100 protein-coding genes, 1 tRNA gene, 1 pseudogene, 2 riboswitches and 2 other annotated features are annotated in these 115343 nt (G+C 47.0%); of the genes and pseudogenes, 24 read left to right on the plus strand and 78 right to left on the minus strand.

Features of this window, described 5'->3' with window-relative positions; genetic code table 11:
- Positions 1–537: 537 nt before the first annotated feature.
- The 45 genes from BAZ21_RS10955 to BAZ21_RS11175 form a co-directional block, all read right to left on the minus strand.
- Positions 538–2157 (minus strand): LysM peptidoglycan-binding domain-containing protein, encoded by a 1620-nt coding sequence (locus BAZ21_RS10955; protein ID WP_068499988.1) that lies wholly within the window; start codon positions 2155–2157, stop codon positions 538–540.
- A gap of 159 nt (positions 2158–2316) precedes the next feature.
- Positions 2317–3201 carry a branched-chain-amino-acid transaminase gene (ilvE, locus tag BAZ21_RS10960; protein WP_068499990.1) on the minus strand — a complete coding sequence of 295 codons (885 nt, stop codon included), beginning with the start codon at positions 3199–3201 and terminating at the stop codon, positions 2317–2319.
- A 28-nt stretch (positions 3202–3229) separates the two neighbouring features.
- Entirely contained in the window at positions 3230–4117 is an 888-nt protein-coding gene (pheA, locus tag BAZ21_RS10965; RefSeq protein ID WP_068499992.1) for a prephenate dehydratase, read from the minus strand.
- Positions 4114–5082, minus strand: a complete 969-nt coding sequence (gene thrB, locus BAZ21_RS10970; protein ID WP_068499995.1) for a homoserine kinase — start codon at positions 5080–5082, stop codon at positions 4114–4116. Before thrB ends, pheA begins: the two co-directional genes overlap by 4 nt.
- Positions 5083–5109: 27 nt before the next feature.
- Positions 5110–6396: a homoserine dehydrogenase gene (locus BAZ21_RS10975; RefSeq protein WP_068499998.1), complete on the minus strand. Its 1287-nt coding sequence runs from the start codon at positions 6394–6396 to the stop codon at positions 5110–5112.
- A 42-nt stretch (positions 6397–6438) separates the two neighbouring features.
- Positions 6439–6876 carry an ACT domain-containing protein gene (locus BAZ21_RS10980; RefSeq protein ID WP_068499999.1) on the minus strand — a complete coding sequence of 146 codons (438 nt, stop codon included), beginning with the start codon at positions 6874–6876 and terminating at the stop codon, positions 6439–6441.
- A 155-nt stretch (positions 6877–7031) separates the two neighbouring features.
- A complete protein-coding gene (gene obgE / locus BAZ21_RS10985; RefSeq protein WP_068500004.1) occupies positions 7032–8342 on the minus strand; it encodes a GTPase ObgE in 1311 nt (436 codons plus the stop codon).
- Between the two features lie 13 nt (positions 8343–8355).
- The gene (locus BAZ21_RS10990; protein ID WP_068500007.1) at positions 8356–9093 is read right to left on the minus strand and encodes a Spo0B domain-containing protein; all 738 of its coding nucleotides are present in this window, start codon (positions 9091–9093) and stop codon (positions 8356–8358) included.
- Positions 9094–9239: 146 nt separating this feature from the next.
- Entirely contained in the window at positions 9240–9557 is a 318-nt protein-coding gene (gene rpmA, locus BAZ21_RS10995; protein ID WP_068500009.1) for a 50S ribosomal protein L27, read from the minus strand.
- 5 nt (positions 9558–9562) lie between these two features.
- Positions 9563–9901, minus strand: coding sequence for a ribosomal-processing cysteine protease Prp (locus BAZ21_RS11000; RefSeq protein WP_010348102.1), 339 nt, complete (start codon positions 9899–9901; stop codon positions 9563–9565).
- Between the two features lie 13 nt (positions 9902–9914).
- Positions 9915–10226, minus strand: coding sequence for a 50S ribosomal protein L21 (gene rplU / locus BAZ21_RS11005; protein WP_068500012.1), 312 nt, complete (start codon positions 10224–10226; stop codon positions 9915–9917).
- Between the two features lie 13 nt (positions 10227–10239).
- Positions 10240–10327 (minus strand) — a sequence feature (ribosomal protein L21 leader region).
- Positions 10328–10425: 98 nt separating this feature from the next.
- Complete coding sequence (locus BAZ21_RS11010) at positions 10426–11610, minus strand: Rne/Rng family ribonuclease (protein WP_068500014.1); 1185 nt, start codon at positions 11608–11610, stop codon at positions 10426–10428.
- Positions 11611–11659: 49 nt separating this feature from the next.
- Complete coding sequence (locus BAZ21_RS11015) at positions 11660–12538, minus strand: M50 family metallopeptidase (protein WP_068500017.1); 879 nt, start codon at positions 12536–12538, stop codon at positions 11660–11662.
- The gene (locus BAZ21_RS11020; protein WP_068500020.1) at positions 12531–13376 is read right to left on the minus strand and encodes a M23 family metallopeptidase; all 846 of its coding nucleotides are present in this window, start codon (positions 13374–13376) and stop codon (positions 12531–12533) included. Before BAZ21_RS11020 ends, BAZ21_RS11015 begins: the two co-directional genes overlap by 8 nt.
- Positions 13377–13581: 205 nt before the next feature.
- A complete protein-coding gene (minD, locus tag BAZ21_RS11025; RefSeq protein WP_068500024.1) occupies positions 13582–14379 on the minus strand; it encodes a septum site-determining protein MinD in 798 nt (265 codons plus the stop codon).
- A 3-nt stretch (positions 14380–14382) separates the two neighbouring features.
- A complete protein-coding gene (minC, locus tag BAZ21_RS11030) occupies positions 14383–15045 on the minus strand; it encodes a septum site-determining protein MinC (RefSeq protein ID WP_010348098.1) in 663 nt (220 codons plus the stop codon).
- Between the two features lie 82 nt (positions 15046–15127).
- Positions 15128–15658 carry a rod shape-determining protein MreD gene (gene mreD, locus BAZ21_RS11035; RefSeq protein WP_068500026.1) on the minus strand — a complete coding sequence of 177 codons (531 nt, stop codon included), beginning with the start codon at positions 15656–15658 and terminating at the stop codon, positions 15128–15130.
- Positions 15658–16476, minus strand: coding sequence for a rod shape-determining protein MreC (gene mreC / locus BAZ21_RS11040; RefSeq protein ID WP_068500029.1), 819 nt, complete (start codon positions 16474–16476; stop codon positions 15658–15660). Before mreC ends, mreD begins: the two co-directional genes overlap by 1 nt.
- A 55-nt stretch (positions 16477–16531) precedes the next feature.
- The gene (locus BAZ21_RS11045; RefSeq protein ID WP_007431698.1) at positions 16532–17566 is read right to left on the minus strand and encodes a rod shape-determining protein; all 1035 of its coding nucleotides are present in this window, start codon (positions 17564–17566) and stop codon (positions 16532–16534) included.
- Positions 17567–17672: 106 nt separating this feature from the next.
- The gene (gene radC, locus BAZ21_RS11050; RefSeq protein WP_010348094.1) at positions 17673–18365 is read right to left on the minus strand and encodes a RadC family protein; all 693 of its coding nucleotides are present in this window, start codon (positions 18363–18365) and stop codon (positions 17673–17675) included.
- Positions 18366–18378: 13 nt separating this feature from the next.
- Positions 18379–18987, minus strand: coding sequence for a Maf family protein (locus tag BAZ21_RS11055; protein WP_068500032.1), 609 nt, complete (start codon positions 18985–18987; stop codon positions 18379–18381).
- Between the two features lie 22 nt (positions 18988–19009).
- Entirely contained in the window at positions 19010–19252 is a 243-nt protein-coding gene (locus BAZ21_RS11060) for a DUF4321 domain-containing protein (RefSeq protein WP_007431701.1), read from the minus strand.
- Between the two features lie 121 nt (positions 19253–19373).
- Entirely contained in the window at positions 19374–20585 is a 1212-nt protein-coding gene (locus tag BAZ21_RS11065) for an SPOR domain-containing protein (protein WP_068500035.1), read from the minus strand.
- 166 nt (positions 20586–20751) lie between these two features.
- Complete coding sequence (gene murC / locus BAZ21_RS11070; protein WP_068500894.1) at positions 20752–22131, minus strand: UDP-N-acetylmuramate--L-alanine ligase; 1380 nt, start codon at positions 22129–22131, stop codon at positions 20752–20754.
- Positions 22132–22137: 6 nt separating this feature from the next.
- On the minus strand, positions 22138–23514 hold the full coding sequence (locus BAZ21_RS11075; RefSeq protein WP_068500038.1) for a bifunctional folylpolyglutamate synthase/dihydrofolate synthase: 1377 nt from the start codon (positions 23512–23514) through the stop codon (positions 22138–22140).
- Positions 23515–23550: 36 nt separating this feature from the next.
- Positions 23551–26217: a valine--tRNA ligase gene (locus BAZ21_RS11080; protein WP_068500040.1), complete on the minus strand. Its 2667-nt coding sequence runs from the start codon at positions 26215–26217 to the stop codon at positions 23551–23553.
- 52 nt (positions 26218–26269) lie between these two features.
- Positions 26270–26554 (minus strand) — a binding site (T-box leader).
- A gap of 71 nt (positions 26555–26625) precedes the next feature.
- A complete protein-coding gene (locus tag BAZ21_RS11085; protein WP_068500043.1) occupies positions 26626–27897 on the minus strand; it encodes a LysM peptidoglycan-binding domain-containing protein in 1272 nt (423 codons plus the stop codon).
- A 125-nt stretch (positions 27898–28022) separates the two neighbouring features.
- Positions 28023–28952 carry an RluA family pseudouridine synthase gene (locus tag BAZ21_RS11090; protein ID WP_068500048.1) on the minus strand — a complete coding sequence of 310 codons (930 nt, stop codon included), beginning with the start codon at positions 28950–28952 and terminating at the stop codon, positions 28023–28025.
- Positions 28949–30253, minus strand: coding sequence for a glutamate-1-semialdehyde 2,1-aminomutase (gene hemL, locus BAZ21_RS11095; protein ID WP_068500052.1), 1305 nt, complete (start codon positions 30251–30253; stop codon positions 28949–28951). The genes BAZ21_RS11090 and hemL overlap by 4 nt, the downstream gene beginning before the upstream one ends.
- Before the next feature lie 31 nt (positions 30254–30284).
- Positions 30285–31283, minus strand: coding sequence for a porphobilinogen synthase (hemB, locus tag BAZ21_RS11100; RefSeq protein WP_068500055.1), 999 nt, complete (start codon positions 31281–31283; stop codon positions 30285–30287).
- A gap of 47 nt (positions 31284–31330) precedes the next feature.
- The gene (gene cobA, locus BAZ21_RS11105; RefSeq protein WP_068500058.1) at positions 31331–32887 is read right to left on the minus strand and encodes a uroporphyrinogen-III C-methyltransferase; all 1557 of its coding nucleotides are present in this window, start codon (positions 32885–32887) and stop codon (positions 31331–31333) included.
- A gap of 4 nt (positions 32888–32891) precedes the next feature.
- The gene (hemC, locus tag BAZ21_RS11110) at positions 32892–33818 is read right to left on the minus strand and encodes a hydroxymethylbilane synthase (protein ID WP_068500061.1); all 927 of its coding nucleotides are present in this window, start codon (positions 33816–33818) and stop codon (positions 32892–32894) included.
- Position 33819: 1 nt separating this feature from the next.
- Positions 33820–34467, minus strand: a complete 648-nt coding sequence (locus BAZ21_RS11115; protein WP_068500899.1) for a precorrin-2 dehydrogenase/sirohydrochlorin ferrochelatase family protein — start codon at positions 34465–34467, stop codon at positions 33820–33822.
- A gap of 8 nt (positions 34468–34475) precedes the next feature.
- Positions 34476–35303 carry a cytochrome c biogenesis protein CcsA gene (gene ccsA / locus BAZ21_RS11120; protein WP_068500064.1) on the minus strand — a complete coding sequence of 276 codons (828 nt, stop codon included), beginning with the start codon at positions 35301–35303 and terminating at the stop codon, positions 34476–34478.
- Between the two features lie 16 nt (positions 35304–35319).
- Positions 35320–36714 (minus strand): glutamyl-tRNA reductase, encoded by a 1395-nt coding sequence (gene hemA, locus BAZ21_RS11125; protein WP_068500067.1) that lies wholly within the window; start codon positions 36712–36714, stop codon positions 35320–35322.
- Between the two features lie 248 nt (positions 36715–36962).
- The gene (gene speD / locus BAZ21_RS11130; protein ID WP_068500902.1) at positions 36963–37361 is read right to left on the minus strand and encodes an adenosylmethionine decarboxylase; all 399 of its coding nucleotides are present in this window, start codon (positions 37359–37361) and stop codon (positions 36963–36965) included.
- Between the two features lie 269 nt (positions 37362–37630).
- Positions 37631–38218: a non-ribosomal peptide synthetase module gene (locus BAZ21_RS11135; RefSeq protein ID WP_068500069.1), complete on the minus strand. Its 588-nt coding sequence runs from the start codon at positions 38216–38218 to the stop codon at positions 37631–37633.
- A 237-nt stretch (positions 38219–38455) separates the two neighbouring features.
- Positions 38456–39067: a ribosome biogenesis GTP-binding protein YihA/YsxC gene (gene yihA, locus BAZ21_RS11140; RefSeq protein ID WP_068500072.1), complete on the minus strand. Its 612-nt coding sequence runs from the start codon at positions 39065–39067 to the stop codon at positions 38456–38458.
- A gap of 18 nt (positions 39068–39085) precedes the next feature.
- A complete protein-coding gene (gene lon / locus BAZ21_RS11145) occupies positions 39086–41422 on the minus strand; it encodes an endopeptidase La (protein ID WP_068500075.1) in 2337 nt (778 codons plus the stop codon).
- A 109-nt stretch (positions 41423–41531) separates the two neighbouring features.
- A complete protein-coding gene (lonB, locus tag BAZ21_RS11150) occupies positions 41532–43259 on the minus strand; it encodes an ATP-dependent protease LonB (RefSeq protein WP_068500078.1) in 1728 nt (575 codons plus the stop codon).
- Positions 43260–43476: 217 nt separating this feature from the next.
- A complete protein-coding gene (gene ispG / locus BAZ21_RS11155) occupies positions 43477–44595 on the minus strand; it encodes a flavodoxin-dependent (E)-4-hydroxy-3-methylbut-2-enyl-diphosphate synthase (protein ID WP_068500080.1) in 1119 nt (372 codons plus the stop codon).
- Between the two features lie 109 nt (positions 44596–44704).
- Positions 44705–45961, minus strand: coding sequence for an ATP-dependent protease ATP-binding subunit ClpX (gene clpX / locus BAZ21_RS11160; RefSeq protein ID WP_013372695.1), 1257 nt, complete (start codon positions 45959–45961; stop codon positions 44705–44707).
- A gap of 12 nt (positions 45962–45973) precedes the next feature.
- On the minus strand, positions 45974–46564 hold the full coding sequence (gene clpP, locus BAZ21_RS11165; protein ID WP_007431724.1) for an ATP-dependent Clp endopeptidase proteolytic subunit ClpP: 591 nt from the start codon (positions 46562–46564) through the stop codon (positions 45974–45976).
- A 406-nt stretch (positions 46565–46970) separates the two neighbouring features.
- Complete coding sequence (gene tig / locus BAZ21_RS11170) at positions 46971–48284, minus strand: trigger factor (RefSeq protein WP_068500085.1); 1314 nt, start codon at positions 48282–48284, stop codon at positions 46971–46973.
- A gap of 144 nt (positions 48285–48428) precedes the next feature.
- Positions 48429–49364, minus strand: a complete 936-nt coding sequence (locus tag BAZ21_RS11175) for a hypothetical protein (RefSeq protein ID WP_084011591.1) — start codon at positions 49362–49364, stop codon at positions 48429–48431.
- A 234-nt stretch (positions 49365–49598) separates the two neighbouring features.
- On the opposite strand from BAZ21_RS11175, the gene BAZ21_RS11180 reads away from it, so the two are divergent.
- Positions 49599–49672: transfer RNA gene (locus tag BAZ21_RS11180), tRNA-Arg, on the plus strand.
- Positions 49673–50388: 716 nt separating this feature from the next.
- On the opposite strand, the gene BAZ21_RS11185 is transcribed toward BAZ21_RS11180, so the two are convergent.
- Genes BAZ21_RS11185 through BAZ21_RS11200 form a run of 4 tightly spaced genes read right to left on the minus strand, consistent with a single transcriptional unit; the run spans position 50389 to position 54145 of the window.
- A complete protein-coding gene (locus BAZ21_RS11185; RefSeq protein WP_068500088.1) occupies positions 50389–51141 on the minus strand; it encodes an amino acid ABC transporter ATP-binding protein in 753 nt (250 codons plus the stop codon).
- Complete coding sequence (locus tag BAZ21_RS11190; RefSeq protein WP_068500907.1) at positions 51142–51900, minus strand: amino acid ABC transporter permease; 759 nt, start codon at positions 51898–51900, stop codon at positions 51142–51144.
- Positions 51901–51949: 49 nt separating this feature from the next.
- Positions 51950–53284, minus strand: coding sequence for a CapA family protein (locus BAZ21_RS11195; RefSeq protein ID WP_068500091.1), 1335 nt, complete (start codon positions 53282–53284; stop codon positions 51950–51952).
- 15 nt (positions 53285–53299) lie between these two features.
- Positions 53300–54145: a transporter substrate-binding domain-containing protein gene (locus tag BAZ21_RS11200; protein ID WP_068500094.1), complete on the minus strand. Its 846-nt coding sequence runs from the start codon at positions 54143–54145 to the stop codon at positions 53300–53302.
- A 368-nt stretch (positions 54146–54513) separates the two neighbouring features.
- Here BAZ21_RS11200 and BAZ21_RS27845 point away from each other — a divergent pair.
- Positions 54514–54747 (plus strand): annotated as a pseudogene (locus tag BAZ21_RS27845) (endonuclease/exonuclease/phosphatase family protein); the annotation flags it as partial.
- Positions 54748–54852: 105 nt separating this feature from the next.
- On the opposite strand, the gene BAZ21_RS11205 reads toward BAZ21_RS27845, so the two are convergent.
- From BAZ21_RS11205 to BAZ21_RS11225, 5 genes are all read right to left on the minus strand, one after another.
- Positions 54853–58086 carry a cellobiose phosphorylase gene (locus tag BAZ21_RS11205; protein WP_068500098.1) on the minus strand — a complete coding sequence of 1078 codons (3234 nt, stop codon included), beginning with the start codon at positions 58084–58086 and terminating at the stop codon, positions 54853–54855.
- A 19-nt stretch (positions 58087–58105) separates the two neighbouring features.
- Positions 58106–59452: a GH1 family beta-glucosidase gene (locus BAZ21_RS11210; protein WP_068500100.1), complete on the minus strand. Its 1347-nt coding sequence runs from the start codon at positions 59450–59452 to the stop codon at positions 58106–58108.
- A 23-nt stretch (positions 59453–59475) separates the two neighbouring features.
- Positions 59476–60294, minus strand: coding sequence for a carbohydrate ABC transporter permease (locus BAZ21_RS11215; RefSeq protein ID WP_068500103.1), 819 nt, complete (start codon positions 60292–60294; stop codon positions 59476–59478).
- On the minus strand, positions 60294–61187 hold the full coding sequence (locus BAZ21_RS11220) for a carbohydrate ABC transporter permease (protein ID WP_014277619.1): 894 nt from the start codon (positions 61185–61187) through the stop codon (positions 60294–60296). Before BAZ21_RS11220 ends, BAZ21_RS11215 begins: the two co-directional genes overlap by 1 nt.
- 73 nt (positions 61188–61260) lie before the next feature.
- On the minus strand, positions 61261–62589 hold the full coding sequence (locus BAZ21_RS11225; protein ID WP_068500106.1) for an ABC transporter substrate-binding protein: 1329 nt from the start codon (positions 62587–62589) through the stop codon (positions 61261–61263).
- Positions 62590–62885: 296 nt separating this feature from the next.
- Here BAZ21_RS11225 and BAZ21_RS11230 point away from each other — a divergent pair, with 296 nt between their 5' ends.
- A complete protein-coding gene (locus BAZ21_RS11230) occupies positions 62886–63926 on the plus strand; it encodes a LacI family DNA-binding transcriptional regulator (RefSeq protein ID WP_068500109.1) in 1041 nt (346 codons plus the stop codon).
- A gap of 119 nt (positions 63927–64045) precedes the next feature.
- On the opposite strand, the gene glpK is transcribed toward BAZ21_RS11230, so the two are convergent.
- Entirely contained in the window at positions 64046–65539 is a 1494-nt protein-coding gene (gene glpK, locus BAZ21_RS11235; RefSeq protein ID WP_068500113.1) for a glycerol kinase GlpK, read from the minus strand.
- Between the two features lie 31 nt (positions 65540–65570).
- Positions 65571–66392: an MIP/aquaporin family protein gene (locus BAZ21_RS11240; protein ID WP_068500117.1), complete on the minus strand. Its 822-nt coding sequence runs from the start codon at positions 66390–66392 to the stop codon at positions 65571–65573.
- A 341-nt stretch (positions 66393–66733) separates the two neighbouring features.
- Between BAZ21_RS11240 and BAZ21_RS11245 the strand changes: the two genes are divergently transcribed.
- Positions 66734–68212 carry a PTS transporter subunit EIIC gene (locus tag BAZ21_RS11245; protein ID WP_068500120.1) on the plus strand — a complete coding sequence of 493 codons (1479 nt, stop codon included), beginning with the start codon at positions 66734–66736 and terminating at the stop codon, positions 68210–68212.
- Positions 68213–68358: 146 nt separating this feature from the next.
- Here the strand turns inward: BAZ21_RS11245 and BAZ21_RS11250 are convergent, their stop codons facing one another.
- From BAZ21_RS11250 to BAZ21_RS11280, 7 genes are all read right to left on the minus strand, one after another.
- Positions 68359–69480 carry an acyltransferase family protein gene (locus tag BAZ21_RS11250; RefSeq protein WP_068500123.1) on the minus strand — a complete coding sequence of 374 codons (1122 nt, stop codon included), beginning with the start codon at positions 69478–69480 and terminating at the stop codon, positions 68359–68361.
- A gap of 87 nt (positions 69481–69567) precedes the next feature.
- Complete coding sequence (locus BAZ21_RS11255; protein WP_068500125.1) at positions 69568–70188, minus strand: malonate decarboxylase holo-ACP synthase; 621 nt, start codon at positions 70186–70188, stop codon at positions 69568–69570.
- Positions 70182–71855 carry a biotin-independent malonate decarboxylase subunit beta gene (mdcD, locus tag BAZ21_RS11260; RefSeq protein WP_068500128.1) on the minus strand — a complete coding sequence of 558 codons (1674 nt, stop codon included), beginning with the start codon at positions 71853–71855 and terminating at the stop codon, positions 70182–70184. Before mdcD ends, BAZ21_RS11255 begins: the two co-directional genes overlap by 7 nt.
- The gene (locus BAZ21_RS11265; RefSeq protein WP_068500130.1) at positions 71845–72144 is read right to left on the minus strand and encodes a malonate decarboxylase subunit delta; all 300 of its coding nucleotides are present in this window, start codon (positions 72142–72144) and stop codon (positions 71845–71847) included. Before BAZ21_RS11265 ends, mdcD begins: the two co-directional genes overlap by 11 nt.
- 28 nt (positions 72145–72172) lie before the next feature.
- The gene (locus tag BAZ21_RS11270; RefSeq protein WP_068500134.1) at positions 72173–72997 is read right to left on the minus strand and encodes a triphosphoribosyl-dephospho-CoA synthase; all 825 of its coding nucleotides are present in this window, start codon (positions 72995–72997) and stop codon (positions 72173–72175) included.
- A 4-nt stretch (positions 72998–73001) separates the two neighbouring features.
- Positions 73002–74648, minus strand: coding sequence for a malonate decarboxylase subunit alpha (gene mdcA / locus BAZ21_RS11275; protein WP_007431743.1), 1647 nt, complete (start codon positions 74646–74648; stop codon positions 73002–73004).
- Positions 74645–75508, minus strand: coding sequence for an ACP S-malonyltransferase (locus BAZ21_RS11280; RefSeq protein WP_084011593.1), 864 nt, complete (start codon positions 75506–75508; stop codon positions 74645–74647). The genes mdcA and BAZ21_RS11280 overlap by 4 nt, the downstream gene beginning before the upstream one ends.
- Positions 75509–75684: 176 nt before the next feature.
- On the opposite strand from BAZ21_RS11280, the gene BAZ21_RS11285 reads away from it, so the two are divergent.
- Entirely contained in the window at positions 75685–76557 is an 873-nt protein-coding gene (locus tag BAZ21_RS11285) for a LysR family transcriptional regulator (protein WP_068500140.1), read from the plus strand.
- A 139-nt stretch (positions 76558–76696) separates the two neighbouring features.
- Here the strand turns inward: BAZ21_RS11285 and BAZ21_RS11290 are convergent, their stop codons facing one another.
- From BAZ21_RS11290 to BAZ21_RS11305, 4 genes are all read right to left on the minus strand, one after another.
- Positions 76697–78115 (minus strand): alanine/glycine:cation symporter family protein, encoded by a 1419-nt coding sequence (locus BAZ21_RS11290; protein ID WP_176718143.1) that lies wholly within the window; start codon positions 78113–78115, stop codon positions 76697–76699.
- 158 nt (positions 78116–78273) lie between these two features.
- A riboswitch (glycine riboswitch) is annotated at positions 78274–78368 on the minus strand.
- 268 nt (positions 78369–78636) lie between these two features.
- Positions 78637–80094, minus strand: coding sequence for a glycoside hydrolase family 1 protein (locus tag BAZ21_RS11295; protein ID WP_068500143.1), 1458 nt, complete (start codon positions 80092–80094; stop codon positions 78637–78639).
- Between the two features lie 44 nt (positions 80095–80138).
- Positions 80139–81128, minus strand: coding sequence for a Gfo/Idh/MocA family protein (locus tag BAZ21_RS11300; protein ID WP_068500146.1), 990 nt, complete (start codon positions 81126–81128; stop codon positions 80139–80141).
- A 30-nt stretch (positions 81129–81158) separates the two neighbouring features.
- A complete protein-coding gene (locus BAZ21_RS11305; RefSeq protein ID WP_068500148.1) occupies positions 81159–82199 on the minus strand; it encodes an oxidoreductase in 1041 nt (346 codons plus the stop codon).
- Positions 82200–82390: 191 nt separating this feature from the next.
- On the opposite strand from BAZ21_RS11305, the gene BAZ21_RS11310 reads away from it, so the two are divergent.
- The 5 genes from BAZ21_RS11310 to BAZ21_RS11330 all read left to right on the plus strand — a co-directional run bounded on the left by BAZ21_RS11310 (position 82391) and on the right by BAZ21_RS11330 (position 87599).
- Complete coding sequence (locus BAZ21_RS11310) at positions 82391–83362, plus strand: LacI family DNA-binding transcriptional regulator (protein WP_068500151.1); 972 nt, start codon at positions 82391–82393, stop codon at positions 83360–83362.
- A 230-nt stretch (positions 83363–83592) separates the two neighbouring features.
- Positions 83593–84441, plus strand: a complete 849-nt coding sequence (licT, locus tag BAZ21_RS11315; RefSeq protein WP_068500154.1) for a BglG family transcription antiterminator LicT — start codon at positions 83593–83595, stop codon at positions 84439–84441.
- Positions 84442–84670: 229 nt separating this feature from the next.
- Positions 84671–86527, plus strand: coding sequence for a beta-glucoside-specific PTS transporter subunit IIABC (locus BAZ21_RS11320; protein WP_068500156.1), 1857 nt, complete (start codon positions 84671–84673; stop codon positions 86525–86527).
- Between the two features lie 20 nt (positions 86528–86547).
- The gene (locus BAZ21_RS11325) at positions 86548–86988 is read left to right on the plus strand and encodes a hypothetical protein (RefSeq protein ID WP_068500159.1); all 441 of its coding nucleotides are present in this window, start codon (positions 86548–86550) and stop codon (positions 86986–86988) included.
- 95 nt (positions 86989–87083) lie between these two features.
- Positions 87084–87599, plus strand: coding sequence for a thioredoxin family protein (locus BAZ21_RS11330; protein WP_068500161.1), 516 nt, complete (start codon positions 87084–87086; stop codon positions 87597–87599).
- 199 nt (positions 87600–87798) lie between these two features.
- Here BAZ21_RS11330 and BAZ21_RS11335 read toward each other — a convergent pair whose 3' ends face one another.
- Positions 87799–89157: a sugar phosphate nucleotidyltransferase gene (locus tag BAZ21_RS11335; RefSeq protein WP_068500163.1), complete on the minus strand. Its 1359-nt coding sequence runs from the start codon at positions 89155–89157 to the stop codon at positions 87799–87801.
- Between the two features lie 152 nt (positions 89158–89309).
- Between BAZ21_RS11335 and BAZ21_RS11340 the strand changes: the two genes are divergently transcribed.
- Positions 89310–90005, plus strand: a complete 696-nt coding sequence (locus BAZ21_RS11340) for a response regulator transcription factor (protein WP_068500166.1) — start codon at positions 89310–89312, stop codon at positions 90003–90005.
- 39 nt (positions 90006–90044) lie between these two features.
- Here the strand turns inward: BAZ21_RS11340 and BAZ21_RS11345 are convergent, their stop codons facing one another.
- The 3 genes from BAZ21_RS11345 to BAZ21_RS11355 are packed head-to-tail and all read right to left on the minus strand — an operon-like array spanning position 90045 to position 96705.
- The gene (locus BAZ21_RS11345) at positions 90045–94475 is read right to left on the minus strand and encodes a hypothetical protein (RefSeq protein ID WP_068500168.1); all 4431 of its coding nucleotides are present in this window, start codon (positions 94473–94475) and stop codon (positions 90045–90047) included.
- A gap of 50 nt (positions 94476–94525) precedes the next feature.
- A complete protein-coding gene (locus BAZ21_RS11350; protein WP_068500170.1) occupies positions 94526–96259 on the minus strand; it encodes an ATP-binding protein in 1734 nt (577 codons plus the stop codon).
- Positions 96256–96705: a hypothetical protein gene (locus tag BAZ21_RS11355; protein WP_068500172.1), complete on the minus strand. Its 450-nt coding sequence runs from the start codon at positions 96703–96705 to the stop codon at positions 96256–96258. The genes BAZ21_RS11350 and BAZ21_RS11355 overlap by 4 nt, the downstream gene beginning before the upstream one ends.
- Before the next feature lie 45 nt (positions 96706–96750).
- Here BAZ21_RS11355 and BAZ21_RS11360 point away from each other — a divergent pair, with 45 nt between their 5' ends.
- Positions 96751–97455, plus strand: coding sequence for a response regulator (locus BAZ21_RS11360; RefSeq protein WP_068500175.1), 705 nt, complete (start codon positions 96751–96753; stop codon positions 97453–97455).
- Here BAZ21_RS11360 and BAZ21_RS11365 read toward each other — a convergent pair.
- From BAZ21_RS11365 to BAZ21_RS11380, 4 genes are read right to left on the minus strand one after another with little or no spacing between them, the layout of a single operon-like run.
- On the minus strand, positions 97423–98334 hold the full coding sequence (locus BAZ21_RS11365) for a glycosyltransferase family A protein (protein ID WP_068500176.1): 912 nt from the start codon (positions 98332–98334) through the stop codon (positions 97423–97425). The two genes, BAZ21_RS11360 and BAZ21_RS11365, sit on opposite strands and share 33 nt — an antisense overlap.
- Complete coding sequence (locus tag BAZ21_RS11370; protein WP_068500178.1) at positions 98294–99520, minus strand: glycosyltransferase family 4 protein; 1227 nt, start codon at positions 99518–99520, stop codon at positions 98294–98296. The genes BAZ21_RS11365 and BAZ21_RS11370 overlap by 41 nt, the downstream gene beginning before the upstream one ends.
- The gene (locus tag BAZ21_RS11375; protein WP_068500180.1) at positions 99504–100769 is read right to left on the minus strand and encodes a transporter; all 1266 of its coding nucleotides are present in this window, start codon (positions 100767–100769) and stop codon (positions 99504–99506) included. The genes BAZ21_RS11370 and BAZ21_RS11375 overlap by 17 nt, the downstream gene beginning before the upstream one ends.
- A 4-nt stretch (positions 100770–100773) precedes the next feature.
- Positions 100774–101895, minus strand: a complete 1122-nt coding sequence (locus tag BAZ21_RS11380; RefSeq protein WP_068500182.1) for a glycosyltransferase family 2 protein — start codon at positions 101893–101895, stop codon at positions 100774–100776.
- Positions 101896–102304: 409 nt separating this feature from the next.
- Here BAZ21_RS11380 and BAZ21_RS11385 point away from each other — a divergent pair, with 409 nt between their 5' ends.
- The 7 genes from BAZ21_RS11385 to BAZ21_RS11420 all read left to right on the plus strand — a co-directional run bounded on the left by BAZ21_RS11385 (position 102305) and on the right by BAZ21_RS11420 (position 109719).
- A complete protein-coding gene (locus BAZ21_RS11385; protein WP_068500184.1) occupies positions 102305–104026 on the plus strand; it encodes an NAD-dependent malic enzyme in 1722 nt (573 codons plus the stop codon).
- A 71-nt stretch (positions 104027–104097) separates the two neighbouring features.
- Positions 104098–105051 carry an AEC family transporter gene (locus tag BAZ21_RS11390; RefSeq protein ID WP_068500186.1) on the plus strand — a complete coding sequence of 318 codons (954 nt, stop codon included), beginning with the start codon at positions 104098–104100 and terminating at the stop codon, positions 105049–105051.
- 88 nt (positions 105052–105139) lie between these two features.
- A riboswitch (TPP riboswitch) is annotated at positions 105140–105243 on the plus strand.
- Between the two features lie 132 nt (positions 105244–105375).
- The gene (gene tenA, locus BAZ21_RS11395; protein WP_068500188.1) at positions 105376–106089 is read left to right on the plus strand and encodes a thiaminase II; all 714 of its coding nucleotides are present in this window, start codon (positions 105376–105378) and stop codon (positions 106087–106089) included.
- Between the two features lie 22 nt (positions 106090–106111).
- The gene (thiM, locus tag BAZ21_RS11400) at positions 106112–106954 is read left to right on the plus strand and encodes a hydroxyethylthiazole kinase (RefSeq protein ID WP_068500190.1); all 843 of its coding nucleotides are present in this window, start codon (positions 106112–106114) and stop codon (positions 106952–106954) included.
- Positions 106951–107781, plus strand: a complete 831-nt coding sequence (gene thiD / locus BAZ21_RS11405; protein ID WP_068500192.1) for a bifunctional hydroxymethylpyrimidine kinase/phosphomethylpyrimidine kinase — start codon at positions 106951–106953, stop codon at positions 107779–107781. Before thiM ends, thiD begins: the two co-directional genes overlap by 4 nt.
- The gene (thiE, locus tag BAZ21_RS11410) at positions 107778–108458 is read left to right on the plus strand and encodes a thiamine phosphate synthase (RefSeq protein ID WP_068500194.1); all 681 of its coding nucleotides are present in this window, start codon (positions 107778–107780) and stop codon (positions 108456–108458) included. Before thiD ends, thiE begins: the two co-directional genes overlap by 4 nt.
- 802 nt (positions 108459–109260) lie before the next feature.
- Positions 109261–109719, plus strand: a complete 459-nt coding sequence (locus tag BAZ21_RS11420) for a DUF5301 domain-containing protein (RefSeq protein ID WP_068500198.1) — start codon at positions 109261–109263, stop codon at positions 109717–109719.
- 357 nt (positions 109720–110076) lie between these two features.
- Here BAZ21_RS11420 and BAZ21_RS11430 read toward each other — a convergent pair whose 3' ends face one another.
- The 3 genes from BAZ21_RS11430 to BAZ21_RS11440 form a co-directional block, all read right to left on the minus strand.
- A complete protein-coding gene (locus BAZ21_RS11430) occupies positions 110077–110274 on the minus strand; it encodes a Rha family transcriptional regulator (protein WP_068500203.1) in 198 nt (65 codons plus the stop codon).
- A 66-nt stretch (positions 110275–110340) separates the two neighbouring features.
- Positions 110341–110502 carry an aspartyl-phosphate phosphatase Spo0E family protein gene (locus BAZ21_RS11435; RefSeq protein WP_083837596.1) on the minus strand — a complete coding sequence of 54 codons (162 nt, stop codon included), beginning with the start codon at positions 110500–110502 and terminating at the stop codon, positions 110341–110343.
- A 591-nt stretch (positions 110503–111093) separates the two neighbouring features.
- A complete protein-coding gene (locus BAZ21_RS11440; protein WP_068500209.1) occupies positions 111094–112392 on the minus strand; it encodes a helix-turn-helix domain-containing protein in 1299 nt (432 codons plus the stop codon).
- Between the two features lie 157 nt (positions 112393–112549).
- On the opposite strand from BAZ21_RS11440, the gene BAZ21_RS28960 reads away from it, so the two are divergent.
- The 5 genes from BAZ21_RS28960 to BAZ21_RS11460 all read left to right on the plus strand — a co-directional run bounded on the left by BAZ21_RS28960 (position 112550) and on the right by BAZ21_RS11460 (position 114822).
- On the plus strand, positions 112550–112726 hold the full coding sequence (locus BAZ21_RS28960) for a hypothetical protein (protein ID WP_176718144.1): 177 nt from the start codon (positions 112550–112552) through the stop codon (positions 112724–112726).
- 89 nt (positions 112727–112815) lie between these two features.
- Positions 112816–113607, plus strand: coding sequence for a hypothetical protein (locus tag BAZ21_RS11445; RefSeq protein ID WP_068500213.1), 792 nt, complete (start codon positions 112816–112818; stop codon positions 113605–113607).
- 344 nt (positions 113608–113951) lie between these two features.
- Positions 113952–114176 carry an NAD(P)H-dependent oxidoreductase gene (locus tag BAZ21_RS11450; protein WP_084011597.1) on the plus strand — a complete coding sequence of 75 codons (225 nt, stop codon included), beginning with the start codon at positions 113952–113954 and terminating at the stop codon, positions 114174–114176.
- Between the two features lie 119 nt (positions 114177–114295).
- Positions 114296–114538, plus strand: a complete 243-nt coding sequence (locus tag BAZ21_RS11455; protein ID WP_068500219.1) for a (4Fe-4S)-binding protein — start codon at positions 114296–114298, stop codon at positions 114536–114538.
- A gap of 2 nt (positions 114539–114540) precedes the next feature.
- Positions 114541–114822: a GNAT family N-acetyltransferase gene (locus BAZ21_RS11460; protein ID WP_068500221.1), complete on the plus strand. Its 282-nt coding sequence runs from the start codon at positions 114541–114543 to the stop codon at positions 114820–114822.
- The last annotated feature ends 521 nt before the right edge of the window (positions 114823–115343 follow it).

The raw sequence follows: 115343 nt of genomic DNA on the forward strand, positions 1-115343 counted from the left end.
ATTAGGCACGCCGCCAGCGTTCGTCCTGAGCCAGGATCAAACTCTCCATTAAAGACCAACCGAGGTTGGTTATAGAAAGAGCGATTAGCTCATGTTGAATCTGACGAGATAAAATATCTCATTATTGATTTTGCGAACAAAATCATTACTCACTCGTTGTTCAGTTTTCAAAGATCAAACCTGCATCATAACTTGCCTTCGTCCTTACTTCGTTTCACCACCGCGTCTCAGCGGCGACTTAAATAATATATCATGTTTTTTAAATCTTTGCAACACTTTTTTTCAAGAAGTTTTTTAAGCATTCTTCTTGGATTGTGTTGCTTACCATCTCGTAAAAGAAAGCTATAAGAATATACCACATAAACATCCTAATTAGCAATACCTTTTTTTCATATCAACAACTAACTGGATTTAAATAAAGAGACCATCATTCCCTATAAGCAGAATAATAGTCTCCAATATCACCCTTTTAGGTTTTGCTATTGATAAACTGTACCTCTACTAAGCAGTTTCCCATCTCTTTTATTTAGGTTTTTATCAGTCCCTAATCCATGGGTTTTTACGCGAGCTGGTGTTATAGGATGAAGAACGAGATGCTGCTGTTGTCAGCTTACGTTTTTTTCGCTTCGTTGTAGTACTATTATTTCCCGAAATCTTAGCTTGGGATTTTTCTTCTTTGGCTGTACTGCTAGATTCGACTTTCGTTTTACCTTTACGCGCGTTACCGTCTTTTGGTCTAGTGGAAGAATCAGCTTCATTCGGAGAGGAAACAGTCAGATTGTTAGCACTGTCCTGCACTCCCTGTAATGTTACAGACTCCGTATTCCCTTCCCTGCGACCACAGTCCGGCATAAACATGTAGGGTGTCGTATATCCCTCTAGTGGGTACACAGGTGCATTCCCATGTGCGAATGGATGATAGGGAGAATTCGCTGACTGTTGTCCTTGTAACTGGCTATAGTCGGACACGTATCCACCTGCGGGCAAACCATATTGAGGGCCTCCCCATTCATGGCCCCACTGACTGCCCTGAACTGCACCCTCAGGATGCTGTGAGTAACCTTGATGGATAAATGGCGGATAGACAGGATAGGATGTATTTTCAGACGCTTCATGACTCGGATAATATCCGGGGATGCAGCAATCTGAATAGGCAGGATAAGGTGTTGGATGGGCATTTATAGGCGCTGTTTGCATAGCTCCCCAACTCCATGGATGCTCGCAGTCATGATGATAGCCCTGAATTGGAGCTACAGAAGGAGAGGCATTTTCTGCAAAAGAGGTATTTACAGAAGCATTCCCCCAAGGTAGAGGAGACCCAATACCCGGATACCACGAGTTCGGCATGGTATTTATTTGTGGGCTGTAATCAAATGTCGACTGCTGTACTGTCCATGGAGAATTTATCATCGACTTCGAGCTTGTGCAACCACAAAACTTTTCAGCTACGGGTTGCTTCTTCTCCACATTTACTGGAAGCTGTGGTTTGGGTGCAATCGGTTGAGTAACTATAGGTTGCAGTTGAGGCGGAGCCGGTTGGTTAACTATGGGCTGTATTTGAGGCGGAGCAGGATTCACCGGTACCATGGGAACTTCCGGTAGTTTTAATTCGGGAAGCTTAGGAGGATTCTCTGTTTCTTTCGGCTGCGTCATCTGTTCTTTAGGACTAGGGATGTTCTCTGGTTTAGGCTGATTCGACTCCTCCTTAGGTTGGGTAAGTTCTTGCTTGGTTGGTGACTCGGACGGAGACTCAGGTTTAGGCTGCGTCGTCTCTGGTTTAACTGCGGTATTTTTTTTATTTTCCACAGGGTCAGAGGCTTCTTCTTTGTAGTGTGGGATGTTAACTGTTTCTCCAACCAAAAGAGCGTTGGGGTTCTTAAGCTGGGAATTGGCGTCAATAATTAGCTTAAGCGGTACATTCCAGGCTTTGGACAACTTCCACAAGGTGTCTCCTTGCTTAACCTTGTGCTGATACACCGTTGACGGTTGTGTTTCCATCGTAACAGGATCTGTCGGGATTTTGATTTTCTCGCCAATGCTCAGCTGATTAGGGTCAGCCAATTGGGGATTGGCAGCAATAACTTTCTCCAGTGCCACATTATACTTCTGTGCCAGCAAGTACAGGGTGTCACCTTTTTTGACGATGTGTATTTTCACAGGTCACAAACCTCCTAGCTTTCGTTTGGGCGGGATAAACGCCCGGCTTCTGTTATTACATCCTATGCACCTCCCGGGCGAATGACCCCATACAAACAAAAAAATCCTTTCAACCGAATACTCTCGCGAGCATCCTGTCAAAAGGATTCACTGTTTATTTTAGTCCTGCCACACTTTATAGCCGTCCTGATCCACGATTTTCCGGAACTCGGCCAGCAGCTCTAAAGTCACTGGACCAGCAACACCGGAACCAATCGTACGACCATCCACTTCATAAGCTGCAATCACTTCCGCTGCAGTTCCTGTAAAAAAGACCTCATCCGCCACATATACATCATGCAATGTAAAAGGTTGCTCTTTGAGCGTATATCCAAGCTCGGCGCACAAATCAATGATAGCATTACGGGTTATCCCCTCAAGTGCTCCCAAATAGCAAGGCGGTGTATAAAGCACTCCGTTTTTGACAATGAAAATGTTGTCCGCGGAGCCTTCTGTCACATAGCCTTGGGAATTGAGCATAATAGCCTCGCCCACACCAGCATAGTTAGATTGAATCTTCACCAGGATATTGTTGAGATAGTTCAACGATTTAATCTTCGGATTCAAAGCATCTGGGATATTACGACGCTGGGAGACAGAGATCGTTTTCAGGCCGGTCAAGTAAGCTTCCTCCGGATAAATGGCGAGCTGCTCCACGATTATAATGACACTTGCCTTCGCACAACGAAGAGGATCAAGTCCCAAATTCCCCGCACCACGAGATACAATCAGGCGAATATATCCGTTACGCATTTCGTTAAGGCGAATCGTTTCAGCCATCGCTTCCAGCATTTCATCCTGAGATAACGGAATGTTCAACTGAATGGATTTCGCAGAATCATACAGACGGTCCAAGTGCTCTTTGCACTTAAAAATATTGCCGTTATAGATACGGATTCCTTCAAATATACCGTCTCCGTACAAGAAACCATGATCATATACAGAAACCTTTGCGTTTTCCTTCGTCACATGCTGCCCATCCAGATAAATCCATTGTTCTGCCATTAAAACCACACCTCCGATTATTGTTCCTTTACATAAGTTCGATCGCTGCTTCAACATACTTGTAGCTTGGATAGGAGCCAAGAATACGTACCTGGCACCCCAAAGCCTCAATCTCTGCAAAGGCTGCCGGGAGCAGAACGGAATGCAGAGACTCCAAAATTTCAATGTAAAAATAATAGTTGCCCAATTGCTTTTTGGTTGGACGTGATTCGATACGGGACAGATTCAACCTGCGCCATGCAAACGCGGATAACACCTGATGCAGTGCTCCTGGAAAATCCTGCGGCGGTGTAACCAGAATACTGGTCCGCTGTCCATCAGGGGTACGCGGGAGACTCATAGGTTGATGGCCGATCAGGACAAAACGGGTAAAGTTGTTGTTGTGATCCGTCACCTTACTGGCCAAAATATCCAATCCGTGTTTGGCAGCCGCAAGCTTGGTTCCGAGAGCGGTCCAGCCTTTACCAGGGTTATGCTTAACAATTTCGACAGCTTCCGCCGTACTTCCTGCACTCTCCAAATCAGCTTGAGGAGCGGAAGCCTGTATGAACCCCTTACACTGGGGGAGCGCTACGGGATGAGACATAATTTTGACCACTTTGCTCAAATCCAGCTCGCCCCGGTCATTGGTAAATTCACTGCGATGTCCAATAAGGTTTTGAATGGAAGGATATATCCATTCCGCTTGCATCTGAATGTCTACTTCATGTACAAGCCAGTCCATATGCAAACTAACAGAACCATCAATCGTATTCTCAATGGGAATGACACTGTAGTCTGCTTCCCCCTTGTCTACTGCCTGAAACACGTCTGCTATGTGCTTATAAAATAGTAATTCACAGGGCGTATCTCCTAGCAAATACTTAATCGCCTCATGAGAAACAGTCCCCTCAGGAAGAAGTGCAATTCGTTTCATTTCATACGTTCCCCTTTTATCATATCCATAAAAGAAAGTGTATTCCCTTCCGTATATACTTTAACGCCTTCACTCTCCGGACGCAATTTTAACACGGAGGCATTGATCCCCTGTTTACTCATCGTATCCGTTAAATACTGTACCAGCTCCGCTTTCCGATTTTCCCGACGATCGGTCAACGCCAGGAGTGTCGGTCCAGCCCCGCTGAGAGCCACGCCCAAAGCACCATGATGATGCGCATCCTGCAGGATCTCTGTCATCCCCGGTACAAGCGCTGCGCGGTAAGGCTGATGAAGCCGATCACTCATCGCTTCAGCGATCAACTCGGTTCGGCCCGATGCCAATGCTGCTACAAGCATCGAAGCATGACTTACATTGTATACAGCATCCTTCAAGGATACATGCTCGGGCAGCACCTCTCTGGCCTTGGACGTAGACAATTGAAACTCTGGAATAACTACCATAACCTCCAGATTAGCATCCGGCTCAATCCGTAAGTGTTTGGCATGCTTACCATTCCACACGGCAGTAATAATGCCGCCAAATAGAGAGGCTCCGACATTGTCTGGATGCTTTTCAATAGCGCTCGCCATGTCAAACAGCTTGGAATCCGACAGAGGCGAGCCTATCAGCGTATTGGCGGCCACTAGGGCGCCTATAATGGCAGAAGCGCTGCTGCCCAAGCCACGGGTAAGCGGAATATCCGAGTACATCGAAATATCCAGCTCAGGAACAGCTACGCCAGCTTCTCGAAAAACCATTTGTGCTACCTTGTAAATCAGATTTGTTTTATCTTGTGGAACACCATTCATTTCATCTCCGTACAGATGGAAAGTCGTCTGTTCGGCCTCTTTCAGTTCAATCCATGCATATAAGGACAACGCCATGCCCAATGTATCAAAACCGGGGCCCAGGTTGGCGGTACTCGCAGGCACACGCACCCTTGCTGTTTTCAAAACGGTCATACAGACAATTCCTCCTGCTTTTATTGACTACCCTTCTACCCGATATACACTTTTGATGCGGCGAATTACGTCCAACGTTTCAAAATGCTCCAAAACCTTTTTCATACTCGCCTTGCTGGCCAAATGCGTTACAATAATAATTTCTGCATCGGGATTAGCCTCATTCGGTTGCTGTACAACAGATGCCAGACTGACGTTGAATTCAGCAAATACCTGCGTAATCCGTGCCAATACCCCAGCTTTATCATCCACATGCAGCAGCACGAAATTTTTGAAATATACATCTTCGTCATTGCTGATTTTTTTGGGGTTGTAAGGTACGATTGCTTTAAGACCATTCACGCCGAGTTTGAGGTTTTTCACAACAGCTACCAAATCAGCCACAACCGATGTAGCCGTCGGCATTTCGCCTGCACCCGCACCATAAAACATCGTTTCACCCACTGCTTCACCATGCACATATACTGCGTTGAATACTCCGTTCACCGAAGCCAATGGATGCTGCTTGCGTACCATCGTCGGCTGAACGTTGATCGTAAATTCATCGCCCTGACGCTCTGCAATGCCAAGCAATTTCATTTCATATCCTAGCTTTTTGGCAAAAGCGATATCCTCACTGGTCACCTTCGAAATACCGCTGACACTTACATCCTTGAGTTCTACATCAGAACGGAAACCAAGCGTGCCGAGAATAGCCATTTTACGAGCGGCATCCAGTCCCTCTACATCTGAGGTTGGATCGGCTTCAGCGTATCCAAGCTCCTGCGCTTCCTTGAGGACCTTCTCATATGAGGCCCCCTCCTGGCTCATTTTAGTTAAAATGAAGTTTGTCGTACCGTTCACAATTCCCATAATACGGGTGATACGATCGGAGGAAAAACCTTCAATTAACGTACGAATGATCGGAATCCCGCCTGCTACGCTGGCTTCATAAAAAACATCACATTGCTTTTCCTGCGCCTTAGCTAATACTTCGGAGCCATGTAAAGCCATTAAGTCCTTATTGGCTGTTACGATGTGCTTGCCTCGCTCCAGCGCTTCCAGAATGTACTCCTTGGTCTGATCAACGCCTCCCATGACTTCGATAATGATATCAATGTCAGGATCACGAATGACTTCCCATGGATCCTCCGTAAGCTTAGCACCATCCACTTCAATGGAGCGATATTTGTCTACATTTTTTACAGCTATTTTTTCAATAATGATAGGTGAACCAACTTGTCTGCTCAAATCTTCCTGATTTCCTTCTACGATTCGAACAACTCCCGTTCCTACCGTACCTAAACCCAACAATCCTACTTTGACCGGTTTCATCCATTCCCCTCCTGCTAACTTTTATCTAATGGGCGGTATGCCCTAACCTTGCCCGATCAGGCGGACACGTTTGACGCCAGAGATGGTCTCCAAGCCTTCCAGCAGAACACCCAGTTCCTCACTGAGTCTGGACATTTCCACCGAGATGACTACGTTGGCTCTACCTTGCAGCGGAATGCTCTGCTGGATGGTCAGCACATTGCCCCCGTAATCTGCCACCCTGCCAAGCACCCTGGACAGCATGCCGGATTGATGTTCCAAATCAATGGAAATATTGACAATTCGCTCACGCTCCAGTTGGTTAACCAAGTGAATGCCATCTTTATATTTATAAAAGGCGCTCCGGCTTAGCCCTACTTGTTCTACGGCCTCATGCACGGTTTTAACATCTCCTGAAGCTAGCAGCAGCTTAACCTGTATTGTCTTCACAATCGCTTCAGGCAAAATATCTTCCCGTACCAAGTAATAGCGCTCTTTCACGAACGTCCTCTCCTCAAAGACTTATGTTTTTGTATAGAGGACATTATATCGGAACTCCTGAAAATCGGCAAGCTATCCATACAAAAAACGGCTACTGCCATCTATAGAAATCCCTATAGTACAGTAACCGTCCATCTCAGACTATTATTTCATTTTTAGTAGTAGCTGCTGCCTTCCACGAATTCGAACTCGAAATCAGCGATCCGTACAGATGTACCATCTGTGGCACCGCGCTTACGCAATTCGGCATCCACACCCATGTGGCGCAGCGTTCTTGCCAATTTCAAAATGGCATCGTGCGAATTCAGCTGCATGCGTTTCATCATGCGCTCAATTTTAGGGCTATGCACGACAAATGTGTCGTTCTCACGTACAATCGTAAAGCCTTCGTCTTCTGCCGCATCCAGCTTAAATACCTTACGTTCATTCACTTCTGCTACTTCCTCAACGACCGGCTCGTCCGGTATTTGATCCAGCAAATCAGCAGCCCGATAAAGCAGTTCTTTGATGCCTTGGCGTGTCAGCGAGGAAATAGGCATAATTTCCAGGTCCGGACGCACAGCAGCGATCTGCTCTTTGAATTGTGCCAGGTTTTCTTCCGCTTCCGGCATATCCATTTTATTCGCCGCCACAATTTGTGGACGCTCCGCCAAGTTTGCATTGTATTGCTTTAATTCGTCGTTAATTTTAGTCCAATCTTCAAATGGATCGCGTCCCTCAGAGCCTGCCATATCCACGACATGAATAATAATGCGTGTCCGCTCAATGTGTCGCAGAAATTCATGCCCCAGCCCAATACCTTCATGGGCTCCTTCAATCAACCCGGGCAGATCAGCCATCACAAAGTTACGATGATCACCCACATCCACGACGCCCAAATTCGGGGTAATCGTTGTAAAGTGGTAAGCGCCAATCTTTGGTTTTGCAGAGGATACGACTGACAGCAATGTAGATTTCCCTACGCTAGGGAAGCCGACCAAACCTACGTCAGCCATCACCTTTAGTTCAAGGGTAATATAACGTTCTTGTCCCTCTCCACCGTTCTCAGCCAGCTCAGGCGCTGGATTACTAGGCGTAGCAAAACGAATATTTCCGCGTCCTCCGCGCCCTCCTTTTGCTACGACAACCTGTTGTCCATGGCGTGTCATATCTGCCAATACTTCACCCGTATCATCATCGGTGATGACTGTTCCCGGTGGTATGCGTACAATCATATGCTCCGCATTAGCTCCATGTTGAGATTTGTTGCGACCCTTTACGCCACGCTGGGCTTTAAAATGCCGTTGGTATCGAAAATCCATCAAGGTACGCAATCCTTCATCTACACGGAAAATCACGTCTCCCCCGTTCCCTCCGTCGCCACCACCCGGACCTCCTTCAGGAACATATTTTTCACGGCGAAACGCAATTAAGCCGTCTCCACCGTCTCCGCCTTTAACAAAAATCTTCGCTTTATCTACAAACATGGTTACACCTTCCTTATATCTGGCACTCCATCCGAATTTGAAGCATTTCGCCTGTAGGGAGCTTCTCTGTTCGAATGCGTTCACTTCCGCGTACGGATCTGACCTGCTTTAAAAAATTCGAATCGACAGGTATTTCACTTCCTTCAAAGCGGACAATAACATCATTCTGATCCATACCGAAAAATAGTGTCAATCTGCGCACTTCTCCCCAGGACGACCGGCCACCGCCGTATTGATATGCACGCACCGTTTCTATGACAGCCGAAGCAAGCGACTCGCCGTCTTCGGGAGACATGACAGCGTCCAACTTTAAATGCTCCTCAACCTGTACCGACAACTGTAAATTCCCGGCGTTCACACGAAAAGACTGCAAATAAAATACCAGTGAAGGAATACCCAGCTTGGATATTTTACTGTCTTCGGCCACGCGCTCTTTTATTGTTTCCACATAATCAGCTGATTTATCATGCTTATTCATACGAATATAGCCATAAAGCACCTGCAGGTCATTCATCCAGTCATGTCGATGATGGTTAAGCGTTGCGATAGCTGTACGCTCCAACGAACGCAAAGCAGCTTTACGTTCATTCTCAGCCTGTCTATGTGTATACCACATACCAAAACAAGCAGCAGCAACAGACCATACAGCTAATATGATAATCGTTAAACCTTCAGGATAGAGCAGTGAAAAAACCAAAGGAATCAGAATGGAACCCAACGCCAAATAAGGCGCTCTTATCCGCTGGAACATGGCTTCTCTCCGTTCTGCCATAATTAAATGGATTATTAAAGAACCTTAATCCAGTATAGCACAGACTGACTTTCCAGTTCATTACCATCATACAAAAAAGCCTCCGACAAAAGTGCCGGAGGCTTTTCAGCGTGTCTAAGCCGCTATTAAGCTTCTACAGTAGCTGCTACTGGAGCAGCGTCAATCGGGTAGATGCTCACCTTTTTACGATCACGGCCCCAACGTTCGAACTTCACAACGCCGTCCACTTTCGCGAACAGAGTGTCGTCCTTACCGATGCCCACATTCGTGCCCGGGTGAATTTTCGTTCCGCGTTGACGAACCAGGATGCTACCGCCGGTAACTGCTTGACCGTCAGCACGTTTCACGCCAAGACGTTTCGATCTGCTGTCACGTCCGTTTTTCGTGGAACCTACACCTTTTTTCGATGCGAACAATTGAAGATCCAATGTCAATTTCAACATGATGTCTACCTCCTTCTTTGTTTATTTTCTATTTGAATATACTTACCATATGATTCAGCAATGCTTGTCAGCATGATCACCATGGACTCCAGCAGCAGTTGAACCTGTGCGTTTGTAACATGATGACTTTCAGGGGGAAAATGCGCGCTCAAAAAGCCATTTTCCATTTCAGTTTCCATTTCAACGTCCGTAAGAGCTCCGATCGAATTGACAGTTCCTACAGTTACCGCTGAAACACCAGCACATACGATATCCTCGCCAGACTTGGCGTAATTCGCATGGCCTTTAATAGAAAACCCTTGTATGCTGCCATCCTCCAGTCGTGTAATGCGTACGATAATCACTTATCGCACCCTCTTACGCTTGGATTTTTTCAATCGTCACTTTCGTGTACGGTTGACGATGACCTTGCTTCACATGGTAGTTCTTTTTAGGTTTGTATTTGTATACAATGACCTTTTGACCTTTACCGTGCTTCTCAACTTTAGCTGTTACAGAAGCTCCGGAAAGAAGCGGTGTACCTGCTGCCAAGCCATTGTCGCCAGACACTGCCAGAACACGGTCGAACGTTACAGTTTCACCATCGTTCGCTTCCAACTTCTCGATGAACAATATGTCGCCCTCTTGAACTTTGTATTGCTTACCACCTGTTTCGATAATTGCGTACATTTGCTTGCACCTCCTTATTTCTCAGACTCGCCTAATAGCAGGTGACAGATTCCCGAAGGATACTGCACTTCAGTACCTGATTGGAGCGGTTACAGCATGTGCAGCCAAACTTACGCATCACACATACTAAGCGATTATAGCACAAGCTTCATTCACGTTCAACCTCTAGTTTTGAAATGATTTTGATTTACAGATTGCTCTATACAAGCGTCTTTTCCTCACGCACCTTTTTACGGGTCATTTCCAGAAGACCTAGCCGCGTCCAGCCCACAACATATGATTTGGTCCGATCCTTCTTTAGTCTGGCCTCCAGAACAGAGGATACTTCCCGACGGTTCTCCTCTTGCTCCATGTCAATAAAATCAATGATGATAATACCACCAATATCACGTACACGCACCAGCCGGGCAATCTCTTCGGCTGCTTCGATATTAGTACGGGTCACCGTCTCTTCCAGATTGCTGCCGCCCGTAAACTTTCCGGTATTCACATCGATAACGGTCAATGCCTCCGTATGATCAATGACAATGTATCCGCCGCCCTGAAGCCATACTTTTCGTGCAAAATCACGTTCCAGTTGCTCGTTGATACCATAGGCGTTAAAGATCGTTTCTTCTGCACTACGGAATATGCTCACATGAGCCTTCGCCGGACCAATCTGTTGCAGCATGATTTCCGCATCCTTCGCTTGTTCCTCGCTGTCAATGACCAGCTCATCCTGTTCCGGGGTAAACACATCCCGAATCAAGCGTTGAACGATGCTCAAATCCCTGTGTAGTTCACATGGAGCGGAGCATTCACCAGCTTTACGCTGAATGAGCGCCCACTGCTGACGTAGTTGGTCCAGATCATTTTCAATCGCCTCTATACTCATTTCCTCCGAAACGGTACGGATAATGATCCCTTCCTCACCCGTGCGCAGTTGCTCCCCCATTGCTTTCAAACGGGTACGCTCTCCCTCACGCTCGATTTTCTTGGATACAGCCACATAGTCGGCACGGGGCATGTATACGATCCAGCGGCCCGGAAGTGAAAAATGAGTCGTCACTCTGGCTCCCTTGCTACCAACAGCCTCTTTTAATACCTGTACTACAATTTCCTGACCCACCTTTAACAGTTCAGAGATGGATGGCTTTACCCGCGGCTGCTTGTCCAAATGGGCATGAAGTACGTCATCCACATATAAAAAAGCATTTTTTCGTTGTCCAATGTCAACAAAAGCGGCTTGCATACCCGGCAGCACATTGACTACCCTCGCTTTGAAGAAAGAACCTAAAATCCCCCGTTTTCGTGGCAGCTCTGCCGCATATTCAACCAATCGTCCATCTTCCAACAGCGCCATTTGGGTCATCTGCTGCTGGCACTGTACAATCATTTGCTTCATGGTTTTTCAACCTCTCTGGATACAGCCTCTTCCTTAGCTCCTAAAACATTTATTTAAGCTTTGGTTCCTCACCATCTGGTGGACGTGCCGCAAAATAAGAGCGAATAAGGCGCTGCTCCGGCAGTACGGCTAAAATCCGTCCCTGTTCATTCATAACGTAAACCATATGATACCGATCTCTTCTAAAAAGACGCAAAACAGGCTCCAAATGTTTCACTGGCAGGGATACAATGGGTAAGGCAATACTTCCCTTAGCTGCTTCGCGGTAAAAAAGCTCGTCCCTCCCCAGCAAAAAACGTATAAAACGGTAAGGAATATTACGATAATCCACAATATTAGAATAAAGCAAAAAAATCCCTACCGCCAGCAGATTTAAATGCACAGGTCCATTTTGTCTTAACAGTGGAGAAATTCCATACATGCAAAATAGCAAGCTCGTCACGATGCTGGCCCGAAAAGTCCACACTAATGTACGATGATATGAAAGAGACAAGCTGATCAACGCCTGCAGTATTTTCCCACCATCTAGCGGCAAAATCGGCAGCAAATTGAACAGTGCAATAACTGCATTCCCTTGAATAATATAATTTACATAATCATGCTCAGCCCCGCTCACATTTCTGAACCATAAAAGGATGATGATCATGATTCCATTTTGCAGGGGTCCAGCCAGCGCTATGACGATTTCCTTCCACGCATTAAGCTTCCCCTGATCCTCAATGACCGCCACTCCTCCAAAGGGTAGCATCTGTATGGAAAGTACTCGCGCCCCCAACAACGAAGCGGCTGTCGCATGACCCAGCTCATGGATAAATACGAGTGTAAACAAGGTCATAATCTCAATAAAATGTCCAGTCAACACAGAAGTCAGCATGACCAGTACAAACAGTGGATGCAGTGATAAGGTCACACCCCGGACATTAATCAAGAGCTACCACTTCCGTCGGATCAATATACTGATCCCCCTTCTGCAATGCAAAAAACAGAGTCACCGCCTCATTGGCGCTATGGCTTGCTGGAAGTACACCAACCTCATCCCCCTCCTGAACCCAGTCGTTCACCTTTAGGGTAGAGCGGGAAAGCCTTCCGTATGTTGCAGTAATACCACCAGTGTGACGAATTGTAATTGTAGTTCCACTTTTGGGATGATTCAAAATGTCCATTACACGTCCTGCATCTATACATTTAACAGCGACTACCCCGTTGCTGGTAACATTCGGCGTAATTTCCACCCCTTTAAGGCTTAGTGCAAACGGCTGTGTTATATTACCTTCAATCGGCGGAAAAGCCTTTCGGCCCGCATTCACCTTGTGCGTCGCAGTCTCCTCGCCAAAAATCGGCAAAAAGGAAGGGGCACCGTCAAAATAAGTTCCATACCATTGTCTGGCGGCTGCAAAATCCATATCCTTATTCAAGGAATCTGCGATAAACATTTTCAAATTCACCGCATAGGGAATATCCCAACGAAACAATCCCCACACCATTCCAAATAACACAGTTGCCATTATTGATCTGCGCCAAAAAGAAGTCCAAAAAGACGGACTGCGATTCTCTCCAAAAGATTGACGCCAGCGTTGCTGCTCATTTTTCCATTCGGTTTCCGGGTCTCTGGGCCGATTTGCACTGATTACGGGCATTGACTTCATTTCTCTATTCCCGTACCTGTCCTGATATACACCAGAGGAATATGGTTCAGATTGGCCTCCCGCGATTAGCTGCTGTATCCGTTCTTCTCTGCGCTGCTTGATTCCGGAATTTTTATGCATCCTGTTCAGCCCCCTCAGCGAGGTATGTTTGATACATCTTATGAGGACGGGCTTCAACTTATGTTGTCCGGTTCGAGATTGCGCTCCGAAAAGCCAAAAAAACCGGCGTAAATCCACCGGACGCATGGGGTACATGAAGATAGCAAGACAAAGCAAAAAACACTTAAATAAGGTCACTACTTATTTAAGTGTTCAGTTGTTTGCTTCATCCACCCATACCAAAAAATTTCTTAAAGCGTGTCATCACGCTTTTCTTCTGATCCATCTGCATAAGGGGCACCGTATCGCCCAAAATCCGTCTCGCAATGTTGCGGTAGGCAATCGCTGCTTGTGAATCTGGATTCATGACAGTAGGTTCTCCTGTGTTGGCGGATTTGATTACCATTTCATCGTCCGGCACAATCCCAATGAGATCAATGCTAAGCACTTGTAAAATCCCATCAATATCTAACATATCCCCGGATTTAACCATGCTGTTACGAATGCGGTTAACCACCAGCTTGGGTGAAAGTACATGTGAGCTTTCCAGCAAACCAATTACCCGATCAGCATCGCGTACGGCAGCATTTTCAGGAGTCGTTACAACAATGGCCTGATCCGCCCCGGCTATGGCATTTTTGAAGCCTTGCTCAATACCCGCAGGGCAGTCAATCAATATATATTCAAAATCCTTTTTAAGCTCCAATATAATATCCTTAACCTGCTCAGGCGTAACAGCACTCTTGTCTTTAGTTTGAGCGGCAGGCAGCATATAAAGCTCCTCAAAGCGCTTATCCTTGACCAAAGCCTGGTTTAAACGGCAACGACCTTCGGCTACATCAACCAGATCATAAATAATCCGATTTTCCAGACCCATTACCACGTCCAGATTACGCAAACCGATATCGGTATCCACCAGACACACCTTTTTACCGAGCAGTGCAAGCGCTGTCCCTATATTGGCTGACGTCGTCGTTTTACCGACGCCGCCTTTTCCTGAAGTGACGACGATAGCCTCTCCCATGTGCTACACCCCTTTGAACACGTTAAAATCGCGGCCCAGACGCACGATATTGCTCATTTTATCTATTTGCATAGCGCCATCCTTGAGATACGCAAACTCCATGCCGGATTCACGTGTCTCCCATTCGTCTGGTGGACGGCTGATCATTTCGGAAATTCGCAGTTGTGTCGGTGCAAAATAGGAGGCCGCGATAATCGCTTCGCTGTTACCCTCCATCCCTGCGTGCGCCATGCCTCGCAGAGCGCCGAGGACATAGATATCACCGGTACATGTTATAATTCCGCCCGGGTTAACATCTCCTAAAAAGAGTAAATTCCCGTTATGATGAAGCACTTGACCTGACCGGATAATCCCTGTCACCGTATGAATAGGAGGCTTCCCCTGCACTTCCACAGGCAGCCCGGGAGATTCTATTGACCGTATGAGCAGATTCCCCTTCTGCTTCAAAATCTCCAGAATACTTTCCTTTTGTTCCTCTGTCACTTCCCGGCTTCCCAGCTTAATATCCACATGAATGATCGGGCCTGTTAAAATATTTTGATGACTGTGCTCCAGCTTAAAACGCAGCTCACCTAGCAAATCCTCAAACTCGCATTGATCGTCCAGCAGGAATACCAGGCCGTCTTTGATGCCTTTAATCGTGACATGATTCGATTTCACTGCCATTAGCCTGTCCCTCCTATTTCAATCATTTCGTCCCCGGGACGTCAAATCCCTGCTAACCCGGACAAAATGTGTGTAAAAAGACCTAGACAGTCTCTTCTTTTTTCACACGGGTACCCAAACGCTGCAATTGCTTGCGAACGGGTACATAAATAATGAGGGCAAACAGAAAATGGATAAATAAATCAGGAATCATATACTGTGCTAGCGCCCAGTCGAAAGTCTGATGGTTCAGCTGGAATAGCTGATCAATGGCAAAAAGCATAGAGTCCAGCAAAAAGCTTCCAATCAACACAACTGCCATCATAATGGGCATCGGTGCACGCCTGGCTGTAAAAACAAGTCCCAATAAGTATGCAGACAATCCCATTGCAAAAGAGTAGGGCCCGATGATAAACCCGTAATAGACTACATCATGAATAAGTCCAAATACAATTCCCAGCACTAATGCGGTATGGCGGCTGTAATACACAGATACAAACAAGATTACGACATACACGAGATTAGGAACCATCCTTGAATGCCAGCTATCGGGAAGAAGCCACGGAAGAATCGTTCCTTCAGCTATAAACAGTACAAACAGCAGCAGTATTAAAACCTGACCGCGCATCTTCATTATTCCGGTACCTCAGGAGTGTACAGAACGAACAGTTCCTTCCAATCCACAAAGCTGGCTGCCGGTTTAATAATCGCTGTCCGTGTTTGGCCAAACTCCCCGATCTGAATTTTTTCGACCGTGCCGATCAGCAGGTTTTTGCGGAATTTCCCGCCTCCACCTGACGTAATAATCTGATCCCCCTTGGCAATGGAGTCATTTTCCGAAATTTTTGTCATTTGAAACGTATTGGTGACTGGATCATAGCTTTCCACCATGCCGAATGTTTGTTCTTTCCCTAGTGCGGTAGCCGCTATCGCATAAGAGTTTGGATTTTTAGGATCCAAAGTAGTCAGCAATGTTACTGTAGAGGTGAAATTTGCTGTTCTGCTAATAACTCCTACAAAGCCTTCCAGAGACCTTACCTCCTGGCCGACTCGCGCTCCATCCTTTGATCCGATATCAATCACGAGCGTTTTGGAATCATTACTCACGCTGTTAACCTGGGCGACACGCCAATCATAATTATTTTTCGCCTTTTGTTGCTGAGTAAACTGCAATTCGTTCTGCAATCTGACGTTAGTCTCTTTATAATTGCGGGTTTGAATTTGCTCGGTAGTAAGCTGTGCCACCGCAATTTTCAAACGTTCGTTTTCTTTATAGATGCTCCGCATATTTCCGATATCTTCAAAGAAGCCCGCTATTGCTGAAGCGGGCCTGTAAAAGATACCTTGCACAAAGCCAATTGAATCTCTGGCGAACTTCTCCGGCCAGGTTAAGGAACTTCTCTGTCCAAGTGTAATCCCCATAAGGGCAATAAACAGAACGATTCCGATCAATAGAATAAATAGTCTTTTATTGCCAAACAGCTTAAACAGTTCCTACACCCCCGATTCAACGTTTGGAACGGACGGCAGAACTGCTCCGCGATTTGAACAAATGGATATTTTCAAGTGCTCTGCCCGTACCAATCGCTACACAGTCCAGAGGATTTTCCGCTACGATCACTGGCATTCCGGTTTCACTCGCCAGCAGCTTGTCCAGGTTACGCAAAAGTGCCCCACCGCCAGTCAGTACAATTCCTCTGTCCATAATGTCTGCCGCTAACTCGGGAGGACATTTTTCCAGTGTTACTTTGACCGCATCCACAATCGCATTCACTGTATCCGACAACGCTTCGCTAATTTCATCGGATGTAATCGTAATGGTCTTCGGCAAACCTGTCACCAGGTCGCGTCCGCGGATTTCCGATGTCTCTACCTGCTCTAATGGCATAGCGGAACCAACTTCCATTTTCAACTGCTCTGAAGTCCGCTCACCAATCATCAGGTTATATTGACGTTTCACATACTGGATGATGGACTCATCCATTTCATCACCAGCCACACGCACAGAACGGCTTGTTACAATGCCGCCCAAGGAAATGACTGCAACCTCGGTTGTACCTCCACCAATATCGACAACCATACTGCCTGTAGGCTCCCACACAGGAAGATCAGCGCCAATGGCAGCTGCAAACGGCTCCTCAATCGTGTACGCTTCCCGCGCGCCTGCTTGCTTTGTCGCATCTTCAACCGCACGCTGCTCCACCGCAGTAATGCCTGAAGGCACACAAACCATCACGTTTGGATGACGTGGAAACAATGAACGTTGAGCTTGCGCCTGACGGATAAAATATTTGATCATCGTTGCTGTCGTATCAAAGTCAGCAATGACGCCATCCTTCATCGGACGAATCGCACGGATATTCCCCGGTGTGCGACCAATCATTTTTTTCGCGGATTCACCCACAGCTTCAATGGTTTTTGTATCTGTACGCAAAGCGACTACAGATGGTTCACGAACCACAATTCCTTTTCCTCTTACGTATACCAGCGTATTTGCCGTCCCCAAGTCAATTCCCAAATCTTTTGTAAAGCCACCCAGCATGATGTAATCTCCTTTTCTCTTCCCTGAAATCTGTTATCCATGTATAAACGGTTTATTCAGGCCGGCTTAGCCGGTCGTGTTTTAAATGTTTGATTTAAATATTATATTATATCAGACCTTGCTCCTTCAAACTTACAAAGGTCCCGTCCCCGATCACAATATGATCGAGCACGTCGATACCCACAATGCTGCCCGCATCCATCAAGCGGCGGGTCAACTGGACATCCTCCGGGCTTGGCTTCGGATCACCACTCGGATGGTTATGAGCGCAAATAATCGAAGCGCTACTGCATTTGATTGCCGCCCGAAACACTTCACGAGGATGCACGATGGCAGAATTCAGGCTGCCCATAGATAGTGTCTCCTGGGCAATGACATGATTTTTAGTATTTAGGAACAGGCATACAAAATGCTCTTTCTGCAAATAGCGAAGCTGTTCAAACAGCAGATCTGCCACATCCCGCGGGCAACTGATCACGGGGGTCTCCAAATGGCGGGACAATGCTAATCTGCGCCCCAGTTCGATACCCGCTTTTAGCTGTATCGCTTTAGCATTTCCAATGCCCTTAATCTGGGTCAGTTCACTCAGACTCATATCCACCAGCTGACGCAAGTTCCCCGCCTGCTGCAAAATACGCTGCGCTAAATGCACCGACGACTCATTTTGTGTTCCTGTACGCAGCAATATTGCCAGCAACTCCGCGTTGCTCAAGGCCTCAGCCCCATATGTCATCATGCGCTCTCTTGGTCGTTCTTCATGGGGGAGGTCGCGAAGCATCGGTATCGGCGACTCCAACATATGTTTATCCCCTTTAAGGACGCAACACATTCACTCCAAAATCGGACAGCATGTCCGACAACAGGGAAAGCGGCAATCCTACGACGTTAAAATAACAACCCTGAATTGACTCCACCAGCGTAGCACCCATACCCTGAATGCCGTACGCTCCTGCTTTGTCAGACGGTTCGCCTGTATTCACATATGCCACAATTTGCTCATGGCTCAAAGGTTTCATTGTAACCTTCGTTTGGCGATGTCTGACAAGCGTTTTGCCGGTTACGGTATGTAAACAGGCCACCCCGGTGTACACAAGGTGTGTTCTTCCCTGCAATGCAGTCAGCATACGAACAGCGTCCGCATGATCAGCAGGTTTGCCCAATACCAAACCATCCAGCACGACAATGGTATCACTCCCAATCACCAGTCCAGCTTCTTCGGACTGAGCGGCAACGTTCACGACCGCTTCGGCTTTACGTACCGCAAGGGTCTCCACAATTTGCTGAGGCGTCCAGCTCTCAGGCGTGCTCTCATCCGCATGACTTGGCATCACCTCAAAGGGGAGTCTCAAAAACGCGAGCAATTCCTTCCTTCTTGGTGAAGTCGATGCCAGAATAATGCGGGGCGTAATTTTCCCGTCCATAAGGGAAGCTCCTTTTCATCAGTTAGAGCCTGCGATACAGCCAGAACGCGGCGATGATGCCGATCAGACTAAGCAGGCTCAATTCAAAATTTATCGTTATGTTGTAACTGATAATATCCAGATCCGCTCTCGGCGACCAGGATATCGTAGTGGGGTGGGTCAGAAAGGAAAGGACTTTGAACGATTGAAGGGCCTTGGCAATCCATGCACCCAAAAGCCAACCGAGCAACAAAAACAGTATAAGCATTCCTACATTTTTTTTCATCCTGATCTTCCCTCGCCATTTTTTGACACCTTCATTATTATACGGTGATTTGTACTGCAATACAAACAGAAATCCGGCATGGGGAACTATTTCCAGTTCCGTGCCGGAAAATATGGTTAGTCTATTGTTTTATGAATTGGATAAATTCATTCTCACGCAAAACATATTCCATCATTGAGGACTGAATCTCCCAAATGTGCTCCTTTGCAGTATTCTTGTTATATTCACCAAGTGCAGAGACTGCACTGTTCATCGCCTTTTCCAGTGATGCCGCAGAGGCAGCAGCTTCCTTCGGAAGACCGGTGGGAAGTGCAGCGATATTTTGCGTCCACTCCTGATGCAGATCATTCAGCTCCTTCATTTCAGAGACGGGTACCGCAGTTGGACCGCCATCTCCGAGCAGAGATGAGCTAAGTCCGCTCAACTTGCTTACTAATGTGCTGCTTAACTGAAAAAAGGCAGTGAGCTTTTCGCCTTCGCCTCCATAAGCTGCTTTTTCCAATCCAGGCAATTGAAGCTCACGAACATACAGTTCGACGCCTTGCGTCTTCAATTGATTGCTGAGCAGCTTGGCCTGCTCCCTGTCTGGTGATATTCCTGCATAAACCCGATTTTGGTCCTCGGCATCCCCTCCGGCAGCAATGCCTGCCTTCAACAGTTCTTCTTTGGCTTGCAAGGCCCGTTCTGGAGTGCTGAAAACCCCGTACTGCAGCAAATAATAGGTTTGTGGAGGCACTTGAGTCGCTACGACATTGACGGGGTTAGAATTCTCTTTTGCGGACGGTGTACCTGTGTTAACAGATTCATTAAAGACTGGTACAGCCTGCTCTGCTGAGGACTCTGATCCCGGGACCACTCCGCCTCCGTTAAACAGCAGCAGCATGATATATCCAAACATCCCTCCAGTCACCAGTGCACTGGCTACTGAGCCGATCAGCTTCCATCTGGAGGGGTGAGGCGGACGCCTCCGGTATTCTTGACCATAACGATAAGTTTCCTCATCTTCACCCTCTTCCCGGCCATCTGGCAGAACGTCTGCATCTGACCAGGAAGCCGCTGAACGGCCAAAAGGGTCATCCCATCCATCCTGTACTCTCAACGACGAAGCAAAACGTCGGGTTGTAATACGTTTATACTCACTCTCAGGTTCACCAGGTTTTGGTTCTTGCGTATGAAGCTGTTTCTCATTTTGATGTAATCCCGTATCTCTAATCGCTTCAAGCCGTTCGCTTGCAACTGGCCCGTTTTTGTACGGAAGCACCTGCAGCTTTTCCTCCTGGCTTGTCTCTGGCAGCTGTTGATCGAATCGGAATGTCATCTTGGCCTTGTTCACGGATGCACTCCCTCCTTGTCCCATACTTCCTCATAGTTTGTTGTATGAGTCAAGCTGAGAAAATATGCCTCCAGCAATACAAAAAAAGGTATCCCGAAACATATTCAATGTTCGGAATACCTTTGTATATTGTAATTCATCGGTATAACTTAACATATTGCACTTATTACGCTTGCTGTCCGCGAAGATGGCGCGCTAACGCGTCGCCCGCTTTCCAGATGTCTCCTGCACCCATCGTCAGCACAAGATCACCAGGCTGTAACCGATCTTTCAACTCCTCGATCACAGCTTCTTTGGTCGGCAGGTAGATTGCATTGGCATTGCTGTTTTGGACGATCAAATCTACAAGCTTGGAAGAATGCACGCCTTCAATTTGTTTTTCTCCTGCTGGTGAGTAAATGTCGGTAATAATGACTTCATTGGCTTCACTAAACGCACGGCTGAACGCATCCAGCAGGAAAAAGGTACGGCTGTAGCGTTGCGGCTGGAACACAGCAATAATACGCTTGCCTGTCGCTCTCGCTGCACTAATCGTAGCCTCAATCTCTGTTGGATGATGCGCATAGTCATCAATAACCAGAATGTCATTGCTTTCACCCAGCACTTGAAAACGACGCTTGGCTCCGTGAAATTCCAGAATCGACGCTGCAATTTGATCGAATGGAATTCCTGCTTCCAGGCATGAAATCACAGTCGCCATTGCATTGTACATGTTATGTCTACCTGGCACAGACAATTCGATCGTTCCGAGCTCTGTCCCTTTCCGGCTCATGGTAAAGCTTAATCGACGGTCGCCTAATTGGATATCTGTCGCCATATAATCTGCTTCATGCTCCACTCCGTAGGTAATGACCCGAGTTTGAAGCTGCGGTATCATCTCGCGGATGTTCTGATCATCTGCACATACAATAGCAGCACCATCTGGCCGTATTTGACTCAAAAACTGTACGTAGGCACTTTTCAGACGATTAAAGTCGCCATCGTAATTTTCCAAATGATCTGCCTCGATGTTGGTTACGATACCTTGCCACGGATGATATTGAAGAAAAGAGCCATCGCTCTCATCTGCCTCGGCAACAACAAACTCGCTTTTACCCGCTTTGGCATTCGTACCCAAATTCGTGATTTCACCGCCAATGATATACGTTGGATCGACATTACATCTCTCCATAACCAAAGCAATCATCGAAGAGGTTGTGGTTTTACCGTGCGCTCCTGCAACAGCTACTCCCTTACGTTCGTTAAGCAAGCGAGCCAGCATCTGTGAACGGTGCAGCGTTGGAATATTCAATTCTTCTGCTGCCACCCGCTCCACATTGTCGCGAGACAATGCCGTTGAATAGACGACGATATCCGCACCTGCAATATGTTCAGGGGTGTGTCCGATATATATTTTTGCGCCTTTTGCCGCCAATTTTTCTGTCAGCTCTTGTGATGCCACATCTGAGCCAGTCACGGTATAACCCATCTCCAGCATGACCCGAGCAATCGCGCTCATCCCGTAGCCGCCGATACCGATAAAATGAACATGTTCTGAAGTAATCAACAAATTTCACCAACCTTTTTCCGAATCGGTTTGATACATAAGGGTAGCCCGTACATCCGCAATGAGATACAGCGTACCGGACACCACCCCCAGATCTTCCGCTTCCGTATGTGACTGAAGCAGGCCAAGAGCCTTTTTCCAGTCACCTTCTACAATAATTTTCAAATCCGTTTTGGCATAAGACGGCCGCAGCTTCTCCACGAGATGAGCCAATTCAGCGGCATCCATTTTGCGGCGAAAAACGGGCTCGGTCAGGATAAGCGTATCCACTAGTGGCAGTATATGCTGCAAGTATGCCTCATGATGCTTGTTTGACAGCATCCCCATCATTAAAACCAGTTTTCTGTACGAATACAGCTGGGGAAGACTCTTTGCAAGCGTCTGTGCCCCTTCCGGATTATGAGCCCCGTCAAGGACAATTCTCGGGGAGGTACTGACCTGTTCGAGACGTCCAGCCCAAGCCGCTTGTTTAAAGCCCTTCAGCAGTTCGTCATCCTCCAGCACAAAGGCCAAGTACTGACGAAGGACCTCCAGTGCCATCATAGCTCCTGCCGCATTAGCACATTGATGCTCGCCTAACAACGCAATGTCGATTTTCATGTGCCGAAAAGGACCAGCGAATGAAAACGTTTGGCCCGTTTCGTCCCCGTTCAGCCGTTCATACGTAAACTGTTCACCTGCCAGATACAGGGTAGCTCCCTGTCTTTGCGCCGTTTCCCGTATAACCTGAATAGCCTCCGGTTGGGTAACGCAGCTTACAACAGGTACACCTGGCTTGATGATACCCGCCTTTTCCCTTGCAATCTGCTCAAGCGTATCTCCCAGAATGTCTGTATGGTCATAACCTACATTCGTAATAATCGAGACGATAGGACTCACGATATTAGTTACATCCATCCTTCCCCCGAGACCTGTCTCCCATACCACAACATCTGGAAAAGACACCGTAGCATAGTATAGAATAGCCAGTGCTGTCGATACCTCAAACATCGTGGGTGATCCCAATTCATTGGCTGCTATTTCTTTTACCAGCGGGTATAGGCGATTGGCAAGCAAAACCAGCGTCTCATCAGGAATGTCGGTCCCGTTGAATTGAAAACGGTTCGTAAATCGTGTGATGTACGGAGACGTAAAAGTCCCGACATCGTAACCACACTTCATTAGGACGGAGGTTAGAAAAGCACAGGTTGAGCCCTTGCCGTTGGTCCCCGCAACATGCACAAATTTCAAATGTCGTTGCGGATCACCCAACAGGCTCATTAGCTGCTCGATTCGTTCAAGTCCGGGTCTGATTCCAAACGGAATTAAACCATTAATCCATTCCACTGCCTCATCATAGCTTTGTAAAGGAGCAGCCTCGCCGCCCCTGTTCGTATCTGACATCCTTTTCACCTTCAGGTCATTTTATAGTGAGTGAAATTATCCCTTGAGTTCTTCAATACGTGCGATAACTTTGGCGCGCTTATCTGAGTAATCAGCTTGTTTTGCCTTCTCTTCCTCGATGACTTTAGCTGGTGCCTTAGCCACGAAACCTTGGTTGGAAAGCTTTTTCTCCACGCGCTCCACTTCACTGTTCAAATGCTGAAGCTCTTTTTCCAGTCTGCTAATTTCCTGGGCAATGTCTAGCAGTCCGGCCAATGGCAGGTATAGCTCTGCGCCGCTGACTACAGATGTCATGGCTTTATCTGGAACGGAGAACTCCAATCCCGCGTCGAATTCGGACGTATTGCAGAATCGGCGTACATATTCCGCATTGCGGTTAATGATATCGAGAACGGCTTGATCGCCGGGTTTTACGAGCAATTCAACCTTCTTGCTCATCGGCACGTTGACTTCAGCGCGAATATTGCGCACAGTGCGAATCACGTCGATCAGCAAATTCATTTCAGCTACCGCATCCTTATCCTCAAAAGCCGGATCATACACAGGCCAAGCGGCCAGTGTAATCGTTTCGCCTTCATGCGGAAGATGCTGCCATATTTCCTCGGAGATAAACGGCATGAACGGATGAATCATGCGTAGTGTCCGATCCAGTACATATGCCAGTACAGACTGTGTTTTCTTTTTCGCCTCTGAGTTGTCACCATATAGGGAAAGCTTCGCAAACTCAATGTACCAGTCGCACAAATCATCCCAAATAAAGTTATACAGAAGGCGGCCTGTCTCGCCAAATTCATAAGCATCTATTAGACGCGTAATGTCACGTGAAGTTTCGTTTAGACGGTGGAGAATCCAACGATCAGCAGTGCCCAAATCACCGGTAATGTCGATATCCGCCGCAGTAACACCCTCCAAATTCATCAGTGCAAAGCGGGACGCATTCCAGATTTTATTGGCAAAGTTGCGGGCTTGCTCCACTCGTTCCCAGCGGAAACGAAGGTCTTGTCCTGGCGTGCTGCTGGTGGAAATCATATAACGCATAGCGTCCGTTCCATATTGGTCGATTACGTCGAGCGGATCAACACCATTACCGAGCGATTTGGACATTTTTCTACCGTCCGCATCACGAACCAGACCGTGCATAAGCACGTCCTTGAACGGAATTTCATCTGTAAACTCCAGTGCGGTAAAAATCATCCGCGACACCCAGAAATAAATAATGTCATAGCCTGTAACCAGGACATTAGTCGGGTAGTAGCGTTTGAGATCTTCGGTCTGCTCAGGCCAGCCCAATGTCGAAAACGGCCACAAACCAGAGCTGAACCATGTATCCAGTACATCCTCATCCTGTTTTAGCTTTCTGCCAGCATATTCCGGCAAAGTTGTAGGGTCCTCTGCCGATACAATAACTTCTCCGGTTTCCTCGTCGTACCAAGCCGGAATACGGTGTCCCCACCACAACTGACGGGAAATACACCAGTCACGCACATTTTCAATCCAATGCAGATAAGTACGTTCAAAGCGATCCGGTACAAAATTTACGCCGTTCCCAGCCTTCTGTACTTCAATCGCTTTGGCTGCCAGAGGCTTCATTTCTACAAACCATTGTGTAGACAGATAAGGTTCTACAACCACCCCTGTACGCTCGCTGTGGCCTACCTGGTGCACATGCTCTTCAATACGGATGAGTACGCCCTGCTCTTTCAGATCAGCAACGATTTGCTTACGGCAATCGCTGCGATCAAGGCCCTGATATTTGCCTGCTTCGGCATTCATCGTCCCTGTTTCGTCCATGACTGTAATTTGTGGCAGCTGGTGACGTTGTCCCATTTCAAAGTCGTTCGGATCATGAGCTGGTGTAATTTTAACCGCGCCGCTACCGAAATCTTTATCTACATAATCGTCCGCAATGATCGGAATTTCCCGCCCGATAATCGGAAGCACAAGTGTTTTGCCGATCATTTGCTTGTACCGCTCATCTTCCGGATGTACAGCAACAGCTGTATCGCCCAGCATCGTTTCAGGACGGGTAGTGGCAACCGTAATAAATCCGCTGCCGTCTTTCAGTGGATATTGAAGGTGATACAGATTTCCGTTCACCTCTTTGTATTCCACCTCAATGTCCGACAATGCCGTACGTGCAGCAGGGTCCCAGTTAATGATGCGTTTACCGCGATAGATGAGGCCTTTTTTGTACAGTTTTACGAATACTTCGCGCACTGCTTGGGACAGTCCCTCATCCAGCGTAAAGCGTTCACGAGAATAGTCGAGAGAAAAACCCATTTTCTCCCATTGATTATGGATGTTATCCAAATAAAGTTCCTTCCATTCCCATACCTTCTCCAAAAACTTCTCGCGGCCCAAGTCATAGCGTGTCAGACCTTCTTCGCGCAGCTTCTGCTCTACCTTTGTTTGCGTAGCAATACCCGCATGGTCTGCCCCTGGCAGCCACAAGGCATCATAGCCCTGCATCCGTTTGGTGCGGATAATAATATCCTGCAGGGTAAAATCAAGCGCATGTCCAATATGCAGCATACCCGTCACATTCGGTGGTGGAATAACGATTGTAAAAGGCTCTGCCTCTGGATGTTGTCCGGCGCGGAAATAACCCTTCTCCATCCACGTTTTGTACCATTTTTTCTCTGCTGATTTTGGATCGTACGTTGTTGGCATTTCCAAGGTTGTCTTGTTGTCTTGTTCTGACATATCAGGATACCCCCATGATTTTCAATTGGCAAATAAAAAAAGCCCTTCATCCTCAAAGGACGAAAGGCTGTTCTTTCGCGGTACCACCTTTGTTTCACCCCTCGTGTATGTATCCACTGATCCATTACACATGGTGTGACACTTTATGCAGATAACGGTTGCGGACCGGCCTTATTCTACCGTGAACCTCGTACCTTCCGTTGGAATGAAATGAGGGACCGTTCAAACAGGCGACTCCCGGGTGACTTCGGCCAGTAGCTTCCTGCGGAACCTCACAGCGCTGCAATTCCACTCTCTGAAGGGCTTGCTGCCTACTCTTCCCGATCTCAGTCTTTCAATAGCTATACCACATCATACATTTCCCATTGACTATAGTCAACACCCGCTGCGCATTTTTCGGCTGCTGGATCAAGGGATGTACAATACCTGACCTTCTTCTACATGATGCTCCGCCAATCTGTTATACAATTGAAGCTCCCGTGAACTGAGCTGATAGCGATCAGCTATCGTTTCCAGCGTATCCTCACGCTGCACGATGCATAAGCGGACCTTGCGGAAAGGCGTTTCATCCTGCGTATGGAAAAAAAGGTTTTTCCACTTGGCATTCTCCCGCTCTTCTTCGGCTTTCTGCTCCTGATCCTGCGGCTGCTGCTCCAGCTCCAGCTGATGCTGGTATTCCGCTTCTTTCACCGAACGGCTCGATTGGAGCAATGACGAGTAGACAACCGTGTCCGGTTCGTCTGCTCCTTCGTCCTTTTTGCTGTTAAGCGCGACGCGCATCTCCGGCTTCTCGTCGGCAAAGGTGTCATGGACCGTATGGTCCACTTGTTCTGACGCTTCAGGCCTAAAATCATCCACCTGGCTCGCTTCCAATTGCGGCTCCAGATAGCCCCCCGGCTCTGCTGAGAAATGTGCTTCAGACTGCAAAGGATCATGCACCACATCGGAAGATGCAGCAGATACCTTCGGCTCACTTCCCGTCCATGCTTCCTCCTGCTGAAACCCCCATACTTCCGGTGTAGCATGTTCGTGCTTTATCTCGGAAGGGCTATCTTCAACCGCTTTGCCCGTCCAAGGCTCATAGAATCGATTAGAGTCTACAGCTGGCTCATAAGCTTGCTGTTCCGGTGACAGTTTATACTCCCCATGCTCCAGTGACGGCTGTTCCCAGGAAGCAAACTCCTGTTGAGTAGAATAAATCCCTTCCTGCCGATGCTCACCATCGGTGGAAGGAGATTGAGCCGGATGATCAGGTGCATGCACTACGGTAAATTCCTCATCCAGCCAAACCGCCGTCTCCTCGGCATGCGAGCTTTCCACCCCGTGCAACGAAAGAACGCCAGTAATATTCAGACTACGTAAGGAGAGCAGATCCACATCAAAATTTTCAATCTCGACTGAAATATCTTCCAATCTTCCTACCCGATTCATCGGAATGGTAATTTCCACAGGTATCAAATGATGAAGCTCGTTCGTGGCCTGTTCAGGTGTGCGGTACACGCCCTCCAGCAGCAAATGCCCTCGCAAAGCGGCATGGTCGCCGTGGGTTACAACCTGAATGCGTGGCAGAAGCTCAATTTCCTCCAACTCAGCAATCCCGGCAGCTTCCTCCGTCAAATGAATGCGTTCATAAATATCAAAACGCAAGCCTTGCGGCTGATCATTCTGTTGTTTATTCAAGGATGGCATCCTCCTTTGGGCAGCCTCCGCACATCCTCTGACTCCTGTCAGGCGCACGGAAACTCCATATTGCAAACCGTTTCTAGGTTCAAGTATATGCGCCAAAATAGAAGGCATGCCATCTTTTATAGCTGTTTGAGCAGCTTTTGCAAATCATCCGGCCAAGCATCCTCCACGGTAATCGTTTCCCCGCTCAGCGGATGACGGAAGGTCAAACGCTCTCCGTGCAGCGCCTGCCTGCCAAAGTCAGTCGCCCGGCCACCGTATAATACATCCCCCAGCAACGGGAAGCCAGCATGACTAAGATGAACGCGAATTTGATGCGTTCGTCCGGTGTCCAATGTCAGATACACGAGACTAATCGCACTTGGGCCACTTCCCCATACGTCACCAAGTTCCACATGGGTAACTGCCTTTTGCCCAGTTGGAGATACACGGCGACGCTGCTTGTGATGCCTGTCCTTGCCAATAGGCCAATCCAATGTCCGCAGCGATGAAGGCACTTCCCCCCGTACCAAAGCTACATAGCGGCGGTCGATAGCCTTGGCTCGCATTTGCTCGTCCAGCTTGAGCAACGCGAATTCGTTTTTGGCATATAGCACCGGGCCTGTCGTATCCACATCGAGACGATGCACATGCCGTACTGCTGCATGAATGCCATTGATTTCATAATAGGATGCGACAGCATGATCCAACGTCAGCGGACCATCCTTTACACCGCCGTCTGGATGGACCGCCATCCCTGCTGGTTTGTGTACGACCAGGCAAAAATCATCCTCATACAGTATCTTCAAATCATACCAACGTGGGATGACGCCAAGGTCCATTACAGGAAAAAGGGCCAGCCGCAGCCGGTCCCCTGTATATTCAATCCCTTTTTCGTGCCGTAGTCTGCGCCACAGCTTGTCCGGCAATCCCAAACGGTTCAGCAACCAGTGGTCTACAGCCTCAGCGTGGTCTACATTCTCAATGCGATTTTCACCAGCTGAAATTTCCCGTCCCGGTGTGACTTCCAGCCAAGGTCCCCTTCTTCTCCAGCTACCTTGCCAGCTCATAGACGTTTGAGCGCGCGATAGTTCGCTTCAATGGTGGCGTCAATATCCTCAACCGTATGCACACCTGATACGAACATGCCCTCGAATTGAGATGGAGCCACACTGACTCCCTCATTCACCATTTCGGTAAAATAACGGCGGAAGTGATCTTGATTACTCGTTTTAGCCGTATCAAAATTGACAACCTTCTCGTCCGTGAAAAATGGACACACCATGGAACCCACACGGTTGATCGAGACAGGAATACCCAACTCACGCGCGTTACGTTCGAATCCGGCCTGTAGCCGTGCTGCCCGCTCTTCCAGGCGATCGTACACTTCTGTTGTCAGCAATTTAAGCGTCGAATAGCCTGCTGCCATAGCCAATGGATTTCCGCTCAGCGTACCCGCTTGATAGATTGGCCCGGATGGCGCGATTTGCTCCAAGATGTCGCGACGTCCGCCGTAAGCACCTACAGGCAGTCCGCCACCAATAACTTTGCCCAGACACGTAAGATCCGGCGTCACACCAAAGCGCCCTTGGGCAGAATGAAGTCCCACCCGGAATCCGGTCATCACTTCATCAAAAATCAGCAGACTTCCATATTGCCCGGTTACCTCACGCAAACCCTCCAAAAATCCAGGCTGTGGCGGTACAACACCCATATTGCCTGCTACCGGCTCGACAATAATTGCAGCAATTTCTTCGCCAAATTTCTCGAAAGCCAGCTTCACTGAAGCCAAATCATTATAAGGAACAGTGATCGTATGTGAGGCCACGACTTCAGGTACACCCGGACTATCGGGCAGACCTAATGTCGCAACACCAGAGCCCGCTTTAATCAGCAAGCTGTCCGCATGACCGTGATAAGAACCTCCAAACTTAAGGATTTTGCTGCGTTTCGTAAATCCGCGTGCGAGTCGGATCGCACTCATGGTCGCCTCGGTTCCCGAGTTGACCATACGAACAAGGTCCATAGAAGGAACACGCTCACATACAAGCTTGGCCATTTCAGTTTCCGCCAACGTTGGTGCGCCGAAGCTGGTTCCTTTTACAACTGCAGCCTGTAAAGCTTTAACCACTTCGGGATGTGCATGACCCATAATAAGCGGTCCCCATGAACATACATAGTCTATATAGGATTGACCGTCGATATCATATACACGTGATCCTTCTCCACGGTCGATATATACTGGCGTTATGCCTACGGATTTAAAAGCCCGAACCGGACTGTTTACGCCACCCGGAATATATTGTTTTGCCTCATCAAAGGCGACTTTGGAGCGCGTATCCTTGCGCACCGTTCGTTGTTCGTCGATCATTCTGATCACTCCTGTCTTCTGAAAAATACGCTTATTGCTTCAACCATCTTGCCGCATCCTTGGCAGAATAGGTAATAATCATATCCGCACCCGCACGCTTCATACTTGTCAGAATTTCCAGCACCATCGCTTTTTCATCAATCCAGCCTTGAAGGGCTGCCGCCTTGACCATCGCATATTCACCGCTGACGTTGTAAGCCACCATAGGCAGATCAAATTGATCCTTAATCGTGCGCATCACATCCAGATAAGAAAGAGAAGGCTTCACCATCAGCATATCTGCACCCTCAAGCACGTCAGATTCCGCTTCTCGCAACGCTTCACGTGCATTGGCAGGGTCCATCTGATACGATTTGCGGTCACCAAACTGCGGCGCAGAATTGGCGGCTTCACGGAAAGGACCGTAAAAGGCAGACGCATATTTGACGGAATACGACATAATCGGAATATGTGAAAAGCCTTCCTGATCCAGTCCTTGCCGAATGGCCTGCACAAAACCGTCCATCATATTGGATGGGGCAATAATATCCGCGCCAGCTCTGGCCTGGGAAACCGCTGTACGTACCAGCACCTCCAGGGATTCATCATTCAATACTTCGCCGCATACCTCGCCATCATGCTCATGCATGTGTACCATACCGCAGTGCCCATGATCGGTAAATTCGCACAAACAAGTGTCGGCTACAACCAGCAGTTCGGGATAGCGGGACTTGATCAGACGAGTAGCCTCCTGCACAATCCCATCGTCCACAAAAGCAGATGTTCCCAAGCTATCTTTGGTTTCCGGTATGCCAAACAAGAGCACAGCAGGAATGCCCAGCTCGCTAATTTCTTTCAGTTCTTCCTCCAGCTGATCCAGAGAAAAACGGTATACACCTGGCATGGAGCTAATTTCATGCTTCACCCCAGTGCCAAATGTTACGTAGATCGGTTGGATAAAATCAGCCGGATTCAATACGGTCTCTCGCACCATACTGCGGATCGCAGCCGACTGGCGCAAACGACGATGTCTCGTAAAAGGTACACTCATGATTGCAAACCTCCACATTCTATACATTCATTTGGTAAAAACACAAATTATAAAGTCACAGTAGTACTTGATTGTTTCCAGTCACACAGCGATTGGACCAAACTTTCAATGGTCGCCTTCTCCGACATCAAGCTGACGGTCAAACCGGCTTGGGTAGCTGTCTCACCGGTCAATGGACCAATTACAGCAATCGCAACCCCCTCCAGCAGCGACACCGGATCATCAATCCCCATTTGCCTGAGCGCTTCCATAAAAAAGGTAACGGTTGAGGAACTGGTAAACGTAATGGCGTGAATGGCGCGCTCCTCAAGCAGCTTGAGCAACTCATCATCCTGTGTATTAGCCGCCAGCACCGTTTGGTACAAATCAACCTCAGTCACCTCAAGCCCCATGTCCCTGAGCTTTTCTGGCAGCCAAGGCCGAGCGAGATCACCTCTGGGGAGGAATACGTTCTGCCCTGCCTGCAAATCCTGCTCAAACGCTTGGAGCAAGCCCTCTGCCTGAAACGGACCTTCGATCTGTTCTGCCACGATTCCATGTGTTCGAAGTGCGGCTGCTGTAGCTGGACCAACCGCGGCAATACGCGCTTTGAACAGCGCACGTACATCCTTGCCCTGCTCCTTCAGGTGGGTGAAAAAGTACTCCACTCCATTAACACTTGTAAAAAATACCCAATCGTATTCAGGCAGTCGTGCAAATGCCTCTTTAATTTGCTGTTTCGTCGGCTCGTCCGAAGGGACTACCGTCCGGATGACAGGGAACTCATAGGGCTCGCCGCCGAGCTCCTCAATCCGGCGAACCAGACTGCTGGCCTGTGCGCGTGCACGGGTGACCAAAATCCGCTTGCCGAACAAAGGCATATCCTCAGCCCATTTTAACTGTTCACGCTGCTTCACCACTTCTCCGACCACGATGACAGCCGGAGGCTGGAAATTAGCGGCCTTCACCTTGGCCTCGATATCCGCCAGCGTACCCACCAGTGTATCCTGCTCTGCACGAGTTCCCCAACGAATCAAAGCAACGGGTGTACTAGACGGCTTGCCGTGCTTCATCAGTTGCTCACTGATATAACCGATCTTCGCCACACCCATCATAAAGATCAGTGTGCCCGTTGCGTTCGTTACTTTATCCCAATGAATACTTTTATCGAGTTTATCCGGACTTTCATGCCCTGTAATGATTGACAGCGATGAGGCCATATCCCGGTGTGTAACCGGAATGCCCGCATAGGCGGGTACGCTGATGGCTGAAGTGATGCCGGGTATGATTTCATAGGAAATACCGTGTTTGCGCAGCAGCCCGGCTTCCTCTCCAACACGGCCAAATATGGTGGGGTCTCCCCCTTTGAGCCGAACAACCGTTTTCCCTTCCAAGGCCAAGTCCACCAGCAGCTGATTAATTTCCTCTTGCTTCATGGTGTGACGATCCGGCAGCTTGCCGACATATATTTTCTGGGCTCCCGGCTTCATCAGTCCCAAGAGGCGTGGGCTTGCCAGTCTGTCATACACAATGACATCCCCCAGTTGAATACATTCCCATCCCTTGACCGTAATTAATCTCGCGTCTCCGGGCCCTGCGCCAACTAAATATACCTTCCCTGCCATATCATCATCCCCTTACCTGTGCCAAAATCTGTTCTGCTCCCTTGGCAATCAAGCTGGAAGCCACTGCTTCTCCCAGCTTTTGCGGATCATCTCCCTGGAGCGTTTCCTTCAAAATAACCTCGCCATCCGGCGAGCCTACCATGCCCGTAAGGCGGATTTCTTGTCCAGCCCAGACCGCATGAGCCCCGATCGGCACTTGGCATCCCCCATTCAGTACGCCAAGAAAGGTTCGCTCTGCAGCAACCGTGGCCGAGGTATCCTGGTCATTGTAAAGACGCAACAATGACAACAGCTCTTCATCGTCGGCGCGGCATTCAATACCGAGCGCTCCCTGTCCAACGGCCGGTAAGCAAGCTTCCTCTGGTATATAGGACGTAATTCGCTCTTTCCAGCCCATCCGGTGCAAGCCCGCCGCTGCCAAAATAATGGCGTCAAATCCTTCCGTCTCCAGCTTTTTCAGACGGGAATCAATATTGCCACGTACAGGCTCTAATTGTAGATCAGGTCGCATGGCTTTGATCTGACTGGCACGGCGCAGACTGCTCGTGCCTACTTTCGCTCCTTGAGGCAAATCCTCCAAGCTCTTGGCCCCGAGTGTAATTAGGCAATCACGTGGGTCCTCCCGGCGCGGTACAGCGCCGTTGACAAGGCCTTCCGGCAATTCGGACGGCATATCCTTCATACTATGTACTGCCATATCAATCTCACCAGCCAGCATGGCCTGCTCAATTTCTTTGACAAAAAGTCCTTTGCCGCCTACTTTGGACAAGGTTACATCCAATATTCGATCGCCCTTGGTCAGTATTTTTTTCACGACAAACTGCAAAGCCAATCCATGCTCCGCGCACAGCGCATTCAAATCCTCAATGACATGTCCGGTCTGAGTTAACGCAAGCGCGCTCTGTCTGCTGCCTACCACAATTGTTCGCATGTTATTCCTCCTGATTTTGCGCAATCCATAGGTCTATCTCTTGTTCGGTCCAAGGGACAAATTCATGATTTCGTATTTGATCCAAAATACCGCTGCTCGCCAAGCGCCTCAAAAGCTTGACCCTTTGCTGCGGAGAACTTACAGTACGTTTGATAATCTGTCGCATTTCGTACATAAAATCCAGATATGGCTCATATTCGCTTCCGAATAATACTTCTAAAGCTGATGTAATATCGGCGGTCACAACCGGGCCTGCCCCTGCAGTGGAAACACTGATCGTCAGCCTCCCCCGCCGAAGGATGCCCGGCGTTATAAAGTCAGCCTCTTCCGATCGGTCTGTCACATTTACCAGTATACCTCTTTGTCTGGCCTCATGCGCAACTGCATTATTCACTTCTCTCTGATTCGTTGTCGCATATACAAGAAAGGCCCCCTGGAGATCGCCCTCGCAATATACGCGATTTACCCAGTGGAGCTGCTTGTGATCGGCCAGAAGCTGTAAATCCGGCGTTATATTCGGGCTGATGACGGTAATGCATGCTCCGCTTCCTATCAGCCCCTTTACCTTGCGTTCCGCTATCCTACCGCCGCCTACAACACAACAGATCTTATTCTTACAGTTCAACGAAATCGGGACAAAATGTTGCAAACGCTCATTCACTCTCCCGTCCACTGATGAAATACAGACCAGGAATTCAGCAAAAAGTTAAGAATTAATAGCGTGTAGCCCACTAATGCCCACTTGGCCATCACGAGTCCTGAACGCTGATTCAATCTTTTACTCACTAACAATATAATATACACGCATAAGGATATCGCTGTCATCAGCACTTTGCTATCCAGCAAAAGACGCCAGCGCTCCTCGGCAATAATAGAAATGACTGCAACGACAATGGAAACTCCGAGTAAAGGAGTGCCAATCAACAGGGCCTTATGCGTATACCGATCCATCATTTCGAGGCTTGGCAGACGCCTGATCGTGTCATTCCATTTCTTTACTTTCAATTTACGATGCAAAAACAGGTATAAGCCCGAAAATACAGCCGCCACCGTCATCGCTACAAAGCCGAGATTAGCCAACGCAATATGAATGAGCAGCAGCCCATGCACGGTATGCCAATTTGCAAGTGGGTTGTCGGTGGGCTCCATCCATATTTTATTGAGCACAAGCACCGCGAAGCTAATAATATTGAGCAGCAAAACCGCAAATTCAGAATGCTGATAACGTGACAAAATCAAAGAAATCAGCACTAAAATAAATGAGAACAGAAATAAAAAATCGTAGCTCACAAAAATAGGAAGGTGCCCCTCGTTCCAGGTTCTTATTCCCATATATACGAGCTGGAGCAAAAGAACGACAACAAGAAGCCCTGTACCTGTCCGTTTGGCATTCGCATTGCGACGAATTCCATCCGAGAATACAAACAGAAGGCTCAGGGCAAAAACATAAATCATTGAATCATATATAAGCATGCCTGAAGCCACGTCTGTACACCTACCTTTACAGGCCAGCCGGCGCTAACGACGCTGGCGAGGCTTGGACCTGATCGGATGTTTCATGAACACCGGCCTCCGGTTTCATTAACGCGGATGCATCGCTTTTATCTACTTTCTGAGCGGCGTCCTCCAAACGATCTTCCAGAGCAAAAATGTGGCTAAACAACTCTAATGCCTCATTCCCCTGCTTTTGGACTGCCAATTCCTTCACCCGATTGATAGGATCATGCATCATCTGGTTCAGCATGCTCTTCGTCAAGCGGCTAATCACTTTGCGTTGCCGTTCATCCAGCTCCGGAAGCTTGTTGAACAAGCTTTCCAATGTATCCTGGTGTACGGATTCCGCTTTTTCCTGTAAAGCACGAATCACCGGACGCACTCCCATCGTTTTCAACCATTGATAAAATTCGCTAAGCTCGCCTTCGATCATATGCTCGATTTTGGCGGCCTCGGTACGACGCATTTCCAGGTTGCTCTCCACGATACCTTCCAAATCATCAATATCGTATAGAAAAACGTTCGGCAATTCCCCAATAGCTGGGTCCAGATCACGCGGAACCGCGATATCGATCATAAACAAAGGACGGGACTGACGTCTTTTCATACTGGCTTCAACCCGATCCCGATCCAGTATATATCCTTGCGCACCTGTCGAGCTGATCACAATATCCACATCGACCAACCGTTGAATGCCTTCCTCCATCGTAACCGGCGTTCCGTGAAACTTGGAGGCCAGGTCTTCCGCACGGGACAAAGTCCGGTTCGCCACAATAACCTCGGCTGCTCCACCACTGTACAAATGCTTAACGGTAAGCTCGCTCATTTTACCTGCACCGAGAATCAGCACTTTCTTATCGGTAAACATGCCGAAAATTCGCTTGCCCAGCTCAACTGCTGCATAGCTGACAGATACGGCGCTTTCTCCAATGGACGTCTCCGAGTGGGCACGCTTGCCCAATGTGACGGCTTGTTTAAACAACATATTAAACCACGTGGCCGTAATTTTTTGGGATTGAGCCTGAAGAAAAGCATTCTTCACTTGTCCTAAAATTTGGGTTTCCCCAATGACCATCGAATCCAGACCACAAGTCACCCGAAACAAATGCCGGATCGCCTGCTCATCCTCATATATATATAAATGCTGTGTAAATTGATCACGCGGAATACCGAACCATTGCTCCATAAAACTGCGTATAAAATAACCGCACATGTGAAGGCGGTCCACCACGACATATATCTCAGTTCGATTGCAGGTTGCGACAACTACGCCCTCCAACACACTTTTAGTAAGTTTGAGTTGCTCCAGCGCTTTTGGCAAATCTTGTTCTGCAAATGTAAAACGCTCTCTGACTTCCACAGGCGCCGTACGATAATTCAACCCAACAACGACGATGTGCATTGCAAATTCACCTGCCTAAACTGTAATAAGAATAACCACTGTTATCATAAACTATGTTAATTATATCACAGAAGTCTGATTCTCCTCGGGCTGTTTTATGAATTGTTTATGAAAATTAGATAGGTTACCTGAACATCCGCCACGCTCTGTATCATTTGATTTAGTGTAGACTACTTTTAAAACAAATAACCATGGAAAATTCCATGGTTATGATATAGGACCACGCGAATGGCTCCATAAGAAACGAATTACACCAATTCAGCGCGCTTGCTCTCCGGTGATTCCACCTGAAGCTCTCCCAGGCCGCGAATCAGCTTCTTCGCATATGTTTTTTCCGGTTTTAGGACGGATACCAGGTAATCGATAGCCAGCTGCGGATCAACAGTCTCACCGCAGGTGTAACAATCAATAGCGGCAAATCCTCTCTCAGGATACGTATGAATAGAGAGATGACTCTCCGACAACAGTACAAGCACAGTAGCTCCCTGTGGTTCAAATTGCTTGGATTGAACGGACATCACCGTTGCTCCGCAAGCTTCAGCAGCCTCAACCAATTGAGTCTCCAGAAACTGCGCATTATTCAGCAATTCAAACTCAACACCCCAAGTATCTACGGCAACGTGTCTTCCGAAAGTTGAGTACTCCAATTCCATCTTTCGGTTCCCCCTTCCTAGGAATAAAATGTTTGAAAAAAATTTCATCCGCTAGGACCTACGTCATTCACTTCCCGAGGGATAACCTCTTGCAACATTCAATGTCCCTGAGTGAATCCTGGTTCCTATATTCATTTTCAACGAGATTAAAAATAACATCTATGTACAGCAAATGCAATCATTTTTTTGGAATAAAAAAGCCCCTTCCGGTAGCGAAGAGACTGCTCTGCATAACGATTCATTCCAGCCTGCCCAAGCCCAATTTAAGCTTCCAGCGCAAACAGCCTGGAGCAGCTCATCCGAAGCTTTTGATCAATCTGTTCTAGCTCCGAGAATGTACGAGCCAGATTCCGTTGATCCAGCAACGAATTAATGAGATTATACACGGCTGATATTTCATTTTCCACGTTTTGATGCTGAAAAAGCTGTTGTAGATCCTGTACTGTGTTTTTATATTCAAATACCAGCTTGGAGCCTTCGGCATTCTTCTCCATAATTTTGCGAACAGTGCCTTCGTTATAAAAATACACCATTGTGAATCCTTGATACATCCGGTAAACAATGCCCTCACCCTTAAAGCGAACAAAAAGTTTGCGTATAAACAAGGTTAGTTGCGGATGAATTAAGCGGCAAGTCAATTCACAGACATATTCTCCCTCTTTGGCTTCAAAAAACAAATGAACTTCCTCACCCGCAGTATGCTCCAGAACGATTTCCTGTCCCCCGTTATCCAGCACTTTAATTCGGTAATGCACTTGGGGATCATCCACTGCCTGCAAAAATTCATCCATTTGAGTTTTCGACAAGGTCAAAGTGGTTTTTACATACTCTGTGGCTAACCGCTGAGCCATACCAATCTCCTCAATTCTTTCCTGAACCTATAGTTCGAGCTTTACAATTTATTATACATCAGACCAACAGCGCTTTTCTTTCAAATCAGTTCACAAAAATCGGTCATTCATGAGAATTAAACGGAAAATATCTTCATTGAGATGGCATTATCCCCCATATGCTCACTTTTCTGCTGGAAATCCGCGTGATTGCTCAGCTATATATACGAAAAAGGACGCCACAAGGGCGCCCTGCATTTACAATTCCGTCTGTTCTTCGTCGTCATTCCCTATATAGCCGGAGATAACAGACCACAGTTCTTCCTTGCCCATGCCTTCTTCAGATGAAAAGGGGATAAACAATCCTCCGGGAAGTATTCCGAGTTCCTGCTTAATGACTTTATAATGCTTTTCCCGTCGTGTTTTGGGGATTTTATCTGCCTTTGTACCTACAACACATACGGGAAGCCCGTTATGACGCAGCCAATCATACATCATGATATCATCCTTGGACGGTGGATGGCGCAAATCAACCATTTGCAGCACCAGCTTGAGCTGCTCCCGCTCCAGCAAATAAGCTTCAATCATTTGCCCCCAGGCTTTGCGGGACGTCTTGGATACTTTAGCGTAGCCGTAGCCGGGAAAATCGACAAAATAGAGATCATCATTAATCCGGTAATAATTGAGCTGTTGGGTTTTCCCTGGCGTAGAACTGGTACGCGCCAAATTTTTGCGGCTAATCATGCGGTTAATCAATGAAGACTTCCCGACATTAGAGCGCCCTGCCAGAGCAATCTCTGGCAAAGCGTCTACAGGAAACTGATTGGGACCAACCGCACTAATAATAAATTCTGCTTTTGTTACTTTCATTGTGTCCTTAATTCCTCTCTAATGTACCGTTGCCTGCTCAACCAAAGCATGCTTCAGCACCTGATCCATATGGGCAACGGGAACGAATTCAACATCCTGCCGGATACTGTCGGGAATATCCTTCAAATCCCGTTCATTATCTTTCGGAAGCAGAATTTTTTTGTAGCCTGCCCGATGAGCTGCCAGCGACTTCTCTTTCAAACCACCAATCGGCAGCACACGACCGCGCAGGGTAATTTCGCCCGTCATAGCCACATCCTTCGATACATGACGGTTGGTCAATGCCGAAATCAATGCCGTAGCAATGGTGATTCCAGCAGAAGGTCCATCCTTTGGAATCGCTCCCTCAGGAATATGGATGTGAATATCATTTTTTTCATAAAAGTCCGGTTCAATGCCCAGCTCGATCGCTTTGGAACGAGTATAGCTGAATGCCGCCTGGGCGGATTCCTTCATCACGTCTCCAAGCTTACCCGTTAGAATCAGTTTACCGCTACCAGGCACAACTGTCACTTCAATCATCAGCGTTTCACCACCGACCTCTGTCCATGCCAGGCCTGTAACCGTACCGATCTGATCCTCCAGCTCCGCTACACCGTAACGGAATTTGGCGATGCCCAAATAATCTTTCAGATTATCCGGCGTGACTTGAATTGATCCTTCCCCACCGGATACAACTGACTTCGCAGCCTTACGGCATAGGGAGGCCAGTTGCTGTTCGAGATTCCGCACGCCGGATTCACGGGTATATTCGCGAATGACACGCAGCAGCGTATCCTCCCCGATGACCAGCTGCTCCTCTTCCAGACCATGCTCTCTCTTCTGCTTGGGCAATAGGTACCGATTGGCAATCTCCAGCTTCTCCAGTTCGGTATAGCCAGGAATATAAAGTGTCTCCATGCGATCCATGAGTGGGCGCGGGATATTGTGTGCAGCATTGGCTGTCGTCACAAACATCACATTGGATAGATCAAATGGCAGCTCGACAAAATGGTCGCTGAACGTATTGTTTTGTTCGGGATCAAGCACTTCCAGCAATGCTGCTGATGGATCTCCCCGAAAATCGGAAGCCATTTTATCAATCTCATCCAGCAAAAAGACCGGATTGGACGTGCCTGCCGTCTTCATTCCCTGAATGATACGCCCCGGCATCGCACCAACATAGGTCCGGCGATGACCACGGATTTCTGCTTCATCCCGCACACCACCGAGGGAGATGCGGACAAATTCCCGCCCCATGGATTTGGCAATCGAACGAGCCAGCGAGGTCTTGCCGACCCCTGGTGGACCTACGAGACACAGAATCGGTCCCTTAATAGTCTTCACCAGCTTGCGCACAGCCAAGTACTCCAGTACCCGCTCCTTCGGTTTATCCAGTCCATAGTGGTCATGATTCAGCACCTCTTCAGCCTTGGCAATATCCAGGTCATCATCGGTAAACGTATTCCATGGCAGGCTTAACAGCCAATCGACGTAATTGCGGATGACGCCACCCTCGGCGGAGCTTGCAGGCATTTTTTCCAGACGGTCGATTTCCTTTTCGATCTTCTCTTTTACCGGAACAGGCAGCTCCAGCTCACTCAACTGGTTGCGCAGCTCTTCAACTTCTCCTGCACGACCTTCCTTCTCGCCAAGCTCCTTCTGAATCGCCTTCATTTGTTCACGCAGATAATATTCCTTCTGCGTCTTTTCCATTTGTTTTTTCACTCGCTGGCTGATTTTACGTTCCAGCTCCAGAACCTCACGCTCGTTGTTCAAAATATCCAGAAGCTTCTCCAGACGCTGAGTTACGTCAATCGTCTCCAGGATATCCTGCTTTTCCTTAATCTTGAGCGTCAGATGGCTTGTGATGACGTCTGCCAGCCGTCCAGGCTCCTCAATATCGGATACCGCAGCAAGTGTCTCGGGCGTTACCTTTTTGGACAAGTTGATATAATGCTCGAACTGGGTCAATACAGTGCGCATCAGCGCATCTGTCTCGGGCTGCACGTTTTCTGCCTCATGCAGTTCCTTGGCCAGTACCTCGTAATATTCTTCATTGTCCGTATATTGGATAATCTCGGCACGTTCCAGCCCTTCCACCAGCACCCGAATCGTTCCGTTAGGAAGCTTGAGCATCTGGCGCACCTTGGCTACCGTGCCGACTCGAAAAATATCCTCTTGTGCGGGTTCTTCAATATTTACCTCTGATTGAGAACACAGGAGAATCAAATTGTCTTCAACCATCGCTTTTTCCAAAGCCTTGACCGATTTTTCCCGGCCCACATCGAGATGCAGAACCATGCTCGGGTAGACCAGAAGTCCTCTTAAAGGCAGCAAAGGAAAACGACGACCTTTTGTCTTGATGGGTCCCATCGCTTTCGCACCTCCAGTGATTCTCAGTTCCGGATTTTACAATCCTCACGTTGTTATCTTTCATATTTTATCAAATGTTAAATAAAAAAACCAATGAAAGGGTCGCTTATTAGCAAGATCCTGTATCGGATATCGTTCCATTGTGCGTTCCATCCGCCTGCAACAACGAAGATTGGGATGGAAGAAAAGTCTCAATTGGCGCATGCACAGGTGATTCCAACGTCATTTCTTCCCCAAACACATGACGGAATACTTCGGTAACCGACTGTACGGGGATGACCTGTAAGCCCTCAATACTATTAAAAAGTGCTTGCCAGTTTTCCTGCGGAATGATCACCTTTTTGGCTCCTGCCTGAAAAGCTGCCTCAACCTTGGCTAATACGCCGCCAATCGGTTTGACACGGCCGTGGATGCTAACCTCGCCAGTCATCGCAATTTCGTGATCCACCGGAATCCCCCGCATGGCGGATGCAATAGCTGTCGCCATTGCGATTCCTGCCGACGGACCGTCTACTGGCGTGCCCCCGGGGAAATTGATATGCAAATCGTAATTCGACGGAGACAATCCGAGTGTACGCAAAACGGTCAGTACATTTTCCACAGAACCTTTAGCCATGCTCTTGCGTCGCAGTGTACGAGAGCCACCCCCAATTTCCTCCTCATCGACTACTCCCGTAATATTGTAGCTCCCTTTTCCTTCAGGAACCGGAACCGCCGTAACTTCAATTTCCAGCAGCATCCCCATATTTGGACCGTATACAGCTAATCCGTTAACAAACCCGATTTGCGGCACACCCGGTACTTTTCGATCAGGACGCGGTTGAATTTGACTGCTTCCCGCAACCCATTCCACATCAGATGCATTGAGACGTTCCCTCTTCTCGGTAAGCGCCAAACCAGCAGCAAGCTGGATCATATTGACTGCCTCCCGACCGTTCGTAGCGTAACGCTGTACGACCTCTACCGCCTCGGGACAAGGCCCAAAGCCCAGCTTGTGGACAGCATCCTCAGCAATGCGAGCAATCTCCTGCGGCTGAAGGGCACGGAAATAAATTTCCATACACCGGGAACGGATGGCAGGTGGCAGCTCATGCGGAGAACGAGTGGTCGCACCCACCATACGAAAATCCGCCGGCAATCCATTTTGAAAAATATCGTGGATGTAGGCAGGAGTATGCGTGTCTTCCGAGTTGTAATATGCACTCTCCAAAAATACCTTGCGGTCCTCCAGCACTTTCAACAGCTTATTCATCTGCGTCGGGTGCAATTCACCGATTTCATCAATAAACAGCATGCCACCATGCGCCTTCGTTACAGCGCCAGGCTTAGGCTGCGGAATACCCGCTACCCCCATAGCTCCAGCCCCTTGATAAATGGGATCATGCACCGAGCCAATTAACGGGTCTGCGATGCCACGCTCATCAAAACGGGCCGTCGTGGCGTCAATCTCCGTGAATTTCGCATCCGCCTTGAATGGAGAGGACAGATTTTTCTTCGCCTCTTCCAGCACTACGCGCGCAGCAGCCGTCTTCCCTACTCCTGGCGGGCCATAAATAATGACATGCTGTGGATTCGCACTACATAAGGCCGCCTTGAGCGCACGCAGTCCGTCCTTCTGTCCGACGATATCCTGTAACGTTGCTGGCCGAGTGCGTTCCGCCAGCGGCTTGGTCAGTGAAATGGAGCGCAGTTTGCGCAGCTTATCCAACTCCTTCCGGGACTCCCGGTCCACCGCACTACGGTTCGTTTTCTGGCTCCGCAGGAGATTCCAGAAATACAGACCGATGACAATCCCGAAAAACATTTGTACCAACAACAAAATCATAGTCAAGTCCATTGTATTTCCTCCGTTTCTCATCTCAGCAATTTGAAAAATGCTGCTCTATGAAAGACAGTATTTCCTTTTCCACGATAGCTAAACGGCAGTCTTTCAAAAGATCAGAGGGAAAATACAAAAACACCGCGAAGAACAATTCTGTAGCAGAACTGTTCTTCACGGCGATGATATAATGACCATAAAGTATGATTATACTTCTGTATAAAACTGATTGGGTCTATACTTTCTCAGCTGTATGGCGTTCTTCGCGCCCAGGGATTTTACCTGTCTCTTCATACGCTTTGACGATGACATCAATTTCTTTTTTCAATTCATCAACCATGTCAGCCTCGGGTACTTTGCGGATCATTTTACCGTAACGGAACAAAAGCCCTTCCCCGCGTGCTCCAGCAATGCCGATATCAGCTTCCTTCGCTTCACCCGGACCATTTACTGCACAGCCCAGCACCGATACTTTAATCGGCACCTTGAGTTTGGCAATATAGTCCTCTACCTCGTTGGCAATAGAGAACAGATCGATATCCAGACGTCCGCATGTTGGACAGGAAATCAATGTCGCAGCGTTGGTAATCAGTCCAAACGTTTTGAGCAGTTCCCGTGCAACCTTCACTTCTTCCACCGGATCGGCACTGAGTGAAATACGCATCGTGGAGCCGATGCCTGATGCCAGCAAGGCCCCCATACCCGCCGCACTTTTAACCGTTCCGGTAAAGAGCGTACCTGCTTCGGTGATACCCAGATGAAGCGGATACTTGATAATTTCAGCGGCCTTCGTATAAGCGGCAATCGCCATGGGTACGTCAGACGCTTTCAGAGACACGATAATATCGTGAAAATCAAGCTCCTCCAGAATACCGATATGGTACAGCGCACTTTCTACCATTGCGTCTGGCGTCGGATATCCGTATTTATCCAGCAAATGCTGCTCCAATGATCCGGCATTGACACCGATCCGAATCGGAATCCCTTTTTCCTTACACGCTTTAACGACAGCCTCCACTTTTTCGCGTCGACCAATATTACCTGGATTAATGCGGACCTTGTCAATTCCATTTTCAATCGCCAGAAGAGCCAGCTTGTGATTAAAATGAATATCCGCGACGAGCGGAATATGAATCCGTTTTTTAATTTCCTTAATGGCAGCGGCTGCTTCCTCATTGTTGACCGTAACCCGCACCAGTTGGCATCCGGCTTCCTCCAAGCGAAGAATCTCGGCTACAGTAGCTTCCACATCTGCTGTTTTGGTTGTACACATACTTTGGATGATGACTTCATTGCTGCCGCCAATCGTCAGATTCCCGACTTTAACGGGACGTGTGTCTTGTCTTAAGAACATGTACTTTTCTCTCCCATTAACACCAAACCTCCACCCCTTAAAACCTCATACGGTTTAGTGAAGTGGAGATCCGGCTTCTCATGTTTTAGAGATCGCGAAGTATCAATCCTTAGGCGCTCTCTTCTTGTTTTTTATCCTTATCTGTACCACCGAGTTCCGGTGCGATTTTGTCTTTTACTACCTGCTCGTTGATGACGCAAGTCGTCACATCATCACGGGAAGGAACTTCATACATGACGTCGAGCATAATACCTTCAATGATCGCGCGAAGACCACGGGCACCCGTGTTACGCTTGATCGCCTCACGAGCTATGGCTTCCAGAGCATCTTGCTTAAACTCCAGCTGCACATTATCCAGTTCCAGCATCTTCTGGTATTGCTTGGTTAACGCATTTTTCGGCTCAGACAAAATACGAACCAATGTTTTCTCATCAAGCGGCTCCAGCGTAGAAATGACTGGCAAACGTCCTACGAATTCCGGAATCAGTCCGAATTTCAACAGATCCTCAGGCAATACCATGGAAGTATATTCGCCTGGCTTCAGATCTTTTTGTTCGCTAGTGGCATTAAAGCCAATGACCTTTTTACCGATACGGCGTTTGATCATTTGCTCCAGACCGTCAAAGGCACCACCGCAAATAAACAGGATATTTGTGGTGTCAATTTGAATGAATTCTTGGTGCGGATGCTTGCGGCCACCTTGTGGAGGTACAGAAGCAACCGTGCCTTCCAAAATTTTAAGCAGCGCCTGCTGTACACCTTCTCCCGATACATCACGCGTAATGGACGGGTTTTCGGATTTACGGGCTACTTTATCAATTTCGTCAATGTAAATGATGCCGCGCTCGGCTTTTTCCACATCATAATCGGCTGCTTGAATCAATTTCAGCAAAATGTTTTCAACGTCTTCACCTACATAACCGGCTTCCGTGAGGGAAGTGGCATCTGCAATAGCAAAAGGTACGTTCAAAATTTTAGCCATGGTTTGCGCAAGCAACGTTTTACCCGAACCTGTAGGTCCAAGCATCAGAATGTTACTTTTTTGCAACTCCACATCATCAATTTTGTTTTGTGTATTAATACGTTTGTAATGGTTATATACCGCTACAGACAACGATTTTTTCGCTTGATCCTGACCAATGACATATTGGTCCAAAATTTCACGGATTTGCATCGGTTTCGGGATGTCTTTCAGATCTACTTCTTCTTCATGACCCAATTCCTCTTCCACAATCTCCGTGCACAGCTCAATGCATTCGTCACATATATATACACCTGGTCCGGCAACAAGCTTGCGAACCTGATCTTGAGATTTGCCGCAGAAAGAACATTTCAATTGTCCTTTTTCATCATTAAATTTAAACATAGAGCCACCCCTTTACAGATTAATCGGTTTTGACAGCACCTGGTCAATGATACCATATGCTTTTGCCTCTTCTGCTTCCATGAAGAAATCCCGGTCAGTATCACGTTCGATTTTTTCGAGGGGCTGACCCGTACGCTCTACATAGATTTGATTCAGCTTGGCACGCGTTTTGATAATCCAGTCCGCATGGATCAGCATATCAGAGGCTTGCCCCTGAATGCCGCCGAGCGGCTGATGGATCATAACCTCACTGTTGGTAAGCGCATATCTTTTGCCTGGTGCACCCGCTGTGAGCAACAAAGAACCCATACTTGCAGCCATGCCTACACAGATCGTTGATACGTCCGGCTTAATAAATTGCATTGTATCATATATACCCATGCCCGCAGTTACAGAACCGCCTGGCGAGTTAATATACAAATTGATATCCTTCTCCGGATCTTCCGCAGCAAGGAACAATAACTGTGCAATGACGAGATTGGCGACATCGTCATCAATCGGGCCACTTAGGAAAATGATGCGATCCTTAAGCAACCGCGAGTAAATATCGTAAGATCGTTCTCCTCGATTCGTTTGTTCTACAACCATAGGGACGAGACTCATCACGACCAACCTCTTTTCATAATTAAAATGAACACCTGTATTCATCCGCTTCCTTAAGTCCCATTAAAACGAAAGCGGCGAGCATGAAACGTGAACACCTTACAAAATATTTTAACATGTTCAGAGTCTCGTGTCATATTTGCATCCGCTCATCCAGAATGGGCTATTTACAATACGCTCTGCCGAGACCTTCTCATATTTAACCATGTTTCGTATGTATGTGCAAATGTACGGTAGTGACTTATGTAAAACAAAAAACACCACTTACAGCGCTTTCCATAAACGACCAAAATTTAGGTTTCCTAAGGTAAAAATAAGGCACGTAACTTTCACTACGTGCCTTATCCCTATCTAATTACTACGTTGCATCCTGTTACAGCATACCCCGTATATTTTATCGTTTGAATTACTCAGCAGCTGCAGCTGGCGCTTCAACTTCTTTGCTGTTTTCCACCAGCAAAGCAATTGTTTTGCGCAGTGAGATCTCTTCTTTCAAGTTGGCGAACGAGCCATTACTTTCCAGAATGCTGCGGATTTCTTCAACAGAACGTTTGTAAGCATCAGCCATGTTTTTCAGCTCTTCATCAATTTCCGCTTCGGAAACTTCGATGTTTTCCGCCTTAGCCACTTGCTCCAGCACGAGGTTGTTACGTACGCGCTTCTCAGCATCAGCTTTCATTTGCCCTTCCAGATCTTCCTTGCTTTGACCGGAGAAGCCGAGGAACATTTCAAGGTTCATGCCTTGGCTGCGCAGACGGTTGTCGAAATCGCGAACCATGTTTTGCACTTCACTCTTGACCATTGCTTCAGGAATGTCGATTGTTGCGTTCTCAGCAACTTTCTCCACTACAGCACCCTCACGAGCTGCTTTAGCTTCATTTTCCTTACGCTCCAGCAATTGCTTTTTCAGGTCTTCCTTGAATTCAGCCAGTGTGTCAAATTCACTTACATCTTTAGCAAATTCATCGTCCAGTTCAGGAAGAACTTTGCGTTTCAGCTCATGAACTTTCACTTTGAATACAGCTTGTTTACCAGCCAGGTCAGCAGAATGGTAGTTCTCAGGGAACGTTACTTCAACGTCCTTGGAATCGCCAGTGTGTAAACCAATCACTTGATCTTCAAAGCCAGGGATGAAGGTGTTGGAGCCCAGCTCCAGAGAATACTTCTCAGCTTGTCCGCCTTCGAACTGCACGCCATCTACGGAACCGTCGAAGTCGATAATAGCTGTATCGCCGGATTGAGCAGCATCTTCATCAACGACAACCAATTCAGCATGACGTTGTTGCAGGCGCTCCAGCTCTTGAGTCAATTCTTCGTCGCTTACTTCAAGTTTACTTACAGGCACTTCTACGCCTTTGTACTCGCCCAAAGTAACTTCAGGTTTAACTGTAACCTTCGCTTTAAATTTGAAAGATTCGCCTTTAGCAAATTGATCAATTTCAACATCCGGGCTATCAACCGGGAAAATGTCCGTTTGCTCTACAGCTTGGCCGTAAGCTTCTGGCAGCAGGATGTCGATTGCATCCTGATACAAGCTTTCAATACCGTAGCGTTTTTCAAAAATAGGACGTGGTACCTTTCCTTTACGGAATCCTGGTACACTTACTTGCTTTACCACTTTATTAAAAGCTTTGTCGAGTGCAGCGGCTACACGATCCGCGTTAACCTCAACTTCAAGAACCCCAAGGTTCTTCTCTATTTTCTCCCAAGTTGCTTTCATTTTATGCTTTCCCCTCCAACAAAATCTTCACTTAGTTTTCATTTCAATCAACGCACACAAAATAACCATTATAGTATATCTAACATTACTGTCTTTTTCAAGAGCAGCCCTTTGAATGCTTTACAGGTAAACGTTTCCGGTCATTCAAGGAGTATTCATTCCCGTAGCTACAAAGAGCCTCATTGACCGATACGCCTGCTCAAAACGGAAGCGCAGCGCATCTGTAATGCCGTAAATAGCACGTGTTTCTTCCTCATTGTTGCTTCCACCCAAACTCTCCGAAACCGTCTGGTGGAGAGCTGCCGCCCAAATATCCGACATTCCGTCCTCTTCCACCAGCATCGATCTGTAATCTTTCGTACCATACACAGCCATTACAAACTGCGACCACAGCTCCTGCGCAAAATAGAACAGCGTAGGTTCATGCACCTCGGTCTGATCGGCTACCCGCTCCAAGATACGCGTAATCTGTTCAGGAAAATCACCCGGCTGAAGCGGAACAGTTTCAATATCAATCTCCGCTTTTTCATCTCCCCGTCTGATTTCTATTGTCCCTTCCATTCCGCGTCGTCGCATTGTCTGCAAAATTCGGAATTGGAGGAGAGGATGGATTTCCCGTTCTTTTATCCAGCGAAGCAAGGCATCGTCAATTTCCGGCAGCTCCAGATAGGACAACTGCTCAAGTGCTAAAATCGTCTGTTCGGATAATGGTCCATCCATAGCTATCTGCAGCAGCTTATTGCCATACCCTGCATCCTGCTCTTGCTTAAAGCGTGCATGGCGGCGAGCCAATTCTACTTCGCCCACCTCGTCTTCTTCCACAACGTCCGTTACTCCCCCATTGTCAACATACTGTGGAAAGGCAGCTTCCAGCCATTGTAATAGAGCATCCCATTCATCGTATTGTTTCTGCTCCTGTCCCTGACACTGCATTAAAAAACGCAGCATCGCCATCGCCTCTCCGTAACGTTCGTTTTCAAGCATCACAGTAAGTTGAATTTGATAATAGTCCAGTGTCTTTGGAAACAATACAATATTATTTTCTTTTGTCGTCACCTTGGAGTCCTTTATTAAAGGCACCCCCTCTCCCCCGTAAGCTAAAGTATTTGTAGATTATATGAGAAACAGCAGCTTAAGTCCAACCACTCGTCTTCTACATATTCACCTGTATTCTAACATACCCTTTTATAAGGCAAAAAAACCACGCCTACTTTGACTTTATGCTGCACAAAGTCAGAAAAATCAAATAATATAGGAAATAAGACTTGAATCTTGTGTATCCATGTGATATATTAATATTCGCCTGAATTTTATGTCCCAGTAGCTCAGCTGGATAGAGCAACGGCCTTCTAAGCCGTCGGTCGGGGGTTCGAATCCCTCCTGGGACGTATAGATAAAAAGCTTCTTTCTTAAGAAGCTTTTTTTCGTTCCAGTGGGATGAGAACCCCCTTAGGGGGACGTCGGAGCTTTGGCATCGTTAGTATTTTCTTCGCAGTCTCGACCGTAGGGAGAGTATCCCTCCTGGGACGTATAGACAAAAATTCCTAATTAGGAATTTTTTTCCGTTCCAGCGGGATGAGACCCCCCCTAGGGGGGCGTCGGAGCATAAGCTTCGTTAGCATTTACAAACTATTTTAATTTAGAAAAGCTGTTTCCACTATGCCGGCTTAGCGCTATTGGAGACAGCTATTTTTGTGTGCAGATTCATGGCTTGCTAGCAACTGCCCTTTTAAAAAACACAGAGATTGCTCTCATCTATCTTGTTCCTCATATAGTTATTTCATTATATGTGCTTATCCCAACCGAGGATATATTCAATTACACCGCTTGAGAGCCTGTGGACCAAAGGATTTTATACTTATCTTAAAGAAACAAATCCCGATATTTTTTGTGTACAGGAAACCAAGCTTCCATTCTGTCGATCTCCGAACAGGTCGGCTTTTAGTCCATTTCCAGCTTCGACCGATGCTTCTCCAAGTTTATGGGAGAGTAGCCCAAACAATGGCGGAAAGGGGCACAATCCGCCAAAGCATCTTTATTGGAGTTTACTGGATGGGTTTAAAAAAGACGCTCCGGGAGCGATTCCGGGGCGTCTGTTCGAATATCAAGCACCGCTTACTTTTGTGCGGAAATAATTTTGCAGGAATTCCTTTGCTCTTTGCGATTTAGGATGGTTAAACACCTCATCCGGAGTACCTTCCTCAATAATTTTCCCCTTATCCAAAAAGAGCACCTTGTTTGCCACTTCATACACAAAATTCATCTCGTGTGAAACAAGAATCATGGTTTGGCCGCTTGCCGCTGTTCTTTTAATGGTTTGCAGCACCTCTCCCACCAGTTCAGGATCAAGCGCGGAGGTCGGCTCATCCACAAGTAACAGCTTGGGTTTCATGGCAAGAGCGCGGGCAATCCCGACACGCTGCTGCTGCCCCCCGGACAAATGCTTTGGATAATAATGAGCGCGGTCGGAAAGCCCCACCTGCTCCAGTTGTTCTTCTGCAAGTTTGCTTGCTTCACTGTCTTTCATTTTTTTAACAATTTTTAAGCCTTCTTTTACATTTTCCAACGCTGTTCGATGCTGAAAAAGATTGAAATGCTGAAAAACCATCGCTGTTTGCTGTCGGAGCTCCAAGCGCTGTTTGTTCGTAATTGTGCTGAAATCGACCTTAAACCCGTTCAGGTCAAGCTCGCCTTGGTCTGCTTTTTCCAAGCAGTTCAATGAACGCAAAAAGGTAGATTTTCCGGCGCCCGACGAACCAATCAGCGCCACTACATCTCCCTTTTCAATCTCAACGGATATATCATCCAGAATTAAATTGTGATGGAAGGATTTTGACAAATGGCTTACCTTGATCATTTAAATCTCCCTCTTTCCCAAGGAAAACCACCGGCCCCGGATCGTGTTTGCTGGGCCCGGATCTGGAATCGAAAACCGTTTTTCCAGATATCGGAGTACCTGTTCGATGATAATCGTCAGCACCCAATAAATAAGCGCCAGGGCCAGATAGACCTCGAAGAACCGGAACGTGCTTCCAGAAATGATCTTTCCTTGTGCTGTCATTTCTATAACCCCTGCAACAAACGCCAAAGAAGTGCCTTTCAGCAAGCCGATTAACGCATTCCCCAGCGGTGGAATTGCAACAACCAGCGCTTCAGGAAGAATCACTCGTCTTAATACCTGTAAATAGGTCATGCCCAGCGATTCGGCCGCTTCAATTTGTCCCTTGTTTACGGATTGCAGAGCTGCACGGATCGTTTCAGAATTATAAGCCGATTCATTGATAGCAAAGGTCACTAAAACAAACAGCATCGCAGGAAGATGATTAATATTATAGTTTGTCCCATATTGCTCATTAATGAATCTTAAAAGAAGCGGAATTCCGTTATAAGTCAAATAAAGCTGTACAATCATGGGAGTACCCCGTATAAACGAGATAAACACAGTAACAATTTGGCTCAAAACGGGAATTTTTTTCATACGAATAATAGCGAGTATCAAGCCTAAAACAAGGCCCACAATCATTGAAATAAAAGTGATTTGCAGACTCACAGGAAGAACCTTTAACAGACTAGGAATCGATGTGAAAACCGCATTGATATCAAAAATTTTTCCCATGAAGCTTTGCATTCCTTCCACGTTCATTTTCTGCTCGCAGTAAATTTCCTTATCTCAATTCTTTCAGCGTTAAACGCTCACCCTCGTATACGATTTCTGTTCTGTATCGCTCTTGGCTAATTGCGTTTAGTCGTTCAACGAGTGACGCAGTCCCTTCTTCTGATGCCAATACGGGCAGACCGCGTTTGGTTACGGAAGGATGGGTGAGCTGGAGATCAATCGGAATCAACTCATAGCTGAACCGCTGCTCCTCCAGGCTGAGATCAAATAAAACCAAGAAATTTTCAGAAAATTTCCGATCACTATAAAACCCCTGCCAATTTCCTTCACTGTCTTTGGTTCTATTTTTATGGAGGGTAGACGGAACTTCGTTTTCGGCATAACCATAGGAAGCAAACATTTCCGGAGAGATGATCGATTCCCCTGCTTCAAATTCCATGAACAGACTGCCCAGGTTGTAGAAAATCGGTTGACCCCGATACAACTCCACCCCTCTGGTAAAGTGTGCCCCATGTCCAAAAACGCAATGCGCGCCTGCATCAATTGCATAATGCGCGAAAGTTTCAATAAACTCTGCGGGATAATCGGAATACCAGTTTTCATTTTCCCCTTCATGGGTGTGTAGATTTACAAAAACAAAATCACTGCGTTCCTTGGCATCTCGAATAGAGCGAAGGATTTCCTGTTGATCAGTTTCGTGTGCTGTGGTTTTGACCCGCGGATGATCTCCTTTTTCAAAGGTCAGATATCCTTCAAATAAAGAGCCAAATTCAAACTGGCTGTCCGAGTTGCTTTTCAGAGTTTCGATTCTTTTGCCTTCAGCCATGCTGGAAGCAATACCAATTCGCTCACTGATCTCTTTCAAGGTTTCAAAATCCTGCTCATTAACGACATACTTGCGCGACCATCGCAGCGGATTTACTCCCGGACGGCCCTGAACCCCGTTCCCAGGGTTGGATGCTGCAAAAACCTCACTTCTTGTTACGTCAATGGTAATCATGGCAATCCGGCCATCCGGAGTATCAATAAACACCGGTTTACGGGCATCATGCAAGCTCAAGCCTACTCCCAAGGGGATCAATCCGCGGCTTTCCATCTCTTCGATTGTGTCAACTATCCCCTCAACTCCATAATCGCCCGTATGATTATTCGCAAAGCTGACATAGCGGATATTGAGGTTTTTGAATTCGTCCAATGCCTTTGGACGCACACTTGTCTGGTAGCCTCTCCCGGAAGCTGGAACGGTGTTTTTCCGGGGGGTTACAAACTCCGCATTGGTAAATACCTCATCGGCATCTTTTAGTAGGACAAGAAGATTTGGATCAATAGTTTTATATAAGTTACTGCTGGAAAATAGCGCATCTCCTGAGACTAAAAATTTCATCGAATCATCCCTATCTTATTTTTCAATTAATTCTTTCTTTGGCAAGTAATCTCCACCCAGCTGCTCTTCACTAATTTTCTTCAAGGTTCCATCTTGATAGATTTCCTTGATTCGCTTATTGACAGCATCCAGCAAGCTGCTATCTGCTGATTTGGAAAATAAGATATAGGAGCCCGGATCGCTATTTTCAGTAGAAAACGGTACAATTTTCAGATTGGTAAAGCCATGTTCCCGGATTGCTTTTTCCGCCGAAACACGAGAAATAATACGGACATCATATCGTCCTTCTTCAATACCTTCAAACTGCTTCACAAAATTTTCATCTGTATAGATAATTTCGGCCTTCGCATTCGGATGTTCCTCATTATAGTTTTCAAGAAGGGTTGCGCCAGAGTTTCCTACTTCGGTTACTGCTTTATAACCACTCAGATCCTGAATCGATTTCAACTTCTCATCGTCCTTACGAACAACAAACACATTGGCGTTTTCGATAATAGGCAGAGAAAAATTATATTTCTCACGTCTTTTCGCGTTGGAGCTGAAATTGTTCGCTCCCAGTTGGTAGCGTCCATTATCCAGCCCATTTAAAATTCCTTCAAATTCAGTAAGCTCGATATCCAGTTTATATTGAGGAAGACCTTCAAAAATTGCCCGGAGGACTTCAACATCATATCCCGTCAGTTTGCCATCCTTATCATAGCTGAATGGATTGCTGACCCCACTGGTAGCGGCAACCACAGTTGTTTGTTTCGTCTCTTTGTCTGGTTGTGATGCAGTATCCTCCGCAGCTTTACTTCCACATCCTGCAACTACAACCGCCAAAAATAATGAAAATATTCCCAGCAAAAAGCGCTTTTTCATTTTAATTTTCTCCCCTCGTATATAACGGAAAATTCGTATAGCATATATAACACATTAGTTTAGTGTGAAATAATTATGGCATGGGTTATTTACAGTGTCAAGGTTAAACGACAGTTGGATTAGTACTTTGGAAACCGGTATATACTCGTTTGGCAAATGGTGGGTGCAACTCTATGCAAAGGCGATGCATATTATCAGAATAATAACTAGCAGCAGTCCACTGTTCAGGCCGAATTGCATCATATATATAATTTTATTGCTGTTCTTCAGGTATTGTTTCAATAATGTCTCTGCCTTTATTAGGAAGAGATTTTTCACCTTCATAGATGACGTTTTCGTTAACCGTAACCGTCTTGGTTTTATTGTCCCTCGCCGCCGGATTCACCGACACTTTCAGATACTTTTATCCTGACCGGAGGGATGTGTATTCCTGGTAGTCCTACATGCCGAAGGTGAGAGAACGGAACATCGGCTGGCGGATCGACTACTTCCTCGTCTCGGACAGACTTCGCCCGCTATTAATAGATGCAAGCATAGATTGCCATATTACGGGTAGCGACCACTACCCTATTATACTCGATATGGCGGATATTTCAGCATAACCCCCCCCCTGACACAAGGACTTATGAAGACTGAAAAAGCCGTCATGCCCGTTTGTTGCAGCATGACGGCTTAAATTATAACGATAAAATAGGCTTGCAATCGAGCTATTTCCCCAAATACACCTCGATACGGGAAACCAGCCGACTTCTCACATCCTGCGCCTCTTGCTGACCCAGTACCGCCCGATCTACTGTCTTCTTTTCGCCACTGGCGTAATGCAGCACATACCGGGTCACCGTGCTGTCCGGCGCATAGGTATCCTTGCGATCCGTATTAAAATAAGTCACCTGACAACTTCCGAGAAAACAGAAGGATAACTCTCCTGTATCTGTGAACAGCCAGCCAGGCAGCTTGGGCTCCAGCTTCAAGGACAGACCCGAATGATCATAACCAAAAGGCTTCCCGCCCGTCATCATCCAAAGCCACATATGAATAAATTCCGCCGTAGATCCACTCAGCCTCGCAATATATCCTGTGCCATGCAAACTTGCATCAGGATTAGCACTGCTAGCAATAAAAGAGCTGTTTTCCAGCGTGCTTCTCCCGTAAACCTTGGCATCCATAAAAGGCGGCAACGCTTTTTTGATATCAGAAAAAAATTCACTGTAAAGCCCCATCCTCAAGCACTCAAGCAAGTATTTATATTCCATATGCATAAATATAGATTCATTTTCCAGCCAACCCGGCGTAAAGGCTGTGGAACGACCGAGCTCAAACGGCTGCTCCGCCAGACTTTCATTCACTTTATACATCCCCAGCTTTCTGTCGTAAAGGGCGCTCTGCCTGATTTGCCTGTACAGCTTCCGCCCATTTACAATGTCTCCAGCCACCTTCATCGCCCGGGTCGGTCCCTCCAGAAAATACGGCATATCCTTACGTTCAAAGGAATGTATGCTTACAAGCTTGCCACCGTACTCATCCTCCCGTACCTCGAATTCTCTAGCTTCATAATAAAAGAAGGTGGGGTATATCCCTTCACCTATGAGCAAAGCCCTTCCCATCCCCTGTTGAAGCTTACGTTCGGCCTGGAGCAAAAACATCAGCACATCCTTTAAAGCAAGTAGTGCTTCTGTCCCTTCAAATCCAAAACGAACCGTTTCGCGGTACGCTTCTCTAGCATCCGAAATCCGTGACCAGAAGCCATAATCCTTACGTTCATTCCCGGCTTCAGACTCATCAGAATCGTGATAGTACTCCTCAACTGCGAGCTCCAGCTGTTGAATTAATCTGGCCACCTCTAACGGCAGCCGCAGCACAGAATCTCCCGAAAGCTTCTTCTGTGCATGTATTAAAAATTTCACGAGCCGCTGTAATTCGCACAGTTCACTAAAGCCGGAAGCAAACAGCCCCGGAAGACCGTTCATGGAATCATTCCATCCCGGCTTGCCCGCCTCCATCTCAATTCCCAAGCCCTCCGGGTCCAGCGTGGACAGCTTGACGGCTGCCAATGACAGCAGCTTTTCGTACAAATTGGACTTGTAAATCTCTCCGCTTCCATGCCCGGTTCGAACCCAATGAACATCGCGATCCCTTGCGCCCAGTTGAGCTTCTTTCTCCTTACTTTCTATGATCGCCCCATGCTGACGAATACGCCCGTCCATCATTTGCACATATTTGCTTCGACGCGGCTGAACCCATGCCGGACTGTCGTAATACATATACTCTCTGGTCGCGAGCAGGAGTTCCTCCATCTTGTCCGGATAGATGCTCAGGTAGCTTTCGATCAGATCCGTGTTATAGGTCCAATGGTCAATCCAGAAGCCCTCACCAAAATCAGCCTCGTAGCATTGCTCGGAATGCTTGAGTGCTTCGGTCACAAATGTCTCAACCGTTTGTTTTAGTGCGATGTTATGGCGAATCACATGCTGAATCAGCTCACCCGGTGTGAACGACGATTGGAAAAAAGCACGCATAGACAGATGATCCGCCGCCTCCACCTGTTCCAGCAACGGTTCCAGCTCCCGCACTTGAAAGCTGCATCCCTTTACCACGAGCGGATTATAGCCGTCCGGCTGAATTAGGCTCATAAACATACGGATATTGAAATCTCCTACACCGGGATTAAACCACACATCATTTCTCCGGTTCTGGTTCGCATCGCGGAAATTACCATTTCCTTGAGAATAATATCCCGCCTGGAGCTTAAAAAAATTATAGTCCCGTTCCAGATCCCCATGCTTGCGCGAAAATACATGATATACAAACGGGGACTCCGTGCCGTTGTCCAGCAACAATGGATAACCACCGCGTAACAGATTGTCCAGATAGCTCTGACGGCAGTATTCGTCAAACAACGGAATGGACGTCCGCGTTACCATATCCTCCGTCAACTCTTCGGTCACCGCTTTGGCTTCCTCCATCTTCCGCTCGATATAAGGGATGGTTGCAATTTCCGAAATCCGTTCATTTATAGATTGAATATCATCTACATGCCCGATGATCGTACAGTGATTGATGGCTGTACCTGCCTTCAATAGAGCCGTATAACCGCTAAACCCACATGGCACTTTATTCGTCGTCACAGGCTGCTGTGAAATCAGGGCTTCGACGTGTGTATGAATAAAACGGTCAGGGAAGGTCAGTGCCGTATTTTCACCAAATATAACGGACGGATCGACAATTGGACTCAATAGTCTGATGTCGCCCTCCTGCTGCACAAAGCTGTACATAAAATGTCCCGCTGCAATTTGATGAACCTCACTTGTATCCGCCGTACTGCCACGCACCTTGTAGTAAGGAATGCTATTTTTCAGATTATATACATCCATCCAGCTTTTTAGTGTATGTCCAAGCTCCTTGTAGGCCGCATTGTCAATGCCAAAGGGCAGCACGGCAGGCATGCCGTCCAGCGCCTCCACTTCAAGCTCCTGAGCGGAATGATTGACAATCTCAACCTTGCGCACCAAAGCAGCATAGCTTTCATTGGGGAGCGTGAAATATTGCACACGTATCTCCAGCCCGCTGTCCGGATTCGAGCTATGGATTTCCAGCATATGGCGGGATATCAGCATTTTTTGCTGTTCACGCTCCGAAGGACACACAGCCGAAAACGGCTCCGCATAAATCCACTTATTCTGCTTCTTCACCTTTAAAAACGTGCGGAAGCTGTGTAGCGGCACGAGACTATAGCTTCGGTTGGCCGGGAAAAACTCCATGATCGCTCCATTTTTATCCTCCACACCAAAGCTTGCGATTCCTTGTCCACGGTTAACATAATACGCCCACAGTGGAATCCCCTGAACACCGGCAATACCAGGCAGAAAACTGGAAAAGGGCTTGGCCTGCGCATAATTTTCAATCACAAAACGCCCTTGATCGTCAAAATAATACCGCTGCATCGTACACCCCTTTTTCTGTCTACAACCCGTTATTCGCCATCACTTGCTTGAACCACAGCGCACTTTGTTTGGGTGTTCGTTCCTGCGTTTCGTAATTGACATGTATAATACCAAAACGTTTGCTGTAGCCCCAGGCCCATTCAAAGTTATCAAGGAATGACCAGACAAAATAACCCTTGAGCTGGCCTCCCTCTTCGATAAAGCGATGGCATGCCTTTAAATGCTCTTCAATATAGTGCTGACGCCCGGTGTCCTCAATTCTCCCGTTCATCAGCTCATCCTTCATTGCTGCTCCATTTTCCGTAATTAAAATGGGTATGCCCTTGGTAAAATCCTTCTCAATCCGCGTCAGCAGCTTATAAAAGGATTCGGGATGAATCTCCCATCCCATATCCGTTACCGGCTCCTCGATGCGAACCTGCTCCACCTGCAGCAACGATGCGTCTGTAGTCGCTCGAATGACGCTGCGAGCATAATAGTTGATGCCCACAAAATCCCCTGGCTGCTGAATCAGCTCCATATCACCGGGCTGTACAAAATCCAGTTCATTCAGATCCGCCCAGTACCATTCCACCATATCCTCAGGATATTTCCCGTTAAACAACGGATCGGCAAACCAACGATTAATATAGCCATCCCGCCGGACGGCAGCGGCTACATCCTCGGGGTGTTCGGAAGCTGCATCCACATGTTCCATGTTCAGCGTAATACCGATGCTGCCCGTCAGTCCCTTTTCCTTGTGTAAATTCATGGCTATCCCGTGACACATCAGAATATGATGGGCGGCAGTAAAGGCTTCCCTCCAGTTCTGATGGCCGGGGGCATGCTCTCCTGTGCCATAGCCCAATATGGAAGCGCAATAGGGCTCATTTATCGTATTCCACCAGCTTATACGTTGTCCAAATCGATCCATTAATATAGAGGCATAGGTTTTAAAATGCCGAACAATATCACGATGCGTCCAACCGCCCTCATCCTCGATCCACTGCGGAAGATCCCAATGATACAGCGTCAGCATCGGAATGAGCCCGGCCGACTCAATCTCATCCAGCAGGCGCTCATAGAAGAGCAACCCCTGTTCGTTAACCACCCCGGGTGCGGGAATAATGCGCGGCCAGGCCACGGAAAAACGGTAATGTAAAAAGCCAAGCTGCTTCATTAATTGCACGTCTTCTTTAAAGCGGTGAACATGGTCACAAGCCATATCTCCGCTGTCACCGTCTATCACCTTCCCTGGCACTTGACAGAACGTATCCCAAATGGAAGGCGTTCTTCCGCCCTCAGCGACACCACCTTCAATTTGATAAGAAGAGGTTGAGGTTCCCCACATAAACGTGGCTGGAAATAAAAAGGTATTCTCACTCATACTCGGTATCATCCTTCCTGAAATCAAGACTTCACAGCTCCAGCCATTGCACCGCCGACAATAAAGCGCTGGAGGAAAATATACAGAATAACCAGCGGTAGTGTAACAATCAGAATACCGCAAGCCAGTAGCGGCCAGTTGTTCATATATTGTCCGTAGAAGGAGAACAATCCCTTGGTCACTGGCTGATACGCGGGATCAGACAAATAAATGGTAGGACCTATAATGTCGTTCCACGCTCCGATTGCTGTCAAAATAATGCCCGTTGCCAGCACCGGCTTCATCAGCGGTACAAGAATCGTAAACAAATAGCGGGAATACCCGCACCCGTCCATTGCAGCCGCTTCATCGAGCTCTCGGGAGACAGACTTGATATATCCCACAAACATCAGGAAGGCAATGCCGGTACCCGTGGTTTTCAGCAAAATAAAACCAAGCTGCGTATTGTACAGTCCCAGACTATTAATGAGAGCAAATTGCGGAATCAGCGGGTTCGGGAGATACATGGATATCAGGAAAAACACATAAAAGAAGGTGCTGAACTTGACGTATCCCCGCGCCAGTGGAAAAGCTGCAAACACGGATATTACCAACGTTAAGAGCGTAGATACTCCCGTATACAAAATACTGTTCCACATGTACTGGTAGAAATTCCCTTTTTTCCAGGCATCCATGAAATTCTCCAAGCGCAGACTCTTGGCTATAGCCACAGGATCAATCAGATACTCACTCTGAGTCTTCATCGATACATTAAAGAGGTAGAAAAGCGGGAATAAATATAACGAAAGCATGAGCAGTACGATGATGTAGCTCAGTAGTTTGGTTCCTTTGGAGCTGCTCATTACATTTCTACCTCCCTTCTGCGCAAGTAATACAGGGCAATCATCGACACCGTAAATACGAACAGGAACTGGATCATAGCTACTGCAGAAGCAAGGCCGTAATCCGCCGTACCGGAGCCGAAGGCTGTTGCATACACATCAAACGCAAGCGTCGTCGTGTTGAATTTACCACCTGTCAGCACATAAATAATGTCAAAGGTTTGCAAGGCTCCGATAATGGACAGCAGCATGTTGACTGTAAAGGACGGCGCAATCATCGGAAAGGTAATATTTTTGAACGCTTTCCACCCGGAAGCGCCGTCCATATATCCTGCTTCATATAAATCATTGGGAATGGATTGCAGTCCGGCTAAGAAAATAGTCATCGAGTAACCCATGTACATCCAAATTTGTACGAAAATAATCAGTTCAAAGGCAATATCATAATCTCCGAAAAAGTTGGAGCTGGTTCCAAAAAAGTTCATCATGGCTTGCGCAGGACCGCCAAGCGGATTGGCAATCAACTGCCAGATCAGGCCGGATACCGTTACCCCAAGCACAACAGGCAGGAAAAATACAGCGCGGTAAAATACATCCCCTTTGAGCTTTTTATTAATAAGGATGGCCATGAACAGCCCTACGGCATTTTGAATCACAACCACTGCTACGGCAAAATATAAGGAACGACCAATAGAAGCGATACGATCCCCTGAATCAGAGGAGGTAAAGAAGGTCGTATAATTCTCGAATCCGACAAAATTCCATGATTGTCCCGGAACACCTGATGCATCTGTAAAGGAAAACAGTACGGTTACCATGGAGGGACCAAAGCCAAGAAGCAAATAGAGCAGCACCGGAATACTCAGCAAGAGATACGGCATTAACCGGGCCGCACCCTTTCCGAAGGGATACATGGGCCTCACACCTTTTTACATTATTATGGGAGCTTTACCGTTGCCAATCTGCGCTCATGCAAAGCCTGTTGATTTATTTAGGGGCTGCCGCATCCCAGTCTGCCTGAGATTTTTGGGCAAGCTCCAATGGTGTCTTGAGCGGACCCGCAGGTGCCAGAAATTCCGCATGTACGCTGGCATCCTTAATGTACTGTCCAACATTTTTACGATTAATAAACAGCTGATCCCAAGAGAGCTTGAAGTTTTCCAGTGAAGGCTGAATTTCATTAACAAATTCACTGCTTATCTTCACGTCAGGCTGTGTGGGCAAAAATCCGGCGGCGTTCACAAAATCCGTGTAGTTCTGCTTCTCGGAGAGCATTTCAAGCCATTTGATCGCATAATCCTTGTTGGGTGATTTTTCCAATACCATCCATGTCATATCGTACTTGCCTGCAAGGTTTTTATTTTTGGCAGGATCATTGCTGCCCGGAATTGGGAAATAACCAAATTTCATCTCTGGATTGGCTGTCTGGATCGTAGTAGCATCCCACGTGCCATCCGCAATCATAGCTACACGCCCTGTAGCAAACAAACTTGGCAAGGTCCCGTAGTCAATCCCCATAAATCCACCAATGGCATTGTTCATCAATATTTGTGTTTTTTCCAGCACCTCAAGCTGGACGGGGTCTGTCAGTTTCGTCTTCCCTGTCCACAGCCCTTTGATATATTCCAGCTGATCATCATGAATAGAGGCCTGAAGCCCTTGGACAGCAAGATTAATAGGCCATACATCCTTACCGCCAAAACCAATCGGTTCTACGCCGTTATCCTTGAGCACCTTCATCACATGTACCAACTCATCCCAAGTCGTGGGTACAGCAAGATTATATTTTTCAAAAATCTCTTTGTTGTAGAACAAACCTGTCAGTGCCACCTTACCCATATTCACACCATATACCTTGTCCTTATAGGTCATGGCATTTTTGACATCTGTAGGATTATAGTTTTTTATAAAAGCCTGATCCGACAGATCGGCTATAAGTCCTCCGTCAATCCACTGCTTCCACATTGGATCAGCTGCTCCCTTGGACCATTCCTGCGGAGCGCCTACGAAGCTGAATTTCAGAGGAATAATGTCTGCATCACCGGATGAACCAGCATTCATACGTGTTTGCATCAGTTGATCATACGTTGAGTCAGCAGGTACCGTCGTATACTCCACCTGAACATCCGGGTACTTCTCTTCAAACTTTTTATTAAATTCCTTTATATAGTTATTAATATTCTCCTGCTGCCAATGAATAATCTTTAATGTGACCTTTTTATTCCCGTCCTGTGCAGCTCCGCTACCTTTACCACAAGCGGCCAACACAACAATTAAAGCGGTTACAAGAAGTAATGAAAAACTCTTTTTTAACATTGCAGAATCCCCCCATATAATCTTAAAATAAATGCATTTATACATTACGAAAGCAGTTTCGTTACTTACATTTACCATTATGTAACGAATGATCTGTATTTGTAAATAGAGATTTGCGAAATAACAAAAAAAACATAAACCATCTCCAAAATAAACTTTCATTCCCATGATGTGCTAAACTATTCTCCTAAGAGTACAGTTGACTCTCCTCTATGAGGTAGCATAGAATACGAGTAACCATTAAATTTAGATTGCAAAGTTAATTCAACTAAACCAGTTTAGTTTCGGAGGATTTCATGAATATAAAAACAATAGCTAGTATGGCAGGCGTTTCGGTGGCAACGGTTTCGAAAATCATCAACAATTACACGGATATCAGTGAGGAAACCCGGCAGCGGGTTCTTAAAATAATGGAGGAAACAGGCTATAGACCCTCCTCCTCGGCCAAAACGCTTGCTACTAAAAAATCCAATCTGGTAGGCGTTATATTCGCTGGCAAGCTGAATGTCGATTTTAGCCATCCTTTTTTTGTAGATATCATTAATGTCTTCAAAAAACAGATTGGCTTGCTCGGTTACGATCTGTTGTTTTTTTCAAATGAAAAATTTCTGGATAGTGGAGAGGACTATTTGGCTCGTTCGAAATATTTTTCAGTGGACGGGTGCATTATTATTGCTGGAGATGAAGTGGAAAAGAGCGTTTTTGATCTCGACGCCAGTCCCATTCCCTGCATCGGTGTCGATATTGAACTAACCGGAGCCAATTCCTGCTACATTATGTCCGACAATCAGAAGATTTCCATGAAGGTTGTTGAGCATTTTTACATGAATGGCTATCGTGATCTAGGTTTTATAGGCATTGAACGCCCGTCCCTGGTTATTAAAGAAAGAGAAGAAGCCTTTATCACGTCACTAAAACGGTTTAGCCTTGAGGTCAGACCTGAATGGTTTGTGTATGGCAAGGACTACGCGGCAGAAGATGGATACCAGATCGCGAAGGCGTGGGTACAGCAAGGAGAATTGCCAAAGGCTATTTTTGCGGCTACCGACCTGCTTGCCTTTGGTGCCATCCGTGCTTTCAAGGAAAGCGGCTTGAGAGTACCCGAGGATATAGCTGTGGTGGGATGTGACGATATAGAAGCCTGTCGTTATACCGACCCTCCACTAACCACAGTAAAGCAAGACACACAAAAAATAGGCCGTCTAGCCGCAATGGTACTGTTCGACCTGATGAAGAAACAGATGGAGACAAAATGTATTAAGATAGAACCGGAGCTGGTCATCCGCAGTTCCTGCGGAGCTCGGCAAAATTGGAACCCTGCGCTGGTCAAGGGTTAACATTAATGAAAATAGGGAGTTACCTCAGACTTACATGACTGTGCCCCGCAGGATGGACACTTTTTACTCAAAGTAGCCATCTTGTGGGGCATCTGTATTTTAATCTGAGTAACTAAAAGCTATTTGTAGGCCATCGCCGCGTTTACGGCCTTTTTCCAGCCTTCATACAAGCTGGCTCGCGTTGTCTCATCCATCGTAGGGACAAAAGTACGTTCCGCCCTCACACGCTTGCGAAGCTCATCCATACTCTTCCAGTATCCAATCGCCAAACCTGCCAGACATGCGGCACCCAGTGCCGTCGTCTCATGAATAACAGGCCGCTCCACCGTAGCATCCAAAATATCGCTCTGGAATTGCATCAGGAAATTGTTCAGTACAGCGCCTCCATCCACCCGCAGCATTTTCACAGCAATGCCGGAATCGATCTCCATCGCCGTAAGCACATCCTTCGTCTGATATGCAAGTGACTCCAATGTGGCACGGATAAAATGCTCCTTTGTAGTTCCCCGTGTCAGTCCGAACATCGCTCCACGCACCTCACTATCCCAGTAGGGACTGCCCAGTCCGACAAAAGCAGGCACAAGATACACCCCTTCTGTAGAGGATACACGGGCCGCATAGGGCTCACTATCCTTCGCTTCCCGGAACATGCGCAGACCGTCGCGCAGCCACTGAATCGCAGAGCCTGCTACAAACACGCTCCCCTCCAGCGCATATTGCACTTTGCCTTCCTCCAGCCCCCATGCGATGGTTGTAATGAGACCATGCTTGGATTCCACTGGTTCATCCCCCGTATTCATCAGCATAAAGCAGCCTGTGCCGTAAGTATTTTTGATCATCCCTTTTTCGTAACAAGCCTGACCGAACAAAGCTGCCTGCTGGTCACCCGCTGCACCGGCAATCGGTATATTCTGACCAAAGAAATGATAATCCACCGTGTGCGCATAGACCTCAGAGGAAGGTCTCACCTCAGGCAGCATGATTTTGGGCACACCTAGAATGTCGAGCAGTTCTTCATCCCACTTGAGCTCATAAATGTTATACATCAGCGTCCGGGCTGCATTGGAGTAGTCCGTCACATGCGCGGTTCCACCAGAAAGCTTCCAGATCAGCCACGAATCAATCGTGCCGAATAACAAGTCGCCCCGCTCTGCCTTTTCCCTCGCACCCTCCACATGGTCCAGTATCCACTTCACTTTGGTACCGGAAAAATACGGATCGATCAGCAGCCCTGTTTTACTGTGAAACAGCTCCTCATGCCCTTGCCGCTTCAATTCCTCGCAGATGTCCGAGGTTTGGCGCGACTGCCATACGAGCACATTGTACACAGGCAATCCCGTATTTTTGTCCCATACGACTACCGATTCCCGCTGGTTAGTGATACCGATGGCGGCAACCTGGTTTGCCTTTACACCGGATTCGGAAAGACAGGATGCGATGACTCCCAAAATGGAACTCCAGATTTCATTTGCATTCTGCTCCACCCAGCCGGGGTGGGGAAAATATTGCGGAAATTCCCGTTGAGCGGAATACACCACATCTCCTTCTTTATTGAACAAAATCGCTCTTGAGCTTGTCGTTCCTTGATCCAGTGACAAAATATATTTTTCCATCGTTCATCTCTCCCCTGTAAATCAATCCATTTTATACGGTTAGTTTGTTGGTGATAGAGCTTTTATAAGTACGACTGAAACGGAAGGTAACCAGTAATACAATCACAATGATGCCTAGCATAATCCAAAAAGCCGGACTTGCATATCCTTTAAACACAGCCTGGTAGAACAGCCCTCCGAAAGAGCCACCCAGCAGTGGTCCTACAATGGGCACCCACGCATATTTCCAGCCGGATGCTCCCTTGCCGGGAATCGGTAGTAAATAATGTACAAGACGCGGGCCAAAATCCCTCGCCGGATTAATGGCATAGCCCGTCGTCCCGCCAAGGGATAAACCGATACTCACTACCAGAAAGCCCACAATCAACGGATGCAGGCCCTCTGTAAATGAATTTGCGCCAAGCGACTGTAAAGCAAGAACAAAGATGAAAGTACCTATCATTTCACTAAGCACGTTGGCGAATGGATGATCCATAGCTGGTCCTGTGGCAAATACACCAAGTTTGGTGGCTGCGTCCTCCGTCTCTTTCCAATGGGGCCAATAATGCAAAACCACAATCACAGCACCCGCCATGGCACCAAGAACCTGAGCCACAATATAGCCGGGAACGTCTTGCCATGGAAAGACACCCTGAAATGCCAACGCCAGCGTCACCGCCGGATTCAAATGCGCTCCGCTGATTTGACCTACGGCATACACTGCAATAGCAACCGCGAGTCCCCATCCCATTCCGATGACAATCCAGCCGGAAGCGTGGGCAAATGATTTTTTCAGGGATACCCCTGCGCACACTCCGCTACCCAGAACAATCAAAATCATCGTCCCTATAAACTCGGCTGCGTATGGCGACATACAACCTACCTCCTCAATAGACCACCCGATTTTTAATCGCTTTCATCGCGCGTCAAAAAAAGAAAAGCCATCACAAACCGCTCCCGTGTTTAGCATGGGATGTCTGCGTGGCTCTCCTGTCTCCATCACGATTATTAACTTAAATTTGATATTATATAAGCATGTAAGCGATGTCAACTACAAATTTACATTGTTCTATGTATCCAAATAATCGTTGACCATGTCAGATTCTTCGCTTTATGATGTAAAAAAATGGGTAGCTTGGCGGCTCTTTTTGGTTGTCGGCACATATTTCAGAGAGAACATATTGCTCCCAAATCGATGATGAAGGGAAGAAGGTTATGCTGAAATTACTGCAAAAAATCGGAAAGTCTTTAATGCTTCCAGTAGCCACACTACCCGCGGCTGGAATTTTGCAAGGGCTGGCTCTGATCAACTATGAGACGGATATTCCGCTTGGCTCTGCGGTAGGCGGCTTTTTGAATCATTATGTCACTCCTTTTTTGAACGAAGGCGCGGGCGCCATCTTCGGCAACCTGGCATTAATCTTTGCCATCGGTGTTGCGATCGGCCTGGCAGGGGATGCGGTAGCCGCACTATCCGCAGTCATCGCCTATATGGTGCTGACCCGTATTTTGGCGGCAGTACCAGGCATTTTCGCATATATCCCCGATGACGTTAAGCTGGATATGGGGGTGCTGGGTGGCATTTTTATCGGTGGATGGTCCGCTTATCTGTTCAAAAAATATCATAACATCCAGCTTCCGGATTGGCTCGGCTTCTTCTCCGGCAAACGTTTCGTTCCCATGATTACCGCCTTCACCACCATGATCTTGGGCGTTTTATTCGGCATGATCTGGAGCCCGGTACAAGATGCGATTGCGACCTTCGGCAACTGGATCGTCGGCTTCGGCGGAATAGGATCGATGGTGTTCATGATTGCCAATCGGCTGCTGATCCCGCTCGGTCTGCACCATGTACTAAACTCGATCGCGTGGTTTCAGATTGGTGACTATACGAATGCAGCTGGCGAGGTTGTCCATGGTGACCTGACCCGTTTCTTTGCAGGCGATAAATCGGCGGGTCTATTCATGTCCGGCTTCTTCCCCATTATGATGTTCGCTCTCCCGGCAGCCGCCCTCGCATTCATCCACACAGCCAAACCTGAAAAACGCAAAGCGGTCGCTTCTATTTTCATCGGATCTGCGCTTGCATCGTTTTTGACCGGAATTACCGAGCCCCTCGAATTTTCTTTTATGTTCATTGCACCGTTGCTTTATGGCATCCATGCGCTGCTTACAGGTCTGAGTGGCCTGATCATGTACCTGCTGGATGTCAAACTCGGCTTTTCTTTTTCAGCAGGCCTCATCGACTATTTGGTCAACATGAAGCTGTCCACCCACCCGCTGCGAATGATTGCAGTCGGTCTGGCTTTTGCCATCGTATATTATTTCCTGTTCCGGTTTATCATTGTCAAATTCAATCTCAAAACCCCCGGGCGTGAAGACGATGTAGAAGACAGCCTCCTTTCGGATACGAGCCAAGCCATATCCATTGAAAAGCCAGAAGCCCCATTGGACAGCCAAACGAGCTATGCAGAAAAAATACTGGCCCAGCTTGGCGGTTCGGACAACATCCAAAGCATTGATGCATGTATTACACGGCTGCGGCTGGTTGTCAAAGACGAAAAAGCGGTTAACGACCAAGCTCTCAAGCAGCTCGGAGCTTCGGGAATTATCAGGCTTGGCAGCGGTGCAATACAGGTGATTTTCGGTACTCGGTCCGAAATTCTGAAGGATGAAATACAGCGGTTGATGTAAGCAAGTTCAGGTTCACAAAAAGGGTATCTCTTCAATCATCGAGATACCCTTATGGGTTGCCGTTAATCTGCTAATAACTTAAATACAATAAATTATAGTGTCATATACACGATGTTACATGTATTGTTTATTTTTAAGCACTTATCTTAGTGATTGGTGCTGTGTGCTCCTTTTTGTCTCAGAAATACCCCCTCAGCCCACACCTTTATCTGCGCAAAGGCATAAACGATGCCGAAGGAGCAGGCCACAGTCGATAGATAAACCAAGAGTAGCCCCACGAAGAAAGGAAGCTGGCTTATCAAGTCACCAAACAAGCGCAGCACGATGACCAGAATGAATACATTCGCTGTAAAGGCTCGGTACGCGTAAGTAGATAACCATTTGTAATAGGGAAGTGAACGGGAATTCACGCTGATCAGATGCCTTGCCAGCATGTAAATCAGGAATATCACTACCAGACTGTACAAGGTCATGGACGGCTTCAGATAAATCAGATTTCCGAAGGACATATCCTCAAATCCAAAACCGAAAAATTCATGATTTGTCCAAATGAGAATAAGAAGCATTACTGGAATGAGTATGAACTGAATCCGGCGAAGCACTCCGTCGAACTGTTTCTTATATACCCAAGCGATTCCACCTAGTAAAGCATAAATAAAATAGCTAACGAAAAAGCGGTCAAGGTAACGCAGACTAATCGCATATGCTCCTCGGAATACGAAGGTATCGTACATCCATAGCCACGCTCCGAAGATCACGAAGCTCACAATAAGCAGCGGAATGACCCGCTTAGGCTTAGCCAGGTATTTGTAGCAGATGAAAATAAGGACTGGCATCAGCACTTGAAATTGCAACATCATCACCGTGTACCAAAACTGTGATGATGCATTACCGAGCACAAATGACTCGATGAGCGTCCAGAATGATGTAACGTGCTGATTAACCTGAATTTCCGGGAAGAAAATTAAGCCAGCCGCTGCCCACAGTAAATAAGGAATCACGAGCTCACCGAATTTTTCCTTGTAAAAATGGGATACCTTCGTATGCTGATTATTTTTCACCATCCCATATACAATGGCAAAAATAAAGACTGGCGCAGTATACTTTACTATATTGAAAATGACGCCTAATAAGGCTAGGTCATCATTAGTGTGTGCATACTTCAGAAACATTCCCAGAACGCTTTGCAGGATCGCTCCGCTGACGGCAAACACCTTCAAGATGTCGCTTTCATTAATATTAACTTTTTGGGCTGTAGTGTTTTCCATAATACGCACTTCCCCTTTGAGAGCTTATGTTTGCATACATCAAATGGTCGTGCATTCCTCCCTTTTGCCGTTGGTATAGTACATCCATCATTGCCAAGGATTGCGGACGAGCTTCGGACCTGAAGAAGTTCGCAGCACCACGGTGCTGGCCCGTCTCTCAAGAATTTCGCGCAGGACGTAGGCACCGTCTCTTGTCTCCAATTGAATGTCAATTCGAACACCCAGATGCTCCAACTTGTGCACAAGTCTTTCAGCTGCTGCATAATCAATAACCTCTGAACCATCTATAACAAGGTCAAGATCACTCGTTTCCTTCACAGTTGGGTATTGCGTTACTATTTCGAATCCCGCACTTCCCACTGGTCCCCAGCGCCAATCCAGCATGATTTCTGCTAACAAATCCATCACCTGCAGGACAGGCTGTTGCCGTCTTGTTGCAGATAAAGAGTTCCACATCTGGCGCTCTGCTATCGCATAAGGAGACACGAGCTGGCACACGCCCTCCGGGCCAAGCAAGGCAGATTCCCGTTGATTTCGCTCTGTTCCACGTATTCCGACAGGAATACAACCATCCACCGACGGTTCAGCCCTGCGAACGACTACAAAGGGGGCCCGCCTCAGCGAGGCGGTTACCCACTCCTTGTCTTCGTAGAAGGAGAGATATTTCAAATTGGACACTTCAATCAGATCATGTGGCCGAATTACCATTGCTCCAAAAGCGCTTGTCGCACGTTATTAGTTGCTGTACGCCCACCTGCCAGAGCTTCCTTGGTCTGCAAGCGGAAGCTAAGGTCACGAGGCGCACCTTTCGTACTCTCAATAGCCTCGGAAATGGTCCGTTCCACAATGGCTACATCACTGTTCTGTGGATCGTCCGCTTGGATTCCGCTCAGCAGCGAATATAGTGCTCCCAGAGTACTGTAGCTGCGCACATCGTAGGCCATGGCTGGAACTTTCTTGGTAGCTTCATCAAGCTCGGCAATCGTCCGCTTGGTGATTCGGGCAGCAGAAGCCTTGGACATGGCCTGAATATTGACCTTGCTGTCATCCAGTGCTATCAAACGATTCGATTGCAGCCCATGCGCGAGGAAGCCTCCGGAAATCGCGTTACCGACGATCACACCGATGACCGGATGACCCTCTAATCTAGCGGTAGCATAAGCATCTGCACTTGCAGCGAGGGCAAGGCTGATGCCGACCATTTCTTCCTTATAGCCGTAGGCTTGACTCGGTACATCAATGATGGCAATGATCGGACGTTTGGCTTCTTTTTTCTCATCCTGACGGATTGCGTCCTTGATGACTTGAGCCACCGTCCAGCCTTCAAGCATACCGACCTCACCGTTTCTGACACGCGGGAATCGGTTGGAGGTATCCGGAACAATGGCGATATATCTGCACAATTGCCCGTTCTTTTCCACGTCGGCCGCAAGTACGGAAGGAACATCGCTGACTGGGTGAGTAATGCCCGTCAAGCGGGAGAACCAGCGATAACCTCTACTGTCCGAAATGTCGGCCGCGCCCTCTTTTGCCAGCGGGACAGGCTGTTGCACAGGCTGTATCTGCTTGTAAAATTCGCGATAGCGCTCAGGTGTCCAAGGTTCTGTAGGTTCAAGATTGCTTAACAGGGTCAGATAGAAATCGATTTGCTCTGTTTTAGCAGGCTTTGCCGGTGCCTTGAGCGCAGTATCAATCGCTTCGATAACTGCATCCGTCGTATCTTCCACCACTTCGTCAATCAATCCGGTATGGAAGCGCTGGTTGACTCCGATTGTGTTCCAAATCAAGGCTTTGTCGCTTGAATCGAACTCCATCACCCCTGCTTCCTGCTCAATGACCTCCGGACCGTTCAGACCGAGGCGCGCTTTCTTCGTAGCAATCAGAGTGGTAAACAATTCTGCAGTAATGGACATTCCCCCAAATGCCCCTACGCGGCCCGGGATCAGTCCGATAACAGGAACGTATTTACGCAGAGCAACGACCTGGGTGGCAATCTCCGAAATCGACAACAACCCATAGTTCGCTTCCTGTAGCCGAACGCCCCCTGTATCGAAGATCATGATGGGATATAGTTTGTTCCCTCTCTCATTCTCTTTCAGTGCCAGTTCAAGCGCTCCGGAAATTTTGGCCCCGCTGACTTCTCCAATCCCGCCTCCTTGAAAAGCGCCTTCCATCGAAATGATCAAGACCTTCTGTCTGTGTATTTCACCAAGACCCAGAATGATTCCATCATCACTCTGAGGAACAATGCCTTGCGGCTCCAGGTGGGGGGATTGGATTTGGTCCAACGGCCCAAGCAACTCCCGGAAAGTCCCCTCGTCCAGTAACGCTCTGGCTCTCTCGCGTCCATTCAGCTCCACAAAACTATTCTGCATAGTCAAGCACCTCCAGCACTTGCGTAAATCTAAGCATTACTACACCCGGAGTAGCTCCGAAGTCATGAACTGTAATATTGGCAGTAATCGGATAACGGTTAAAAAAACGGGTCAGCACATTCTCCCATACTTGTCCAAATCCTTCACTGCCTGTTAAAATGCTGACGTTGGTGGTCTGGCCTTCCACAGGCTCTACAATAATCTCCAAATCCCCCGAACCGACAACACCGATATGTGCCGGCTTACGGATAGTCTTCGTAGTCTGGTATTGAAACTGTAATTTTTCCATCCTTCAGAAACACCTCCAATTAAAAGTATCAATCGATAAGAAATAATGTGGCAGCTAGCAGGTCGGCACTTCCTCCGGGTGAGAGTTGTCTAACATTGCAATACTCGGACAAGCGGTAGAGCAGCTTTCTGCCCGTCTGGGTTCTGAATCCGTCTGCTGCAAGGAACGCTGCGGACATTCTCTGAATCGCCGTCAGATCCGACAACTGACCGCGGTGCAGGATACAGGTATCATCCACACTTGCCATCAAGGCCACTAAAGCTTCTATGCGTGCTTCCACCTCTGTCTTCCCACAAGCCCTGGCGCGCAGCAAAGCAGGCAAAGCTTCGTCCCGGATGTGCGGAAAGCCTAGCTTCGCTTCTTCCTCTGCCCCCACTACCGCGTATTTCTTCTTAACCGATTGTCCATTCGTCTGCTGCACCGGGCGATACCGATCATGGAACGATGCGATTCTTCCTGCAATGCTCATAATCTGATGCGGGTCCCGTTCCCTTGGAAAGGCTGCCCGTGCACTGGTTAAAAGGCCAAGGGCCCAAATGGCACCCTTATGTGTATTGACACCGTTCGTTGCACGGAGCATCACCTTCTCGCCTTCCCGCCCGATTAGAGCTATCTGCTCGCGCAAAGTCTGGTCCACCGGGTGAAGGTATGACACAATGGCTATTTCCCGAAACGTATCCTCCAATACTCTTGCGGATGCAAGCATCAGATCGATGGACATATCTGTATGAGAGCCATTGTCTCTGGCATCGACAAGTCCAGGCTTGGGCGTAAGAAGAGCCTCTTCCGTCAATGCCTTTACAGCTTTGGCAGCCAGAGAAGCCGCGAAAGCTGAATGCTTCATCGTGAGCATGGCTTTAAGACCAGCTCCGGAATTTAGCCGGTGGATCATATAATCCGTCGGACCAATCTACGAGATCGTTGACCGTTTGTGCTGCCAGCAGCGAGCGCTTGGCTTGTCTGCGCATGATTCCAAGATCCTCCGGATAGGCCACAATCCCTCTGTCACGCAGCAGGCTTACATCGCTCTCATTACTTTCCATCCCTAAAGGCGTTACGCCCGCAATTGCCGCGAGTGCCTTCTTTCTCTCCTCTATGCTGTCCGTCTTGTAGAGGTATGCGATACCTTCCTCGGTGAGGACGTGGGTGACATCATCCCCGTAAATCATAACCGGCGTAATGGCGAGGCCAGATTCATCCTTCACCTTGATGGCATCCAGCGAGTCCACAAATACCGGCTTTTTGTTGGCACCGTATGTTTCAACCATCTGCACGACCAATTTCCGGCCTTTCGAGAGCTCCGTCGGACGCTCGATCATGTCAAGCCAGGCAGGAGTCGCATGTCGCCGTCCCCGAGGATCATGCCCCATATTCGGTGCTCCTCCAAAACCGGACAATCTGCCGGAAGTAACGGTAGACGAATTGCCCGCGCAGTCCATTTGCAACGTTGATCCGATAAACATATCTACAGCGAATTGGCCTGCAACCTGACACATCGCACGGTTGGAGCGCATAGACCCGTCCTTGCCGACGAAGAACACATCTGAACGAGCCGCAATGTATTTCTCCATACCGACCTCGCCTCCAAAGCTGTGAATGCTTTCGACCCAGCCGGATTCAATCGCTGGAATCAAAGTCGGATGCGGATTCAGGGCCCAGTGCTTGGCAATCTTCCCTTTCAGGCCGAGCTGCTCACCATAGGTCGGCAGCAGAAGCTCAATCGCCGCAGTATTAAAGCCGATGCCGTGATTAAGCGACTGCACCTGATGTTTTCCATAAATGCCCTTGATCGCCATCATGCCCATCAGGATTTGCAGTTCAGTAATATTCTGCGGATCACGGGTAAACAGTGCTTCCAGTGCGTACGGTTTGTTGGCTTGTACAATGACGTCGACCCAGGAGGCTGGAATATCGACTCTCGGCAGCTCGTCCACGATTTCGTTGACCTGCACGATCACGATCCCATCCTTGAAAGCGGCCGCTTCTACGATCGTCGGAGTTTCTTCCGTATTGTTTCCGGTATACAGATTGCCCTCACGATCTGATTTGTCTGCCGCTACCAGCACCACATCTGGAATAAGGTCAATGAAGAGGCGTCCGAACAATTCCAAATACGTATGGATGTCACCGAGCTTAAGCGTCCCGTCATCAATCATTTGCGCAACACGCAGGCTTTGGGAACCACTGTAGGAGAAGTCCAGCTTCCCGGCGATGCCTTTCTCGAAAATATCCAAATGTTCGGGTCTTGAAATGCTGGACATAATCATATGCAGATCATGCACCTTGCCAGGATCGACTTCCAGCAGCTTCTGGGAAAGGAAGGACGCTTGCTTCTGGTTATCTCCTTCCAGGACGACCTTCGCACCTGGCTCGATTAGCGCCTCCATCAGGTCGACGATTCGGGAGGAGTCGATGTATTTTCCGTCCAGCCACTTTTCCACCTTTCCTAACTTTTCCTGCTTTTTATCACGTTTTTGTGACCAGGATCGCAGTACTTTATTCATTCTTCTTGCTCCTTCCATTTTCTAATCAGATACTGAGTCGCTTCCAAACCGATCTCGTCCACAGCTATTTGCCGGGTATCCTTATGGGCTTGCTTGACAAGTGTGGAAAGAGTATGACCCGGCGGCATCTCGATGAAACAGTCAGCTCCCGATTCGACGCAGACAGCCGCCATATCCATCCACCGGACGGGATATGCTACGTTTAGGGCAAGGTCCTCCGCGATTTTTTCCTTGGCTGTCGTCTTTCTCCCCGTATGATTCATCAAATATGGTATTTGAGCGTCCCGCATGGAAAAAGTGTGCATTTTCAGCAATAGCTTATTGGCTACCTCTGACATCAGCGGGGAGTGTGAAGGAATCGGAACCTTCAGAAGCACTGTCTTAGCGGCCCCAAACTCCTTCGCATGCATAAAAGCTTTATTTATCCCTTCCAATGAACCGGATATGACGATTTGCTGCTCTGCATTCATATTCGAGAGGTAGACAGGCATCGCCTCGCTATGAGAAAGATCCACAGCTTGTTGAACCTCTGCCTTCGTAAGCCCAATAATCACACCCATTCCATAGCCTTCGGGGAAACCCTCTTCCATCAACCGGGCACGGAGCCATACGATCCGAAGCGCATCCTCGAACGAGAGAACCCCCGCGATGACCGCCGCAGGAAATGCACCAATGGAATGCCCTGCCACGAATTGGGGCCGGATACCCTGCTCGATCAGCTGGCAGGCTATTGCCGTCTCCTTAACGAAGAGTGCCGCCTGAATCCAGACGGTTGAGCCCATAGCCACCTCATCGTCGCGTAGTTCAGTTCCGATAACACTTGTTGCCTTTTTCACATACTCAGGTACATCCTGGAGCATTCCAGGAATCTGTGCCCCCTGACCGGGAAATGTAAAAACGATGTTCAGAATCTCACCACCTTTAGCGGATTCATCTTCTCTACATTGTCAATTGTAAGAAGTGAGCAAATACCTGTAAAATATATATATTCACATATGATCAATAACCTAATGGTTATAAAGGGGATTACTTCACTATGGATTATTTGCAGCTTAAGTATTTTCAAGTGACCTCGAAGCATGAGCATGTCACACGTGCCGCAAACGAGCTGTATATCTCACAGCCTGCCCTAAGTAAAATGATTAGAAACCTGGAGACGGAATTGGGTGTGCAGCTATTTGACCGCGAAGGAAAACATATCGTACTAAATGAATATGGAAAGAAGTTCCTGAAAAGAGTGAACCAGTCGCTATCAGCGCTAGAGCAAGGCATATCCGAAGTCAAAGAAATGAAGAACGAAAAGGTAGAGATCATCACGTTATACGTCGCCGTCGGCTCTATGCTATTGCCCAGCCTTGTCGGCAAGTTTCGCGACCTCTACCCGCAAATTAGATTCAACCTGACCCAGCACCCTGCGATGGTGAAGAAAGGACTGGCGTACGATTTTGCGATTACATCCGAAGAGTTGGCGGACAACGAGCATGCGATCCTGCTGGAGGAGGAAATTTTGCTTGGCGTACCAAAATCTCACCCTCTGAGCGCTCAGGACACCGTACTCCTGAAAGATCTAGAGCATGAGAAGTTTATCAGCCTTACACCTGGTCATTCGCTTAGGAAAACAACGGACCGCTTTTTTACTCACATCCCTTTTGAACCGAACATCGTCTTTGAAAGTGATGATCCGGCTACGGTAAGAGGGCTGATTCAAACAGGGCTTGGCATCTCCTTTATTCCTTCTATCCTGTGGAAGAACGTCGTAACCGAAGACATCAAGCTGCTTCAAATCAGGGAGCCTCGATGTATGCGAACCATCTATCTGTCCTATCCTGCCGGGGAACTGCACACCGATATAGAGAAATCGTTTTTCGAATTCATCATTAGATTTTTCCAGAATATTGCTCAGCGTTGACGATTTAGATACCACTGGCTGACTACGGCATTAATGATGAGCAATTGGAAAAAATCTCACTGTAACATTCAAAAAAAGAGTGTCCTCAAGCCTGTGATGGCTGAAGACACTCCCTTTTGAATGTTATGACTTTCCATTTTTATGAATTGACTGTCTGTCCTTTTTCTTCTACCTGGATAGCTGCGCCTACACTGGCACCTGCAAGAATCCCCTTTTGCTTATTAGAATACAAGGAATCCATATAGGTTCGGGTTTCTGCAACTACGATGCCTGACAAGCCAAGCAGTGCAATCAGGTTGGGAAAGGCCATCATTGCGTTAAAGATATCTGCCAGCAGCCAGATGGCATCCAGCTTGATGAACGCACCTCCGGCAACCAGGGCAATAAACAGATAACGGTATGGTTTGATCCACTTGACGCCAAGCAAATATTCAACACAGCGTTCCCCGTAGTAGTTCCAGCCGAGCATGGTCGTGAACGCGAACATAATCAGAATGATCGTGAGCAGCTCTGCGCCAAGCGGGAACGCGCTGGAGAAGGCTTGCTGAGTCATCAGGCCCGCATCAGTAGGCCCGCTCCACACACCGCTTACCAGCAGCGTCAGCCCGGTCATTAGACAAATAACCATGGTATCAATAAACACACCTGTCATGGAGATCAGCCCTTGCTCCGCAGGCCATTTCGTTTTGGCGGCTGCGGCTGCAATAGGTGCGCTTCCCAGCCCGGCCTCATTGGCAAAAATACCTCTGGCTACCCCGCTGCGCATCGCCAGCATAATCGTAGCTCCGGCAAAGCCGCCCGTCGCAGACGTGGTCGAAAATGCGGAATGCAGCACAAGTGCGATTGCGGCGGGAAGCTGGTCCGCAAACCGAATCAGTACGATGATACAAATCAGCACATATAAGCCTGTTTTAAAAGGAACGACCTTGGTCGATACCTTGGCAATACTTTTGAGTCCTCCAATGGTAACCAGTGCTGTAAGGGTAGCAATAATCAACGCCGTTACAATCGGCGGAACGCCAAAGCTGTTTTCGGTCGAAGACACAATAGCTTTGACCTGCGGAAACGTTCCAATGCCGAATAACGCCACCAGCATGCCCGAAAAGGCAAACAGCATGGCCAGCGGTTTAAAGCGGCGTCCCAGACCATTTTCAATATAATACATCGGGCCACCGGAAAATTGTCCATTCCGATCCTTCACCCGGTATTTTACCGCAAGCACACCTTCCGCATATTTCGTCGCCATCCCGAAAAAGGCTGCAACGACCATCCAGAACAAGGCACCTGGCCCGCCCAGCTTAATCGCCGTCGCTACGCCGACAATACTTCCTGTGCCGACTGTAGCCGCCAACGCCGTACTCAGGGCCGCAAAGCTGCTTACATCCCCGCTGCCTTCATTTGGGGCCTTGCCGATCAGCTTGATTGCCAAAGGCAGGCGAAATACCTGCAGCAATTTTAAACGTATGGTCAGCCACAATCCCGTTCCCATAACGAGAATGATAAGCGGCGCCCCCCATATCCAACTGCTAATCATTTCTAACACATGTACCAAATTCATTTCAACCCGCTCCTCCAGCATATTAAAAAACAAAAAAGAGTCAAATCCGCTGATTCGACTCCTGGAGAGGTTAAAGGCACGAAAAAATACAACCCTTTTGTGCAGGTTGCTGCCTCTACATAGCTTATAGAAAAATAGGGCATCCCCTGTCACAGGTTATTCGCGTCTCTGTCCTTTTGCCTGAGAGTTTAAGCAGATGTTCTCTGCGGTGCACCTTCGGCGCCCAATTAAGGGTCTCTCCAGAGTTCTGTCCGTTTACGGTCCCGCTTGCTGTAATCAGCCAAGCACCTGAGAGTTTTGCCCCTTCGGTCGAAACCTTCGTTTCATCTCCCGCAAACATCAACCAGACATATGAAATTGTTTTTTATTATACAGAAAACTTTCAGATTATTACAAGTGAAAAATTTGTGAAGCCCTCTGAGATGTAGTCATCTGTCTGCGCAAAAAAACGGACACAGCAGAGTGCATCCTTACGATGTTCTCTGCCGTGCCCGTCGAAGACGATATGAAGTTAAACAAAATTACAGCTCTTCACCATTCGTTGCAATTACATTTTTGTACCAGTTAAAGGAGTCTTTTTTGGAGCGTTTGAGCGTTCCGTTACCGTCATCATCCAGATCGACATAAATAAATCCGTAGCGCTTGGACATTTCAGAAGTAGACATACTTACAAGGTCGATAGGCCCCCAGCTCGTGTAACCGATCAGATCCACACCGTCGGCAATCGCTTCCTTCATTTGGGCAATATGCTGACGCAAGTAATCAATGCGATAGGTGTCATGCACAGAACCGTCTTCTTCCACCTTATCATACGCACCCAAGCCATTTTCCACGATGATCAGCGGCTTTTGATAGCGGTCATAAAACGTATTCAGCGTAACACGCAGGCCGATCGGATCGATTTGCCATCCCCAGTCGGAAGACTGCAGATACGGATTTTTCACGCCGCCAATCAGGTTTCCTGCTGCTTTCTCGCCTTCTGGACCTGCAGATACGGTCAAGGTCATGTAGTAGCTGAATGAGATAAAATCGACCGTGTTATTTTTCAAAATTTCCGCATCGCCGGGTTCTGTTTGCAGAACAATATTATTTTCTTCAAAATAACGGTTCATGTAGTTGGAATATTCTCCACGGGCATGCACATCCGTAAAGAACAGGTTCATCTGATTTTCATGCTGGGCTTTCAGTATATCCTCCGGGTTACACGTATGTGGATAGCTTTCTAAACGAGCCAGCATACAGCCGATTTGAGCGCCCGGGATGATCTCATGTCCCCGTTTGGTCGCCAGTGCGCTTGCTACAAATTGATGATGCAATGCTTGATATATCGCTTGCTGTTTGTTTTCTACACGGTCAATCACCACACCGCCGCCTGTGAACGGACTCATCGTCATTACATTGATTTCATTAAAGGTCAGCCAGTATTTTACTTTATCCTTATAGCGTGTAAATACCGTTTCGGCATAATTTACGTAATGCTGTATGACTTCGCGTCCCAGCCAGCCATTATACTTTTGCGTCAGACCTAGCGGTGTTTCATAATGTGACAATGTCACCAAGGGCTCAATACCATACTTGCGCAGCTCATCAAATACATTGTCGTAGAATTGCAATCCTGCTTCATTCGGCTCGGCATCATAGCCATTCGGGAAAATCCGCGACCAGTGGATGGACATACGAAATACCTTAAAGCCCATTTCTGCAAACAAGGCGATATCTTCTTTGTAGTGGTGGTAGAAGTCCACACCTTCACGCTTTGGAAAACGGGCGTTTACTTTGCCTGCCAGGATGTCTTCCAGACGTTCGGACGAAATCTCCATAGCATGATCGTTCTTTCGTTCTGCTTTGGGGACATAGGCAATCACATCTGCACTGGACATTCCCTTTCCATCTACGTCAAAAGCTCCTTCCAATTGGTTGGCCGCAGTTGCCCCGCCCCACAGGAAGTTTTTCGGGAATCCTTTTAGTGTCTTCGTCATCGTAAACAAGCCTCTTTCCATTTTATATTTTGTTTTCTTTTACGCTATTTCTGCTCATCCTCGAAGTAGATACCATTCTGATGGCGCAGTTCATTGCTGATTTTCTGAACCTCGATGCTCAATGACTTTAACTCGTCATAACGAGCCTGATCCTTCTCGGTAATGATCCGGTACAATTCCCGAGCCTCGTGAAACATGAAATGATGTGTTTCTGGAATACTTACTGTATCCGTTGCCTTGGTACGAACGTCCAGTACAGACACCTCCGTAATACCGGAGACACCGCTGGAGATGAGAGTCGCCTGATCGCCGTAGATTTCCACACGGTTGGTGGTCACCGCATTTTTAGCCAATTGAATGACCAGTGTAAAATCGGGATACGACAACAGGATCGGACCGCCTAAATCCACGCCATTCTCATGCTTTTTGGCACGGTACACACCTGATGTCGGTGCTCCGAGCAAATCAATGGCAAAATAGAGGGAATAAACCCCCAAATCCATCAATGCTCCCCCGGCGTAAGACAGGGAAAAGATATTGGGAACATCTCCTGACAGCAATTGATCATATCGAGAAGAAAACTGCATGGAATACAAGGAGCCTCCCTGGATGCTGCCCACACGCTTCACGTTGTCCTTCAGCCGCAAAAAGTTCGGCTCATGAATATGACGGACTGCTTCCAGCAAGTAGCAGCCATTCCGGTCAGCCAGTTCGTACGCATCCCGCAATTCTTGCTCCGTCAGGCTGATTGGTTTTTCAACAATAGCATGCTTGCCATGCTCCAGAAACAGACGGGCCTGCGATATATGCAAGGAATTAGGTGTGGCGATATAAATGGCATCAATATCGGATTCAGCCATCTCTTCCAGACTGTCATACAACGTAATATTGTCGAGCTGGCATGCTGCTGCAAACGCTTCACCCTTGTCCCGATTACGGACAAACAGGGCTGTAATCTCCCATTCTCCAGCTTCTTTTACGGCTTTAACCCACTCCTGGCTGATCCAGCCAGTTCCAATCATTCCAAGCTTCATAGGTTGTAACTTCCTTTCCTGATGGTAGGTCTATCGCCGGAAATCAACGATTGACGGGGAAGGCTGCTTAAAGCCGCTTTCCAAAATCTCTATCGTAAGCAAAATATCCTCGTCCGGAACCAGCTTAGGTGTACCGTGCACGATAGACTCATACAGCGAGTCGTACAGTCGTCCATAATCTCCTGTCGGCGTAGGGAGTAATTCTTCGACAGCTTCACTGCTGCCAGGCGGTACGTATTTAAGCTTGCCATAAGAGGCAGGATCGTCCAGACCAAAACCCTCGGCATCCGGAGTTTTACCGGCTTTCAGCCAGGCTTCCTGCTGGTCGTCTCCCCATTTGACAAAGCTGCCTTTCGTACCATGTATGGTGAACTGCGGATATGGCAGACACACAACAAGAGAGGTTTTAACAATGACTTTTTTATCTGGATAATACAAAACAGTTTCACTATAATCGTCGGCACCTTGAGCGGCACGAACAGACTTGATGTCATATCCGATCTGCTCCGGTCTGCCAAATAAGGCAATGAGTCTGTCCAGCGTATGTACGCCGAGTCCGTAGAACATTCCATTGACTGGATTGCCGCCAGGCACACTGGCATCAGGACGGAAATAATCGTAATGGGATTCAATCTCCACAATATCTCCCAATTTGTCGGAATAGAGCGCTTCCTTGAAAGCCAGATAATCGCTGTCGAATCTGCGATTTTGATAAGGCATGACAATCAGGTTCTTTTCCTTGGCCAGCTCAATCAGTTCTCGCGCTTGTTCAAAATTTTCGCAAAAAGGCTTTTCCACCAGCACATGCTTGCCGTGGGATAATGCCAATTTGGCGTATTCATAATGTGTGGCAGACGGTGTACATACGACAACAAGTGATATTTCCGGGTCATTGAGAACATCCGTGATTTGATCCGAAAACTGTATATCCGGGTAGGCTGTCTTCATCTCCTCCCGCACCTGGCGTGTATACACTCTCGATACTAGAAAGGTATCCCTGATCTGGACATAGGGCAGATGATATCGGGTTGTACTTTTGCCAAATCCCAAATAAGCAACTTGAATCGTCATTTTGCAAATCCCCCGTTTCCTAAAGGCTCCGCTTTCGATTTCGCAAGAACAACCGTATACTTTAGATGAGGACCATTCTCTTTGAAATACACTTAAAGATGCTTTAAAATAGACGTAATGCCCTCAAAGGTATACTAATCTTTGTAACGCGTTTCATGTCAAGTATTTTTTCTTATGTGAGGAGAAGCATTATGTCGAATCTTGATCAAATTGCCAAACTGGCGGGCTTTTCCAAAGCTACAGTATCCAGAGTGTTAAATCAGTCACCCCATGTCAGTCACGAAACAAGAACAAAGATCTTGAAAATCATGCAGGAATTGGATTATGTCCCCAATCGGAATGCGATTTCCCTATCCAAGGGTCAGACGCTGCAGATTGGCATTATCACTTCAACCATTAATGAAATTGTTCTCGCATTTCTGGACAGCTTTGTAGAAATTGCGGGCCAATACAGCTTTCAGACCATCATTTATACTTCCGGAGAAGATAAAAAGAAAGAGCTTCAGGCCTTTGAGGATTTGAAAAGAAAAAGAGTCGATGCGCTGGTCATCATTTCCTGTGTGAATGATACCGATTTGTTAAGCACCTACTGCAAGTACGGCCCGATCGTGTCATGGCAACGAATGGAGCATACGGCTATTCGCTCTGTCGCTATGGATCAGTATGAGGGATACATGCTGGCGCTAAAGCATCTGATCCAAAAAGGCTATACTCGTATTGCCAATGCCTTTGGCCGTCCGAGCAGCATCAATACCCAGAGCAGACAACGAGCCTATGAGCATATTATGAGTGAGCATAACCTCCCTGTATTGCAACACTGGAATCATTCCTCCATCTATAATATCCGTGACGGCGAACAGGTCGTGCGTGATTTGCTGCAGCGTCGGGATGAATTTCCAGAGGCTATTTTGTGCGCTAACGATTATGTGGCAGTTGGCATTCTCTGCGAAGCACGCAGACATTCGCTGAACGTCCCTGAGGATTTGGCAATTGTTGGGTTTGATAACACCGAGCTGGCGCATACGATGGGAATTACAACCGTTCAGAATCCCATTATGGGTCAAGCGCAAAATGCCTTTTTTATGCTATCTCCTCAATTAATCGGCCGCCAAATGGAGCTTCATTCGCTGGAATACAGCCTGATTGAACGTACAACTACATAGGTAACGTTACTTGCAAATTAGGTAAAGCGACCTTGATGTGAAATATTTTTTGTCGAAAGAGAATAAAATATGTTGAAATCGCTTTTTATTGTGCTACAATAGCACTATATCAAAGGATTGTGACCGGTGATGCGGGCAATGCCTGAGTTCAATTGAGTGCTATTGCTAACAATAGTGTTGAATTGTACTTGGGCATTTTTTATTGGTAAAGGATGGAAGGGGGAACTTCAATGATTATTGAGAAGGTGCTCAATAACAACGTCCTGTTGACTAAAAATGATAAAGGCAAAGAGGTCATCGTGATGGGAAGAGGCATTTCCTTTAAAAAGGTGGCTGGCGACCACGTCGATGATGATAAAATAGATAAGATTTTCATGTTAAATGAAAACGAGTTCACGGCCAAACTTACCGAGCTCCTGAACGATATTCCCGTATCCCATCTGGAGGTCGTGAATGAAATCGTAAAGCATGCAACGGAAGTGCTGGATACGGAATTAAGCGACAATATTTATTTGACGTTGACAGATCATATTCATTTTGCCGTACAACGGCAGGAAAAAGGACTGGCGCTCCAAAACGCGATGCTGTATGAAATTAAACGCTTCTACAAAAAAGAATTTGCAGTTGGACTGGACGCGCTGCAAAAAATCGAAAATACGCTTGGAGTCAAGCTGGGCGAAGATGAAGCGGGATTTATCGCACTGCATATGGTGAACGCACGGATCGACGGTAACGAAATGAAGTCCACACTGAAAATGACCGAGATCGTTCAGCATATATTGAACATTATCACGTATCATTATGGCATTGTGCTGGATGAGTCTTCTTTTAGCTACTCCAGATTTTTGACACACCTGCAATATTTTGCGATGCGGGTCATCCGCAAGGAGGTCATTCACAGTGGCGAGGAATTTTTGTACAACCAGGTGAAGCAGACATATACCGAGGCCTTTGCCTGTGCGCAAAAGATCAATGAGTACCTGGAAAAAACATATGATCAATATTTAAGCAAGGATGAATATGTATATTTAACCATTCATATTCATCGCGTGACGGAACGGAATAATATAACAGACTAAAAACTTCATACCTTCATCGTTCATGGATTGTGACTGGTAAGGCAGGCAAAACCTAAACTGATGGTGAAATCAACGTTCCTCTATGAGAGAGGGTGCGTTTGTTTTCACCACGAGTTTAGGTTTTTCTTGTTTACAAGGTTAAAAAGATGCACGCCGGCGCATCTTAGCAACATGAGGTAAACAGAAAGTCCTATCCATAGCAAAGAATAACCCATAAGGAGTTCTGAACATGAGTGATAAAGAGCTATCTAAAAAAATAGTGACCCTCGTTGGTGGCGAAGAGAATGTCAATTCGGTATTCCATTGCGCTACACGTTTGAGATTTAAATTAAATGACCGTACCAAAGCGGATAAAGCCGCACTGGAAGCAACGCCAGGTATCATTACTGTAGTGGAAAGCAGCGGTCAATTCCAGGTTGTTATCGGCAACAATGTAGGTCAAGTATTTGAGCATATGATGGCAGAAACAAATCTGCAGGATGCGGAAAATCCAAATGCGAAAAAGGAAGCGTCTTCCGAAAATACGAATTTTCTCGGTAAAGCGGTTGACATCATTTCCAGCATATTTTCTCCTCTCTTGGGAGCTCTTGCCGGAGCAGGTTTGCTCAAAGGGATTCTGGCATTAATTCTGTCACTCCATTGGATTAATGATAAAAGCGGTACGTATCTGATCCTAAACGCAGCTTCGGATAGCGTATTTTATTTCTTGCCCGTATTTCTAGCTATTACATCGTCCCGTAAATTTAAAACAAATGCCTTTGTATCGGTCGCAGTTGCCGGAGCACTCGTCTACCCGGCTGTTATTGCAGCGGTGGACAATCCTGCCAAACTGGCTTTTCTCGGTATTCCAATCATTCTGATTAAATACAGCTCCAGCGTCATTCCAATTATTCTGGCGGTGTGGGTACAATCTTATGTAGAACGCTGGTTTAATTCCTTTGTTCATCAATCGGTTAAAAACATCATCGTACCGATGCTTTCACTGCTGGTCGTTGTTCCATTGACGTTTTTGGCCTTTGGTCCCGTAGGTAACCTGATCAGCCAAGGCTTGGCAAGCGGTTTTACATGGATATACAATTTAAGCCCGCTAATCGCCGGTGCTGTTGCCGGGGCGTTCTGGCAAGTATTTGTTATTTTCGGTGTGCATTGGGGCTTCGTTCCTATTATGCTGTCGAATATCACAACATTGGGTCATGATACGATGCTTCCGATGCTTACAGCAGCCGTACTTTCTCAAGCTGGTGCAACATTGGGGGTATTCCTGAAATCCCGAAACACTCAAATGAAGGCTTTGGCAGGTTCCTCTACGCTGGCGGCTGTTTTTGGGATTACAGAACCAACAATTTATGGCGTAACTTTGAAATTGAAAAAGCCATTTATCTATGCTTGTATTTCCGGTGGTATTGGCGGGGCTATTATCGCTTCCGGCGGAGCGACTGCAAAGTCCTTCTCCCTGCCTAGTTTGCTGGCGTTGCCTACTTATTTTGGAACAGGTTTCTTGTGGCTTGTTATCGGCTTGCTGGTTGCCTTTGGGCTTGCAGCCTTGCTGGTTATGATCTTGGGCTTTGATGATCCAAAAGAAGAAACAGCCAAGACAGAAACTGCACCCGCGAAAAAAGAAGCTGCAATCGAGAAGGAAATTCTCGTAAGTCCTTTGCAAGGTAAAGTATTACCTTTGGATCAATCCTCTGATGTTGCTTTTGCCTCAGGGGCAATGGGGAAAGGAATTCTGATTGACCCGACAGAAGGTGTGCTGACATCTCCTGTAAACGGAACGATTACGACGGTATTCCCAACCGGACATGCCATCGGTATTACTTCCAATGACGGAGCAGAAATTCTGATCCATGTGGGTGTCAATACAGTGAAGCTGAAAGGACAATTTTTTGACAAGCGCGTAAAAGAAGGCGATGTGGTTAAGCAAGGGCAGCTGCTGCTGGAATTTGATATCGAACAAATTAAAGCTGCAGGCTATCCAACAGCTACACCAGTTATTGTAACCAATTCTGCACAATATCTGGATGTACTAACCACGATGGAATCTGAAGTAAAACGTGAAGATTACCTGTTGACTGTAGTAGTCTAACAAAAGGGGTTGTACCCTAAGTGGAATTTTCTACGAAAGAGACACTCCTTGTTATTTTAAAAACCGTAACAAGACTGAAAAACAGCGATTCTCCGGTTGGAGAATCGCTGTTTTTCGTTTTTGATTCAATGCCGCTTGCTTCGACAGATTATGGGCAAGCAAGAGCCATCCGTACTGGGCAACACCTCTATTTTACCATAGGACGTTTTTTTGATTTTAGAAGGAATGTACAAAACTTTTTCCGCTTAAAGCAGCGGAGAGGACGGAACGATTGTGGAAAAGCGGAAGCGGTCGCCTTTGTACCCGGATTTTCACCGCTAAAGGGAATAGAAAAATCCGGGTACAACAGCGATTGGAACAACGGTCCGTTCGCGGAGCGTCCACACCCAGTTCCCGAGTCGATCCTACTCAAAAAACAAGAGCTATCCCAAACAGCCATTTTTTTCGCTTTTACGACATGATCCCTTTTTTTCTTACATAGTGAGACAAGTGTTACAGTCAAAAATGGAAATATCATTTATACTAAACATTAGATTGTAAAAAAAGGAGGATTTCTGTGAAAAAAGCATATATCGCCGGATTCAGTGTCATTGTATTGCTTGTCATTGCTATTGCGATTTCTGCCGTATTCAAATTTCAGGGCCTGGAGCAAGTGATTCAACAGAAAGACAAAGAGATTCAAGCGAGCAAGAGCAATTATCCCGAAATATATGACCATTTGAATGCGGTTACTATGGATGGTTTTAAGAAACTGATCCAGCAGGACCAAAGTGTGTTCATCTATGTCGGCAGACCCAGCTGCGGTGACTGCAACCGCTTTGAGCCGAAATTTAACAAAATGATCGAGGAATACAATCTGGGCTCGAAAATTACATTTTTGAACGTTCATAAAATTCATCAGGACAAACCCCAATGGAATAAATTCAAAGCGGATTACAACGTTAAATACACCCCTACGATTGCAGAATTCAGACAAGGCAAGCTGGTTGATAAAGTAGAATGGACGCCTGAAAAAGACCTCAGTACGGATGCCGTAAAAGAGTGGCTGATTTCTAAAAAGCTTATTCAGTAAGCCTCGTGCTTCGCTACGCATTACGATATACGAACAAGCTGGTCATGCGAAAAAAAGGTATTCACGCGCCTAGCGCATGGATACCTTTTTCCGGGGAAAACATACAAATCATCCACTCATAAAAAATAGGTCCTGACCCCTCCTGTACTACCCTCTCATACCTCGTTCATCTACATCCAAGTCTTATATTGTAAGCACTTTATAGGGAATGAGTGTCCAGCGGGTCGGGAAATTCATATCGGCTAATATCCGTTTCTGATACGATATGCCCAATTTGTGACTCGATGAATTCCAGATCTCCCTCTACTGCCCCTATAAAATGCTTTGCACCGGGCTCTACGACGATAACCTCACCAGGACTGACTGTCTGTGTCACGCCATTGATACACACGCTTCCGATGCCTGACACGATGGTCCAAACTTCTTTACGGAACTGATGCTCATGATAGCTGATAAATCTTCCAGCCGAAATGACAACACGTTTGGTCACTGTCTGCAAACCACTTGCCGCCTGTTGATGGGATAATACGGTTTGCTTTCCCCAGAAGCGCTCTTCAAAGCGCGGACCGATTTCAATTTCGGCCACCATATCCTTAATGCCTGTAGAAGATTGTCGATCCGTAACCAGCACGCCATCCGGCCCGGCAACGACGATAATGCCCGGAACATTCCAGATGCTGACCGGAATCTCCAGTTCATTGATAATATGCGAGTCATGTGAAGCTTCTGAAATATAGCCAGGACCGCTCAGCTCTGAGCTCATTTCCCGCACCAACGAGTCCCAGGTTCCCAAATCCCTCCACTCTCCATGGTACGGAAGCACGGAGAGCTTGCGTGTATGTTCTACTACCGCAATATCAAAGCTGGTTTTGGGCAAGTCTGCATAATTTGTCGAAAGAGATTTATAGTCTGCTGGTAAACCCTTTTGCTCCAGTATATCCAACAAAAAACCAAGCCTGAAAGCAAACACCCCGCAATTCCATAAGGCTCCTTCACGGATCAACGCTTCCGAACGGATGAGATCCGGCTTTTCTACAAATGAGCTAACTCTATAAAATGGCTGGTCAAGCGAAGGAGATGACGAAGGCACTATATACCCGTATTTATCTGAGGGCTCGGTCGGAGCCGCTCCCATCAGTGCGATATCACTCCCCGATTGCTCTAAAATAGAAGGAAGCCTGCGCAGATGCTCAAAAAATTCGTCTCCCGCATATCCATCCACCGGCATGACCCCTACGATCTCATCGCGTGAGGCACCTGCAACGTCATGCAAGTAGGCCGTAGCCAGTGAAATGGCCGGGAAGGTATCCCGCTGAGTCGGTTCCTCTATGACCACTGCATCTTCGCCAATTTGCCCCCGAATCAGCTCGGCCTGAGTCCCACTTGTTGAAAAATAGGCCTCACCAGCCAAATTCGCTTCATCTAACTGCCGCCATATTCGTTGCAGCATGCTTTCGGGACGTTCATCATGGCGCAGAATGGAAAGAAACTGCTTGGGACGGTTCACATTGGATAAGGGCCAAAGACGCTTACCCGAACCCCCGGATAATAAGATCATTCGCAAAGACGCAACCTTCTTTCTCTAAATTAAATTTTTTTCTTCTAATTAAGGCTATTTGTTTTTCGCATTTCTGCCGAATACATAAGTATGTATTATTGTGAAAAATACATACTTATGCAACGCTATTGTCTATACAGGAGATGTGAGTTATGCCCATAAAAATATTTATCATTGAAGATCAAAAAAGTTTGGCAGATATGATTGCTCTACATCTTCAGGAGGAAGGTTATCTCACCGAGATTATCTATGATTGTAAACTTGCCATTCCTACACTTATGCGTTTTAAGCCGGATATCATTGTGACCGATCTGATGTTTTCCGGTAAGGTCGAATGTGCACTGATCGGCCAAATCCGTCAATTTACAACGGTTCCTATGCTAGTCATCTCTAATAACACCTTGCTGAATATTAGGATAAAGGCTCTGGAGGACGGAGCGGATGACTTTTTATGCCAGCCCTTCAGTCTGAGAGAGTTGAATGCCCGCATCAAAGCCCTGCTGCGCCGCAGTGGCAGCAATATGCCCACTGAATCGCAAACGATAACCCAAAAGATTAAAAAGGTAAGAGTTTGGGTGAATGATTACCGTCATAGCCTGTTAGTCGATGACCAGGAAATTGAAGTCACTCAAATCGAATTTTCCATTATTAAAGAAATGTCCTCCAACCCTGGGAAAGTCTTTACCCGCAGCGAGCTGATGGATCGGATCAAAGGCGGAGATGGCGCTTATCTGGATCGTACCATCGACGTACATATTTCCAGCCTTCGCAAAAAAATAGAACGTGACCCTAAAAATCCTCAGCATATCCGTACTGTCTGGGGCAGAGGCTACAAATACGAGATGTAGCCGTATCATGCTACCAGTTCCCCCTGAGCAGCTTGCTTCTTATGGAATCTTTCGCTTTTTCCATCGCCGATAAGGAAGAAAACAAGCTGCTCCACCGAGTATCCCGATGGAGAACAGTACCCAGCCGAAACGATAGGCGGAAGCCAGAATAACGACAACTTGCCCCTTTCCGTTGCCACTCGTAATGAATCCGGTAGTCACGCCATTCACAGATAGACGAGCACGCTGTTTTTCGCTTCCCAGCCTAAACTCCCATAGCGGGTTGGGTGACTCGGTCTCCCGGATCAGCACCTGCTGATGCGATGGGTTATATAGCGTAAAGCTGCGTTCCATGGAATTTTCACGAGTAGCCTGAATGCTTTCCGAAGCATATGGAGCTATAAAAAAGGTATCCATATCTGTTCCCTCAAACAACGTAAACTGATCCACTGTAATCATCGCTCGATAAGGGATGATGGAGTAGTTCTTCATTTGAAACAAGCCTGACTGCTTCTTGTGCGCATGTGCCAAAATCTGAAACTGCATAAAGGCGGTTCCTGCCGGAGCCTTCACAATCTGATCATAATGATTCCATTGCTCCTTATCTCTCTCCTCGACCTCGTCAATATATGAGGTTTGGAGAATTTGGGAGGCTTTATTCAAAAAAATGACCTTCATATGCCGGCTTCCAATTTGTTCTGACCGCGCATCCAACTGCACGTCATACTCTTGTAGTGGCTCTGCCTTCATTTTACGGGAAGCATAAATGTTCCAGTCACAGGAATAGCTTGGGGCATAACGGATGGATAACCCTTCGCCTGACAAAGACAGATTCGTCTGGCCGGGCCTAATATCCGCCACACAGCCTACATCGCTGCTACTTAGGGATTCCCTCGTGTCCTCCTCAGGCATCGCCGCCACTTCCTGTCCAGCCATCCGATGAATATCTTCAAAGCTGCTCAATGACGGCACCTGACTGTCCAGTATAAGTGTTAAGCGGTACTTCCCCTTGGGCAAGAACAGATTTTTAAATTCTACTCGTCCATAATCACTCAGCAGACCAGGGACTTGAATGATTTGTTTGGAAAAACCATCCTGATTGGGCAGCGTTTCAATAACCTGATGCTCGGCTGAAGAGGTAGTGGGCAAGCGCTTATACTCTTCATCTGTACGAATCGTTCTTGTCAGCACCTCTCCGGTCTCTTGATTTGTCCATTTCATCGTCAGTGCCCCATGATACCCGGAGGGTAAATCAGCCAGGATAGCTGTGGAGTAAGTGCCTGTTTTGGCGACCTCCACATCCCTGCTCAATGAACCTTTCTGAAAGCTGATTCCCCGGCCCATACTGAGTCGTGGAAGAGCACGTTCCGTCTGCACATTCCCTTCGACGTTAAAATCGTTCTCTGCCTCCAAGGTGAAGAAGAGCTTGCCTCGCTTCAACGCCTGCTCAACCGGGAAAGCCAGCTTATCCATCTGATCTATAGGTACAATGGCAAATTGATTGACCGCATTAAAGCCCTGCAGATTAGTAACCGTGATCGGAGTATCCCCTTTGGGAAAGGTATACTCTCCCAGATCGACCCATTGGAATTGATTCAAACCCTCATCCCGGGTCTTGATGTTAACCACTCCGTCCGGCAGTGCGACCTGCAATTTTCCGCCTGCCTTATTCATAAACACTCTGGCATACACGTGCGAGTCTTGCGGTTGATCCAGCTTTTTATGCATTGTAAATGAGTTGGGCTTGCTGTATTGCCCCAAATCACGTAGCTGGATATCATGAATCCACCAATAGTTTTTTTGCTGTGGACGTTGCAGGGTTAACAAATCCATTCGCATCCAATAGCTGCCGGGCGGCGACACATATTCCCCGTAAAATTTTACACCGTCAAAATTATATCCCTCTGAAGGCGCCACGACATAGCTAACCCCCAGCTCACGCATTTGCTTATCGTAAAACCTCATTTTTACATGCATTTTGTTCGTCCCGCGCCCGGAAACGGTAATTTGGAACTGATACGGATTATTTTCCTTGGCTTCCAGCAGCCCGGATCTGGCTACTTGCCATATATTACTCGGGTCCCCCTTCATAATCTCACCATGCAGAGTAGGTACATCATTCAGTTCCTCACGGGGATTAGCCTGTACACTGAACAGCTGTGGATTATCCGGCTTGAAAAAGGTTTCCGTCTTCAGCATAGAGTCAAAATCCACGACTGTTTTCCCTTCGATGCTGCTCATCTGATAAGGGGCCACATCCAGCTTCTTACTGGCAAAGGTGACTGCAATCCCTGCATCCATTTCCATATCAAACGGAAAGTTCCGTATATTTTGGGAGGATAAATACCACAGCCATTCGTTGGTCGAGGCAAAGGTTTTGGACCATTTCAAAAAGGCATTGCCGTCCTCAATCGCATCAAAAGGCTTCAAGTAATCCGCTGCCGGAAGCTGAGACAACAGCAAATCATTAAAGGAGGCCGCCTCCACATAATCCCCCTTGTTGACCGTCTGGATCGTGTTCAGCTCAGGCTTTAACGTACTGAACAGCACCCCGAAGCGACTAAAATCAAAGCCAGGCAGATGACTGTAGCTCTCCAATCGGCTAAACCCGTAAGGTGTCACAATTTTACTCGCCAGAATGTTCATATAAGGCGGTGCCTGATCCAGATTAAATATGGAAAACAGCCCGTTTTTGTAGGTACGCTTCAATCCAGTCTGACCTTCCAACTGGGAAAGGTGAAAATCCTGACGCTTCTCCTGTCCCACATATTCATCATGGTAGACCAACTGGTTAGCGCCGAAGGTAGAGAACAGAGAGCCTAACCGGGAGCTCAGCCCATTGTCCATAACATATTGCAGAAAATTCAAATAGTACGTAATCCCGGGGTCATTCCCCTCATGATGGAAGATGGTATTTTTGGGAGAAGAATATACCTGGAAATCTCCAGTCGCCTTCTCGGTTGCAGTCTTCCCTTTATTCCATTTGGGCGTTGCCACTCCGTTATAGCTTTGAATCATATTGTCGGCAATCGGAAAGTACAAGGCCTTGCTGTCAAAACGATTCGGATCTGTCAGCTTTTCAGCCATTTGGGCATAATCCGATGGCACTTGAACCGGCTTGTAATACCCCTCAATGAACTGGGTACGCAGGGGAGCAAAATATACCCCCAGACACAAAACGACGATAACCAGCGCCAGCCTTTTATACGCACGCTGCAACGGCGATGATCCAAACCATTCCATAATCTGAATCACGCCAAAGGTCAGCAACACCCCAAAATTAAGAGAGAGCAGACCAATAAATTTGTTGGGATCACGGAAAACCGAGCCAATCACAGGAGTCTTCGTAACCAAAATGACAAACCACTTGGCAATGGATGGGAACGTCGTCCCGGTAGCTGCAACCAGAAACATCACCGTAAGCAATGAAAAAATCAGAATGATCGGATTTTTATGTGAACGGGTTACCATCGCATAACCGATCAATAGCAGTAAAAATCCTCCTCCGACATAAAACAGGACAGGTAGTGAGGAAAAGGAAAACATAGGCCACCAATAGCTCAATAAATAACCGACATTAGATAAAGTGCTATTACGACTGAACAGAGATAACGTATCCACGACGTTGATATTGTGCTGAGACGCTTGAGCGTCCATCAGCATGCTGCCGACATACAGGGACAACCAATAAAAGCTGAGTAGTCCAAAAAATACGCCAAAAATAATCCCTTTACGCAAAAAATTGCCGTATAACGGCTGTAGATAGGTGCGACCAGCCTTACGGTGGGTCCAGGTCAGCTTGATCAATAGCAGCATGGTGAATAAGCCCAAATAAATCATACCGAAGAAAAAATAATGAATTGCCGCAGCGCTAACGGTGAATACCGCAGCCAACAGGAACAGGTCGATCCAGTTCCGCTGATACAGCTTATGCGGATGATAGTTCTTAATTTGTTGAATTTGAAATTTGGGATCAATCGCACTGAAAAAGAATCTCAGCATTAACGGAAACAAACTATATCCACAGAGCAAATAAATATGCTGGATGCGGAAAATAACCCACGGATTCAGCGCATAAAACAGCGAGCCTGCCGTAATAGCGAAAATACGGGTTTTCGTAAAGCTCGGTGAATAATACACACTGACCAGCCGTTTGGCAAAGGCATACATCGAGAACGCCGAAATAAATAACAGACCTGTGATAAAAGATTTCAGCAAGACCGGCCCGCTCTCGTCAAATAACAGTGAAAGTACATAGAAAGGCAAAATATACAGGATACGTGGAGCATTGAACAAAGTCGAGGTAGACCATCGTTCGTTCCATACCCCTGTTATTTCTTCCAGATACCGATGAGAGGTGGCTCCAAAGGCAATGTCGCTAAACACAATTTGCCCTGGTCCATAAATGGGAGCAAGATATGTAACAATGGCCATCAGCATCAGCATCATTGCCGCCATATCATAGCGATAGCGAAATACCCATTTTTTCATGCTCAGCCCCCTCTCTTGAATTTCTCGTTGATCTGTCGTTTATTTTTGGGCTATCTTCTCAATTGAACAATGGCCTGCAAGCCTTGATCCGTATTACGCAGCTTTAAGCGACCGCCTATCGTCTTTAGGTATGCATCCATATGATACAGGCTGAACGTATGCTCCTGCGAGCTTTGGGAATAATCCGGCTGGAAATAGCTCCAGCGCATTTTATCATCAATCCCGCCGCCCGTGTCTTCAATAAGAATAATAATTTCTCCTTCTTCAAGCCGTGAACTCACCTTGAGTATGTGAGACTTGCGCTTGGAGCGAAACCCTGTTCGGTTTCGCTCCTGATTCTCTACCGGCTCTCCACCTTGACCCATGGCCTGTACTGCATTTTCCAGCAGCCCCTGAATCGTTTTGTACAGCATCGGCGCTTGTGCTGCAATCGATGGAACAGGCTCTTGCCGCAAGATGACTTGAATGTTCTTCATGTTCAATGAACGGTTCGCCCATTTCAACGACTCGGACAATACCTCATTCATATCGGTGAAGCTAATTCCACTATTGTCATGCATCTTTTCTTCCAGCTCATCGCGCAGGGTGCGCACTCCGGTCAGCAGCTCTCCCAGTGAGGACTCCTGTCTGAGACGGCCCTGGATGAAGTTTTCATTCAACTCCCGGAAGTACTCCAGTTCCTCATGAGATGCTCCTTTTCCCTGGCTGGAAGCCGCTTCAAAGCGGTTGGCCAGATCATGATAGAAGCCCAGCAGCTTCAAATCATCACCGCCTGTCAGACGGCCAGTCTGCTCTTGCAGCTCCTGGAGCCGTTGCTCAATCGTCTGCATTAACGGTAAATAATAGGTGTCCTGCTGCTGTCGCATATCCTCATCCCGCCGCTGGTCACGCACCTGACTATTGACGATGGCATCCTTCACAATCCGTTTGCGGAACTGTATGAGCATAGCCCACAGCATAAGCAATATCAGAGCCATGACCATCAATAACTTTTTGCGAAAAGAGCTGATGCGCTCTGCAATGTCCTGACCGGCATCTTCAACCGATATGTAAAGCGCCTCTTCCCCAATGCGGCTGAACCCTATTCCATGTTTCTCTCCGCCATCTTCAACGACACCCGTATTGCCCTCCAGTAGCCTGCGGGTTGCGTTCGTAATATCCGTTCGGTTGATATCGGGTGTATTGCGGGAGGCTACAACCTTAAATTGATTATTATAAAACAAAACCTCGTGCTGATTGACCGGTTTACTTTTAATAATTCCGCTAAGCATATCAGCATCAACCGTACGCACCATGAAGCCGCCCATCTGCGCCCCTTGAATCCTGCATACCATATACTGGGCAGGCTGATGATCCTCTGTCACAAAGGGGCTTATGGCACAGCCGTTTTGCAGCCATTTAACCTGCTGCACCGCGCTTTTCATCTCACGATTGTCTCGCCCGGCAATTACATTATACTGTTCATCCAGCACATAAAAGGACCCGGTTTCCCGCTTAAACCCCTCGGGGTATTGGCGTTTTCCCTGATTCAGCATATCTCTACCCAGACCGGAAGACAGCTCCTTCAGTTCAGCCTGCCATGCAGTATAACGCTCGGTTATACTAGCGGACAGTTCCTGCACCTCATGCTGGAGCTGCTCATTTTGAATTTCTGCCAAGTGACTGCTGAATTGCCGTATGACAAACCATTGAAGCACGGCAGCCAAGAACACAGTCACGCACAGAACGATCAGGTACAGGATCAGCTTTTGCCAACCCGGTTTCAACAAAGCCCATTGCTTCATGCTCCCCTGTCCCCTCCATTTTGTTCAAGACGGCCCAAAATAGCCTGCATCAGGCATTCCAGCTCGTAGCTGACCAGCGGTAGCCGTGCACACAGCAGCCGGGGAGTCCGGCGCTGGAGTGCGGCAAACCTCGCAGCGGTTTCCGGTGCCCCGTCCGTCAGCAAAATCAACTCGCATGTTTTTGCGATATATAAGCCATCCAGCTCTTCTTCGCCATACTCCCGAAGATCAACCACATAAATATCATGGCGATTATCCATGTGCTGAAGTGCGCTGGAGACGGTCAGGGTTACAGCCGTATGTCGCACAGCATGATACTCATGAAGCAGACGCATGCCTTTTTCCCAGAGCGCATGTTCAGCCGAATCGAACCGTTCACAAAAAATACGCAACGCCCGTTCTGCATTGACATCTTTCAAAAATGCCAAAACGCTGATATTATACATGTAGTTCCTCATTTCTTACTTCATGATTGGAGTTGCGCAGTTGCTATGACACCCCAAAACATTCTATTTGTTGACGACAGCCCTATGGTTCTGTCCCTGCTAGAACGGTCATTAATGCAAGAAACATTCACCTTACATACCGCTCACACACCCAAAGAAGCATTACAGGTGCTGAAACAGCACCCCATTGATGTAGTGGTATCCGATCTGCTCATGCCTGGTCTGGACGGGATTACGTTCCTTCGTATGATTAAGAAGGACTATCCGCATATCGTACGGATCATTTTGTCAGGTCACCTGCATACGCAGTCCATTTTATCGGCAATTAATCAAGTCGGCGTGTTCCGCTTTTTGACAAAACCACTGGAACTGGATGACGATACGCTGAAAAAGATACTGTATGAGGCACTGGATCAGGCCCAGCTCAATCGAAGCAGTGTGTATGCAGATCAAAATGTGGCTCATGGCTTGTCGGTATTTATAGACAGCATTCTGAATGCCCCTTATCGGCCTTATGTGCTGCTCAATGATCAGCATATCGTAACTGCTGTACACGCTGCGCTCGCTGAGCTGTATCCTGTCGGCAGCTCACTTCGTCATCCTGACCGTGAAGGTATTCAGTTAACGGCGCATTCATTGTATATACCGTATGGGGAGTCGGAATCTTCCGATCCCGACCTGTATACGCTGGATACGCTGACTGTGGGCCATTCATCCTTACGCCTTATCCGCCTTAGCGAGATCGCCTGAGTGACGGTTGCCGCCCTTTAACACGGCGGCAACCCCAATCACCGTCAGACATGTATACATCCACAACATGCCCACCGTCAACAGCGGGTGACGAATATAGCTTTTCAAATTCCCCCATGTATACAGCACCGGACGGAAGAAGTACCAGCGCTCCAGTGCCTTTCGCAAGCCCCCCTCTTCGGATGACATCGTACGATCCATCACCGAAAAATAGTAGGCTTTTTTACGCAATACATCTTGCAGATATACCTTTTTTTCATCATGATATACCCGTGTAAATACCGCCCGGCGAATGACTCCGCCAGACTCTATATAGCGTAAGGTCGGCTGTATTTCTTCGAAAGCAATCTGCTCCGCATTAAAGCCGCCTGTCGATTCGTAAGCGCTCATTCGCCAGAAGCGTGCCGCTTCAATGGAGCGTTTTCCCAAGGTTTCACCCGCGTTGTTAATCACATTGCGCTCGAAGACTTTCACTTTGGAAAAAAAATTGTCCGCTTCCGAATACGCCTCCTCAGGAACAACCAAGGCGCCAATGTCCTGATGATCGTCAAAAAACTCGATGCTCTGCTGGATCAAATGCTCGGCTAAAATCATATCGGAATCCAAGACAAGTATGTATTCGGCACCCAAACGATTTGCCTCCTCGACTGCCTTAACTCTCGCGACTCCACGCTCCCCGTGGGGAAGCTCCAATACCGTAACGGGTACTGAGCTTCCTGCCGACAGCGTACGAATCACCTCCACAGTCCGGTCATCCGAGCCATCATCGGCAATCACGATATGCAAGTCCTTGTAATTTTGCCCCATACAGCTTCGCAAACATGGCTCTATTGTCCGCTCATTGTTGTATGTGGAGAAGAGAATGACCACTTTGTCCACTCTGTTCCGCCTCCTTTGTCCAATCTCCCATCAGCTGCTCAAACGCAGCTGCGGTATGATCAAAATGAAATCTTAACGCATACTGATACGCCCGCTCGCGAATGGCCAGGTAATCTTCGCCGCCCTTTGCTGCTCTTTCCATCTGTTCAGATAAGCCCCGGATGTCACCGTGAAAGCACAGATATCCGCTTTTCCCAAAATCCGTCGCATCCACCAAGCCAGGTGAATTGCTGACAATGCTGGGGGTTCCAACGGCTGCTGCTTCAGTAATCGTCAAGCCCCAGCCTTCACGCAGGGATGGGAATACAAGCGCGTGGGCACGGCTCATCAGCTCCAGCTTATGCTCTGCTGAAACGAATCCGAAAAAGGTAATATCAGCTTGGGATTGTCCTTGCTCATCCGGTTCTCCGTAAGTCAATCCATACCGTTTCATAATCGGCAATAATTGTTCTGCCACATACGTTTTATCGGTTTTTCCGACAATCCACAATATAGCCTGCGGGAATTTTTTCTTGAGTCGTCCAAAGGCTTCAACAACCAGATCAATCCCTTTATATTTCACAAAGCGCCCGGCATACATAAAGGTCGGACTGGACTCCTTCGTTAAAAAATGTTCACGCGGCCAATGTTCAAACTCAATGCCTTCCGGCAAGAGATGAACACGATCCGGGTGAAAGCCCAGCTTAAGCAAATCATACCGGGTAGACGGGGAAACGGTGAGTGTACGATCCTTGCGGGCCAGCTTGAGCATCAACGGCTCCAGATGAAATCCGATAAAATTTAGTGGAAATCTAGCATTTTGATACCATATTTCCCTTGTTAGCTGATGTATAAAAAAGATTCGCTTGGATGTCTCGACCCAAAAACGGGTAAAGAACTGGTGCGTATTCGCCTGATTAATGACATAATCAATATGCTTGCGATGACGCCGGTAATAACGCATGGCAAAATAAATAACGCTGTATATATTTCCTTTTCGGATATACGTAATTCCGTCTATGATTTCATGCTCAGGCAATCCCTCAAATTGGGGCGAAAAATGAATGAAATGAAAGCGGCCTTGCTGTGAGCGTTTTAGCATCTCATGGGTGAAAACTTCTGCTCCTCCGCTTTTAGGTGAACGAATGTCACGCCAGGATAGCAATAGAACTACGGTTTTGCCGTCCTGTTCATGTATTGTATTCATGAGGTGAATCTCCCCTTATCTTTATTTTGAACAAATAGAAATAGGCATCTACCACAAAGTAAAGAGACATGGCGCCATACACCACCAGCTCGGACAGTAAAAAGTCGGAAGGCTTATTGTGGGCCATATGAAAGGCTGCCAGTAAAGCCGCCGCTCCTGCGATTAAGCTGAACATAGATTTGCGTCTGCCCACCAATACATGCACATGAACAAAGAACAGCACGATGGAAAACAGCCAGTACACCCATCCTCCCAATGGAATAAAAGCTTCTGCCGACTGATAGGAAGATCCGAACAATACAGGAATCGATGATGGGAACACAAAGGTCGTACCTACATACACACAGATGGCTGCCACAGCCATTAATCCACCATAAACTGCGATCAGCTTCCCCAAGGCTTGACGGTCATGACCATGCGCACCGAGCTTTGGAATAAATGCAGCGATCAGACTGTACGAAACGTAATAGACTAATTGGCTGTACTTCAGCGCAATGGCATAACTGCTGGCCTGTTCCGGGAAATAATGCTGCACATACAACATGTCAATGGAAATGCAGAACAAAATAAACAAGTTCGTTATGAGACTATCCGTAAAATCCTGACCTAGTGATTTCCATAGCCCGGAAGGCACACGTTCTCCACTATTACTAAATAAAGATAAGCCCCGAGCCGAAACGATCCAGCCGTGAAGCAGCGACATCAACATTCCCCCACAGCTCGCCAGCAGCAGGGCTTCCAGCTTTAACCCCAATGAGGCCAAAACAAAAAACAGGCCCAGCTTTCCTAAAACCTCAATATAGTAGTTCACATTGAGCGCCAGCATGCGTTCCCTGCCCTGCAAATCTCCGCGGCACGAGCTCACAAGAATATGCAGCCCTATCAAGCCATATAGCATGAACAACGGGCCGGATTCGACGCCTAATAGCGAGCGCAGCAACGGATGAAAGACGACCAGTATGACTATGGCAAGCACGGTGAGTAACAAAGGAGCTTTTAGCAAGAGAGAACCAAGCGGTAGACTGCGTAGCGGAAGCTTGTGGTCTCCCTTGGAGACCAGCTTGGCGGTTAATAGCTGAATCGATAAGCCCAAAACGGACAACAGTGCAAAGAGGGCCAGCAGCGCGTTCGCCTGACCATAAGCTTGTCCGGTAAGATACCAGCTCGCTGCAATGTGGAAGAAGAAATTAAATCCGTTCAGCAGCACATTAAATAAAGGAAACATCAACGGGCGCAATCGGTTGTTCACTTTGTTATCTCACCCGCCGATCCAGCCGCCAAATATCAATAATGGAACGTAGAAAACGAATGGAATCCTTGAAGACATCAATGTGCGACCCGTCCCGGTCAATACATTTGACGGGTAGTTGCAGCACACGAAGCTGGAGTCGCTTGGCGATAAACATCATTTCCAAATCCAGCGCCAGTCCGAGCTGCTCCTTCAAATGTGGAAACATCCGCTTCACTGCCATAGAGCTCATGACTTTAAGCCCTGTCTGGGAATCCACCACACCTGTTGGTAAAAACGGGCGGGAAACCATACGTTTGCCAAAGCTGACGATAGATCGTAATAAAGAGCGATTTTCGGCTGTCATATCCTTGGTTCCAATCACGACATCATAGTAGCCCTGTCGAACCACGTTAATCATTCTGGCAATATCCTCAATAAAAAAGGAATCGTCCGCGTCCACAAATACGTAGTAATCCGCACCGATGGTTCGCATCCCTTCCAGATACGTTCCTGCCTTACGGGTATTGCGCCCCAATTCTCTGGTTTGAAGCAATGGACTAAGATTCTGATTAATCCGGTTGACGGACAAATCCGTTGTTGCCTTCAGCGCTCTAATCAAGGTATTCGTGCTATCGTGGCTGCCATCATCAATGAGATAAATGGAGCCTTCTACAAGATGGCTGCGAATAAAAGTTTGCAGGCGTTTAGCAAATGCCTCGACGTGTACAAAACGTTGCTCCTCGTTATATACAGACAGAATGAAGGCAATATGTTGCCCTTTGGCCGAATACTCAGGGTAGAGCAAGCTTTGTATTTCTGACAGCACTTCCTCGTTGTCATTGGCTTGCCAAAATAGCAGGCGTAAACGGCCTATTCCGGTGATCTGCACCATATGCTGATCACTGAATGGAGCCGTTACATCCGTTACCACTAGCAGCGGCATTTGCGGAAATTGACTACGAATTTGATTGGCTATCCGCACAGCTTCCTCCGGTTCCCTGTAATCGATCAGGCAACAACATGCGTCCTCATAGACTGAAGCTGCCTCGGGGTCCCTGCATTGTATAGATTGGTAAAAATGAATCACATTGGGATAATCAATAGCCCTGTAATTATCGCTAAAAATGGCTATAGGTCCCTGCACACAAACCTCTCCTTTTCCTCCGAATAGTTCTATTTTGTTGAAAAAGAATTAAAAATGTTTGCTTAGAGGCGTTAAATCGATGTGCAAATCCTTCATAATTTCTTAATAAAATACCTGACATGCCGTGATATATAAGGATATAAAGGAAATAGAAATGATTTTTATATTTTGTAAAAATAGAGTATTTAGGCCTGATTCATAAGAACCAAGAACAATGAAATCATCGTATTTTTTCAAGATTAATAATTAGTTCTTTGTAATCAATCACAGAAAAAATATGGTTATTTTGTCATATATCAATAGACGAATAAAACAGTTTGGCATGTCCATACTATGGGCAACATGTCATCTTTCGTCATGAATAAGCCTAATAAACAATCATCAATCGAAGAGAAAGAAGGATGTTTGTATGGAACCGTTTTATGTCAATCGGGATGGCTCATTATCCACCTCATTACGGGGCAAGGATGTGCTGGCGAACCCCCTTTTGAACAAAGGTGTCGCTTTTACAGAAGAAGAACGCAAAGAGCTGGGGCTGGAAGGAATCCTTCCTCCGACTGTCCTTTCACTGGAAAAACAGAGCGTACGGGCATATCAGCAGTTTTTGGCACAGCCCACCATGCTGCGTAAAAATGCTTCGCTCAACGACCTTCACAATCGAAATGTCGTACTCTACTATCGCTTGCTAACCGACCATTTGAGTGAAATGCTGCCTGTGGTCTACACACCTACGGTAGGAACTGCCATTCAAGAATATAGTCACGAGTACAACCGCCCCGGAGGCGTGTATTTGTCGATAGATGACCCGAACGGTATTGGACAAGCGTTTTATAATTCCGGTTTGAACGGTGAAGATGTAGATCTGATCGTCGTAACGGATTCCGAAAGTATTTTGGGCATCGGTGACTGGGGTGTCGGGGGGATTAACATCGCTATCGGCAAGCTTGCTGTGTACACAGCTGCGGCAGGCATTCATCCCGGGCGGGTACTGCCGATTGTACTGGATGTGGGCACGAATAATGAAAAGCTGCTGAATGATCCGCTGTACATCGGAAATCGCCATAAGCGGGTTCGCGGAGAAGCCTACAACCAGTTTATTGATACTTTTATCCACAAAACGCTAACGCAATTTCCGAAGGCGCTTTTGCATTGGGAAGATGTGGGCAGCGTGAACGCACGTCATATTATAGGCAAATACGGTCAAAGCATTCTCACCTTTAACGATGACATTCAAGGCACAGGAGCGGTAACCCTGGCTGCGATTCTTTCGGCGGTAGGCGTCACCAACATTCCGCTGCGTGAGCAAAAAGTACTTGTCTTCGGCCCAGGGGCAGCAGGAATCGGTAACGCTGACCAAATTCGGGGAGCCATGATCGCGGACGGCCTTTCGGAGGAGGATTCATTCAAGCCATTTTGGGCTTTTGATTACCGCGGGCTGTTAACGGACGATATGGAAGATGTCCTCGATTATCAGAAGCCGTATGTACGTAAAAAAGAAGAAGTCAGCTCATGGATGCGGTCTGATGACGGAAAAATACCACTGCTTGAGGTCATCCGTCAGGTGAAGCCTACTCTATTGATCGGAACTTCTGGTGTAGCGGGTGCCTTTTCAGAAGAGATTATTAAGGAAATGGCCAAGCATGTAGAACGCCCGATCATCATGCCCATGTCCAATCCTACAAACCTTGCCGAAGCGGTACCCGAGGATTTGATACGGTGGACCGATGGCCAAGCATTGATCGCTACCGGAAGTCCCTTTGAGCCCGTCACCTATAACGGTACGAAATTTGAGATTGGACAGGCGAACAATGCCTTTGTTTTCCCGGGACTTGGCCTGGGCGCGATTGTGGTCAAAGCCAAAAGGATCACCCCTGCCATGTTTTCAGCCGCAGCAGAAGCCGTTGCCAATGGCGTAGATTCGAATAAACCTGGCGGTGCGCTGCTGCCCCATATCCGAAAATTACGTGATGTCTCATTCGCGGTCGCTGTGGCGGTAGCGAAGGCCGCGATTCAGGATCAGGTAGCTCAGGCACGTATTTCAGATGTTGAGCAAGCCATTCGGGATGCGATGTGGAAACCGGAATATGTGAAGGTCAAAGCTGTGGAAAGTGCAATCCATCACCCTCACTAATGCTTCATTTAGGGACGGGGATGCCTATTCAGACAGGCAGGATACGTCAGTTCAGCAAGGAGAGTCGATCTATGAGTGTCGGACATATCCTTTATATTTTGGTGCCGATTTTTTTCGTTATTATTTTAGGATGGTTAGCGGGGCATTACAAAAGCTTCGATGCCTCTTCCTCCAAAGCCCTGAATGCGCTCGTTACCAGATTTGCGCTGCCTGCGCATTTATTCATCGGCATTACAACAACGAACAGGAGAGCGCTCATTGAGCAATGGCCATTCCTGCTAGCTCTGTTCATTGGCATTGTCGGCTTTTTTGTCGCTCTCCTTCTGCTGTCCCGCTTTGCGAGGAAGCAGCCTGTGAAGGATGCCGCCATGTTCGCTTTGAACTCGGCACAGCCGACCTTTGCTTTTATGGGTATTCCCGTGCTCGGAGCCATCTACGGCTCCTCAGCCGTGGCGATTCCGATTGCCCTTACCGGAATCGTAGTCAATGCCGTCCTTGACCCGGCGGCTACCATTATAGCTACCGTAGCCAGCCGGAATTCAGGCAAGGAACGAAATGGTCCCCTCGGAAGGCTGATCTGGGACTCCATTCTTCACGGCTTAAAGGAACCGCTGGCGCTGGTGCCGCTGGTTGGTGTGATTTTGACCTTGTTCGGCTTCCAATCACCGGATTTGTTAAGCAAATCGCTTAATCAAATTGGTGACATTACGTCCGGGGCCGCTTTATTCGCGGTCGGTGTGACCATTGGCGTACGCAACATTAGTTTTAGCGTAAGTGCCTTTGCCATCGCACTGTTAAAAACCATCGTGCAGCCTTTATTAATGCTGGTGATTGCCTACCTGTGCGGTCTGTCGTCTGCCGATACCGTTAAGGCGGTTCTGCTCGTTTCCTTCCCGGGTTCAGCAGTCGCTGCTATGATCGCTACCCGTTTTGAAAGTCTGGAATCAGAAACAGCCTCCTCCTTTGTCATCAGTGCTGTCATATCTCTCGTTACACTCCCTGTGCTGATTTCGCTATTGATGTAACCAGGTCAAGCACAAACAGCCGCAGAGCGAATGGATAACGGTTTGACATAATGTATGAACGAATGTACAGTAATAGTCAAAAGAATAGGAAGTCCACTAGGGGAGCCGCTTATGGCTGAGACAAGAACGTATCTTGGACCCTTTGAACCTGATCTAGTTCGTACTAGCGTAGGAAAGTGGAGCCTTCGTATATAAGGTCCCTCATGTTTTTTGCGCATGGACCTATGATGAAGCCGCTCCAGTTTTCGGGGCGGCTTTTTAGCGTTGTTCCGGAACTGTATTCTTACGGGACTTCCTGCTCTTCATTTTGTTGGAGGTGGGAAAATGAGCTTTACACAAGAGCTCCGTCAGCACGCGGATGGCGTCTTTCAAGCGATTTTTGAGCATCCCTTTGTGAGAGGTATTGCTGAAGGGAGTTTGACAAGGGAACAGCTGATTCACTATGTAAAACAGGACTTTGAATATTTGAGCGCCTACATACGGATATACGGCATCGCGATCTCCAAATGCACGAGCCGGGAGGACATGGCTGTATTTAATGAACAGATCTCTTTTATCCTCCGCAGCGAGGTTCATCCCCATCAAAATTTCTGTGCTGTCGCAGGTGTGACCTATGAAGAGATGCAGGGATATCCGCTCGCTCCGTCGGCTCACCATTATATTCGTCACATGCTGACGGCCGCGCATGAAGGCAGTCTGGGCGAGCTCATGGCCGTGCTGCTGCCGTGTCCATGGACGTATCTGGAGATTGGTCGCAGGCTGCTGGATGAGGTAAGGCCCAACGAGTCTCACCCTTTCTATGAATGGATTGGTTTCTATGGAAACCAGGTTGGAGATGTAACCGCCAAATATCAAGCCCGTGTGGATGCTTGGGCGGAAAGTGCAACGGCTGTCGAACGGGAACGGATGATTGAGCATTTTATGCTAAGCTGCCAGCTGGAATATATGTTCTGGGATATGGCTTATAAGCAGGAGGAATGGCCGATCCAGACCCCTTTTACATCGGACTACGAGCGTTGTCGCAAATTGAAAATCTAATATATGAGAGAGGATCATCGATATGCTGAAATGGGAAAAGGATTGTTCGGAGCTGCTGACAAAGGTACACAACAGCAACCCCCTCGTTCACAATATGACCAATGTGGTGGTCACCAACTTTACAGCCAACGGCCTATATGCGCTGGGCGCTTCGCCGGTGATGGCCTATGCACCCGAGGAAGTTGCGGATATGGCCAAAATAGCAGGTGCCGTCGTATTAAACATCGGTACGCTGAACCACGAACTGGTCGATGCTATGATCATTGCCGGACAATCGGCGAATGCACATGGCGTTCCGGTTCTGTTAGATCCGGTCGGTGCGGGAGCGACTCGCTTTAGAACCGAGTCGGCACTGCGAATCCTGAGTGAAGTCAACATCTCAATGGTGAGGGGCAATGCGGCCGAAGTCGCCCATCTTATTGGAGAAGCCCGAGAGATTAAAGGCGTCGATGCTGGTGACAGCCCGAGTAGCAGTCATGTCGATCTGGCAGTTCGGGCTGCGCGGGCGCTCAATACCATCGTTGTCATCACTGGAAAAGAGGACGTCATCACCGATGGGTCTAGTGCACGAATGATTTGTGGCGGAGACGCGCTGCTTACAAAGGTAACTGGAGCAGGCTGCCTGCTGACCTCTGTGTTGGGCGCTTTTGCGGCAGTTGAACCAGACCTGCTGCTCGCAGGTACAGCGGGCTTGGCATTTTACGGTGCAGCCGCTTCCCGAGCCGCCGCGCTTACAGCAGATCAGGGACCCGGCAGCTTCCAGATTGCCTTTCTCGATGAGCTTGCCAAGCTGCATACGGGCTCGCTGGAGGGGCATGTATCGATTCGTGAAGCTGGAACAACTACAGCAGGTGGTACGCGATGACAGACGTTCGTGTAGCCAGAGCACTGACGATTGCCGGTTCGGACAGCGGTGGCGGGGCCGGGATTCAGGCCGATCTCAAAACCTTCCAGGAGCTTGACGTATACGGCATGTCGGCGATTACGGCCGTTACCGTACAGAACACCTTGGGGGTTCACGGCGTATATCCGCTGCCACAGGAGGCGGCAGCCGAGCAGATTGAAGCGGTAGGATCAGACCTTGGCGTAGATGCTCTGAAGACTGGCATGCTGTTTGATGCAGGCATCATCCGTCTTGTGAGCGAGCAGATCCGAAGGTTCGGCTGGGAGAAGGTTGTCGTCGATCCCGTGATGATTGCCAAGGGAGGTGCAGCACTGCTGCAGCCAGAAGCGATGCAGGCTTTGCAGGACGACCTGCTCCCCTTGGCTTTGGTCGTTACACCGAATATCCCGGAAGCGGAAGCCCTGACAGGGATCAGCATCCGTACGATGGAGGATCGCCGGGAGGCTGCAAGACATATTAGCAATATGGGCCCAAAATTCGTCGTGATCAAGGGCGGCCATGCTGACGAGAGCAATAGCAGCGGACAGATTGTTGACCTGCTCTTCGACGGAACCGCCTTTACCGAGATAGGCGGCAAGCGGGTGCGGACTGTCCATACACACGGAACAGGGTGTACCTTCTCGGCAGCGATCACCGCCGAATTAGCAAAAGGGATGCCGGTATCGGAGGCTATCTTGAATGCTAAAGCTTTCATCCAGGCGGCGATTGAGGAACCTTTACATCTTGGACAGGGACATGGCCCCACCAATCATTGGGCCTTCCGCCGTCGTCAGGAGATGCTTCTATGAGTAGCAGAATATTGTCAGAGGTGGTGCGCCGCCATCTGCAGATGTACCTGGTGCTTGGAAGCGGGAATTGCCTCGCGGAACCAGGCTGGGTCGTGCAGGAGGCTCTAGCTGGCGGCGCAACCATGGTCCAGTTCCGAGAAAAGGGCCGTGGTGCGTTAACAGGCGCTCCCAGGATTGAGCTGGCACGTCGGCTACAAGACCAGTGTCACCGTGTGGGGGTTCCCTTCATCGTGAATGACGATGTCGAGCTGGCTCTTGAGCTCGACGCCGACGGCGTTCACATCGGTCAGGACGATGAATCGGCCGATTCCGTCCGCGAGCGGATCGGAAACCGGATTCTCGGCGTTTCCGCCCATACGATTGAGGAAGCCCGCCGCGCCATCCTGCAAGGTGCAGACTATCTCGGCGTAGGGCCGATCTATCCGACCATCTCCAAGGATGATGCCAACGCCGTGCAGGGTCCGGCCATATTGCACAAGCTGCGCAAAGCGGGAATGGATGTGCCGATCGTCGGGATTGGGGGCATTACGGTAGGTCGTGTAGAGGAAGTGGTACGTGCGGGTGCGGATGGTGTAGCGGTGATTTCAGCCGTGACGCAGGCAGAGCAGATTCGGACTGCGGTCGAGGAATTGAAGAAAAAGGTAGCGTTGAGCATCGAACATCCGGGGGTGTCCTAAAAACTATAAAATGGTTACTGGGAAAGCCTGCTGTCGAGACTGGCTGATCATTGTGATCAGCCTTTTTTTATTTTTCATTAGGTACAAATTAATTTGATCAGCAACAAACTCATTTTTTGCTTTATCGAATATATAAGTGATATGGAAATCACCTACGTACTGGGGAGATGCTTCAACACTTGTGCCTATTCTGGAGACTATTTTTTGATCCACCTTTTGATAGCAATAAACAAAAAAGTAAAAAGCGCGACGAAAAAAATGATACCCACTATTACTATAATCAGAGCATTAGTCATACTTAACAACTCCTTCCTTTTTCGCGCATATATTCGTGAAGGCTTCCGACGATCTGCACACTGATATTGTATAATAATTGTAAATGGAGTGAGGGGGGAAAACTATGCTGAAGAATCCAATTTTTCTTATTTTGATAATTTTCTTGGCTACCTTAACAGTGCGAATTGTATATAACAATCCACCCCATTATATTTATGATTGGTTGATGGGTACATACGCCATCCGTTTGATTGGTCGGACGATGTACGAAAAATACCAGAATAATCATAGAACCAGTATTATAACCGATATGATTGTAGAACTGATTATGCTTATGATCTCATTCGGAATTATCCTATTTTTATTTATCTCACAAGAAACATGGTGGCATAAGTCGCTTTTTCTAATCGGAGAATCCTATTTCCTCATTTACAGCGGCATAACTTTTAAAGAAATCCTAAAAAAAGAACGGAATTGATCTGTCATATTGCATATTATGTACATATGATTTTATAAGGAGGACTTTATGAAAATACAAAAAAAATACGTTCTAAGTTTCATAATACTTTTTGTAGTAATCGTTGTTGCAGGAGTCATTTTTGCATCTAAGACTACTATAACCTTTAAAGAAGCGGCTTTGGGGCAAGTGAATTTGGAAGAAATTGATACAATTGAAATCATTAAATCAGATGATAATTCTACAAACGAAAGAAAGATAACCGTGTCAGATCCTAAAGAAATTCATCAAATAATAAATGAATTTTCACAAATACAGCTAAAAAAATCCAATTCGAGTACCCCCTCGTCTGACTCGTACTGGATCACTATAAGATCAAAACAAGAAAGAAAACTTGGATTAACCATTCTAGGAGAGAAAAATATAGTAATTTATAAATACAAATCAGCCAATCCTAAAAATAGCATTGTTTCATACGAAATTATTAGCGGGTATAATGGAAAATTAATACAAAATTTATTCAAATAAATTTTTCTGATTCCCTGTGTTTGGTACTCAATAAATGAGAATTTAACTTCAATCATATCTCCCTTGATTATCCACCAAAAAGTCTTCAAGATATCCCATTTGCCAGTAACCTGTATAAACCAAATTTTTAAGAGAGAAAATTGGCTTGCTTCCGCGTGCGGAGCGAAAAGCCAATCAGCATCGCTTCTATCGTTCTTTGAGGGTGTAGTGTAAATACAATGAAGCTAATTATACGTCTGAAAAAAAACGGAGATTTCGCTAGAGGATATGAGACCCTTTTTGCAGCTCTCCTGTGGGGATAATCTTGCTGAATTTCCAGATCCATTAAAAAATTAGGCGGTAGGATGTCAGATGCCATTAAGATTCTTCAATTCCGAGTAATTCGGATACTTGTTTTCTGTATCTTTTGGCCTTGCGTGTCCCGTGAATGAGATTGGACAATCTGGAAGCCGGAATTTGATATGTAGTGCAAAACGTTTTCTGATCCATTCTTTTCTCGATCAGTTTTTGTTTGATCTCCCATCCAAAAGGGGTTACAGGATTTCGCTGATTCAACCTCATGACCTCCACGCCTGGTTTTTATAATCGTAGTATGTTGCAACATGTAATTCATTCATGAGCTTAAGAGTCTGATTTGCATGTTTGGTAATGATTTAACAGTTCATCTAACTTCTTGGATTGTTCAATCACTTTAGGATGTGTTAAAAATCCATACTTTTTCTGGACTTGGTACAGTTTCCTCCTGGCTCTCTCGACACGAAGTAAAGTCACACCTTGATTTATCAGCGTGATCCCCTCCTCTATGTCATAATTTAGAATAAAAGGACGTTTTTTTGGAATTGCCAATAATCTTCCTCACAAAAAAAGAGCATCCCTAAGAGTTTGCATAAAGTAGAGATCCCCATTAAATGCACGGAAAAAAACCTCCATTCCCACTCTCATAAAGTGGGGACAGAGGTTCCTTTTGTATACATGACTCAATCGCAGAGCATTAAAAACCATAATTGACTTAAAAGCTGCATAAGTTGAACTTCAAAGTTACTTATCGTGCCACTACGCAGTCGGATGGTGCTTCCCATCGTCACCGCCCCTGGATTTCTTGAATTAAGCCTATGATCAGGGGAAAAGTCGGGGAGGTGATGCTTTCGAAGCGAGCTTTCCGTAGGAAAGCTTTTAAAGCGATCACTTCGCTTGTACAGCACCATTAACGCATGGACTTAGAAACGAACAAACAACCCCATACAATTTAAGCCAAGCGTGCTAAGTACCTATATGACAGCCCTGAACTTGAAACTCACCATTTAAAGCAGCCATTGGTATAGTTGTAACTTGACCATTTGTTATTTGTACACTCATTACTAAAACTAATAAAAGCTATTGAGTTAACTGACTACGTAATACGCTCATACACTTAAAAATAATGCTCTTATCGATTAGTGTAGTTGATTTTCTCATGCTGTCTAACAGAGTCTGGAACCCTTCTTCGTACTTGCCCTTGGATAAATAATAGACAGCCACTTCACTCAAAAAACCAACAAGCTGATCGTCAATATTTTGCTGGTCATTGGTTTGTTTTCCACCTTGATCATGTATATTTGAAATTTCCCACTCAAATCGATTCAGAATATCATCTACGTCTATGTTATAACGGTTGGCTGCGATCATAATGTTCCATAGACCCGGAAGAATCTCATCTTTCGTCCTTGTGATGAGATCAGCATATACTGGAAGTACCTCTCTATCTCCAGCCATGAGCTTGGTCAGACACACATTAGCCTCGCCCCACTCCTGAAATAAGTTTTTCCAGCGCAGCGTCTCGCTATCAGTCTCTTTCACCCATTCCAAATCAACAGATTCATAGGCTGCTTGCAAGGCTAACGCATAGTTTCCTTGCTCATAATAAGCACCTCCAATAAGTGAATTACTGAAAGCCACATAAAAAAATAACGGTCGCAAAGGCTCCTTATGTTGTTTCCTTTTCAGAAAATGTGCCATGGAGTATTGAGCTTCGGCTAAAATCTTTAAATCCTTGGCAACTTCCATGACACGATCCCAACGACGCAATGATCGAAATGCATTAGCTAAATCCACCATTCCTTCCAGTTGGTCCACATCATCGAGCCGTTTGACAAATGATTGGAATTGAAGCGCTGCTTGTAAGTTCCGCTCCTGATCGTCCCCAACCTGAATCGTGAATATGCGATATTGACAAATGGCCAAACGTTCAGAGTGCTGGTACTTCTCTGCTTCTGCAACCCCCTCATAGAGCAACAACGCGGCAGCATGTCGACCTTGTGCGAATAATGTTTCTGCCATATCAAACAGCTTCGGGGAATAGAGAAGGTTTTCCATGATATTCCCAACTATACGCTGAATCGCTTCCAGCTTGTCCAGTTCCACACAGCGAAACAATACCGGTTCAATACGCCGCCAATCCGAGGAACGTTCGATGATGTAATGTTCTATGTATCGGTCGTAAAAATAGCCCTCTGGTAATCCCATTGCAAGTGTAATTCGATCCAACTGGTGTATAGCAACTGGACGATGCTTAAGAATCCAATTATTGAGCGTTCTTTCATGAACACCAGAATTCTCTGCAAATTGTGCCAGCGTTAAATCATTTTGCTGCAAATAATCCTCCAGCTCCGCTAAAATCGTAGATGTATGTTCCAAGGCATAACCACCCTTCACACAAAAAATCCAAATTTTATAATCTCACCTCAATTTTCCTCCAAATATTAACATGCGTCAATAGTCTTTTTTCAATATTTGCATGACATACCAGAGTGAAAGGGTATGCTGCTGCCGCTACTAATGCTGAAGGGGTAGAATGAATATTAATTATATCAATTTCCTTCCCCTTAAAACCGTTAATATTACTGAAGAAAGTGACATCAAAGTCAATTTTGATACTAGCATGATTATGGTTGAAGGATACGCAACGGTGTATTTGACAGGTGGTTGGTCAAATGCTGATGTATTCTTTGATTGGGAACACTATTTCTAATATATTCACTTGGTAAGTTTAATTTTCGGCGTGTGGCGGATAGCTGCACGCCATTGTTATAATTAGTTTTTTTCAAAGGAGCCTACTGTATGATTGAAAAACCTCTTTTTAAAGTGAATAGCAACTCACTCCATATTCCTCAAGTGAATCCGGATCAGGAAGAAGTATTGCAACAAGAAGTTTATTTCATCGAAAACAATAACGTATTGGTTAGAAGAATTTTGGAAAGCGGAGTGACTTTAAACGAATTTCCGTTTGAAAATCAGGATGTCGAAGAAGTTATTCTATCCAACGTGGAAGTACAATTTGCATTGTGTCAGTTTTATACAATGTATGATACAGATGCGAGTAACCAGCCAAAGTATATTGGAGAGCTACACTATTTCAATAATGAAGCAGTTCAACTAAGTGATAAGATCATATTTAGACTGCTTTCTATCTTCGATTCCTTGCGGGTCGCTTATAAAAAAGGAAAGGCCCATGTTCAAATTACTTTATCAAGTGCGAGTACAATGGGGAAAATCTATAATGTCTATCAAGAATTGCATAAGGAAGATCGTTTAAACCCGTTTATTAAATTCTTTTTGGGCAAAGGGCAAAAAAACTCTTTACAAAACACGCTCCATGATACATTTCAATATCGACCGGATATTTCAGAACTCCATGAGTTGGAAACCAATCAGGAGGAACGCATTTTTATTGAATTTATTCAAAATCAGCTCTTGCTGTCCCCTTATTTTGTATGTTATTGTGCGGGGTGGAGTGAAGAAGAAGTAATGGAAAGCAGAACAATGAAAAAACTAGCCAAGTATTTTCAAAATATTTTCTTTTTATCAGGGAAGAATGGCTTCCAAACCGAGATGCTTATTATATGCAATTGATGTGGGTACTCTGAATGGTTTTTTTAATTAAAAAGGGATTAAGCAAAGACGAAAGGTGTACCGCTTCTGAAACAGAAACGATGCACCTTTATTTAATTTAATATACAGTGAAGGTAACCTGGGACAAGTGCGGGCATACTTATGAAGTTTGTAAAGGTATACAAAAAAGGATCGTCAGCATTTCTGCAACGATCCCTATTGTCAGTCCGCTAGTTGAAAACATCAGCTGATCACGTTGACTTATCAACGATTCCTCTTTATAATTCTGACATCGAGAGCCAAGGCGATCCCCAAGAAAGCATTCGAAAAGCGGACGGTGTACTGATTGTCACCCTGAATACAACATGGGAATTCTAAGCGTTTTGAAAAATACCTTAGACCGGGCTTCGCGTCCGAGTAAAAGCTCAGTGCTGTTTCAAAAACCTTTTGCGATTGCAGATGCTACTCCGGGCAGTGGGGAGACAGCGCAGTCACAAGACCAGGTGAGACAGACACTGCTTGCCATGAATGCCTATACCGATGCCGGGTCCGAAGGTTCTCATCGGCAGCAATCACGAAAAACCGAATGAAACCACCGGAGAATTGGACGACGAATCAACGCTTCGCCATTTGGAAAGATTTCTGACAGCTTTCGAAGAATGAATCTTGGTCTTTAAACAAACTCATAAGTGAAAGATGTGAAGGAATTATGATTAATCAGAAAGTATACTACGGTAAAGATATCGAGGTAATGTTTAATTCGGAGGTATGCATTCATTCCGGTATTTGCGTAAAAGGCCTCCCTGGTGTTTTTGATTTAAGCAAGCGTCCTTGGGTTAATCCCGATGCTGACACTATGGAGGCAATTGCCCGACATATTGACACCTGTCCAAGCGGAGCACTGACGTATAGACGTCTGGACGGTGAATATTCAACAAAGAAAGAGGGATGAACATGCATATTGTAGATCATGATACCTCTAATAAAAGATTTCTTATTCGAGATAACGGCGATATTGCTGCGGTGATGACGTATGTAATCTCAAATCCGGAGCTTTACATTATTGATCACACTTTGGTCGAAAATGCTTACCGAGGACAAGGGCTTGGCGATAAGCTGGTCAAAGCTATGGTGGAATACGCGCGGGAAAACGGTATTAAGATTTTACCCTTATGCCCGTTTGCCAAGGGACGATTCGAACGTCTCTCCGAATACGCGGATGTTCTCCATAAATAATCACTAATAATATAATTATGACAATAATAAGAGAAGAGCCTGAGGGTACGAGATTTCTTCGTCCCTCTCAGGCTCTTCTCTTATCTGTCAATCGATCCCCGTACTGTCAGAAGAAAATAAATTCTTAGACTCTCGCTGTTTTCATTGAACTAATGTTTCTCGTTAGTTCAATATCATGGCATGTAAATATGGTCAGTATCCATATCAATCACGAAATCTGACCTTACTCCCTCCTCATACTGTGAGCACAGTCGCTCAAAGTGAAAAAGCCTACAAAAGACTTCTGTAAAATTCGCTATGTTAGTGCAATAAGTTTTGGTAACAGGATGCAGAGTATTCAACCGATTTGGATAATCGTTGAGATGTTCTCCATGACCGTGGTTTTTCAATATGTGCATAACATGCCAGAACACTTTCTGGTCACATTCAAAGAACGCCCCTTCCCACTCGGATTATTATCGTATGTTTCCAAGTTTTGAGGTGGGCGTACAGTAAAAAATAGCCTTGGCCGACTAACGGCC

The sequence above is a fragment of the Paenibacillus kribbensis genome, assembly GCF_001705305.1.
GTDB lineage: Bacteria > Bacillota > Bacilli > Paenibacillales > Paenibacillaceae > Paenibacillus > Paenibacillus kribbensis_B.

Bases quoted from the DNA above. Each gene is read 5' to 3' on its own strand.
- thiM (WP_068500190.1), top strand. From the start codon at position 106,112: ATGCTGAAATGGGAAAAGGATTGTTCGGAGCTGCTGACAAAGGTACAC.
- BAZ21_RS11080 (WP_068500040.1), bottom strand. From the start codon at position 26,217: ATGTCAGAACAAGACAACAAGACAACCTTGGAAATGCCAACAACGTAC.
- BAZ21_RS11270 (WP_068500134.1), bottom strand. From the start codon at position 72,997: ATGCTCACGATGAAGCATTCAGCTTTCGCGGCTTCTCTGGCTGCCAAA.
- BAZ21_RS11230 (WP_068500109.1), top strand. From the start codon at position 62,886: ATGAATATAAAAACAATAGCTAGTATGGCAGGCGTTTCGGTGGCAACG.
- BAZ21_RS11215 (WP_068500103.1), bottom strand. From the start codon at position 60,294: ATGAGCAGCTCCAAAGGAACCAAACTACTGAGCTACATCATCGTACTG.
- thiD (WP_068500192.1), top strand. From the start codon at position 106,951: ATGACAGACGTTCGTGTAGCCAGAGCACTGACGATTGCCGGTTCGGAC.
- BAZ21_RS11185 (WP_068500088.1), bottom strand. From the start codon at position 51,141: ATGATCAAGGTAAGCCATTTGTCAAAATCCTTCCATCACAATTTAATT.
- thiE (WP_068500194.1), top strand. From the start codon at position 107,778: ATGAGTAGCAGAATATTGTCAGAGGTGGTGCGCCGCCATCTGCAGATG.
- BAZ21_RS11280 (WP_084011593.1), bottom strand. From the start codon at position 75,508: ATGCTCCAGGATGTACCTGAGTATGTGAAAAAGGCAACAAGTGTTATC.
- BAZ21_RS11385 (WP_068500184.1), top strand. From the start codon at position 102,305: ATGGAACCGTTTTATGTCAATCGGGATGGCTCATTATCCACCTCATTA.
- BAZ21_RS11265 (WP_068500130.1), bottom strand. From the start codon at position 72,144: ATGGAAAAATTACAGTTTCAATACCAGACTACGAAGACTATCCGTAAG.
- BAZ21_RS11055 (WP_068500032.1), bottom strand. From the start codon at position 18,987: ATGGACGGGAAAATTACGCCCCGCATTATTCTGGCATCGACTTCACCA.
- BAZ21_RS11335 (WP_068500163.1), bottom strand. From the start codon at position 89,157: ATGATCTTATTATCCGGGGGTTCGGGTAAGCGTCTTTGGCCCTTATCC.
- BAZ21_RS11370 (WP_068500178.1), bottom strand. From the start codon at position 99,520: ATGAATACAATACATGAACAGGACGGCAAAACCGTAGTTCTATTGCTA.
- BAZ21_RS11305 (WP_068500148.1), bottom strand. From the start codon at position 82,199: ATGACGATTCAAGTTGCTTATTTGGGATTTGGCAAAAGTACAACCCGA.
- BAZ21_RS10975 (WP_068499998.1), bottom strand. From the start codon at position 6,396: ATGAAACCGGTCAAAGTAGGATTGTTGGGTTTAGGTACGGTAGGAACG.
- mdcD (WP_068500128.1), bottom strand. From the start codon at position 71,855: ATGCAGAATAGTTTTGTGGAGCTGAATGGACGCGAGAGAGCCAGAGCG.
- lon (WP_068500075.1), bottom strand. From the start codon at position 41,422: ATGGGACCCATCAAGACAAAAGGTCGTCGTTTTCCTTTGCTGCCTTTA.
- hemL (WP_068500052.1), bottom strand. From the start codon at position 30,253: ATGATCGACGAACAACGAACGGTGCGCAAGGATACGCGCTCCAAAGTC.
- BAZ21_RS11255 (WP_068500125.1), bottom strand. From the start codon at position 70,188: ATGGTAATTCGGCCACATGATCTGATTGAAGTGTCCAATTTGAAATAT.
- BAZ21_RS11045 (WP_007431698.1), bottom strand. From the start codon at position 17,566: ATGCTGGGTGGCTTTACAAAAGATTTGGGAATTGACTTGGGGACGGCA.
- yihA (WP_068500072.1), bottom strand. From the start codon at position 39,067: ATGAAAGTAACAAAAGCAGAATTTATTATTAGTGCGGTTGGTCCCAAT.
- BAZ21_RS11285 (WP_068500140.1), top strand. From the start codon at position 75,685: ATGGATTATTTGCAGCTTAAGTATTTTCAAGTGACCTCGAAGCATGAG.
- glpK (WP_068500113.1), bottom strand. From the start codon at position 65,539: ATGGAAAAATATATTTTGTCACTGGATCAAGGAACGACAAGCTCAAGA.
- BAZ21_RS10990 (WP_068500007.1), bottom strand. From the start codon at position 9,093: ATGTTCCAGCGGATAAGAGCGCCTTATTTGGCGTTGGGTTCCATTCTG.
- BAZ21_RS11195 (WP_068500091.1), bottom strand. From the start codon at position 53,284: ATGAAATTTTTAGTCTCAGGAGATGCGCTATTTTCCAGCAGTAACTTA.
- hemC (WP_068500061.1), bottom strand. From the start codon at position 33,818: ATGCGAACAATTGTGGTAGGCAGCAGACAGAGCGCGCTTGCGTTAACT.
- clpX (WP_013372695.1), bottom strand. From the start codon at position 45,961: ATGTTTAAATTTAATGATGAAAAAGGACAATTGAAATGTTCTTTCTGC.
- pheA (WP_068499992.1), bottom strand. From the start codon at position 4,117: ATGAAACGAATTGCACTTCTTCCTGAGGGGACTGTTTCTCATGAGGCG.
- lonB (WP_068500078.1), bottom strand. From the start codon at position 43,259: ATGGACTTGACTATGATTTTGTTGTTGGTACAAATGTTTTTCGGGATT.
- BAZ21_RS11460 (WP_068500221.1), top strand. From the start codon at position 114,541: ATGCATATTGTAGATCATGATACCTCTAATAAAAGATTTCTTATTCGA.
- BAZ21_RS11350 (WP_068500170.1), bottom strand. From the start codon at position 96,259: ATGAAGCAATGGGCTTTGTTGAAACCGGGTTGGCAAAAGCTGATCCTG.
- mreD (WP_068500026.1), bottom strand. From the start codon at position 15,658: ATGAAGATGCGCGGTCAGGTTTTAATACTGCTGCTGTTTGTACTGTTT.
- BAZ21_RS11295 (WP_068500143.1), bottom strand. From the start codon at position 80,094: ATGACGAAGACACTAAAAGGATTCCCGAAAAACTTCCTGTGGGGCGGG.
- minD (WP_068500024.1), bottom strand. From the start codon at position 14,379: ATGGGAGAGGCTATCGTCGTCACTTCAGGAAAAGGCGGCGTCGGTAAA.
- BAZ21_RS11220 (WP_014277619.1), bottom strand. From the start codon at position 61,187: ATGTATCCCTTCGGAAAGGGTGCGGCCCGGTTAATGCCGTATCTCTTG.
- BAZ21_RS11455 (WP_068500219.1), top strand. From the start codon at position 114,296: ATGATTAATCAGAAAGTATACTACGGTAAAGATATCGAGGTAATGTTT.
- BAZ21_RS11360 (WP_068500175.1), top strand. From the start codon at position 96,751: ATGACACCCCAAAACATTCTATTTGTTGACGACAGCCCTATGGTTCTG.
- BAZ21_RS11060 (WP_007431701.1), bottom strand. From the start codon at position 19,252: ATGAAAAAAAATGTAGGAATGCTTATACTGTTTTTGTTGCTCGGTTGG.
- BAZ21_RS11420 (WP_068500198.1), top strand. From the start codon at position 109,261: ATGAAAATACAAAAAAAATACGTTCTAAGTTTCATAATACTTTTTGTA.
- BAZ21_RS11075 (WP_068500038.1), bottom strand. From the start codon at position 23,514: ATGTCAGATACGAACAGGGGCGGCGAGGCTGCTCCTTTACAAAGCTAT.
- BAZ21_RS11355 (WP_068500172.1), bottom strand. From the start codon at position 96,705: ATGTATAATATCAGCGTTTTGGCATTTTTGAAAGATGTCAATGCAGAA.
- ilvE (WP_068499990.1), bottom strand. From the start codon at position 3,201: ATGGCAGAACAATGGATTTATCTGGATGGGCAGCATGTGACGAAGGAA.
- BAZ21_RS11200 (WP_068500094.1), bottom strand. From the start codon at position 54,145: ATGAAAAAGCGCTTTTTGCTGGGAATATTTTCATTATTTTTGGCGGTT.
- BAZ21_RS28960 (WP_176718144.1), top strand. From the start codon at position 112,550: ATGAATATTAATTATATCAATTTCCTTCCCCTTAAAACCGTTAATATT.
- BAZ21_RS11190 (WP_068500907.1), bottom strand. From the start codon at position 51,900: ATGGGAAAAATTTTTGATATCAATGCGGTTTTCACATCGATTCCTAGT.
- hemA (WP_068500067.1), bottom strand. From the start codon at position 36,714: ATGCACATCGTCGTTGTTGGGTTGAATTATCGTACGGCGCCTGTGGAA.
- BAZ21_RS11390 (WP_068500186.1), top strand. From the start codon at position 104,098: ATGAGTGTCGGACATATCCTTTATATTTTGGTGCCGATTTTTTTCGTT.
- BAZ21_RS11020 (WP_068500020.1), bottom strand. From the start codon at position 13,376: ATGCATAAAAATTCCGGAATCAAGCAGCGCAGAGAAGAACGGATACAG.
- clpP (WP_007431724.1), bottom strand. From the start codon at position 46,564: ATGAGTCTCGTCCCTATGGTTGTAGAACAAACGAATCGAGGAGAACGA.
- BAZ21_RS11245 (WP_068500120.1), top strand. From the start codon at position 66,734: ATGCTGAAATTACTGCAAAAAATCGGAAAGTCTTTAATGCTTCCAGTA.
- BAZ21_RS11320 (WP_068500156.1), top strand. From the start codon at position 84,671: ATGAGTGATAAAGAGCTATCTAAAAAAATAGTGACCCTCGTTGGTGGC.
- BAZ21_RS11010 (WP_068500014.1), bottom strand. From the start codon at position 11,610: ATGAAGCAAATGATTGTACAGTGCCAGCAGCAGATGACCCAAATGGCG.
- obgE (WP_068500004.1), bottom strand. From the start codon at position 8,342: ATGTTTGTAGATAAAGCGAAGATTTTTGTTAAAGGCGGAGACGGTGGA.
- BAZ21_RS11250 (WP_068500123.1), bottom strand. From the start codon at position 69,480: ATGGAAAACACTACAGCCCAAAAAGTTAATATTAATGAAAGCGACATC.
- hemB (WP_068500055.1), bottom strand. From the start codon at position 31,283: ATGAGTGTACCTTTTACGAGACATCGTCGTTTGCGCCAGTCGGCTGCG.
- BAZ21_RS11210 (WP_068500100.1), bottom strand. From the start codon at position 59,452: ATGAGTGAGAATACCTTTTTATTTCCAGCCACGTTTATGTGGGGAACC.
- BAZ21_RS11445 (WP_068500213.1), top strand. From the start codon at position 112,816: ATGATTGAAAAACCTCTTTTTAAAGTGAATAGCAACTCACTCCATATT.
- tig (WP_068500085.1), bottom strand. From the start codon at position 48,284: ATGAAAGCAACTTGGGAGAAAATAGAGAAGAACCTTGGGGTTCTTGAA.
- licT (WP_068500154.1), top strand. From the start codon at position 83,593: ATGATTATTGAGAAGGTGCTCAATAACAACGTCCTGTTGACTAAAAAT.
- rpmA (WP_068500009.1), bottom strand. From the start codon at position 9,557: ATGTTGAAATTGACATTGGATCTTCAATTGTTCGCATCGAAAAAAGGT.
- ispG (WP_068500080.1), bottom strand. From the start codon at position 44,595: ATGTTCTTAAGACAAGACACACGTCCCGTTAAAGTCGGGAATCTGACG.
- BAZ21_RS11135 (WP_068500069.1), bottom strand. From the start codon at position 38,218: ATGGCTCAGCGGTTAGCCACAGAGTATGTAAAAACCACTTTGACCTTG.
- minC (WP_010348098.1), bottom strand. From the start codon at position 15,045: ATGGCAGTGAAATCGAATCATGTCACGATTAAAGGCATCAAAGACGGC.
- BAZ21_RS11345 (WP_068500168.1), bottom strand. From the start codon at position 94,475: ATGAAAAAATGGGTATTTCGCTATCGCTATGATATGGCGGCAATGATG.
- BAZ21_RS11450 (WP_084011597.1), top strand. From the start codon at position 113,952: ATGGGAATTCTAAGCGTTTTGAAAAATACCTTAGACCGGGCTTCGCGT.
- rplU (WP_068500012.1), bottom strand. From the start codon at position 10,226: ATGTACGCAATTATCGAAACAGGTGGTAAGCAATACAAAGTTCAAGAG.
- BAZ21_RS11240 (WP_068500117.1), bottom strand. From the start codon at position 66,392: ATGTCGCCATACGCAGCCGAGTTTATAGGGACGATGATTTTGATTGTT.
- BAZ21_RS11300 (WP_068500146.1), bottom strand. From the start codon at position 81,128: ATGAAGCTTGGAATGATTGGAACTGGCTGGATCAGCCAGGAGTGGGTT.
- tenA (WP_068500188.1), top strand. From the start codon at position 105,376: ATGAGCTTTACACAAGAGCTCCGTCAGCACGCGGATGGCGTCTTTCAA.
- BAZ21_RS11310 (WP_068500151.1), top strand. From the start codon at position 82,391: ATGTCGAATCTTGATCAAATTGCCAAACTGGCGGGCTTTTCCAAAGCT.
- BAZ21_RS11290 (WP_176718143.1), bottom strand. From the start codon at position 78,115: ATGAATTTGGTACATGTGTTAGAAATGATTAGCAGTTGGATATGGGGG.
- BAZ21_RS11225 (WP_068500106.1), bottom strand. From the start codon at position 62,589: ATGTTAAAAAAGAGTTTTTCATTACTTCTTGTAACCGCTTTAATTGTT.
- mdcA (WP_007431743.1), bottom strand. From the start codon at position 74,648: ATGAATAAAGTACTGCGATCCTGGTCACAAAAACGTGATAAAAAGCAG.
- BAZ21_RS11205 (WP_068500098.1), bottom strand. From the start codon at position 58,086: ATGCAGCGGTATTATTTTGACGATCAAGGGCGTTTTGTGATTGAAAAT.
- BAZ21_RS11090 (WP_068500048.1), bottom strand. From the start codon at position 28,952: ATGAGCTGGCAAGGTAGCTGGAGAAGAAGGGGACCTTGGCTGGAAGTC.
- radC (WP_010348094.1), bottom strand. From the start codon at position 18,365: ATGTTGGAGTCGCCGATACCGATGCTTCGCGACCTCCCCCATGAAGAA.
- cobA (WP_068500058.1), bottom strand. From the start codon at position 32,887: ATGGCAGGGAAGGTATATTTAGTTGGCGCAGGGCCCGGAGACGCGAGA.
- thrB (WP_068499995.1), bottom strand. From the start codon at position 5,082: ATGACCGTTTTGAAAACAGCAAGGGTGCGTGTGCCTGCGAGTACCGCC.
- BAZ21_RS11340 (WP_068500166.1), top strand. From the start codon at position 89,310: ATGCCCATAAAAATATTTATCATTGAAGATCAAAAAAGTTTGGCAGAT.